113 protein-coding genes and 5 tRNA genes (2 of these 118 running past the window's edge) are annotated in these 111963 nt (G+C 58.1%); 50 read left to right on the plus strand and 68 right to left on the minus strand.

Annotated features, from left to right (window positions below; genetic code table 11):
- Positions 1–529: the 5' portion of an AraC family transcriptional regulator gene (locus tag AC0TNG_RS03020; RefSeq protein WP_473713277.1), read on the minus strand. Its footprint begins 209 nt before the window's first position; the window shows 529 of its 738 coding nt (coding positions 1–529); it begins with the start codon at positions 527–529; its stop codon lies off the left edge, out of view.
- Between the two features lie 97 nt (positions 530–626).
- On the opposite strand from AC0TNG_RS03020, the gene AC0TNG_RS03025 reads away from it, so the two are divergent.
- The gene (locus tag AC0TNG_RS03025; RefSeq protein ID WP_473713278.1) at positions 627–1046 is read left to right on the plus strand and encodes a nuclear transport factor 2 family protein; all 420 of its coding nucleotides are present in this window, start codon (positions 627–629) and stop codon (positions 1044–1046) included.
- A gap of 2 nt (positions 1047–1048) precedes the next feature.
- Here AC0TNG_RS03025 and AC0TNG_RS03030 read toward each other — a convergent pair whose 3' ends face one another.
- From AC0TNG_RS03030 to AC0TNG_RS03040, 3 genes are all read right to left on the minus strand, one after another.
- Positions 1049–1567: a DUF6622 family protein gene (locus AC0TNG_RS03030; protein ID WP_473713279.1), complete on the minus strand. Its 519-nt coding sequence runs from the start codon at positions 1565–1567 to the stop codon at positions 1049–1051.
- An 85-nt stretch (positions 1568–1652) separates the two neighbouring features.
- Positions 1653–2834 carry an aminotransferase-like domain-containing protein gene (locus AC0TNG_RS03035; RefSeq protein WP_208763203.1) on the minus strand — a complete coding sequence of 394 codons (1182 nt, stop codon included), beginning with the start codon at positions 2832–2834 and terminating at the stop codon, positions 1653–1655.
- A gap of 20 nt (positions 2835–2854) precedes the next feature.
- Positions 2855–3742 carry a LysR family transcriptional regulator gene (locus AC0TNG_RS03040; protein WP_208763204.1) on the minus strand — a complete coding sequence of 296 codons (888 nt, stop codon included), beginning with the start codon at positions 3740–3742 and terminating at the stop codon, positions 2855–2857.
- A gap of 97 nt (positions 3743–3839) precedes the next feature.
- Here AC0TNG_RS03040 and AC0TNG_RS03045 point away from each other — a divergent pair, with 97 nt between their 5' ends.
- Positions 3840–4442 carry a short chain dehydrogenase gene (locus tag AC0TNG_RS03045; protein WP_150147328.1) on the plus strand — a complete coding sequence of 201 codons (603 nt, stop codon included), beginning with the start codon at positions 3840–3842 and terminating at the stop codon, positions 4440–4442.
- Here AC0TNG_RS03045 and AC0TNG_RS03050 read toward each other — a convergent pair.
- From AC0TNG_RS03050 to AC0TNG_RS03080, 7 genes are all read right to left on the minus strand, one after another.
- Positions 4436–5170 (minus strand): class I SAM-dependent methyltransferase, encoded by a 735-nt coding sequence (locus AC0TNG_RS03050; RefSeq protein ID WP_208763205.1) that lies wholly within the window; start codon positions 5168–5170, stop codon positions 4436–4438. The genes AC0TNG_RS03045 and AC0TNG_RS03050 overlap by 7 nt on opposite strands.
- A 102-nt stretch (positions 5171–5272) precedes the next feature.
- Positions 5273–6652, minus strand: coding sequence for an amidohydrolase family protein (locus tag AC0TNG_RS03055; RefSeq protein ID WP_473713280.1), 1380 nt, complete (start codon positions 6650–6652; stop codon positions 5273–5275).
- A 1-nt stretch (position 6653) separates the two neighbouring features.
- Positions 6654–7610 (minus strand): carbamate kinase family protein, encoded by a 957-nt coding sequence (locus AC0TNG_RS03060; RefSeq protein ID WP_473713281.1) that lies wholly within the window; start codon positions 7608–7610, stop codon positions 6654–6656.
- Positions 7607–9160 (minus strand): xanthine permease, encoded by a 1554-nt coding sequence (locus AC0TNG_RS03065; protein ID WP_473713282.1) that lies wholly within the window; start codon positions 9158–9160, stop codon positions 7607–7609. Before AC0TNG_RS03065 ends, AC0TNG_RS03060 begins: the two co-directional genes overlap by 4 nt.
- A gap of 11 nt (positions 9161–9171) precedes the next feature.
- Positions 9172–10587, minus strand: coding sequence for a YlbE family protein (locus AC0TNG_RS03070; RefSeq protein ID WP_208763207.1), 1416 nt, complete (start codon positions 10585–10587; stop codon positions 9172–9174).
- Entirely contained in the window at positions 10587–12128 is a 1542-nt protein-coding gene (gene fdrA / locus AC0TNG_RS03075; protein ID WP_473713283.1) for an acyl-CoA synthetase FdrA, read from the minus strand. The genes AC0TNG_RS03070 and fdrA overlap by 1 nt, the downstream gene beginning before the upstream one ends.
- Before the next feature lie 106 nt (positions 12129–12234).
- Entirely contained in the window at positions 12235–12840 is a 606-nt protein-coding gene (locus tag AC0TNG_RS03080; RefSeq protein WP_024907675.1) for an ankyrin repeat domain-containing protein, read from the minus strand.
- 320 nt (positions 12841–13160) lie between these two features.
- Here AC0TNG_RS03080 and AC0TNG_RS03085 point away from each other — a divergent pair, with 320 nt between their 5' ends.
- Complete coding sequence (locus AC0TNG_RS03085; protein WP_473713284.1) at positions 13161–14090, plus strand: LysR substrate-binding domain-containing protein; 930 nt, start codon at positions 13161–13163, stop codon at positions 14088–14090.
- Here the strand turns inward: AC0TNG_RS03085 and AC0TNG_RS03090 are convergent.
- Positions 14087–14245: a YqaE/Pmp3 family membrane protein gene (locus tag AC0TNG_RS03090; protein ID WP_032645235.1), complete on the minus strand. Its 159-nt coding sequence runs from the start codon at positions 14243–14245 to the stop codon at positions 14087–14089. The genes AC0TNG_RS03085 and AC0TNG_RS03090 overlap by 4 nt on opposite strands.
- A 181-nt stretch (positions 14246–14426) precedes the next feature.
- On the opposite strand from AC0TNG_RS03090, the gene AC0TNG_RS03095 reads away from it, so the two are divergent.
- The 3 genes from AC0TNG_RS03095 (at position 14427) to AC0TNG_RS03105 (ending at position 15516) form a co-directional block, all read left to right on the plus strand.
- On the plus strand, positions 14427–14726 hold the full coding sequence (locus AC0TNG_RS03095; protein WP_048990873.1) for an ArsR/SmtB family transcription factor: 300 nt from the start codon (positions 14427–14429) through the stop codon (positions 14724–14726).
- 9 nt (positions 14727–14735) lie between these two features.
- Entirely contained in the window at positions 14736–15257 is a 522-nt protein-coding gene (locus AC0TNG_RS03100) for a rhodanese family protein (protein WP_473713285.1), read from the plus strand.
- Positions 15258–15336: 79 nt separating this feature from the next.
- Positions 15337–15516 carry a YodC family protein gene (locus tag AC0TNG_RS03105; RefSeq protein ID WP_023308920.1) on the plus strand — a complete coding sequence of 60 codons (180 nt, stop codon included), beginning with the start codon at positions 15337–15339 and terminating at the stop codon, positions 15514–15516.
- 38 nt (positions 15517–15554) lie between these two features.
- Here the strand turns inward: AC0TNG_RS03105 and stpA are convergent, their stop codons facing one another.
- Complete coding sequence (gene stpA / locus AC0TNG_RS03110; RefSeq protein WP_024907680.1) at positions 15555–15959, minus strand: DNA-binding protein StpA; 405 nt, start codon at positions 15957–15959, stop codon at positions 15555–15557.
- Between the two features lie 494 nt (positions 15960–16453).
- Here stpA and alaE point away from each other — a divergent pair, with 494 nt between their 5' ends.
- Complete coding sequence (alaE, locus tag AC0TNG_RS03115) at positions 16454–16903, plus strand: L-alanine exporter AlaE (RefSeq protein WP_008502567.1); 450 nt, start codon at positions 16454–16456, stop codon at positions 16901–16903.
- A 32-nt stretch (positions 16904–16935) separates the two neighbouring features.
- Here the strand turns inward: alaE and AC0TNG_RS03120 are convergent, their stop codons facing one another.
- A complete protein-coding gene (locus AC0TNG_RS03120; protein WP_024907681.1) occupies positions 16936–17280 on the minus strand; it encodes a DUF2002 family protein in 345 nt (114 codons plus the stop codon).
- 160 nt (positions 17281–17440) lie between these two features.
- Here AC0TNG_RS03120 and AC0TNG_RS03125 point away from each other — a divergent pair, with 160 nt between their 5' ends.
- From AC0TNG_RS03125 to leuA, 13 genes are all read left to right on the plus strand, one after another.
- Positions 17441–17767, plus strand: coding sequence for an ElaB/YgaM/YqjD family protein (locus AC0TNG_RS03125; protein WP_008502569.1), 327 nt, complete (start codon positions 17441–17443; stop codon positions 17765–17767).
- Between the two features lie 252 nt (positions 17768–18019).
- Positions 18020–18259 (plus strand): glutaredoxin-like protein NrdH, encoded by a 240-nt coding sequence (nrdH, locus tag AC0TNG_RS03130; RefSeq protein WP_008502570.1) that lies wholly within the window; start codon positions 18020–18022, stop codon positions 18257–18259.
- Positions 18256–18666 (plus strand): class Ib ribonucleoside-diphosphate reductase assembly flavoprotein NrdI, encoded by a 411-nt coding sequence (nrdI, locus tag AC0TNG_RS03135; protein ID WP_024907682.1) that lies wholly within the window; start codon positions 18256–18258, stop codon positions 18664–18666. Before nrdH ends, nrdI begins: the two co-directional genes overlap by 4 nt.
- Complete coding sequence (gene nrdE / locus AC0TNG_RS03140) at positions 18639–20783, plus strand: class 1b ribonucleoside-diphosphate reductase subunit alpha (protein WP_473713286.1); 2145 nt, start codon at positions 18639–18641, stop codon at positions 20781–20783. The genes nrdI and nrdE overlap by 28 nt, the downstream gene beginning before the upstream one ends.
- Before the next feature lie 9 nt (positions 20784–20792).
- Positions 20793–21752 carry a class 1b ribonucleoside-diphosphate reductase subunit beta gene (nrdF, locus tag AC0TNG_RS03145; RefSeq protein WP_032647991.1) on the plus strand — a complete coding sequence of 320 codons (960 nt, stop codon included), beginning with the start codon at positions 20793–20795 and terminating at the stop codon, positions 21750–21752.
- Between the two features lie 331 nt (positions 21753–22083).
- Entirely contained in the window at positions 22084–23286 is a 1203-nt protein-coding gene (gene proV / locus AC0TNG_RS03150; RefSeq protein WP_024907685.1) for a glycine betaine/L-proline ABC transporter ATP-binding protein ProV, read from the plus strand.
- Positions 23279–24349 carry a glycine betaine/L-proline ABC transporter permease ProW gene (gene proW / locus AC0TNG_RS03155; protein WP_473713287.1) on the plus strand — a complete coding sequence of 357 codons (1071 nt, stop codon included), beginning with the start codon at positions 23279–23281 and terminating at the stop codon, positions 24347–24349. The genes proV and proW overlap by 8 nt, the downstream gene beginning before the upstream one ends.
- Positions 24350–24358: 9 nt before the next feature.
- Positions 24359–25354, plus strand: coding sequence for a glycine betaine/L-proline ABC transporter substrate-binding protein ProX (gene proX / locus AC0TNG_RS03160; protein ID WP_024907687.1), 996 nt, complete (start codon positions 24359–24361; stop codon positions 25352–25354).
- Positions 25355–25523: 169 nt separating this feature from the next.
- Positions 25524–26708 (plus strand): MFS transporter, encoded by a 1185-nt coding sequence (locus AC0TNG_RS03165; protein WP_024907688.1) that lies wholly within the window; start codon positions 25524–25526, stop codon positions 26706–26708.
- Between the two features lie 313 nt (positions 26709–27021).
- Positions 27022–27552 carry a transcriptional repressor MprA gene (gene mprA, locus AC0TNG_RS03170; protein WP_023333174.1) on the plus strand — a complete coding sequence of 177 codons (531 nt, stop codon included), beginning with the start codon at positions 27022–27024 and terminating at the stop codon, positions 27550–27552.
- Between the two features lie 126 nt (positions 27553–27678).
- A complete protein-coding gene (gene emrA, locus AC0TNG_RS03175; RefSeq protein ID WP_045909303.1) occupies positions 27679–28851 on the plus strand; it encodes a multidrug efflux MFS transporter periplasmic adaptor subunit EmrA in 1173 nt (390 codons plus the stop codon).
- A gap of 16 nt (positions 28852–28867) precedes the next feature.
- Positions 28868–30415, plus strand: coding sequence for a multidrug efflux MFS transporter permease subunit EmrB (emrB, locus tag AC0TNG_RS03180; RefSeq protein ID WP_024907690.1), 1548 nt, complete (start codon positions 28868–28870; stop codon positions 30413–30415).
- A gap of 199 nt (positions 30416–30614) precedes the next feature.
- Positions 30615–32270: a 2-isopropylmalate synthase gene (gene leuA / locus AC0TNG_RS03185; RefSeq protein ID WP_024907691.1), complete on the plus strand. Its 1656-nt coding sequence runs from the start codon at positions 30615–30617 to the stop codon at positions 32268–32270.
- Here leuA and AC0TNG_RS03190 read toward each other — a convergent pair.
- The 19 genes from AC0TNG_RS03190 to mltB all read right to left on the minus strand — a co-directional run bounded on the left by AC0TNG_RS03190 (position 32257) and on the right by mltB (position 46961).
- Positions 32257–33021: an AraC family transcriptional regulator gene (locus tag AC0TNG_RS03190; protein WP_061714572.1), complete on the minus strand. Its 765-nt coding sequence runs from the start codon at positions 33019–33021 to the stop codon at positions 32257–32259. The two genes, leuA and AC0TNG_RS03190, sit on opposite strands and share 14 nt — an antisense overlap.
- 54 nt (positions 33022–33075) lie before the next feature.
- Positions 33076–33591 (minus strand): S-ribosylhomocysteine lyase, encoded by a 516-nt coding sequence (luxS, locus tag AC0TNG_RS03195; protein WP_024907693.1) that lies wholly within the window; start codon positions 33589–33591, stop codon positions 33076–33078.
- Between the two features lie 153 nt (positions 33592–33744).
- Positions 33745–35289, minus strand: a complete 1545-nt coding sequence (gene gshA, locus AC0TNG_RS03200) for a glutamate--cysteine ligase (protein ID WP_473713288.1) — start codon at positions 35287–35289, stop codon at positions 33745–33747.
- An 83-nt stretch (positions 35290–35372) separates the two neighbouring features.
- Entirely contained in the window at positions 35373–35801 is a 429-nt protein-coding gene (locus AC0TNG_RS03205; RefSeq protein WP_008499541.1) for a YqaA family protein, read from the minus strand.
- On the minus strand, positions 35798–36364 hold the full coding sequence (yqaB, locus tag AC0TNG_RS03210) for a fructose-1-phosphate/6-phosphogluconate phosphatase (RefSeq protein WP_473713289.1): 567 nt from the start codon (positions 36362–36364) through the stop codon (positions 35798–35800). The genes AC0TNG_RS03205 and yqaB overlap by 4 nt, the downstream gene beginning before the upstream one ends.
- 250 nt (positions 36365–36614) lie before the next feature.
- Positions 36615–36691 (minus strand) — tRNA-Arg (locus tag AC0TNG_RS03215).
- A gap of 160 nt (positions 36692–36851) precedes the next feature.
- A tRNA-Arg gene (locus tag AC0TNG_RS03220) sits at positions 36852–36928 on the minus strand.
- Between the two features lie 29 nt (positions 36929–36957).
- A tRNA-Arg gene (locus AC0TNG_RS03225) sits at positions 36958–37034 on the minus strand.
- A gap of 64 nt (positions 37035–37098) precedes the next feature.
- Positions 37099–37175, minus strand: a tRNA-Arg gene (locus AC0TNG_RS03230).
- Between the two features lie 4 nt (positions 37176–37179).
- Positions 37180–37272, minus strand: a tRNA-Ser gene (locus AC0TNG_RS03235).
- 342 nt (positions 37273–37614) lie between these two features.
- Positions 37615–37800, minus strand: coding sequence for a carbon storage regulator CsrA (csrA, locus tag AC0TNG_RS03240; protein ID WP_000906486.1), 186 nt, complete (start codon positions 37798–37800; stop codon positions 37615–37617).
- 241 nt (positions 37801–38041) lie between these two features.
- The gene (alaS, locus tag AC0TNG_RS03245; protein ID WP_473713290.1) at positions 38042–40669 is read right to left on the minus strand and encodes an alanine--tRNA ligase; all 2628 of its coding nucleotides are present in this window, start codon (positions 40667–40669) and stop codon (positions 38042–38044) included.
- A 131-nt stretch (positions 40670–40800) separates the two neighbouring features.
- Positions 40801–41301, minus strand: a complete 501-nt coding sequence (gene recX / locus AC0TNG_RS03250) for a recombination regulator RecX (protein WP_248165750.1) — start codon at positions 41299–41301, stop codon at positions 40801–40803.
- Positions 41302–41369: 68 nt separating this feature from the next.
- Entirely contained in the window at positions 41370–42428 is a 1059-nt protein-coding gene (gene recA / locus AC0TNG_RS03255; RefSeq protein ID WP_024907698.1) for a recombinase RecA, read from the minus strand.
- An 89-nt stretch (positions 42429–42517) separates the two neighbouring features.
- Positions 42518–43015: a nicotinamide-nucleotide amidase gene (gene pncC, locus AC0TNG_RS03260; protein ID WP_023308944.1), complete on the minus strand. Its 498-nt coding sequence runs from the start codon at positions 43013–43015 to the stop codon at positions 42518–42520.
- Positions 43016–43144: 129 nt separating this feature from the next.
- Positions 43145–44023, minus strand: a complete 879-nt coding sequence (locus AC0TNG_RS03265) for a metal ABC transporter substrate-binding protein (RefSeq protein WP_473713291.1) — start codon at positions 44021–44023, stop codon at positions 43145–43147.
- A gap of 14 nt (positions 44024–44037) precedes the next feature.
- Positions 44038–44898, minus strand: coding sequence for a metal ABC transporter permease (locus tag AC0TNG_RS03270; protein WP_473713292.1), 861 nt, complete (start codon positions 44896–44898; stop codon positions 44038–44040).
- The gene (locus AC0TNG_RS03275) at positions 44895–45548 is read right to left on the minus strand and encodes a metal ABC transporter ATP-binding protein (RefSeq protein WP_048991903.1); all 654 of its coding nucleotides are present in this window, start codon (positions 45546–45548) and stop codon (positions 44895–44897) included. Before AC0TNG_RS03275 ends, AC0TNG_RS03270 begins: the two co-directional genes overlap by 4 nt.
- A 312-nt stretch (positions 45549–45860) precedes the next feature.
- Positions 45861–46961 (minus strand): lytic murein transglycosylase B, encoded by a 1101-nt coding sequence (gene mltB / locus AC0TNG_RS03280; RefSeq protein ID WP_193745671.1) that lies wholly within the window; start codon positions 46959–46961, stop codon positions 45861–45863.
- A gap of 251 nt (positions 46962–47212) precedes the next feature.
- Between mltB and srlA the strand changes: the two genes are divergently transcribed.
- From srlA to gutQ, 7 genes are all read left to right on the plus strand, one after another.
- Positions 47213–47776: a PTS glucitol/sorbitol transporter subunit IIC gene (gene srlA, locus AC0TNG_RS03285; RefSeq protein WP_367896893.1), complete on the plus strand. Its 564-nt coding sequence runs from the start codon at positions 47213–47215 to the stop codon at positions 47774–47776.
- The gene (gene srlE, locus AC0TNG_RS03290) at positions 47773–48732 is read left to right on the plus strand and encodes a PTS glucitol/sorbitol transporter subunit IIB (protein WP_024907704.1); all 960 of its coding nucleotides are present in this window, start codon (positions 47773–47775) and stop codon (positions 48730–48732) included. The genes srlA and srlE overlap by 4 nt, the downstream gene beginning before the upstream one ends.
- Before the next feature lie 12 nt (positions 48733–48744).
- Positions 48745–49107, plus strand: a complete 363-nt coding sequence (gene srlB, locus AC0TNG_RS03295; protein ID WP_024907705.1) for a PTS glucitol/sorbitol transporter subunit IIA — start codon at positions 48745–48747, stop codon at positions 49105–49107.
- Between the two features lie 14 nt (positions 49108–49121).
- Positions 49122–49901 carry a sorbitol-6-phosphate dehydrogenase gene (gene srlD, locus AC0TNG_RS03300; protein WP_023294411.1) on the plus strand — a complete coding sequence of 260 codons (780 nt, stop codon included), beginning with the start codon at positions 49122–49124 and terminating at the stop codon, positions 49899–49901.
- A gap of 67 nt (positions 49902–49968) precedes the next feature.
- Entirely contained in the window at positions 49969–50328 is a 360-nt protein-coding gene (gene gutM / locus AC0TNG_RS03305) for a transcriptional regulator GutM (protein WP_032648019.1), read from the plus strand.
- Positions 50329–50391: 63 nt separating this feature from the next.
- On the plus strand, positions 50392–51165 hold the full coding sequence (gene srlR, locus AC0TNG_RS03310; RefSeq protein WP_024907708.1) for a glucitol operon DNA-binding transcriptional repressor SrlR: 774 nt from the start codon (positions 50392–50394) through the stop codon (positions 51163–51165).
- Entirely contained in the window at positions 51158–52123 is a 966-nt protein-coding gene (gene gutQ, locus AC0TNG_RS03315) for an arabinose-5-phosphate isomerase GutQ (RefSeq protein ID WP_024907709.1), read from the plus strand. Before srlR ends, gutQ begins: the two co-directional genes overlap by 8 nt.
- Here gutQ and norR read toward each other — a convergent pair.
- Positions 52120–53634, minus strand: a complete 1515-nt coding sequence (gene norR / locus AC0TNG_RS03320) for a nitric oxide reductase transcriptional regulator NorR (protein WP_248272326.1) — start codon at positions 53632–53634, stop codon at positions 52120–52122. The genes gutQ and norR overlap by 4 nt on opposite strands.
- 186 nt (positions 53635–53820) lie before the next feature.
- Here norR and norV point away from each other — a divergent pair, with 186 nt between their 5' ends.
- The 5 genes from norV to AC0TNG_RS03345 all read left to right on the plus strand — a co-directional run bounded on the left by norV (position 53821) and on the right by AC0TNG_RS03345 (position 60281).
- Positions 53821–55269: an anaerobic nitric oxide reductase flavorubredoxin gene (gene norV, locus AC0TNG_RS03325; RefSeq protein WP_473702238.1), complete on the plus strand. Its 1449-nt coding sequence runs from the start codon at positions 53821–53823 to the stop codon at positions 55267–55269.
- Positions 55266–56399: an NADH:flavorubredoxin reductase NorW gene (norW, locus tag AC0TNG_RS03330; protein WP_473702237.1), complete on the plus strand. Its 1134-nt coding sequence runs from the start codon at positions 55266–55268 to the stop codon at positions 56397–56399. The genes norV and norW overlap by 4 nt, the downstream gene beginning before the upstream one ends.
- Before the next feature lie 245 nt (positions 56400–56644).
- The gene (locus tag AC0TNG_RS03335) at positions 56645–56803 is read left to right on the plus strand and encodes a hypothetical protein (protein ID WP_162837374.1); all 159 of its coding nucleotides are present in this window, start codon (positions 56645–56647) and stop codon (positions 56801–56803) included.
- Positions 56804–56990: 187 nt separating this feature from the next.
- The gene (gene nagE / locus AC0TNG_RS03340; protein WP_032648026.1) at positions 56991–58481 is read left to right on the plus strand and encodes an N-acetylglucosamine-specific PTS transporter subunit IIBC; all 1491 of its coding nucleotides are present in this window, start codon (positions 56991–56993) and stop codon (positions 58479–58481) included.
- 132 nt (positions 58482–58613) lie between these two features.
- Complete coding sequence (locus AC0TNG_RS03345) at positions 58614–60281, plus strand: SgrR family transcriptional regulator (protein ID WP_248165740.1); 1668 nt, start codon at positions 58614–58616, stop codon at positions 60279–60281.
- Here AC0TNG_RS03345 and AC0TNG_RS03350 read toward each other — a convergent pair.
- The 4 genes from AC0TNG_RS03350 to AC0TNG_RS03365 form a co-directional block, all read right to left on the minus strand.
- Positions 60254–61276: a HoxN/HupN/NixA family nickel/cobalt transporter gene (locus tag AC0TNG_RS03350; protein ID WP_248165739.1), complete on the minus strand. Its 1023-nt coding sequence runs from the start codon at positions 61274–61276 to the stop codon at positions 60254–60256. The two genes, AC0TNG_RS03345 and AC0TNG_RS03350, sit on opposite strands and share 28 nt — an antisense overlap.
- Positions 61254–63494, minus strand: coding sequence for a carbamoyltransferase HypF (gene hypF, locus AC0TNG_RS03355; RefSeq protein ID WP_473713293.1), 2241 nt, complete (start codon positions 63492–63494; stop codon positions 61254–61256). The genes AC0TNG_RS03350 and hypF overlap by 23 nt, the downstream gene beginning before the upstream one ends.
- A 5-nt stretch (positions 63495–63499) precedes the next feature.
- On the minus strand, positions 63500–64045 hold the full coding sequence (gene hydN, locus AC0TNG_RS03360; protein ID WP_473713294.1) for an electron transport protein HydN: 546 nt from the start codon (positions 64043–64045) through the stop codon (positions 63500–63502).
- A 134-nt stretch (positions 64046–64179) separates the two neighbouring features.
- Positions 64180–65193: a LacI family DNA-binding transcriptional regulator gene (locus AC0TNG_RS03365; RefSeq protein WP_032648032.1), complete on the minus strand. Its 1014-nt coding sequence runs from the start codon at positions 65191–65193 to the stop codon at positions 64180–64182.
- 214 nt (positions 65194–65407) lie between these two features.
- Between AC0TNG_RS03365 and ascF the strand changes: the two genes are divergently transcribed.
- Both ascF and AC0TNG_RS03375 read left to right on the plus strand, forming a co-directional pair.
- Positions 65408–66859, plus strand: a complete 1452-nt coding sequence (gene ascF, locus AC0TNG_RS03370) for a PTS cellobiose/arbutin/salicin transporter subunit IIBC (protein WP_157189648.1) — start codon at positions 65408–65410, stop codon at positions 66857–66859.
- A gap of 18 nt (positions 66860–66877) precedes the next feature.
- Positions 66878–68302: a 6-phospho-beta-glucosidase gene (locus AC0TNG_RS03375; protein WP_248165737.1), complete on the plus strand. Its 1425-nt coding sequence runs from the start codon at positions 66878–66880 to the stop codon at positions 68300–68302.
- A 94-nt stretch (positions 68303–68396) separates the two neighbouring features.
- Here AC0TNG_RS03375 and hycI read toward each other — a convergent pair whose 3' ends face one another.
- From hycI to hycA, 9 genes are all read right to left on the minus strand, one after another.
- A complete protein-coding gene (hycI, locus tag AC0TNG_RS03380; RefSeq protein WP_024909226.1) occupies positions 68397–68852 on the minus strand; it encodes a hydrogenase maturation peptidase HycI in 456 nt (151 codons plus the stop codon).
- Positions 68845–69255, minus strand: coding sequence for a formate hydrogenlyase maturation HycH family protein (locus tag AC0TNG_RS03385; RefSeq protein ID WP_048993001.1), 411 nt, complete (start codon positions 69253–69255; stop codon positions 68845–68847). The genes hycI and AC0TNG_RS03385 overlap by 8 nt, the downstream gene beginning before the upstream one ends.
- On the minus strand, positions 69252–70019 hold the full coding sequence (hycG, locus tag AC0TNG_RS03390; protein ID WP_048029233.1) for a formate hydrogenlyase subunit HycG: 768 nt from the start codon (positions 70017–70019) through the stop codon (positions 69252–69254). The genes AC0TNG_RS03385 and hycG overlap by 4 nt, the downstream gene beginning before the upstream one ends.
- The gene (locus tag AC0TNG_RS03395; protein WP_048993003.1) at positions 70019–70561 is read right to left on the minus strand and encodes a formate hydrogenlyase complex iron-sulfur subunit; all 543 of its coding nucleotides are present in this window, start codon (positions 70559–70561) and stop codon (positions 70019–70021) included. Before AC0TNG_RS03395 ends, hycG begins: the two co-directional genes overlap by 1 nt.
- A 9-nt stretch (positions 70562–70570) precedes the next feature.
- Positions 70571–72280: a formate hydrogenlyase subunit HycE gene (hycE, locus tag AC0TNG_RS03400; RefSeq protein WP_048993005.1), complete on the minus strand. Its 1710-nt coding sequence runs from the start codon at positions 72278–72280 to the stop codon at positions 70571–70573.
- 15 nt (positions 72281–72295) lie between these two features.
- Complete coding sequence (locus AC0TNG_RS03405; protein ID WP_032648046.1) at positions 72296–73219, minus strand: respiratory chain complex I subunit 1 family protein; 924 nt, start codon at positions 73217–73219, stop codon at positions 72296–72298.
- A 1-nt stretch (position 73220) separates the two neighbouring features.
- Positions 73221–75035, minus strand: coding sequence for a formate hydrogenlyase subunit 3 (gene hycC, locus AC0TNG_RS03410; protein ID WP_267215545.1), 1815 nt, complete (start codon positions 75033–75035; stop codon positions 73221–73223).
- Positions 75032–75640, minus strand: coding sequence for a 4Fe-4S dicluster domain-containing protein (locus AC0TNG_RS03415; protein WP_023308971.1), 609 nt, complete (start codon positions 75638–75640; stop codon positions 75032–75034). Before AC0TNG_RS03415 ends, hycC begins: the two co-directional genes overlap by 4 nt.
- A 70-nt stretch (positions 75641–75710) precedes the next feature.
- Positions 75711–76175, minus strand: a complete 465-nt coding sequence (gene hycA / locus AC0TNG_RS03420; RefSeq protein ID WP_024909233.1) for a formate hydrogenlyase regulator HycA — start codon at positions 76173–76175, stop codon at positions 75711–75713.
- Positions 76176–76386: 211 nt separating this feature from the next.
- Here hycA and hypA point away from each other — a divergent pair, with 211 nt between their 5' ends.
- The 10 genes from hypA (at position 76387) to AC0TNG_RS03470 (ending at position 86314) form a co-directional block, all read left to right on the plus strand.
- A complete protein-coding gene (gene hypA, locus AC0TNG_RS03425; RefSeq protein ID WP_029739533.1) occupies positions 76387–76737 on the plus strand; it encodes a hydrogenase maturation nickel metallochaperone HypA in 351 nt (116 codons plus the stop codon).
- A 3-nt stretch (positions 76738–76740) separates the two neighbouring features.
- Positions 76741–77604, plus strand: a complete 864-nt coding sequence (gene hypB, locus AC0TNG_RS03430; RefSeq protein ID WP_148769285.1) for a hydrogenase nickel incorporation protein HypB — start codon at positions 76741–76743, stop codon at positions 77602–77604.
- Positions 77595–77867, plus strand: a complete 273-nt coding sequence (locus tag AC0TNG_RS03435; protein WP_047650282.1) for a HypC/HybG/HupF family hydrogenase formation chaperone — start codon at positions 77595–77597, stop codon at positions 77865–77867. Before hypB ends, AC0TNG_RS03435 begins: the two co-directional genes overlap by 10 nt.
- Before the next feature lie 2 nt (positions 77868–77869).
- Positions 77870–78991, plus strand: a complete 1122-nt coding sequence (gene hypD, locus AC0TNG_RS03440) for a hydrogenase formation protein HypD (RefSeq protein WP_090418430.1) — start codon at positions 77870–77872, stop codon at positions 78989–78991.
- A complete protein-coding gene (gene hypE, locus AC0TNG_RS03445) occupies positions 78988–79998 on the plus strand; it encodes a hydrogenase expression/formation protein HypE (RefSeq protein WP_473702234.1) in 1011 nt (336 codons plus the stop codon). Before hypD ends, hypE begins: the two co-directional genes overlap by 4 nt.
- Positions 79999–80055: 57 nt before the next feature.
- Positions 80056–82128, plus strand: a complete 2073-nt coding sequence (gene flhA / locus AC0TNG_RS03450; protein WP_248272340.1) for a formate hydrogenlyase transcriptional activator FlhA — start codon at positions 80056–80058, stop codon at positions 82126–82128.
- A gap of 152 nt (positions 82129–82280) precedes the next feature.
- The gene (eitA, locus tag AC0TNG_RS03455) at positions 82281–83279 is read left to right on the plus strand and encodes a siderophore ABC transporter substrate-binding protein EitA (protein WP_024909240.1); all 999 of its coding nucleotides are present in this window, start codon (positions 82281–82283) and stop codon (positions 83277–83279) included.
- A complete protein-coding gene (locus AC0TNG_RS03460; protein WP_048993019.1) occupies positions 83279–84316 on the plus strand; it encodes a FecCD family ABC transporter permease in 1038 nt (345 codons plus the stop codon). Before eitA ends, AC0TNG_RS03460 begins: the two co-directional genes overlap by 1 nt.
- Positions 84316–85077 (plus strand): siderophore ABC transporter ATP-binding protein EitC, encoded by a 762-nt coding sequence (gene eitC, locus AC0TNG_RS03465; RefSeq protein WP_048993021.1) that lies wholly within the window; start codon positions 84316–84318, stop codon positions 85075–85077. The genes AC0TNG_RS03460 and eitC overlap by 1 nt, the downstream gene beginning before the upstream one ends.
- 16 nt (positions 85078–85093) lie before the next feature.
- Entirely contained in the window at positions 85094–86314 is a 1221-nt protein-coding gene (locus AC0TNG_RS03470; RefSeq protein WP_473702233.1) for an MDR family MFS transporter, read from the plus strand.
- Between the two features lie 5 nt (positions 86315–86319).
- On the opposite strand, the gene AC0TNG_RS03475 is transcribed toward AC0TNG_RS03470, so the two are convergent.
- Positions 86320–86664, minus strand: a complete 345-nt coding sequence (locus AC0TNG_RS03475) for a nitrous oxide-stimulated promoter family protein (protein WP_024909244.1) — start codon at positions 86662–86664, stop codon at positions 86320–86322.
- 175 nt (positions 86665–86839) lie between these two features.
- Between AC0TNG_RS03475 and AC0TNG_RS03480 the strand changes: the two genes are divergently transcribed.
- Together AC0TNG_RS03480 and mutS are read left to right on the plus strand one after the other, a co-directional pair.
- Positions 86840–87070 carry a SymE family type I addiction module toxin gene (locus AC0TNG_RS03480; protein ID WP_473702232.1) on the plus strand — a complete coding sequence of 77 codons (231 nt, stop codon included), beginning with the start codon at positions 86840–86842 and terminating at the stop codon, positions 87068–87070.
- A gap of 113 nt (positions 87071–87183) precedes the next feature.
- Positions 87184–89745: a DNA mismatch repair protein MutS gene (gene mutS / locus AC0TNG_RS03485; protein WP_248272341.1), complete on the plus strand. Its 2562-nt coding sequence runs from the start codon at positions 87184–87186 to the stop codon at positions 89743–89745.
- A 138-nt stretch (positions 89746–89883) separates the two neighbouring features.
- Here mutS and AC0TNG_RS03490 read toward each other — a convergent pair whose 3' ends face one another.
- The 3 genes from AC0TNG_RS03490 to AC0TNG_RS03500 are packed head-to-tail and all read right to left on the minus strand — an operon-like array spanning position 89884 to position 92135.
- The gene (locus AC0TNG_RS03490; protein WP_003862116.1) at positions 89884–90105 is read right to left on the minus strand and encodes a non-oxidative hydroxyarylic acid decarboxylases subunit D; all 222 of its coding nucleotides are present in this window, start codon (positions 90103–90105) and stop codon (positions 89884–89886) included.
- 10 nt (positions 90106–90115) lie between these two features.
- Positions 90116–91543 (minus strand): non-oxidative hydroxyarylic acid decarboxylases subunit C, encoded by a 1428-nt coding sequence (locus AC0TNG_RS03495; RefSeq protein ID WP_473702231.1) that lies wholly within the window; start codon positions 91541–91543, stop codon positions 90116–90118.
- Positions 91533–92135: a non-oxidative hydroxyarylic acid decarboxylases subunit B gene (locus AC0TNG_RS03500; protein ID WP_024909248.1), complete on the minus strand. Its 603-nt coding sequence runs from the start codon at positions 92133–92135 to the stop codon at positions 91533–91535. The genes AC0TNG_RS03495 and AC0TNG_RS03500 overlap by 11 nt, the downstream gene beginning before the upstream one ends.
- Before the next feature lie 171 nt (positions 92136–92306).
- Between AC0TNG_RS03500 and AC0TNG_RS03505 the strand changes: the two genes are divergently transcribed.
- Entirely contained in the window at positions 92307–92714 is a 408-nt protein-coding gene (locus AC0TNG_RS03505; RefSeq protein ID WP_024909249.1) for a MarR family winged helix-turn-helix transcriptional regulator, read from the plus strand.
- On the opposite strand, the gene AC0TNG_RS03510 is transcribed toward AC0TNG_RS03505, so the two are convergent.
- Entirely contained in the window at positions 92711–93598 is an 888-nt protein-coding gene (locus AC0TNG_RS03510; RefSeq protein ID WP_208763928.1) for a LysR family transcriptional regulator, read from the minus strand. The two genes, AC0TNG_RS03505 and AC0TNG_RS03510, sit on opposite strands and share 4 nt — an antisense overlap.
- A gap of 108 nt (positions 93599–93706) precedes the next feature.
- Between AC0TNG_RS03510 and AC0TNG_RS03515 the strand changes: the two genes are divergently transcribed.
- Both AC0TNG_RS03515 and AC0TNG_RS03520 read left to right on the plus strand, forming a co-directional pair.
- A complete protein-coding gene (locus tag AC0TNG_RS03515) occupies positions 93707–94909 on the plus strand; it encodes an MFS transporter (RefSeq protein WP_370884429.1) in 1203 nt (400 codons plus the stop codon).
- Positions 94906–95286, plus strand: coding sequence for a DUF4440 domain-containing protein (locus tag AC0TNG_RS03520; protein WP_024909252.1), 381 nt, complete (start codon positions 94906–94908; stop codon positions 95284–95286). The genes AC0TNG_RS03515 and AC0TNG_RS03520 overlap by 4 nt, the downstream gene beginning before the upstream one ends.
- Positions 95287–95338: 52 nt before the next feature.
- Here AC0TNG_RS03520 and rpoS read toward each other — a convergent pair whose 3' ends face one another.
- The 13 genes from rpoS to cysG form a co-directional block, all read right to left on the minus strand.
- Positions 95339–96331: an RNA polymerase sigma factor RpoS gene (gene rpoS, locus AC0TNG_RS03525; RefSeq protein WP_008499600.1), complete on the minus strand. Its 993-nt coding sequence runs from the start codon at positions 96329–96331 to the stop codon at positions 95339–95341.
- Positions 96332–96390: 59 nt separating this feature from the next.
- Positions 96391–97515 (minus strand): murein hydrolase activator NlpD, encoded by a 1125-nt coding sequence (gene nlpD / locus AC0TNG_RS03530; protein WP_407821225.1) that lies wholly within the window; start codon positions 97513–97515, stop codon positions 96391–96393.
- A gap of 116 nt (positions 97516–97631) precedes the next feature.
- Complete coding sequence (locus AC0TNG_RS03535; protein ID WP_157189659.1) at positions 97632–98258, minus strand: protein-L-isoaspartate(D-aspartate) O-methyltransferase; 627 nt, start codon at positions 98256–98258, stop codon at positions 97632–97634.
- Positions 98252–99013 carry a 5'/3'-nucleotidase SurE gene (surE, locus tag AC0TNG_RS03540; RefSeq protein WP_021241911.1) on the minus strand — a complete coding sequence of 254 codons (762 nt, stop codon included), beginning with the start codon at positions 99011–99013 and terminating at the stop codon, positions 98252–98254. The genes AC0TNG_RS03535 and surE overlap by 7 nt, the downstream gene beginning before the upstream one ends.
- Positions 98994–100043 carry a tRNA pseudouridine(13) synthase TruD gene (gene truD / locus AC0TNG_RS03545; RefSeq protein ID WP_267217486.1) on the minus strand — a complete coding sequence of 350 codons (1050 nt, stop codon included), beginning with the start codon at positions 100041–100043 and terminating at the stop codon, positions 98994–98996. The genes surE and truD overlap by 20 nt, the downstream gene beginning before the upstream one ends.
- On the minus strand, positions 100040–100519 hold the full coding sequence (ispF, locus tag AC0TNG_RS03550; protein WP_008499607.1) for a 2-C-methyl-D-erythritol 2,4-cyclodiphosphate synthase: 480 nt from the start codon (positions 100517–100519) through the stop codon (positions 100040–100042). Before ispF ends, truD begins: the two co-directional genes overlap by 4 nt.
- Positions 100519–101229: a 2-C-methyl-D-erythritol 4-phosphate cytidylyltransferase gene (ispD, locus tag AC0TNG_RS03555; protein WP_473713295.1), complete on the minus strand. Its 711-nt coding sequence runs from the start codon at positions 101227–101229 to the stop codon at positions 100519–100521. Before ispD ends, ispF begins: the two co-directional genes overlap by 1 nt.
- Positions 101230–101248: 19 nt before the next feature.
- On the minus strand, positions 101249–101560 hold the full coding sequence (ftsB, locus tag AC0TNG_RS03560; protein WP_008499609.1) for a cell division protein FtsB: 312 nt from the start codon (positions 101558–101560) through the stop codon (positions 101249–101251).
- Positions 101561–101726: 166 nt separating this feature from the next.
- Positions 101727–102053 carry a DUF3561 family protein gene (locus tag AC0TNG_RS03565; protein ID WP_008499610.1) on the minus strand — a complete coding sequence of 109 codons (327 nt, stop codon included), beginning with the start codon at positions 102051–102053 and terminating at the stop codon, positions 101727–101729.
- Between the two features lie 58 nt (positions 102054–102111).
- A complete protein-coding gene (gene cysC, locus AC0TNG_RS03570; RefSeq protein ID WP_010434543.1) occupies positions 102112–102717 on the minus strand; it encodes an adenylyl-sulfate kinase in 606 nt (201 codons plus the stop codon).
- On the minus strand, positions 102717–104141 hold the full coding sequence (gene cysN, locus AC0TNG_RS03575; RefSeq protein WP_024909257.1) for a sulfate adenylyltransferase subunit CysN: 1425 nt from the start codon (positions 104139–104141) through the stop codon (positions 102717–102719). The genes cysC and cysN overlap by 1 nt, the downstream gene beginning before the upstream one ends.
- Positions 104142–104150: 9 nt before the next feature.
- Positions 104151–105059, minus strand: a complete 909-nt coding sequence (cysD, locus tag AC0TNG_RS03580) for a sulfate adenylyltransferase subunit CysD (RefSeq protein ID WP_006811770.1) — start codon at positions 105057–105059, stop codon at positions 104151–104153.
- Between the two features lie 9 nt (positions 105060–105068).
- Complete coding sequence (cysG, locus tag AC0TNG_RS03585) at positions 105069–106427, minus strand: siroheme synthase CysG (RefSeq protein WP_090418465.1); 1359 nt, start codon at positions 106425–106427, stop codon at positions 105069–105071.
- Between the two features lie 237 nt (positions 106428–106664).
- Between cysG and AC0TNG_RS03590 the strand changes: the two genes are divergently transcribed.
- Entirely contained in the window at positions 106665–107708 is a 1044-nt protein-coding gene (locus AC0TNG_RS03590) for an aminopeptidase (protein WP_048990153.1), read from the plus strand.
- A 116-nt stretch (positions 107709–107824) separates the two neighbouring features.
- Here the strand turns inward: AC0TNG_RS03590 and cysH are convergent, their stop codons facing one another.
- The 3 genes in view from cysH to cysJ are tightly spaced (at most 15 nt apart) and all read right to left on the minus strand, a layout consistent with a single transcriptional unit that may run on beyond the window.
- Entirely contained in the window at positions 107825–108559 is a 735-nt protein-coding gene (gene cysH, locus AC0TNG_RS03595; RefSeq protein WP_248165703.1) for a phosphoadenosine phosphosulfate reductase, read from the minus strand.
- Positions 108560–108574: 15 nt separating this feature from the next.
- Positions 108575–110287: an assimilatory sulfite reductase (NADPH) hemoprotein subunit gene (gene cysI / locus AC0TNG_RS03600; RefSeq protein WP_024909261.1), complete on the minus strand. Its 1713-nt coding sequence runs from the start codon at positions 110285–110287 to the stop codon at positions 108575–108577.
- A protein-coding gene (cysJ, locus tag AC0TNG_RS03605; protein WP_473713296.1) for an NADPH-dependent assimilatory sulfite reductase flavoprotein subunit crosses the window boundary here: on the minus strand, positions 110287–111963 show its 3' portion. It continues 129 nt past the right edge of the window; the window shows 1677 of its 1806 coding nt (coding positions 130–1806); its start codon lies off the right edge, out of view; its stop codon occupies positions 110287–110289. The genes cysI and cysJ overlap by 1 nt, the downstream gene beginning before the upstream one ends.

The following is a 111963-nucleotide window of genomic DNA, read 5'->3' on the forward strand; positions in this document are numbered from 1 at the left end:
TCTGGGCACTAAACCGACGGTTGAACGTACGTACGCTCATCCCAGCATGAATAGCATGACTCTCGACCGTCTGGTTATCATCGACAAACTGCAGCAAATGGCTGACCACGTTCTTCAGACGCGGATCCGTCGGCACGGGCAGAGAAAAGTGAATCTGGGGCGTCAGGGCAAGCTCATCCAGCAGCAAAGTCAGCTTTCGCGGATCGTACTCACTCTCTGCACCACATAAACGGCTAAACAGTGCATGGGTCAGATCGTCGGGCTCGAACAGCGCGGGCGTATCGGGAAGCCCTGCACAGCTGGCGGGTTCAAGATAGATAGCGCAGCCTTCTATCTCACTTTCAGAAAAAGCGGCGTGCTGCTGACCTGGCGGGATCCAGCCGATGTGTTTTGCCGGTACGACCGAGCGCGCCTGCAGCGTCTCAATGACCAACAGCCCTGTTGCAATGCGCCACAGCTGGCCGGTGCGATGACTATGCCACGGTGTTCGATACCCGCCGGGATGACGGAGCGTTTCAAAACTGACCATCTCATTTTGACCGAAAATCGTTATTCATCGACGCATTACAGAAACTACGTCTTCGGCTGTCAAGGAAAATGGGGACTCAATCACATAAGGAGCCCGCATGAGCATTATCACGTCCCTGATAGCCCAGCCTGACAACGCCGCGCAGCGCGAAAAGATGGCGTGCCTGTTAACCCGCTTATTCAACGGCGATATCGGTCCTGAAGAGGTATTCACGCCCGATTACCAGCAGTTTACGGACGGTCACGCCCTTGACTACCGGGGTTTTATTCAGCACCTGAACCACGTCCGCTCGCAGATCCGCGCGATCGCCTTTAGCGTGGCGGAGATAGCCTGTCATGACGAACTTCTGGCTGACCGGCATATCGTGACGGTCACGTATCCTGATGGTCGTCAGGCAGAGATCGAGGTTTACCTGTTTGCCGCGCTGCGTGAAGGGAAAATCTGGCGGATCCATGAAGTCACGCGAGCACTCAGCGGCGATGCTGCAGACCGCACGCTGGCACACGCGACAGAATAACGTCACTCCGCCGGGCGCGGTGCGGCGCTGTTATACACGCCAATATAGCGCGCAAATTTCCCAATAAACACACCGGCAAACACGCCGCCGGAGACGATCGCCAGCGCGCTCATGACGGGCTGCTGCATCGTCTGGGGAGAGACAGCGCTCATCACGCCCAGCACATACTTGACCCCGAACGCCAGCATCATAAACGGCAGCGCGGTGTAGTCTGCCTGGCGGAAAAGGGTGCGCGGCGCCTCTGCGCGGGTGATAACCGCCTGCTTAATCAGGAAATACCCCAGCGCGGCCCCGGCGAGGATCCCCGCCGTCCACAATGCGACAGTCCCGGGGGTTAACGTGCGGTAGACCACCAGATCGTAGATATCCCAGAGAAGAAAGATAGCGGGAATGATGGCAAGCCTCTCCAGCGTAACGGTAGCGGGCCTGCGGGCTTTAATGCCGCGAGAGATGAGGAAGATAAACAGCACCCACACCCAGACGGGCGTGTGGGTAACGACACCGATCAGAAATTCAAACATGGAACTCACCATGAACGATAGCGGCCCGTGCCGCCCTGAACGCGTATTGCGCATAACGGCAGGAAAGCCATTATGCGCAGCTCTTTTAGAGCGATTTTTTCAGGCGTTGAACCGCCTCTTTCAGATCTTCATCCGTTGGCGTCACAAATGACATGCGCAGCGTCGTTGGGTCTGGCTCATTGCAGTAGAAAAACTCGCCAGGCACAAATACTACGCCGTTGCTTAACGTTTTTTCAAGCCAGCGGGTGGTGTTACTACCATTATTCATCTTCGCCCACAGGAACATCCCGCCCTTCGGCTTGTGGAACGACATCACGTCGCCGAGCTCGGCCTCCAGCTCGGTTGCGAACGTCTGGTATTTCTGGCGATAGGCTTCGCGGATCATTTTAATCTGATCGGCCAGACGACCGGTTTTCAGGTATTCATACGTCATCAGCTGCGACAGCGTGCTGGTGTGCAGATCGGTGGTTTGCTTAAGGTTCACTACCGCGCGCTTCAGCCATTCCGGCACCAGCACCCAGCCTACGCGAGTGCCCGGCGCGAGGATTTTAGAGAAGGTCGAGGTATACACCACGTTCTCTTCATTGCCGATATCTTTGGCATGGGCAATTAACGGGCGGAAGACTTCATCGGTATAATTAATTTCGCTGTACGGATCGTCTTCAATAATCACGAAGTCATAGCGCTTCGATAATTCCACCAGCTGTTTACGGCGCGCTTCAGAAAGAGTTACCCCGCCAGGGTTGCCAAACGTCGGAACAATATAGACCGCTTTGATGGCTTTCTTTGCCACCAGGGCCTCAAGTTCGTCCACCTTCATACCGTCGCCGTCGGTGCCAACGGATTCAAAGTTGGCCTGCGCCAGGCCGAAGACCTGCAGCGCGGCAAGATAGGTTGGACGCTCAACCACAACGGTGTCACCCGGGTTGATTAACGCACGCGCCAGCACGTCAAGAGATTGCTGCGAGCCGGAAGTAATAACGACATCATCGGCCTTACAGGCGATACCGCGCCCCTCGCAGATGCGTTTAATTTCCTCGCGCAGTCCCGGTACGCCTTCCGTCAGGCCGTACTGGAACGCCTCGCCAAAATGCTGAGATAAGACGGCATCGGCAGCAATTTTAAGCCCTTCGTGATCGAACAGATCGGGATTAGGAATCCCCCCGCCCAGCGATATCACCCCTGCCATTTTGCTATGTTTTAATAATTCACGGATGGCAGATGATTGCAGGCCCTGCGCGCTGCTGGCGAGTTTGTTTGCAGACATTCTTTGATTACCTTCTTTTTTTATATTGTGCCCAATCTTAGCAGAATATGGGCGATAAATTCCGTTAGCTTAGGCAGTTGACGTAAATCCTGACGCCACAATAAATGCACCGGCCTTGGCGCGGGCGTGAACGGCTCAAGCACGCGCACCAGCCTGCCGCTTGCCAGCTCTTCCGCCACCAGCACTTCCGGTTGCAGCAACAGCCCCGCCCCGGCCCGCGCCGCCATGCGTAAGCCGTAGCCGTCGTTACATCTTAAGATCGCATCCCGCTTCCAGCGCACCTCTCCTTCCACGCCCGGCAGCCGCCACTCGTTACGTGCAGTCCACACCGTGTGCGAAAGACAGAGATGATCCACCAGATCGTCTGGCGTTTGCGGCGTGCCGTGTCGCGCTAAATAGTCCGGTGCGGCGCAGATCACCATGTTGTAGGGGCACAGGTATTTCGCCACCAGATCGTCATTACGAACGTCACCAATGCGAATGGCCAGATCGACGCCCTCCTCCACCAGATCGACCATCCGGTTGGTGAGATCCAGCTCGATGCGTACCTCCGGGTAGCGCTGCAAAAAGGTGGCCGTCAGCGGGGCAATCACGCAGCCGCCAAACGACGTGGGTGCCGTGACGCGCAACGTTCCGGCAGGTGCAGCACGGAGCCGCTCGACTGCATTCTCAGCAATGGAGACCTGCTCCAGCACCCGCTTCGCCTCGTCGAAATAGACGCGTCCGGCATCCGTCAGGCTCTGACGGCGCGTGTTACGCTCCAGCAGGCGGGTACCAAGCTGTGATTCCAGCAGCGCAACGTACTTGCCCACCATCACCGCCGACATCTCCAGCCGTGCCGCCGCACCGGTAAAACTGCCGCTTTCCACCACGGCAATAAACGTCTCCATGCTGCGGAGCTTATCCATATTCCAAACTCCTGGTTAGCAATCTTCTAACTTTAGCCCAGTTTATCTGCATTTTTATTTATTAAAGAATAAAGGCTCACAACAGAAGGAGTCAGCTATGAAAATCGTCATTATTGGTGCCAGCGGTACGGTCGGTCGTGCGGTAACGGAAGAGCTGAGTCGTCGCCACGAGGTCATCCGCGTCGGTCGCACGCAGGGCGACGAGCAGGTGGATATCACCTCGCAGGCGAGCGTCCAGGCGCTGTTCGAGAAAATCGGCCCGGTAGATGCGATTGTGTCCGCCAGCGGTGGCCTCTACTTCGGCCCGCTCGCGACCATGAAAGACAGCGACTTTAACCAGGGGCTGCAGGATAAGTTGCTGGGGCAGGTGCGCCTGGCGCTGACCGGCCAGCACTACCTGAATGAAGGCGGCTCGATTACGTTGATAAGTGGGATCGTGGCGCACGAGCCGATTGCGCAGGGCGTGAACGCCACCACGGTGAATGCCGCGCTGGAAGGGTTTGTTCGCGCGGCAGCCTGCGAGCTGCCGCGCGGGATCCGCATCAACCTGATCAGCCCGACGGTGCTCACCGAATCGGTCGACACGTACGATGGCTTCTTCCCGGGTTTTGAAAGCGTTCCCGCCGCGACCGTGGCGCAGGCCTATCGTCGCAGCGTGGAAGGCGTGCAGACCGGGCGCGTATACAAGGTCGGCTACTGATCCTTACGGGCGGCGATCAGCACCAGCATCGGGCGCTCCGCCTCTTCGGCCAGCGCGGGCCAGGCGTCAATCTGCGCCTGCGTTGGCCCCCACTCGTTGACCTCGCTTATCGTTAATCCAGCCCTGATGAGCGCGTTAAGCGTGGTGCCCAGAGTGCGGTGGTATTTGATCACCCCGTCCGCCAGCCAGTTGCTGACGCGCTGGCCTTCGTCCTGATAATGGTTCACGCCCCAGAACCGCTCGCCGCTATCGTCGGTCAGCCAGCCCTGACGGGAGGCGCAGGTATATATTGGGTGCTCCATCGAAAAGACCAGGCAGCCGCCGGGCTTAAGCGCGCGCTGAACCTTCGCAAACAGGGTATCCAGCTCCGGCAGGTAGTGCAGCGCCAGCGAGCTGTAGACCAGATCGAGGCTGTTCTCGTTGAGCTTAAGTGATTCCAGATCGCTACGCTGATAGTGAATCCGTGCGTCGTCAGTCAGTTCAGCCGCGCGGGCGAGCATCTTTTCTGAGATATCGACCCCCGTGACGTCAGCAGCGCCCAGCTCGCGCGCGGCGCGGCAGAACCAGCCGTAGCCGCAGCCGAGATCGACAACCGATTTGCCGGTTAAATCCGGCAGCATGCTTTTTAGTGCAGGCCACTCTGGCGCGCCGTCCAGACCCTGTACCGAACGCGGAAGCTGGGCGTAGCCTTCAAAAAACGCCGGGTTGTCGTAGATGTTTTGTGCCATGGCAGATCCCTCTTTAAGAATGTGACTCCCAGTATAAAGCATTGCCTGCGGCCTGATGCCCTCACCCCAACCCTCTCCCACAGGGAGAGGGAGAAATGCACATCAACCCACTACGCCCCAAACCAGATTACCCTTATGGAACGTTGCGGTACGCGGGGAAATGCGCGCCACGGCTTCGGCTGAGCAGGAGGCGTCCACCAGCACAAAGCTGGCGTCGTCCTGCGCTTTTGGCCACACGCGTTCGCCCTTGTCGTTCAGCGGCAGCACGTCGCCGGTGGCGATACCGAGCGCCCGGGAGAGCGTCTGCTCATTGGGGCGAATATAGAGCTGCGCATAGAGATTCGCTTTCTCCAGCATGTCCCCCAGTCCGTACGGCGACCAGTGGTCGATTACGCTGTCGGTCCCCGTCATCACGAACACGCCCTTCTCGCGCAGCTGCTTCAGCGGCATATGCAGGGTGCCAATCGGCACTGTGGAGGCGATGGTCACCTGCTGCGCCGCCATGCGGGTGGCGATCTCATCCACCTGCTGCTCGTTGAGCGTCGACAGCGCGAAGGCGTGGCTGATGGTGAGTTTCCCCTTCAGCGCCGGCGTTTTCTCCACGGTTTCGACCATGTAGTTCACCGCCGCCACGCCCGCCGGGCTGGTTTCGTGCAGGTGAATGTCCACCCCTTTGTCGTAGTCCAGCGCAATCTGGAACATCAGATCGAGAGATTTCTCCATCGCGCCGTCGACGTTGGTCGGGTCCAGCCCGCCCACGTAGTGCGCCCCGGCCTGCATCGCCTCGCGCATCAGCTTTTCAGAATTCGACAGCAGCAGCCCGTGCTGCGGGAAGGCGACGATTTCGCAGTCAAAACCAGGTTTGCGGCGCGCCAGGACCGCCTGCAAATTTTCCAGGTTTTTCAGGCCGGAAACCGGCTCAATGTTGCAATGGCTGCGGGCGATGGTGGAGCCTTTCGACTGGATCAGGTCGATCAGCTTTTCCGCACGCTCCTGGGTGTAGGGCTGCAGCTCGGGCAACAGCTTCTGTTCCAGGCGGATCATATCCTGAATCGTGGTGCCCGCCGGGCGGTTGAGCGATCGCCACGGGCCGCCGTAGAAGGTTTTATCCAGGTGGATGTGCATGTCGCGCATTGCCGGGAGCATCAGCTTGTTGCCCGCATCGTAGTGCGGCAGCGAGTCGTCGGCGTGGCGCTTGTTGTCGCGCAGGGCGACGATCTTCCCGTCCTTAATCTCCAGCGTTTTCAGCTCGGTGCGTGTGCCTGTCGCCACGCCGCCGTCGACATTAAACCCGGCCTCCAGCAGCACGTTGTCGAGGTAGTAGTGTTTTGCGGTGATGCTCATCGGTTTGCCGGTCTCGCAGGTTGGCTTTGCGGAGTCAGCAGCATACGCGACGGATCCGGTCGCGCCAAACAGCGCGCAGGCGGTGACCATTTTGCCGCTCTGGCTGATAAACTCGCGGCGGCTTTTGTTTTCACTCATCTTATCTTCCTTCATTCACAATATGGGTGCCGGTTTCTCCACGCAGCGCCGCGGGCAGGCAGTCCGGCGAGGTGATAATCACGCGTTTGCCGCCGTGGTGTAAGAATTCCAGCGAAGCGACGATTTTGGGGAGCATGCTGCCTGCCGGGAAGTGGCCTTCCTCCATATAACGCCTCATCTGCGCCACGTTAACGGTGTCCAGCGCCTGCTGGTTTGGCTTACCGAAGTTGACGCACACCTTTTCCACGCCGGTGGTAATCACCAGCACGTCGGCGCCAATCTCCCGCGCCAGCAGCGCGGTGGAGAGATCTTTATCAATCACCGCGTCGACGCTCTGGTAATCGCCCTGTTCGCTGCGCACCACGGGAATACCGCCGCCGCCCGCGCCGATCACCACGTATCCTTTTTGAGTGAGCGTCTTAATGGCATCCGCCTCGACAATCCGCAGCGGCTGCGGTGAAGCCACCACGCGGCGATAGCCACGGCCGGAGTCCTCAACAAAACGCCAGTCCGGGTGCGCGCGCTGCAGCTCGTCGCGCTGCGCCTCGCTGAAGAACGCACCGATAGGTTTCGTCGGGTGCGTAAAGCCGGGATCGTTTTTATCCACCTCCACCTGCGTGACGACCGTGACCGCTTTTTGCTCCCCGCGCGCGGCCAGGCGGTTGTTCAGCGCCTGCTGGATCAGGTAGCCAATGCCGCCCTGGGTGTCTGCCACGCAGTTTGCCAGCGGCGTGAGGGGAAGCCCCTCCCGCTCGTGGGCAATTTCAGCCCGGCGCAGATCCAGCCCCACCTGAGGGCCGTTGCCGTGGGTAAGCACGATGTCATAGTCGGAGGCCAGCATTTCCAGCACCGACTCTGCCACCGCTTTCACCGCCTGCGCCTGATGTTCAACCGACTGGCTGGCGTTGTCTTTGATAATGCTGTTGCCGCCAATGGCGACAACCATAAGCTCTTTCATACGTGCTCCTTCGCAACGGTACCCGGCGCAGCGCTCGCCGCTTCGCGGCTATCCAGCACATGCTTCACCACAAACATGCCGCCCATCATCAGATACGCGGTGACGAACATCAGCGAACTGCCTTCGGCAAAGCCCACGACCGGGGCGTGGATCACCCCAAACAGCGCCAGCAGCGCCCCACCTGCAGCCGCAACGGCGCCGCGCAGCGGTTTGTTGATGATGGCGAAAATGGCGATACAGCCCCACAGCATGCTGGCGAGCGGTGCCCCGTTCCCCAGATGGACTAATCCCTCGTAGTAGATCCCTTTGCTGTGCAGCACGTCGGTACCGATCTTCGCCGCGCTGGTGCCCGCCGCCCCCATCACGCTGTTCATCATGGTCAGCGCCCAGTTGGCGATCCACGGGAACAGACAGATGAAGATCACGGGTACCTCCACTTTGGGCGTTTCCCTCACCACCTGGTTGGCGGTGACCACGCCGATAAACACCAGAATCGGCACAATGGCGGTCATCGGAATGATGGCGAGCATAAACGCCCCCAGCCCGAACAGCGGCACGATGAACATGGTTACGCCGGAGGCCAGCGTGTAGCCGATGCTCGCGCCCATCGCTTTCCAGCCGGGATGGCCGACGTAGACCGTCACCGGGAACGGGTTCCCCATCAGGCAACCGAGCATGGAGGCCAGACCGTTCGCCAGCATCACCTTGCGCGTCGGGTATTCATCCCCCGCCGCGTGGGCGCTTTCGATGTTTTCCAGGTCAAAGATGTAGTTCGCCAGCCCCAGCGGCACGGCAGAGGCAAGATACGGCAGCGCGTGCGGCAGGCCCTGCAGGAAGCCCTCCACGTGCACCTGCGGCGGGTTAAAGCCGAAGGATGACATGGACGCTTTAATCGCTTCCGGGCTCTGCAGGCCGGAGATCCACGCCAGGGCCGTGCCGGCAATCAGCAGCAGAAGACCGGTCGGGATGCGGGCGAAAATCGGCTTTTTACCAAACCAGTTAATGAAAATCAGCAGCAGCACGATAAACGACACTGTCGGCGCCTCGAACGCCTGCAGCATCGGGTTCATCGCCAGCAGCAGCAGACCCAAACCGGACAGGCACGACAGCAGCACGGTGCGCGGGATCATCTTGCGGATGGTTTCCCCTAAAAACGAGCCGCCCGCGAGGATCATCGCCTCAACAAAGCACCACACCAGGCCAATCTGGATGGCGAACTCCGCATCACCGGTCTGCTGATAGACCGGCATCAGCACCAGGAAGGTCACGGTAAAAATTGACGGCGCGCTGGGGCCGGACGGCAGCGCGGTGACGTCCGTTCGTCCGGTGGCGCGTGCCATCTGCATGCCGAACCAGGCATAGCAAATACTCGCGGTCAGCACCGCCAGCCCGAAGGCCGGCGCGATGCGTCCATAAACAATCTCCTTCGGGATGCCGACGACAAAAATGAGCAGCCCCATCATGGTCAGCAAATTGGTCAGGTTGTTGGTCATCAACCCGAAATACGCCGCCCAGTCACCTCTTTTCCACTCCAGCTTCATGTTTTTCATGGATGCTTGCCTTATAAAAAGTAGCGATCGCGGAAGGTCAACAGCGCCTTTTCAAAACAGCTAAACGGCGGGTGAACGATGCCCGCCCCAATCATGCCGATGCCGGCGTCTTTGTGGGCAATGGCGGTGTTAATCACCGGCAGAATGCCACTGCCCGCGACTCTGGTGATGTCGATGGCGGTCGGGATCCCCATAAACGAGAGCAGCGGAATGGTGACGTTCGGGTTTTCGCCGAGGGTGATTTCGCGCATCTGGCGGGAGAAGTCGATAGCTTCCTCCACCGTGCCGCCCACCAGCGCAACGATTGCCGGGGCCGTCGCCATCGCAAAACCGCCGATGCCGTAGGTTTCGGTGATGGCGCTGTCGCCGATATCCAGCCCGGAGTCTTCCGGCTTATAGCCCGCGAACATCGGGCCGATCACCTGCTGCGCCGGGCCGGTGAACCACTGCCCCGGCAGGCCGGAAATGCGCAGGCCAAACTCGTAGCCGTTGCGCGCCATGGTAGTGACCACGGTGCTGTACTCAATCCCGTGAGCGGCTTCCAGGGCGGCCTTACACATCGCCATCCACGTCGGGCCGGAGAAGTAGTCGCTGCTGGCGACAAACTCAAATACCTCGCGCTGCTGCGCCACCGGATAGCCCGCCTGAATCAGCCCCGGCGTCAGCGCCTGGATCAGCAGCGTGGTGCCCGCGTTGTTGCGGTTGTGGCACTCGTCGCCCATGTGCAGCGCCTGGGCCAGCATCAGCCGCAGGTCGATTTCGCCGATAATCTTCATCGCATCGCGCAGCATCGGACCGAGCACGTCGCGCATCCAGTTCAGGCGGTCGATCACGCTCTGGTCGTTGGCCCCCATGCGCAGGATCTTCGCCATCTGCTCGCTGAGGTTGGTGAAGGCGCGGTTGCCGTAGGTTTTGTTCTCAACGATGTGCATAAACATCGACGCGGAGGTGACGCCCGCCATCGAGCCCACGCAGTCGTGCTCGTGGCACGGCGAGAACGTAATATCCCCGGAGGCGGCAAGCCGTGTCGCGTCGTCCAGATCTTTCGCCAGCCCTTCAAACACCAGCGCCCCGGTGACCGCGCCCTTCATCGCGCCGCACATGTTTTCCCAGGAGACAGGCGGACCGGCGTGCAGAATGGTGGTGCGGGTCATCCCCGGCACAACGTTAATCGCCTGGTCATAGCCCACCAGCACCGGATGGGACTGAATAATGCGCTCAAGCGCAAGCTTATTGGCGGCGGCGATTTTCTCCGCCAGCGGTTTTTTCGCCAGCTGGTCGAGCGCCTCAACGACCTGCATATTGCCCTGCCCCGGCGGCGTCCAGTCGAGCTGGGTGACGGGTACGTGCTGTTTTTTAAGATCGTCGCTGAACATCGCAATGCCGACGTTAATGACGTTCAGCGGCTGGTTGAATAAGGTGGTCATTATGCTTTCTCCCCTTTGCAGACAAATTCGCGTGCCAGTAATCCGGTGTTGGTGCTGCTGCTGGCCCAGATGACGCCTGCGTCGGTCAGCAGCTGGCACTGCTGCGCCAGCGACTGCGGATCCTGGTCGGTGCCGAGCACGTAGCCGAGGATTTCCAGCGGACGGTTATCGGCTTTCGCGATGGTCTGCGCCTCTTTAATGGCGTCGAGCATCACGCCGACCGGATCCTCGTGCGCGCCAAAGCCCAGCACGAAGTCCATCACGATGACGCCGACTTCCGGGTCGCGGGCCTCCTGCAGTAGGCGGCCGATGCGGTTGGTCGGGTCGATCATCGGGTGCGGCTTGCCGTTGGTGAAGTCGTCGTCGCCAAAGTCGAGGAAGGTATGGGCTTTACTGACGCTGACGTCCTGCAGGCGTTTAGCGGGATCCGGCTGGATATTGCTGTAGACGTCGTCGAATTTCGCTAGCGCCGCGAACATCGCCTCGTCGCACAGGGTGCCGCCGCAGAACAGGCCGCGAATGTACTTCTGCTGCGGAGTCAGGCGGGCGCGCACCTCTTCAATCAAAGGCCAGTTGAGCGGATGCAGATCAAGGGACTCTTTTTTGATGCCGGTGAGCAGGACCGCCTTCAGGGCTGCCTCTTTGGTGCCGCGCGCAAACTGCAGGCCGTCCTCATCGGCGGGCGGTTCGCTGCGCCCGAGGAAGCAAACAACCACCGGCTTGCGGCAGGCGCGGGCGCGGGCCAGCACCTTTTCTGCCACGGCAGGCGCCGCTGGTTTGGAGATCAGCGCAATCACCTCTGTGCCCTCGTCGGCTTCCAGCATGTCGATGGCGTCGAGCATCATCAGACCGCCAATTTTCTCGCTGAGATCGCGCCCGCCGGTGCCAATCAGCTGCGATACGCCGCCGCCGAATTCGTGAATGCGCACGCTCAACTCCTGGCTGCCGGTGCCGGATGCGCCGACGATGCCAATCGAGCCGCGGCGCACCGCGTTAGCAAAGCACAGCCCCGCGCCGTTGATGATGGCGGTGCCACAGTCCGGCCCCATCATCAGCAGCCCTTTCTGGTGCGCCAGCTGCTTCAGCGCCAGCTCGTCGTTGAGCGACACGTTATCGGAGAAGAGCATTACGTTGAGATCGTTTTCCAGCGCCTGACGCGCCTCGCGGGCGGCGAAGGTGCCGTTGACGGAAATCACCGCAAGGTTGCTGTCCGGGCGATGGGTTTTGGCGCTGGCAATCGTCGCGTAGCGCGCTTCATGGGAACCTGCGCTCTCTTTACGCGTGAACAGCGCTTCAATAGCGGCCAGCGTTTCATCATTCGCCGCGTCACCTTTAATCACGATCATCAGGTCGCCGTTTTTGGCTTCCGCTAATTCCGGCGTTAATAGCCCGAGGTTTTTTAATACGCCTTTATTCATCTCCGTCGCCATGGCCACAAACGCCTGGTCGACGCCCGGCAATTTATTGGCTTTGGTGGAAACGGACATTAATGACACCGAATCAAAATACGTATTCTTTTTTATAACGATTTTGGTTGGCATTGTTTTCTCCTGAATACGGATAAAAGGGGGCCGCCGTCGTGCAAAATGCACGTCGGTAAAAATATTTTTGAATTAACGGCCAGCCGGAAATGGCTGGCCGAATGCGCTATGCGCCCGCCGCCAGCAGCAGGTCGGCAATCTCAGTGAAGCCTTTCTCCCGCGCCAGCTCGAGCGGGGTTTTGCCATATTTGTCGGTCATGTGCGGGTTCGCGCCGTGATCCAGCAGCAGCTTCACGATCGCCTGCTGCTTTGCGCCGCCGTCGTTTAGTACGATGGCTTCCAGCAGCGGCGTCCAGCCAACAAAGTTGGTGTGGTTGACGTTGATATCGGTTTTTTCCAGCAGCTCGCGTACGATCTCCACGTGCCCTTTTTCACTGGCTGGCGTAATGCCCACGCCGCCAAAGCGCGTCAGGCGGTCGAGATCCGGGTTCGCGGGCAATACCAGCCGCAGGAGAGTTAAATCATTCGTCAGGCAGCTAATGAGGAAAGGGTTAAAGCAGGTCTGGTCCTGTTTATCAATATCCGCTCCGGCGGCAATTAATAACTCTACGCAGGCATAATGTTTTTTCAGGCTGGCAATAATAACGGCGGTTCTTTTCTGGCGGTTGGTGGCGTTAATATCCACGCCTTTCTCCAGGCAGGCTTTTAGCGCATCGCTATTGCCCTCCTCTGCCGCCAGCAGAAATTCAGTAACGAGTTCAGTTGCAGACATATTCAGACTCCTGATGTTTTTATTTCTGTTGACCTGAGAATAGCAACAGCCTGGTCATAAAAGAATCCGCTTAAAAATGATTCATCGACAGTCAATTCATTGTTGAGTTAAAGTCAACAAACCGGTCAAAACGTGCGTCTGTGCAACCTTTTTCTTATGTTTATCCGCTTTTTAGCGCTCGAGACTGCATTATGCTTATGCCTGATGAAGCCTTACGCACCAGGGCTTTAAGCAAAGAGTCAGAACTGTGATCGGCTTCAAATGCGTTGTAACAACGCTGTTAAAATATGTTCAAAACTGATGGCTGAAGGGAGTGAGATATGAATTCCATCTTTACCGAAGAGAACCTGCTGGCCTTTACTACCGCCGCACGCTTCGGCAGCTTCAGCAAAGCCGCCGCCGAGATGGGCGTCACCACGTCCGCCATCAGCTACACCATTAAGCGCATGGAGACCGGGCTGGACGTGGTGCTGTTTGTGCGTAACACGCGCAGCATTGAGCTGACCGAGTCCGGCTTTTACTTTTACCGTAAGGCCACCGACCTGCTTAATGACTTTCACGCCATCAAGCGCGGGATTGATACCATCTCACAGGGCATCGAGGCGCGGGTGCGCATCTGTATTAACCAGCTGTTGTATACGCCGCGCCATACCGCGCGGCTTCTGCAGGTGCTGAAAAAGCAGTTTCCCACCTGCCAGATCACCGTCACCACCGAGGTCTATAACGGGGTGTGGGACTCCATCATCAACAACCAGGCCAATATCGCCATCGGCGCACCGGACACGCTGCTCGACGGCGGCGGGATTGACTACACCGAGATCGGCGCCATCCGCTGGGTCTTTGCCATCGCGCCGGAACACCCGCTGGCCTTCGTCCCGGAACCGATAGCGGAAAGCCAGCTGCGCCTCTATCCCAACATCATGGTGGAAGATACTGCGCATACCATTAACAAGAAGGTCGGCTGGCTGCTGCACGGACAGGAAGCCATTCTGGTGCCGGACTTTAATACCAAATGCCAGTGTCAGATCCTGGGCGAAGGGATAGGTTTTTTACCGGAGTATATGGCGCGGGAAGCGGTGGAAGACGGGCTGCTGGTGACGCGGCGTATCAATAACCCGCGTCAGGACTCGCGCATGCTGCTCGCCACGCAGCATGCCGCGACCGGCCAGGTCACGCGCTGGATCAAACAGCAGTTTGGCCCCCAGGGCGTGCTGACCGGGATCTACAGCGACTTACTCTGGCGCGCTTAGTTCTTACTCTGAACCCAAAAGGCATGGATAAGACCCGGGATGTAGCCCAGCAGCGTCAGAATAATGTTGATAATAAACGCCCAGCCGAAACCTTTGCCCAACAGCACGCCCAGCGGCGGCAACAGGATGGTAAAAACAATACGCCAAAAACCCATATCAAAACTCCGTGCAAGCTAATCCATTGAAAATAATAAAGAGAACTATCTCTAAGCATAGCCAGTTTACCTGTCTGCGCCAGTTCTCTCCCCTGCGTTTACCCTCTTTTACGCTTTTGACGCTGGCGTAATGCGCATAATTACTTTAGCATTATCTTAATTAAGCAAATACTAAACTATCATGACCGAACTCGAACAGCTTCAGGCCAGCGCAGAGCAGGCCGCAAACCTTTTAAAAGCGATGAGCAACCCGCGTCGGCTGCTGATCCTCTGCACCCTGTGCGGCGCCCCCGGCACCAGCGCGGGGGAACTGGCCCGCGCGACGGGGCTAAGTCCTTCCGCCACGTCGCAGCATCTGGCGCGCATGCGTGATGAAGGTCTTATCGACAGCACCCGCGACGCGCAGCGCATTCTCTATTTCATTAAAAACGATGCGGTGCATCAGCTCATCAGCACCCTGAAAACCCTTTATTGCCCGTAAGGAGCCGCCATGTCACTTCCCCTTATTTCACCGCGCGAGGCCAGCGCCCGCATCGCTGAAGGCGCAAAACTGATTGATATTCGTGATGCCGACGAGTACGCCCGCGAGCATATTCCCGCCGCGCGGTCCGTGCCGCTGGATACCTTCCCCGGCGGTCTTAACGTGCAGGCGGGGGATACGTTGATTTTTCACTGCCAGTCTGGTGCCCGCACCTCAGGCAATGCCGACCGCCTTGCGCGGGCCGCCGCGCCCGCTCAGGCATTTGTGGTCGAAGGGGGCATTCAGGGCTGGAAGCAGGCCGGGCTGCCGACCGTCGAAGACAAATCCCAGCCGCTGCCGCTGATGCGTCAGGTGCAAATTGCTGCCGGGCTGCTCATTCTCTGCGGCGTGGTGCTGGGCTATAGCGTCTCCGGCGCTTTTTTCCTGCTCAGCGGTTTTGTCGGAGCCGGGCTGCTGTTCGCCGGTGTGACGGGCTATTGCGGTATGGCGCGACTGCTCAGGGTAATGCCCTGGAACCGGCGTACCTCATAAGCAGTAATCGGTGAAATACGCTGTACCCGGCGTCAGGCGTGGGCTAAGGTGAAGATCGCTAAAACGATGAGGAGGTAATATGTTTTCTGTCGGTGATTATGTGCAACCGCGTAAAGGCGGCCCGAAACTGAAAGTGCTCGAAGTGAACGGTGACAGCATTGTGGCGGTTCAGGCCAGCAATGAGCAAGGCGAGAAATATACTCTGAAAGCTGCCGATGTGGCGCCGTATACCGAAGAAGGCGATTTCGGCGTCTGCTGAACAGCCAGCCGGGCGGCGTGTACCGCCCGGCTCAGCTGTCAGATCAGAAAATCATCCAGCGATTTACCGTTTGCCAGCGCGTTGGCAATAGGCTTCGGCGTGCGGCCCTGGCCGGTCCACGTTTTCTCTTCACCGTTCTGGTCAATAAAACGATATTTTGCTTCACGCGGCTTGCGCTTTTTCGCTGGATTACCCGTCAGCGCCCTTTCAGAGCCCAGAAGGTCAGTCGGTGAAATACCATCGGCTTTCATCAGTTCCAGCAGGGCATTAATTTTTTCCTGCTGTTCAGCACGCTGCTGCTCTAATTCCGCCAGCTCACTCCGTTTCTCTTCAGTAACGACCCTGACCTTTTCCAGCGTTTCCTCAAGAACGTCCAGGGATAATTCACGCGCCATGGCGCGCAGAGTTCGGATATTATTAAGATTCTGTAACGTCAAAGACATATTATTTGAAAACCTTCTCTTTAGGGTAAATAGATAAATCGTCGACAGAATAATTCATTTCCGCTGAAATATCTACCCGTGGGCCCGCCCTGCCAGTAGCGTAAATATGTTTAAATATCACTGCGAATATTATCTTATAACGCCTGCGGGATACGCATGGATTCAATCATCGCATCAATTTAAATGGTCAACTTTAATCAAAATTTCAGCATTCTACGCCTCGCACAAGAGGAACGATTCTCACGCTGGCGCTATAAACACCAACCATATGATTTACCTGAAAAAACAGCCAACCGAGACAGATTATAACGAACCGCATAAAAAACAATCACTTTTAGAGAATTTTGTGGACAAAAGGCGATTAAATAAAAATTAATCACTAGTTGTTAGTTCAAACACAGAGATATACTCTATACACGTCAAACAAACCAACCTAAAGCACTAATCGCTTCAGGAAAATCGTTTCTTTTGTGTTCTTCTCAAGGAGTTCAGACATGTTCTCACCGCAATCACGCCTTCGCCATGCCGTGGCGGATACTTTCGCGATGGTTGTTTACTGTTCCGTTGTGAACATGCTGATCGAAATATTCCTCTCCGGAATGTCCTTCGAGCAGTCACTTTCTTCTCGTCTGGTGGCGATCCCGGTCAATATAATTATTGCATGGCCTTACGGCTTATACCGCGATGCCGTCATGCGTTTTGCGCGTCGTATCAGCCCCGCAGGCTGGGTGAAAAACCTGGCGGACGTCCTGGCCTATGTGACGTTCCAGTCGCCGGTTTACGTGGCCATTCTGCTGACAGTGGGTGCAGACTGGCACCAGATCGCTGCGGCGGTCAGTTCGAATATTGTGATTTCAATGCTGATGGGTGCGGTATACGGCTATTTCCTCGACTACTGCCGCCGCCTGTTTAAGGTCAGCCAGTACAGTCAGGCAAAAGCGTGATGTGAAGCGACTGGCGCACGCCAGTCGCGAATTTACTGTACGTCGCCAAACAGTCCCTTCAAAAACCGCTCCAGCGCCATGCGTGAGCTGAAGCCATGCGGAATACCATAATGCTCATGCCGTTCACCGCCCAAATAGAGCGGAAATTGCTGATAGTGATCGCAGGTTTTAATATCCGAGGCAGGCTCAGCAAATGACAGACTTCTGTCTTTCAGCGTCGGGTGAATAATGAGAGCGGTACGTCCCATTCTTGCTTCACGATTAACGTAAACATAATTATCGCCACGGCGATATCCATACGCTTTTGGTGTCACCTCATCCATGGTGAATCCCTCTTTTTCAAGAACGCGCGCCACCTCATCAGGTCGTAAATACATATCTTTTCCTCGTTATCTTTTCCTGCCCGGCAACCTTACAGTATTCAGCATTAGCAGGGCTTTCAGAATAATCCATAAACTGCCGGATAACGCGTGATGCGCTTCAGATATTAAATTTCTGAACTAAACTGAACGGGAACACAAAATTACGGAGGATCGTATGTTTAACAGACCGAACCGAAACGATATTAATGACGACGCTCAGGATATTCGTAATGATGTCAGCCAATTAGCGGACACGCTCGAAGAGGTGCTGAAGTCCTGGGGAAGTGACGCGAAGGACGAAGCGGATGCCGCAAAGCGTAAGGCTCAGTCTCTGCTCCGTGAAACCCGCGCACGCTTAAACGGCCGCACGCGTACGACACAGGCTGCCTGCGATGCTGTCAGCTGCGCAACGACCTTCGTGCGCGAGAAACCGCTCTGTACGCTCGGCACGGTAGCGGCAGTCGGTATCTTTGTGGGCGCTCTGCTTAGCCTGCGTAAATAACCCGCTCACGCACCGTTATCTGCCCCGGTGGTCAGTGGCTGCCGGGGCTTTTCTTTGCCTTCTCGCCTGTAAAACCCGTATAGCCTGCCCTGCCCCGCTGTGCTCATCATCGGGACAACATCAATCTAAATTTCCCATATCTTGTATGGTTGAAACTTAAGACAACTACATCTAGTATTCCTTTTAGCAAGACACACACAACCTGACGCGATGACTCGCGCCGTTATCTCATTTTAAATGGAAATACGAATCATGAGCATTATTATTTACACTCGTAACGATTGTGTTCAGTGCCACGCGACCAAACGGGCAATGGAAAGCCGCGGCGTGGCGTTTGAGATGGTGAATATTGACCAGCAGCCCGAGGCCGCCGATACCCTTCGCGCGCAGGGTTTCCGTCAGCTTCCGGTGGTGGTGGCCGGGGAGACCAGCTGGTCTGGCTTCCGCCCGGACATGATCAACCGCATCGCCGCGCAGGCAGCACGGGCATGAGCAGACTGGTGTTCTTCTCCAGCAGCTCGGAAAACACGCTCCGCTTTATTGAGCGCGTCGGGCTGCCTGCGGTGCGCATTCCCCTTAACGAGCGGGAGCGGATCCGGGTAGAGGAACCTTACATTCTGGTGGTGCCCAGCTATGGCGGAGGCGGTACGGCGGGCGCTGTGCCTCGCCAGGTGATCCGCTTTCTGAACGATCCCCATAACCGGGAGCTGATCCGCGGCGTCATTGCGGCGGGGAATCGCAATTTCGGCGATGCCTTTGGTCGCGCCGGAGATGTCATCTCTCAAAAGTGCGGCGTGCCGTATCTCTATCGCTTTGAGCTGATGGGGACGCAGCAGGACGTCGAAAACGTGCGTAAAGGAGTGAACGAATTTTGGCAACGACAACCGCAGAACGGGTAATGCAGGCGACGCCGGATTACCACGCATTAAACGCCATGCTTAACCTCTATGACCGGGAGGGACGCATTCAGTTTAATAAAGACCGTGAGGCGGTGGACGCCTTTTTTGCCACCCACGTGCGGCCCAACAGCGTGACTTTTGCAAGCCAGAATGAACGTCTCGACTATCTGGTTAACGAGGGCTACTACGACGCGCGCGTCCTCACCCGCTACGAACGCGCCTTCGTCGTGAAGCTGTTTGAACGCGCCCACGCCAGCGGTTTTCGTTTCCAGACGTTCCTTGGCGCATGGAAGTACTACACCAGCTACACCCTGAAGACCTTCGACGGTAAACGCTACTTAGAAAGCTATGAAGACCGCGTGGTGATGGTCGCGCTGACCCTGGCGCAGGGCGATGAAGCGCTGGCGGAACAGCTCACCGACGAGATCCTCTCCGGACGCTTCCAGCCCGCCACGCCAACCTTCCTCAACTGCGGCAAGGCCCAGCGCGGTGAGCTGGTCTCCTGCTTCCTGCTGCGCATCGAAGACAATATGGAGTCGATTGGCCGCGCGGTGAACTCGGCGCTGCAGCTTTCCAAACGCGGCGGCGGCGTGGCGTTTCTGCTCTCTAACCTGCGTGAAGCGGGCGCGCCGATCAAGCGCATCGAAAACCAGTCCTCCGGCGTGATCCCGGTGATGAAGATGCTGGAAGATGCGTTCTCCTATGCCAACCAGCTTGGCGCGCGCCAGGGCGCGGGCGCGGTTTACCTGCACGCGCACCATCCGGACATTCTGCGTTTTCTCGATACCAAACGCGAAAACGCCGACGAAAAAATCCGTATCAAAACCCTGTCGCTGGGGGTGGTGATCCCGGATGTCACCTTTAAGCTCGCCAAAGAGAATGCCGAGATGGCGCTCTTCTCGCCGTATGACATCGAGAGAATTTACGGCAAGGCCTTTGGCGACGTGGCCATCAGCGAGCTCTACGACGAACTGGTGGCCGACGATCGCATTCGCAAAAAAACCATCAACGCCCGCGATTTCTTCCAGACGCTTGCCGAAATTCAGTTTGAGTCCGGCTATCCGTACATCATGTTTGAGGATACGGTGAACCGCGCGAACCCGATTGCCGGGCGTATCAACATGAGCAACCTGTGCTCGGAGATTTTGCAGGTCAATAGCGCGTCAGCCTACGACGAAAACCTGGACTACGCGGAGATCGGCAAAGACATCTCCTGCAACCTCGGGTCGCTGAATATCGCCCACACCATGGATTCACCCGACTTTGGCCGCACGATAGAAACCGCCATTCGCGGGCTGACGGCGGTGTCGGACATGAGCCACATCCGCAGCGTGCCGTCTATTGAAGCGGGCAACGCCGCGTCGCACGCCATCGGGCTGGGGCAGATGAACCTCCACGGCTATCTGGCGAGGGAAGGCATCGCCTACGGCAGTCCGGAAGGACTGGACTTCACCAACCTCTATTTTTACACCGTCACCTGGCACGCGCTGCACACCTCAATGATGCTGGCGCGCGAGCGCGACCAGCGCTTCGCGGGCTTTGAGCAGTCCCGCTACGCCAGCGGGGAATATTTCAGCCAGTATCTGGAAGGCGACTGGCAGCCGAAAACCGAAAAAGTGCGCGAACTGTTTGCTCGCGCGGGGATTACCCTCCCGACGCGTGAAATGTGGCAGCAGCTGCGTGACGACGTGATGCGCTACGGCATCTACAACCAGAACCTGCAGGCGGTGCCGCCAACCGGTTCGATCTCCTACATCAATCACGCCACCTCGAGCATTCACCCGATCGTATCGAAAATTGAAATTCGCAAAGAAGGCAAAACCGGGCGCGTTTACTACCCTGCCCCGTTTATGACCAATGAGAACCTGGCGCTCTATCAGGACGCGTATGAGATCGGGCCGGAAAAAATCATTGATACCTACGCCGAGGCGACAAAACACGTGGATCAGGGGCTGTCGCTGACGCTGTTCTTCCCGGATACCGCCACCACGCGGAATATCAACAGAGCGCAGATCTACGCCTGGAAGAAAGGCATCAAAACGCTCTACTACATTCGCCTGCGCCAGCTTGCGCTGGAAGGCACCGAAATTGAAGGCTGCGTGTCCTGCGCGCTGTAAGGAGAAAGGATGAAACTGTCACGCGTGAGTGCCGTTAACTGGAACAAAATCCAGGACGACAAAGACCTGGAGGTGTGGAACCGCCTGACCAGCAACTTCTGGCTGCCGGAAAAGGTCCCGCTCTCCAACGATATTCCGGCCTGGCAAACGCTGAGCCACGCCGAGCAGCAGCTGACGATCCGCGTTTTTACCGGCCTGACGCTGCTGGATACCATTCAAAATACCGTCGGCGCACCGGCTCTGATGAGTGACGCGCTGACGCCGCACGAAGAGGCGGTGATGTCGAACATCAGCTTTATGGAGGCGGTGCACGCCCGCTCCTACAGCTCGATTTTCTCCACCTTGTGCCAGACCAAAGACGTGGACGCGGCCTATGCCTGGAGTGAAGCGAGCGAGTCATTGCAGAGAAAAGCGGAGCTGGTGCTGACGTATTATCGGGCCGACGAGCCGCTGAAGAAGAAGATCGCCAGCGTGTTTCTGGAATCGTTCCTCTTCTATTCCGGGTTCTGGCTGCCCATGTACTGGTCGAGCCGGGGCAAGCTCACCAACACCGCCGATTTGATTCGGCTCATCATTCGTGATGAAGCGGTGCACGGGTATTACATCGGCTATAAGTATCAGAAAGGGCTGGAGAAAGTCAGCGAGGCAAAGCGCGAGGAGCTTAAAGGCTTTGCGCTGGATTTGCTGATGGATCTGTACGACAACGAGCTGAGCTATACCGAGGAACTGTACGCCGGCACCGGCTGGGAGGACGACGTGAAGGCCTTCCTCTGCTACAACGCCAACAAGGCGCTGATGAACCTGGGTTATGAGGCGCTTTTCCCACCGGAGATGGCGGAGGTGAACCCGGCGATTCTGGCCGCGCTGTCGCCCAACGCCGACGAAAACCACGATTTCTTCTCCGGGTCGGGTTCGTCGTATGTGATGGGCAAAGCGGTGGAAACCGAGGATGAAGACTGGGATTTTTAATGAACGTTAACGTTCGTTAATTTAATATAAACCCAACAATTTCCTCTCTAATATTTACAAAGCAACTACACTGTCATTTCTGAGTCATATTCGCCTGAATCATTCCGATCCAGGCGAAATTCCCCTACGCAGCAGCAAAAAATTGAGAAAAATTCAAAACGCTCTCAGCCCTTTATTCATGGGAAATTCAGCCGTTTCGCTTCCCTGAAAATTCACGCCATAAGCAAACCCAGGGTTGTCTCAGATTCTCAGTATGTTAGGGTTATGCCCGTTAACAATTTACCATGGTAATCATATCGACATAAACAAATAACAGGACACTCTCTATTGCATGGCAATTAAATTAGAAGTGAAAAATCTTTATAAAGTATTTGGCGAGCATCCGCAGCGCGCATTCAAATATATTGAAAAAGGCCTTACGAAAGAGCAAATTCTGGAAAAAACCGGGCTATCGCTTGGCGTTAAAGACGCCAGTCTGGCCATTGAAGAAGGCGAGATTTTTGTCATCATGGGATTATCCGGTTCGGGTAAATCCACTATGGTTCGCCTTCTCAATCGCCTGATTGAACCCACCCGCGGGCAGGTGCTGATTGACGGCGTGGATATCGCCAGAATATCAGACGCTGAGCTTCGCGAGGTGCGCAGAAAGAAGATCGCAATGGTGTTCCAGTCATTCGCGCTAATGCCACACATGACGGTACTGGATAATACCGCCTTCGGCATGGAATTAGCCGGCACGCCGGCTCAGGAACGTCAGGAAAAAGCCCTTGATGCACTGCGTCAGGTCGGGCTGGAAAATTATGCGCATGCGTACCCGGATGAACTTTCCGGCGGTATGCGTCAGCGCGTTGGATTAGCCCGCGCATTAGCCATTAATCCAGATATTTTATTAATGGATGAAGCCTTCTCCGCCCTCGATCCGTTAATTCGCACCGAGATGCAGGATGAGCTGGTAAAATTACAGGCTAAACATCAGCGAACCATTGTCTTTATTTCCCACGATCTGGATGAAGCCATGCGTATTGGCGACCGTATTGCCATTATGCAAAACGGTGAAGTGGTGCAGGTCGGCACGCCGGATGAAATTCTCAATAATCCGGCGAACGATTATGTCCGCACCTTCTTCCGCGGCGTGGATATTAGCCAGGTCTTTAGCGCCAAAGATATTGCCCGTCGAACGCCAAACGGCATTATTCGTAAAACGCCAGGCTTCGGCCCGCGCTCGGCGCTTAAGCTGCTGCAGGACGAAGACCGTGAATACGGTTATCTGGTTGAACGCGGCAATAAATTTGTCGGCGTTGTCTCCATCGACTCTCTGAAAACCGCGCTTGGCGAAAACCGGGGAATCGATGCGGCGTTAATTGACGCTCCGCTTGCCGTGGACGCCGAAACGCCGCTCAGCGAGTTGCTCTCTCACGTGGGTCAGGCGCCGTGCGCCGTGCCGGTCGTGGGCGAGGAACAACAGTACGTCGGCATCATCTCAAAACGGATGCTGCTGCAGGCTTTAGATCGCGAGGGGGCAAACAATGGCTGATCAATCAAACCCGTGGGGCATCACTGAAGCAGCGGACAGCGCTGCGCAATCCGCCGACGCGTGGGGTTCCACGCCAGCCCCCGCCGATGGCGGCGGCGCGGCAGACTGGCTGAACAGCGCACCCGCGCCTGCGCCAGAACACTTCAACATCATGGATCCGTTCCATAAAACGCTGATCCCGCTGGACAGCTGGGTGACGGAGGGGATCGACTGGGTGGTCACGCACTTCCGTCCGGTTTTCCAGGGGATCCGCATCCCGGTGGATTACATCCTGAACGGCTTCCAGCAGCTGATGCTGGGCATGCCGGCACCGGTGGCGATTATCCTGTTCTCCCTGATCGCCTGGCAGTTTGGCAGCGCCGGGATGGGGGTCGCCACGCTGATTTCGCTGATTGCCATCGGCGCGATTGGGGCCTGGTCGCAGGCGATGATCACCCTGGCACTGGTGCTGACCGCCCTGCTCTTTTGCATCGTCATCGGCCTGCCGATGGGGATCTGGCTGGCGCGCAGCCCGCGGGCCGCGAAGATAATTCGTCCGCTGCTGGATGCAATGCAGACCACCCCGGCGTTCGTCTATCTGGTGCCAATCGTGATGCTGTTCGGCATCGGTAACGTGCCGGGCGTGGTGGTGACCATTATCTTCGCCCTGCCGCCGATTATTCGTCTGACCATTCTGGGGATTAACCAGGTGCCTGCGGACCTGATAGAGGCGTCACGCTCGTTCGGTGCCAGCCCGCGCCAGATGCTGTTTAAGGTTCAGCTTCCGCTGGCCATGCCGACCATCATGGCGGGCGTTAACCAGACGCTGATGCTGGCACTCTCAATGGTGGTGATTGCCTCGATGATCGCCGTTGGCGGACTGGGCCAGATGGTGCTGCGCGGCATTGGCCGTCTCGACATGGGGCTGGCCACCGTCGGCGGCGTCGGGATCGTGATCCTCGCCATTATTCTTGACCGCCTGACTCAGGCCGTCGGTCGTGATTCACGCAGTCGCGGCAACCGTCGCTGGTATAGCACCGGCCCTGTCGGGTTACTCGCCCGCCCTTTCACGAAATCAAAATAAGGAACAACGATGCGACATAACGTACTTTTTGCTACCGCGTTTGCCACCCTTGTCTCCACCAGCACGTTCGCGGCTGACCTGCCGGGCAAAGGCATTACCGTGCAGCCGGTGCAGAGCACCATTTCGGAAGAGAGCTTCCAGACCCTGATCGTCAGCCGCGCGCTGGAAAAACTCGGCTACACGGTCAACACGCCGAGCGAAGTGGATTACAACGTGGGCTATACCTCGATTGCTTCCGGTGACGCCACCTTCACCGCGGTGAACTGGCAGCCGCTGCACGACGATATGTATGCCGCCGCCGGTGGCGACAAGAAATTCTACCGCGAAGGCACCTTCGTGACCGGCGCGGCGCAGGGTTATCTGATCGACAAGAAAACCGCCGATAAGTACCACATCACCAACATTGAACAGCTGAAAGATCCGAAGATCGCCAAACTGTTCGACACCAACGGTGACGGCAAGGCCGACATGATGGGCTGCTCGCCGGGCTGGGGCTGTGAAGCGGTGATTAACCACCAGAACAAAGCCTTCGATCTGGCGAAAACGGTCGACGTGAGCCACGGCAACTATTCTGCGATGATGGCCGACACCATTGCCCGCTTCAAAGAGGGTAAACCGGTGATCTACTACACCTGGACGCCGTACTGGGTGAGCGACGTGCTGAAGCCGGGTAAAGACGTGGTGTGGCTGCAGGTGCCGTTCTCCTCCCTGCCGGGCGAGCAGAAAGACATCGACACCAGGCTGCCGAACGGCATGAACTACGGCTTCCCGGTGAACACCATGCATATCGTGGCGAACAAAGCCTGGGCCGAGAAAAACCCGGCAGCGGCGAAGCTGTTCTCGGTGATGAAGCTGCCGCTGGCGGACATCAACGCCCAGAACGCGATGATGCATGCGGGTAAATCCTCCGAAGCGGATGTGAAAGGCCACGTGGACGGCTGGATCAAAGCCCACCAGCAGCAGTTTGACGGCTGGGTGAAAGAGGCGCTTGCGGCGCAGAAGTAAAAAATACAACACAACCTAACCCCTCACCCTAACCCTCTCCCCTTTGGGGGGGGCTGGGGTGAGGGGATTAACCGCACAAACACACACATAACAATCCCCCAACATTCACAATCATTAGCTATTATGGTTTCCGGAAAAATAATCACTCAACTAACGATTCCTGAAACTAATGACAAAAACCACTCAAGGGCTTAGCCCCGCACTCATCCTTTTAATGTCCGTGGCAACGGGTCTGGCGGTCGCCAGCAACTATTACGCGCAGCCTCTTCTCGACACCATCGCCCGCGCGTTCAATCTCTCCGCCAGCTCCGCAGGCTTTATTGTCACCGCTGCACAGCTCGGCTATGCCGCCGGACTGCTGTTCCTGGTGCCGCTCGGCGATATGTTTGAACGCCGAATGCTGATCGTCTCCATGACCCTGCTGGCCGCCGGTGGGATGCTGATCACCGCCAGCAGCCAGTCGCTGACGATGATGATCGTCGGTACCGCGCTGACGGGGCTGTTCTCCGTGGTGGCGCAAATTCTGGTCCCGCTCGCCGCGACCCTCGCCTCCCCGGAAAAACGCGGCAAGGTGGTGGGCACCATCATGAGTGGCCTGCTGCTGGGGATTTTGCTGGCGCGTACCGTTGCCGGGCTGCTGGCAAGCCTCGGCGGCTGGCGCACCGTATACTGGGTAGCGAGCGTGCTGATGGTCATCATGGCGCTGGCGCTGTGGCGCGGGCTGCCAAAAGTGAAGCAGGACAACCACCTGAACTATCCTCAACTGCTGGCCTCCGTTTTCAGTCTGTTCACCCAGGATAAGCTTCTGCGCACCCGCGCCCTGCTGGGCTGTTTCACCTTCGCTAACTTCAGCATTCTGTGGACGTCGATGGCGTTTCTGCTTGCAGCGCCGCCGTTCAATTATTCCGAAGGGGTGATTGGCCTGTTCGGTCTGGCCGGTGCCGCAGGCGCACTGGGCGCGCGTCCCGCAGGCGGGCTGGCCGACAAGGGTAAATCCCACCTGACCACCTCCGCAGGGCTGATTTTACTTCTGCTCTCCTGGGCGGCAATCTGGTATGGGCACGTCTCGGTGCTGGCGCTGATCGTCGGCATCCTGGTGCTCGATCTCACCGTTCAGGGCGTTCACATCACCAATCAGACCGTCATCTATCGCGTGAAGCCAGAGGCGCGTAACCGCCTGACGGCCGGTTACATGACCAGCTACTTCATTGGCGGCGCGGCGGGTTCGCTCATTTCAGCGTCGGCGTGGCAGCATGCAGGCTGGTCGGGGGTATGTGCGATCGGGGCCATCGTCGCCACCCTTAACCTGCTAGTATGGTGGCGTGGTTACCATCGCCAGGATGCAATTCACTAAGTTTTACATTGCGTTGGCCTCTTAGGGTGTTAAGAGGCCTTTCACTCTGTTAATGTAAACGTAATCATTTATCCCAGAAATTTTAATGTGGGTGACATATTTACAATCGGCATGAATAGTTCAGACCCCCGTCCTCACATCCTCTCTTCAGCGGGTTCACACCCTACGCTTTCTGTGCTCACCGGGTCACGGACTTACCCGGCGCTTTCTGATGGTGACATTGATTTGGCGGATATAACCGCACAAATAATTCATTTACATTATTTGTCACTATCGTTACTATATCGGCTGTAATTAATGAGGTTATGCCCAAATGGATAGTTCGTTTACGCCCATTGAACAAATGCTTAAATTCCGCGCCAGTCGCCATGAGGACTTCCCGTACCAGGAAATCCTGCTGACTCGCCTGTGCATGCACATGCAGGGTAAGCTACTGGAAAACCGTAATAAAATGCTGAAAGCTCAAGGGATTAACGAGACGTTGTTTATGGCGTTGATTACGCTGGAGTCTCAGGAAAATCACAGCATTCAGCCTTCCGAACTGAGCTGCGCGCTGGGCTCTTCCCGTACCAATGCGACCCGTATTGCCGATGAACTCGAAAAGCGTGGCTGGATTGAGCGCCGTGAAAGCGACAACGATCGCCGCTGCCTGCATCTGCAACTGACCGATAAAGGTCACCAGTTCCTGCGCGAGGTGCTGCCACCTCAGCACAATTGCCTGCACAAACTCTGGTCTGTCCTCAGCACCGCCGAGCGCGACCAGCTTGAGCACATCACTCGCAAGCTGCTCACCCGTCTTGACCAGATGGATGAAGACGGCGCCGTTCTTGAGGCGCTGCGCTAACGCGACGACACGCTCACCATTCCAGATTCATAAGAAAACCGACAGGCCAGCACGTCACACTGCTGGCCTTTCTGACAACAGGTCGGCTCAGCCGATGTGAAAATAAGAAGATCGTGGAGAACTACAATGAGCGCAAATGCGGAGAGCACTACCCCGCAGCAACCGGCCAACAAGAAAGGCAAACGTAAGAGCGCCCTTCTTCTGTTGACCTTGCTCTTTATCATTATTGCCGTGGCATATGGGATCTATTGGTTTTTAGTACTGCGTCATGCTGAAGAGACTGACGACGCGTACGTAGCAGGGAACCAGGTACAAATTATGGCGCAGGTGTCGGGCAGCGTGACGAAAGTCTGGGCTGACAATACCGACTTTGTGCAAAAAGGCGATGTGTTGGTGACCCTCGATCCAACCGACGCCCAGCAGGCGTTTGAAAAAGCACAGACCGCGCTGGCCTCCAGCGTCCGTCAGACCCGCCAGCTGATGATCAACAGCAAACAGCTGCAGGCCAACATCGACGTGCAGAAAACGGCACTGGCGCAGGCGCAGAGCGACCTGAACCGCCGCGTGCCGCTCGGCACGGCTAACCTGATTGGCCGTGAAGAGCTGCAGCACGCCCGCGATGCCGTGGCCAGCGCTCAGGCACAGCTGGATGTGGCCATTCAACAGTACAACGCCAACCAGGCGATGGTGCTAGGCACCAGCCTGGAAAACCAGCCCGCCGTTCAGCAGGCGGCGACTGAAGTGCGCAACGCGTGGCTTGCCCTGCAGCGTACTAAAATCGTCAGCCCGATGACCGGCTATGTCTCCCGTCGTTCCGTCCAGCCAGGGGCGCAGATTAGCCCAACCACGCCGCTGATGGCGGTCGTGCCGGCAGACAATCTGTGGGTAGATGCCAACTTTAAAGAGACACAGCTTGCCCATATGCGCATCGGCCAGACCGCGACGGTTGTCAGCGACATCTACGGCGATGACGTGAAGTACACCGGTAAAGTGGTCGGCCTGGATATGGGGACCGGCAGCGCCTTCTCCCTGCTGCCTGCGCAAAACGCCACCGGTAACTGGATCAAAGTGGTTCAGCGTCTGCCTGTGCGTATTGAGCTGGATGCCAAACAGCTGGCGGATCACCCGCTGCGTATCGGCCTCTCTACGCTGGTGACGGTCGACACCGCCAACCGCGACGGTCAGATCCTGGCAAGCCAGGTTCGCAGCAGCCCGGCTTATGAAAGTAACGCCCGTGAAATTAGCCTCGATCCGGTCAACAAGCTGATCGATGACATCGTGAAGGCAAACGCCGGTTAATCCGAAGGTGAGCGTTATGCAACAGCAAAAGCCGCAAAAACCGCTGGAAGGGGCGCAGCTGGTCATCATGACCATTGCGCTCTCTCTTGCGACATTCATGCAGGTGCTGGACTCCACCATCGCGAACGTGGCGATCCCGACCATCGCCGGTAACCTTGGCTCGTCGCTGAGCCAGGGGACCTGGGTCATTACCTCGTTTGGGGTGGCAAACGCCATCTCCATTCCGATTACCGGCTGGCTGGCAAAGCGCGTCGGTGAAGTGAAGCTGTTCCTCTGGTCGACGGTATTGTTCGTTCTTGCCTCCTGGGCGTGCGGCATGTCCAGCAGCCTGACGATGCTGATATTCTTCCGCGTTATTCAGGGGATTGTCGCCGGGCCGTTGATTCCGCTGTCGCAGAGTTTACTGCTGAACAACTACCCGCCCGCCAAACGCTCAATTGCGCTTGCGCTATGGTCAATGACCGTGATTGTCGCCCCGATTTGCGGGCCTATTTTAGGCGGCTATATCAGCGACAACTATCACTGGGGCTGGATCTTCTTCATCAACGTACCGATTGGCGCCATCGTGGTAATGCTGACGCTCCAGACGCTGCGCGGCAGAGAAACCAGGACGGAACAGCGGCGTATCGACGCCATTGGTCTGGCATTGCTGGTTATCGGCATCGGTAGCCTGCAGGTCATGCTCGACCAGGGCAAAGAGCTGGACTGGTTCAACTCCCGGGAGATCATCATCCTGACGATTGTCGCGGTGGTGTCGCTGAGCTTCCTGATTGTCTGGGAGCTGACGGACGATAACCCGATAGTCGACCTGTCGCTGTTTAAGTCGCGAAACTTCACCATAGGCTGTCTGTGTATCAGCCTCGCCTACATGCTCTACTTCGGCGCGATTGTACTGCTGCCTCAGCTGTTGCAGGAGGTATACGGCTACACCGCAACCTGGGCAGGTTTAGCCTCGGCACCGGTTGGATTGATTCCGGTTCTGCTGTCGCCGATTATTGGCCGCTTCGCCCACAAGCTCGACATGCGCAGGCTGGTGACGTTCAGCTTTATCATGTACGCCGTATGCTTCTACTGGCGCGCGTATACGTTCGAACCGGGAATGGACTTTGGCGCGTCCGCGTGGCCGCAGTTTATTCAGGGCTTTGCCGTGGCGTGTTTCTTTATGCCACTGACCACCATCACGCTTTCCGGTTTACCGCCTGAGCGCATGGCGGCGGCGTCGAGCCTGTCGAACTTTACGCGAACGCTGGCGGGCTCCATCGGTACCTCGATCACCACCACCCTGTGGACTAACCGTGAATCGATGCACCATGCGCAGCTGACCGAAGCGGTGAACCCGTTCAACCCGAACTCCCGCGAAATGTACAACCAGCTTCAGGGAATGGGTATGACGGAGCAGCAGGCGTCAGGGTGGATTGCCCAGCAGATCACCAACCAGGGGCTGATTATCTCGGCCAACGAGATTTTCTGGATATCGGCGGGGATCTTTATCGTCCTGCTGGGGCTGGTGTGGTTTGCTAAACCACCGTTTGGCGCCGGTAGCGGCGGCGGTGGCGCGCACTAGTTCTGTGCACGAGTTGCCGGGTGGCTGCTACGCCTTACCCGGCCTACGCTTACCGGGCCACCATTCGTAGGCCCGGTAAGCGTAGCGCCACCGGGCAACAATCGCCACCGTGTCCAGAACGCGACAGCCATTGTCAGTTCCGATAAAGCAGCGCGCCTGAAATCGATTCACGATAGTGAAAAGACAACAGGAGCGCATCATGCTGAACACACCCGCCGACAAGTACCAACCCTATCCGACCCTTTCCCTGCCCGACCGCCGCTGGCCGGAGCAACGCATCACCCGCGCACCGCGCTGGCTCTCAACCGACCTGCGAGATGGCAACCAGGCCCTTGCCGAGCCGATGGACAGCACGCGCAAGCTGCAGTTCTGGGACCTGCTGCTGGGCTGCGGATTCAAAGAGATCGAGGTCGCTTTTCCTTCCGCCTCGCAGACGGATTTCAACTTTGTTCGCCAGCTGATTGAAGAGAGCCGCATCCCGGATGACGTGACGATTCAGGTGCTCACTCAGGCACGGGAAGATCTCATCCATCGCACTTTTGAATCCCTGCGCGGCGCGAAGCAGGCCACCGTCCATCTCTACAACGCCACAGCCCCGCTGTTCCGCCGCCTGGTGTTCGGCATGGAGAAAGCGCAAGTCGTCGAGCTGGCGACGCGCGCCACGCGGCTTATTCGTCAGCTGTGTGAAGAGAACCCGGACACCCGATGGCAGTATGAATACTCCCCGGAAACCTTCTGCTTTACCGAGCCAGAGTTTGCGCTGGAGATTTGTGAAGCCGTCGCGGAGATCTGGCAGCCGTGCGACGAACGGCCAATGGTGATCAACTTACCCGCCACCGTCGAAGTGAGCACGCCGAACGTCTATGCCGACCAGATCGAGTATTTCTGCCGCCACTTTAGCCGCCGCCGCGATGTCTGCATCAGCGTGCATCCGCATAATGACCGCGGTACCGGCGTCGCCTGCGCGGAGCTAGCCGTAATGGCGGGGGCTGACCGCGTGGAGGGCTGTCTGTTTGGTAACGGGGAGCGCACGGGCAACGTCTGCCTGGTTACGCTGGCAATGAACCTCTACAGCCAGGGGGTGAGCCCGAATCTGGACTTTAGCGATATGAACCGGGTGGTGGAAGTGGTGGAAACCTGCAATCAGCTGCCGGTCCACCCGCGCCACCCTTGGGCAGGACGGCTGGCCTATACCGCCTTCTCCGGCTCACACCAGGACGCGATCAAAAAAGGCTTTGATGCCCGCAGGCCTGGCGATCGCTGGGAGATGCCCTACCTGCCCATCGATCCTCAGGATATTGGCTGCACCTACGAAGCGGTGATCCGCGTGAACAGCCAGTCAGGAAAAAGCGGCAGCGCGTGGCTGATTGAGCAAAACCATGGGCTGAAACTGCCCCGCGCCCTGCAGCAGGATTTCAGCCAGCACGTGCAGCAGGAAACCGATCGTCACGGAAAAGAGATGACGCAAAATGCACTGTGGCAGCTGTTCCGCACCCGCTACGGCCTGGTGGCAACGCCGCACTATGCGCTGCAATCCTACCGCAGCGATAGCCAGCAGGACGGCCAGCTGCGTTTGACGGCCAGCGTCGTCACGCAGGGGGGAACGCGCCAGCTGGAAGGTCAGGGCAACGGTCTGCTCTCCGCCGCCGCTCACGGCCTGAGCCGCTGGGTCAACGCCCCGTTCGTGATTAAGGATTATCACGAGCATACGTTAGGCGAACGCAGCGACAGCCGCTCCGTAGCCTACATCCGCTGCCTGTTCCAGGACGGCAGCAGCCGCTGGGGCGTGGGCATTGATAGCGACGTGGCGCGCGCGTCGCTTCAGGCGCTCTTTAACGCCGTCAGTCGTTCTTAAAGTAATCGCTGGGGGAGACGCCCATCACCCGACGGAACATGGCCGTAAAGGCGCTGTGGCTGCCGTAGCCCAGATCCAGCGCCACGCGCAATACCGGCTGGCCCTGCGCCAGCCGCACTAAGGCTTCCAGAAGGCGCGCCCTTCTCAGCCACTCTCCATAGCTTAATCCCGTCTGCTGCTGAAAATGGCGGTTCAGGGTGCGCTCGCTCATGTTCATCACGCTCGCAGCCTGCGCGCTGCTCCAGCTTTCACCCGGGCTTTGCCGGATTTGCAGGCACAGGCGACGTAACGCCTCACTTTCCGGCTCCGGCAGGTGAAACGGCAGCACCGGCATAGTGCGGATTTCATCGAGAATGAGCTCATAGACGCGCTCATCCCGGCTTCCGGGTGAGTACGACTCAGGTAAAGCAAGGGAGACGAGGATCAGCTCGCGCAGCAGCGGCGCGATCTGCACGATCTGGCAGGTGGCCGGGAGATCGGCCCGCGCCAGCGGATCGATAAATAGCGTTCGCGCCGCCACGTTGCCGGTAATGCGCAGGGAATGCTGCGTGCCCGCAGGCAGCCAGACGCCGCGACCGGGAGGCACAACCCAACAGCCCGATGCGGTATCCACCCGTACCACGCCGCTCAGGGTGTGCAGCAGCTGTGCGCAGTCGTGCTCATGCCACGGCTCGCTGTCACCATGAGCGTAATCATGGGCGAACGGAACGAGGGGACGGTGGGTAAAGGAGAAGGTTGCGGTTGTGGTCATGGAATTAAACCACCCTCACCCTACCCTCTCCCTGAGGGAGAGGGAAAAGGTGCACTAGATGTGCAGTTCCTGCAGTTTTTCTTTCGGCAGGGCCAGCTCTTCGTTGCTGTTCACGCGAACATCACGCTCGATGATGTGGCGCGCGATCTCCTGCGCTTCTTCCAGAGAGTGCATCTGATAGGTACCGCACTGGTAAACGTTCAGCTCAGGGATCTGGTTCTGCTCTTTCACCTTCAGCACGTCCTGCATCGCCGCTTTCCAGGCATCCGCGACGCGCTTCTCATCAGGCACGCCAATCAGGCTCATGTAGAAACCGGTACGGCAGCCCATCGGAGAGATATCGATGATCTCCACGCCGTTGCCGTTCAGGTGGTCACGCATGAAGCCGGCGAACAGGTGTTCCAGCGTATGAATGCCTTTCTCCGGCATCACTTCTTTGTTTGGCACGCAGAAACGCAGATCGAAGACGGTGATCGTGTCGCCGTGCGGGGTGTGCATGGTCTTCGCCACGCGGACTGCAGGTGCTTCCATACGGGTATGGTCGACAGTAAAGCTATCTAATAACGGCATACGTCACCTCCGATAGTGATTTTTTTTAAAATAAACTGAACTCTTCTACAGAATGCGCGTCTGAGTATATGAAAGACGCGCATTTGTTATCATCATCCCTGAATTCAGAGATGTATATTTTGGCCACAGCGATGTGGCCTTTTTCTTTTCTGCTTAAGCCTGCTTCGCCAGAAACGCCTCAAACGACTCGGTATCCGCCGCTTCAACCTCTTTCTGACGCACAACGGACGCATCGCGTTCCGCTACAAAATCCGCTTCGCTCAGCACTTCTAACGGCTCCTGGATCAGCATCTCACGGTACTCCGCCGAGAGTGAACGCCCCGTACCACCGATGCCCTGATCAATCATAGAACGCAGAATGCGCGCTGAGAACGTCAGTTCCGGATTATCAAAACATTCCACCAGTTGGTCGCAGATCAGTTGATACGCCTCTCCGCCGTCGATGCTGTCCATTGTCCGGGCAACACGCTTCAGATCGCGGAACAGATCTTTGCCGACTGTGGTCAGCGGGAACTGTGCCGTTTCGCAGCCGATACCCAGCGTCAGACCCGGTTTACGCCCTTCCAGAATCACGCGGTTCCAGTTTGTACGGGTACAGAGCAATTCGTCTGAACTCATTTCCGGCGCATCCGCCAGCACGCACCAGACCATAAACAGATCCAGGAAGCGAATCTGCTGTTCATCAACGCCAATCGGTGAGAACGGGTTGATATCCAGCGAGCGCACTTCAATGTATTCAATTCCGCCGCGCTGCAGCGCATCCGACGGGGTTTCGCCGCTGCGCGTTACGCGCTTAGGACGAATAGGCGCATACAGCTCGTTTTCAATCTGCAGCACATTGCTGTTGATTTGCAGGCGCTTGCCGTCTTTTTCGAGGCCGATTTTCTCGTACTCTTCCGACGGGGTTTTGATCGCCCGCTTCAATCCTGCCACATATTCGTGCAATTCGTTAAACGTAATACCGAGATTGCTTTGCGATTTATTGGTATAACCGAGATCGCTCAGGCGCAGAGAGGTGGCGTACGGGAGATAGTACATTCCGCAGTCGGTCTTCTCGAACGGCAGCGTGGTCGGTTTCCCCTGCAGGAACGAAGAACAGATCGCCGGGGAGGCACCAAACAGATACGGGATCACCCAGCCGAAACGGTAGTAGTTGCGGATCAGGCGGAAGTAGCCTTCAGAGATCGCGTCTTTATCCGTTTCACCACATTTCGCTTCCCAGAAAGCCATCGGCAACGAGAAGTTGTAGTGCACGCCAGAGATGGTCTGCATCAACGCGCCGTAGCGGTTTTTCAGCCCTTCACGATAGAGCGTTTTCAGCCGGCCGATATTTGACGTGCCGTACTGCGCCAGCTCAATCTCCTGCCCCTGCTCGATATAGCACGGCATGCTGAGGGGCCACATACGTTCGTCGCCCATGTTGCGCGCGGTGTAGCGATGGATATCGCGCATGATCGTCAACATATGATCAATATCACCCTCTACTGGGGTGATGAACTCCAGCAGCGCTTCAGCGAAATCGGTTGTGATCCATTTATGTGTCAGCGCCGAGCCTAACGCCTTCGGGTGACCCGTCGTCGCTAAACTACCGTCCGCGTTAACGCGCAGCGTTTCACGCTCAAGACCACGCTGAATACCCTTCAATGCCTGAGGGTGGTTTTCCAGCCAGGCCAGCGCCTGAGATACGTCCGGGATCAAATTGACCTCCCGCCTGTCAAAGTAATGTTACTCAGCATAATTGTAATGGTTGACGATTGAAGGTCGCGTATTCATTCCACCAATTAGTGCCACCACGTCATACCCTGTAGTGTTGCCCACGCCACGAGAACATAGCGCAACGCCTTGCCAAGGCACAAAAAAAAGAGCACCGGTCCCCAGGAGATGCGCATCCATCCCGCCAGCAGACACAGTAAATCGCCTATTACAGGCATCCAGCTTAATAACAGCGTGGCAGCGCCATAGCGTTTTAGCCAGCCGACTGCCTTTTCCTGCCAGCGCGATTTTTCACGCAGCGGAAAGAAACGCCCAAGAATAACGTTAGTCAGCCCTCCAAGGCTATTACCCATTGTTGCTATTAATACAAGCAGCCAGGGCTGACTCACGCCGGACAACAGCATCGCCACCAGCACCACTTCCGAATTGCCCGGTAACAGCGTGGCGCTTAAAAAACTGCTGGCGAATAATGAGGCGAGTGACAGCGCGTCACTCACAGTAAGCGCACATCCACCGCATCCATTCCGGCATCATGCGCGGCCTGGATACCGAAATCGGCATCTTCAAACACAACACATTTTGCCGCAGGGACGCCCATTAATTCTGCGCAGAGCAGGAAGGTGTCCGGTGCGGGCTTGTGATGTTTAACATGATCGGCGGCGACCACGGCAGAAAAATAGTGGCGCAGGCCAAGATGGTTGAGTAATGCCTCTGCAATCGCGCTTTCGCTGCCCGTCCCCACCGACATCGGGCGACGCCCGTGCCACTCTTTTACCACATCAATCAGCGGCAAAGGACGTACGGTATCTAAAAGCATGGCTTTTACCGCATCGGTTTTTTCGCGTGCGAGCAGGTGCGGGTCGAGATCGGCCTGATTCAGTTCAATCACGGCCTGTGCAATACGCCAGGTTGGGGAGCCGTTGAGGGCGATCATCGCCTGAAGGTCGAAACGCATGCCGTAGCGGCCCAGGACGTCGGTCCAGGCTTGACGATGCGTGGGTTCGGTATCCAGAAGAGTACCATCCATATCGAAGATCAAACCGTCATACTGTGCGTACATCGTGCTCTCACTAACCGATTAACAAAGCATTACTTTATCGTAAATGGTGGTTTTTGTCGCTGACAGAGAGTGTGATTGCTGACGGAACGTCGAAGGAATAAACAAAGAAGGAGAAGATGGTGCATCCGGGAGGATTACTCGGCTTACGCCTCGCCCTGCGGGCCGTTGCTAAAGCAACGTTATCCTCCCTGGTGCTTGCGATTAACTCGCAGACCTTAAAACAACAGCATCGCTGTTATCCATGAGAATATGGTGCATCCGGGAGGATTCGAACCTCCGACCGCTCGGTTCGTAGCCGAGTACTCTATCCAGCTGAGCTACGGATGCATCGGGAAATGCTTTTAGAAACAGTAAATGGTGCATCCGGGAGGATTACTCGGCTGCGCCTCGCCCTTCGGGCCGTTGCTAAAGCAACGTTATCCTCCCTGGTGCTTGCGATTAACCCGCAGACCTTGAAACAACAGCGTGGCTATTATCTCGGAGAATATGGTGCATCCGGGAGGATTCGAACCTCCGACCGCTCGGTTCGTAGCCGAGTACTCTATCCAGCTGAGCTACGGATGCATCAGGGTACTGCTTTCAGAAATAGTAAATGGTGCATCCGGGAGGATTCGAACCTCCGACCGCTCGGTTCGTAGCCGAGTACTCTATCCAGCTGAGCTACGGATGCATCGGGATTTACTACTGTACTGCTCGATATTCATATCACTTCTAAAGCAATATGAAGTAATAGATGGTGCATCCGGGAGGATTCGAACCTCCGACCGCTCGGTTCGTAGCCGAGTACTCTATCCAGCTGAGCTACGGATGCAAAATGGCGGTGAGGCGGGGATTCGAACCCCGGATGCAGCTTTTGACCGCATACTCCCTTAGCAGGGGAGCGCCTTCAGCCTCTCGGCCACCTCACCACACAACGCCTCTTTCGAGTGCTTCGAGTTACTCGTTAAGAGCTTCTCGTCGCTGCGTGGCGCATATATTACTTTCTGGGACTTATAAGTCAAACAATTTTCCAAAAGCTTTTATCGTTTGCACAAATCACACGCAATTCGCATGTAAAAGCCGCAAAGAGGGTGTTTTATAAGCGGATTTTGCAGGCATCTTCACAGAAAACCTATGCAGAAATGGCGGCGTAAGAGCGAGTTTAGGGTAACGGAGTGGTTAAAAAGAGAGCGTTTGAAATTAAACGGTAATGTTGAGCAGGAAAAATGACAGGAGGGTTGCGTCTCGCCCGACAGCGAGACGCGACAATATCAGTAACTGGACTGCTGGGATTTTTCAGCCTGGATACGCTGGTAGATCTCTTCACGGTGGACAGATACTTCTTTAGGAGCGTTAACACCAATACGTACCTGGTTACCCTTTACCCCTAAAACTGTCACGGTGACCTCATCCCCAATCATGAGGGTCTCACCAACTCGACGAGTCAGAATCAGCATTCTTTGCTCCTTGAAAGATTAAAAGAGTCGGGTCTCTTGTATCCCGGCATTATCCATCATATAACGCCAAAAAGTAAGCGATGACAAACACGTAAAGTGTAAGCAGTCACGGCATCACATTCTGTTAAACGTAAGTTTAGCCGATATACACAAACTCAACCTGACTTTATCGTTATCGATAGCACAGTGAACAAGACGCCATAACGTTACCGCTATGGCGTCTGCTTGTGCTTTGTAGTTATTACAGTTTCGCGCTTACCCAGCTTTCAACGCTGGCTAATGCCGCAGGAAGTGCCGCCGCATCCGTACCACCGGCTTGCGCCATGTCCGGACGACCGCCACCCTTGCCGCCCACCTGCTGAGCGACCATACCAATCAGTTCCCCTGCTTTTACGCGGTCGGTCACATCCTTAGAGACGCCCGCAATCAGAGAAACCTTACCTTCTGCCACTGTCGCCAGCACGATAACGGTCGAACCAAGCTGGTTCTTGAGATCGTCGACCATAGTACGCAGCATCTTAGGCTCAACGCCTGCCAGATCGCTGACCAGCAGTTTGACGCCCTTAATGTCTACAGCCTTGCTGGAGAGGTTTGCACTCTCCTGCGCCGCAGCCTGCTCTTTCAGCTGCTGCAGCTCTTTTTCCAGCTGACGCGTGCGATCCAGCGCAACGCGCACTTTCTCGCCCAGGTTCTGGCTATCGCCTTTCAGCAGCTGCGCGATGTCGTGCAGCTGATCGCTCTGCGCATGCAGGCTGGCAATCGCACCTTCACCGGTCACCGCTTCAATACGACGCACACCTGCCGCCGTACCCGACTCGGAAACAATGCGGAACAGGCCGATGTCACCGGTGCGCGAGGCGTGCGTACCGCCGCACAGCTCGGTAGAGAAATCGCCCATGCTCAGCACGCGAACGCGCTCGTCGTATTTCTCACCAAACAGCGCCATCGCACCTTTTTTCTTCGCGTCCTCGAGATCCATGATATGGGTCTCGATTGGCAGGTTGCGACGGATCTGCGCGTTCACCAGATCTTCCACCGCGCGGATTTCAGACGGTTTCATCGCTTCAAAATGCGAGAAGTCGAAACGCAGCACTTTGTCGTTAACCAGAGAACCTTTCTGTGCAACGTGAGTACCGAGTACGTCGCGCAGGGCAGCGTGCATCAGGTGGGTTGCTGAGTGGTTCAGACGAATGCGCGCGCGGCGAGCTTCATCCACGTTAGCCTGGACGCCCTCGCCCACTTTCAGAGAACCGGAAACCAGTTTGCCCTGGTGACCAATTGCCTGACCGTATTTCTGGGTGTCGCTGACGCTGAAGCTAAAGCCATTGCCTTTCAGTTCGCCTTTATCGCCAACCTGACCGCCGGATTCCGCATAGAATGGCGTTTTGTCCAGAATGACCACCGCATCCTGACCCGCGCTGATGCTGTCCACAGCTTTACCGTCAACAAACAGGGCGGTCACTTTGCCGGTCAGTTCCAGCGCCTCATAGCCTTTGAATTCAGACGCGCTATCAACGCGGATCATCGCGTTGTAGTCTGCACCGAAACCGCTGGATTCACGCGCGCGACGACGCTGCTCTTCCATCGCGGCTTCGAAGCCCGCTTCGTCAACTTTGATGTTGCGCTCGCGGCAAACGTCCGCCGTCAGGTCAACCGGGAAGCCGTAGGTGTCGTACAGGCGGAAAGCGGTTTCGCCATCCAGCGTGTCGCCCTTAAGTTTCGCCAGCTCTTCGTCCAGCAGCGCCAGACCGCGCTCCAGTGTACGCGCAAACTGCTCTTCTTCGGTTTTCAGAACCTGCTCTACCTGCGCCTGCTGGCGTTTCAGCTCATCACCGGCAGCACCCATTACGCCAATCAGTGGCCCAACGAGTTTATAGAAGAAGGTGTCCTTCGCGCCCAGCATGTTGCCGTGACGGATGGCACGACGAATGATACGACGCAGCACGTAGCCACGGTTTTCATTCGATGGGATAACGCCGTCGGCAATCAGGAACGCGCAAGAACGAATGTGGTCCGCGATAACGCGCAGCGATTTGTTGTTCAGATCGGTCGCGCCGGTAACGTTCGCAACGGCTTTGATCAGGGTGCTGAACAGGTCAATCTCGTAGTTGGAGTTAACGTGCTGCAGTACTGCGGCAATACGCTCCAGACCCATACCGGTATCAACGGAAGGTTTCGGCAGCGGCTCCATCGTACCGTCGGCCTGACGGTTGAACTGCATGAAGACGATGTTCCAGATCTCAATGTAGCGATCGCCGTCTTCTTCCGGGCTGCCTGGAGGGCCGCCCCAGATATGGTCGCCGTGATCGTAGAAGATCTCGGTGCACGGGCCGCAAGGACCGGTATCACCCATCTGCCAGAAGTTGTCAGACGCGTATGGTGCGCCTTTGTTATCACCGATGCGAATAATGCGCTCGCGCGGGATCCCGACTTCTTTTTCCCAGATTTCGTAGGCTTCGTCATCGGTTTCATAGACGGTAACCCACAGACGCTCTTTCGGCAGGTTGAACCAGTTTTCACCGGTCAGCAGTTCCCACGCATATTGAATGGCATCGTGTTTGAAGTAGTCGCCGAAGCTGAAGTTACCCAGCATTTCGAAGAAGGTGTGGTGACGCGCGGTGTAACCGACGTTTTCCAGGTCGTTGTGTTTACCGCCCGCACGCACGCAACGCTGTGAGGTTGTGGCGCGGGAATAATTACGCTTGTCGAGACCAAGGAACACATCCTTGAACTGGTTCATCCCGGCGTTAGTAAACAGCAGAGTCGGATCGTTGTTCGGTACCAGGGAGCTGCTGGCAACAACCTGGTGTCCCTTACTATGGAAAAAATCGAGAAACGCCTGACGGATCTCAGCGGTGCTCTTGCTCATAATTATCCTGAAATCAAGCTAACGAAATGTCGTAGCCAGCCTGTATCGGTAAACCGTTGGACAGACCAGCTACTGGAAAAAGTGGGAATAAGATAAGTTTTCTTTAGTGGGAAGTAAAATCCCGCATGCGTTCAATCGGCAAAATTACGCCAGATATCCTGAATATCTTCCATCAGAAAGCCGCGGTAGAGCAAAAAGCGCTGGATTTTGACTTTTTCTGAAAATTCACGCGGCAGCGGTTCGCCGTACTTACGAATGGCCTGCTCTTTTGCCAGCTCGCACCAGTCAATGTCGCATTCGCGCATCGCTTTTTCGATGGACTCCCGGGCCACCCCTTTCTGGTTTAGCTCCTGCCGGATGCGCGCGGGCCCGTATCCCTTGCGGCCACGGCTGACGAGAAACCGCGAGGCAAAACGCTCGTCATCAAGATAGCGATGCTCATAGCACCATGCGATGACGCGGTCATAATCTTCCGCAGTGGCATCAATCTCTTCCGGGCCGTTTTTACTCATCACCGGTGCCGACAGTTTTCGCCGCAGCTCCTGTTCACTGTGGTCACGCACGGCCAGGATGCGCACCGCGCGATCCAGTAGGCGTGCATACGCGGGTCGACGTGTTGTCGGTTCACTCATAAAAAACCTGCTGATTCAGAAATGCAAAAAGGGCCGCATCAGCAGCCCTTCATTGTTAAACGAAAGAATTAAAAATCTTCGTTAGTTTCTTCAGCATCCGCGCTATCAACCGCGAAATCTGGCGTGGAGTCCTGGTTGTTCAGCAGAAGCTCACGCACTTTCTTCTCGATCTCTTTCGCCGCAGCCGGGTTCTCTTTCAGCCAGGAGATCGCGTTCGCTTTACCCTGACCAATCTTGTCACCGTTGTAGCTGTACCAGGCGCCCGCTTTTTCAATCAGCTTCTCTTTCACGCCCAGGTCAACCAGCTCACCGAAGAAGTTAATACCTTCGCCGTAGAGGATCTGGAACTCAGCCTGCTTGAACGGCGCAGCGATTTTGTTCTTCACAACCTTGACGCGGGTTTCACTACCCACCACGTTCTCACCCTCTTTCACCGCGCCAATACGGCGGATATCCAGACGGACAGAGGCGTAGAATTTCAGTGCGTTACCACCGGTAGTCGTTTCCGGGTTACCGAACATCACACCAATTTTCATACGGATCTGGTTGATGAAGATCAGCAGCGTGTTGGACTGCTTCAGGTTACCGGCCAGCTTACGCATCGCCTGGCTCATCATACGTGCCGCGAGGCCCATGTGAGAGTCGCCGATTTCACCTTCGATTTCGGCTTTTGGCGTCAGTGCGGCAACGGAGTCGACCACGATAACGTCAACGGCACCAGAACGCGCCAGCGCGTCACAAATTTCCAGCGCCTGCTCACCGGTGTCCGGCTGAGAACACAGCAGGTTGTCGATATCTACACCCAGTTTGCGGGCATAAACAGGGTCCAGCGCGTGCTCAGCATCGATAAACGCACAGGTTTTACCTTCGCGCTGTGCCGCGGCAATCACCTGCAGCGTCAGGGTGGTTTTACCGGAGGACTCTGGCCCGTAGATTTCTACGATACGGCCCATAGGCAGACCGCCAGCGCCCAGCGCGATATCCAGAGAAAGCGAACCGGTGGAGATGGTTTCCACATCCATGGAACGGTCTTCACCCAGGCGCATGATGGAGCCTTTACCGAATTGCTTTTCGATCTGGCCCAGTGCTGCCGCCAACGCTTTCTGTTTGTTTTCGTCGATAGCCATTATTACTCCTGTCATGCCGGGAGAAGCGACTGTGCTTCACCGTGGATTTCTGTTCTGTTGGTGCAATTATACTGTATGGTCATACAGTATCAAGTGTTTTGTAGAAATTGTTGCCAGAGCGTTTTTAACGCATAAACGGTTGCCTGACGACGCACGCTTTCGCGATCGCCGCTGAAGCATTCCCGGCGGGTGATCCCTTCCCCTTTGGACGTGGCGAACCCAAACCAGACGGTGCCAACAGGCTTCACGTCGCTGCCGCCGTCCGGGCCCGCAATGCCGCTAATGGAAATCGCGTAATCTGCGCGCGCCTCTTTGAGCGCGCCAATCGCCATCTCGATGACCACCGGTTCGCTGACCGCGCCATGCTGTTCCAGCGTGGATTCACGCACGCCAATCATCTGTGCTTTAGCTTCGTTACTGTAGGTCACAAAACCGCGTTCAAACCAGGCGGAACTGCCGGCAATATCGGTAATCGCTTTCGCCACCCAGCCGCCGGTGCAGGACTCCGCAGTGGTGATTGTCGCGCCACGCTGCTTCAGCGCAAGGCCCACTATCTCGCTAAGCTGCATCAATTCATGGTCAGTCATTCTCGCTCCAGGCATCAGAAAAACGTGCTGCACAAGATAGCACTTTCTCGTCAGATGTGGGGATGCACTTCAGGTTTTACGAGGGGGCTTCAGAAAAAAGCCGGTACGGACGCACCGGCGGTGGAAAGGTTATTTCATGCTGTCAGCGAGAGTGTTCACATTGTGGCGAAACGCCTTAACGTAGGTGTCTGCCACCCCACCTTTTGCCGACAACGCTTCCGGATAAAGTTCGCCCCCAGGCTGCGCGCCCGTCGCCGACGCAATCTGTTTAACCAGACGCGGATCGAGCTGATTTTCCATAAACCAGGTTTTTACGCCGTCGGCTTTGATCTGATTGATAATCTCAGCCACCTGCGCCGCGCTGGCTTCGCTCTCAGACGACAGCCCCTGCGGCGCCATAAACGTCACGCCGTAGGCGCGGCTGAAATAGCCGAACGCATCATGGCTGGTCAGGACCTTGCGCTTATCCTTCGGGATCGCGCTAAAACGCGTTTTAGCCCAGCTATCCAGCTGGTTAAGCTGCGTGATATAGGGTTTACCGGAGGCTTCCAGCGCGGCTTTGTCCTGCGGATCGGCTTTCACCAGCCCGTTCAGAATATTTTGCGCATACAGCGCCCCGTTCGCCGCGCTGTTCCACGCGTGCGGATCGGTCACGGTCTTTCCATCTTCCTCAAGCGTGTGGGTTTTCACCCCGGTTGAGGCGACGACCAGCTGTCCTTTGAACCCGGAGGCTTTCACCAGACGGTCAAGCCAGCCCTCCAGCCCCAGGCCGTTCACTACCACCACATTGGCCTTGCTCAGCGCCGCGCTGTCTTTCGGCGACGGTTCGAAGGTATGCGGATCGCCGTCCGGCCCGACCAGCGTCGTCACCTTCACATGGTCACCGCCCACCTCCTGGGTGATGTCCCCCAGTATCGAAAAGCTGGTGACCACATTCAGCGTTTTCGCCATCACGCCGTGCGACATCATCCCCAGCGCAAGCGCCACTACTAATCCTGTACGTTTCATCGTTTCCCCTTGCGTTAAAAATACGCCCGCAGACTGCCAGCGAGCCTGCTTCGCGTACCCAATAAAATGGAAATAAAGAACAGCGCGCTGGCGGTGAGCACAATGGATGGCCCGGCCGGTAGACTCATCGCCCAGGAGAGGCTCAGCCCCAGCCATGCGCAGAAAATACCGCTGATACCCGCAATCAGGAGTAACGCCGGTAGCGTGCGTACCCAGCATCGTGCCGCCACGGCCGGCAGCATCATCAGCCCGACGGCCATCAGCGTGCCGAGCACCTGAAAACCGGCCACCAGGTTAAGCACCAGCAGCGCCAGAAACAGTCCGTGCAGCAGGCCGGGCAGCCAGCGGGCGTTCACCTGTAGCCAGGCGGTGTCAAACGCTTCGGTAACCAGTCCGCGATAGAACATCGCCAGTACGATAAGGGTGAACATGCACACGCCCGTGACAAACAGCGCGGCGTCGTTGTCCACGGCGAGGATGGAGCCAAACAGCAGATGCAGCAGATCGACATTCGACCCGCGAAGCGACACCAGCGTGACCCCCAGCGCCAGTGAGCCAAGATAAAACCCGGCAAAGCTGGCATCTTCTTTCAGCGGCGTGCGGCGACTGACCAGACCGGCCAGCAGCGCCACGGTAATGCCCGCGATAAAACCGCCGATACTCATCGCCAGCAGCGACATACCGCTGAGCAAATAGCCCACGGCAACACCCGGTAAAATGGCGTGAGAAAGGGCATCGCCCATCAGGCTCATCCGGCGCAGCTGAAGAAACACGCCAAGCGCGGTAGTGCTGACGGAGAGCGCCAGGCAAACCACCAGCGCGCGACGCATAAAGCCGTACTCAATAAACGGCTGAAAAAAGAGATGCCAGATCATGCCACCCTCACCCGCTCGGTTTTCCACTGAGGTACGTCTGCATCCAGCCGTAACGTCTGCGGGAAATGGCGCGACACGCGTTCGCTGTCGTGCAGTACCGCGAGCAGCGTTTGTCCCTGCATATACATCTCCAGCATCACATCCATCAGCACGTTGCAGGTGGCCTCATCGACCCCGGTAAAGGGTTCATCCAGCATCACCAGCGGCGCCTGCTGCACCAGGACGCGGGCAAACAGCATGCGCTGAAACTGACCGCCGGAGAGTTCATCAATGGTGGATAACGCCATGGATGCCAGCCCAACGCGCTCAAGCGCGCTGGCAATGCGCAGCCGCGTTTCGCGACGAAACCCGGAGAAAAGCGAAATGCCCGGCCAGCAGCCCATGCTTACGACGTCCTGTACGGTCAGCGGAAACTGCGCCTCCAGCGCGTGACGCTGTGCCAGCCAGCCGATTACCGGACGCTTACCCTGCCAGCGGAAACCACCGCTGACGGGCGGGATAAATCCCGCCAGCGTTTTCAGCAGCGTGGATTTCCCGCAGCCGTTAGCGCCGATAATGGCGGTCATGCTTCCGCGCTCAATCGTGCCCGAGAGGGGTCGCGTAACGGGCAGGCGTTCATAACCCGCGACCAGTTCATTCATCACGATCATGGCAATGCCACCGCCCAGCGCACGGCCAGCCCGATAAAGACAACAAGCACCAGCGCCAGCAAAAGCCGGACCAGAGCAGACAGAGAAAAAAGGGACGTTGACATGTCGACACCGCATTAAATGTTATAACATAACAATAATAAAAGACGGTTAAGATGTAAATGGAGGGTTTAAAAGGGAGTGTGGCGAAATGTTTCTGCAAAACTTCCCTCTCCCGTGGGAGAGGGTCAGGGTGAGGGCATCAGGCCGCACCGTGCGCGCAGCCATGCCGGGAGGCGGCGTTGCCTTACCCGGCCTACCCGTCGGAGCAGCTTACTGACTAAACGGTGACGCCGCCGGCACGCGGGCCTGGGATACAGCCAGCCCCAGCTGCCATACGGCCATCGCATAGTGAGTGCTGTGGTTATAGCGGGTAATGGCGTAGAAGTTCGGCAGGCCGTACCAGTACTGATAGCCCGTTCCGACATCCAGACGCAGCAGGCTCGCCTGTTGCGCATTACCCAGCGGCTGCGTTGGCGTTAAGCCTGCCGCGGTCAGCTGCGAAATGCTGTAGTTGGTTTTGAAGCCATTTTCCAGCCCCGGCGCCTGACCGTTCGCCTGCACCGCCACCTGGCCGCCCGGCACCCAGCCGTGCGCTTTGAAGTAGTTCGCCACGCTGCCGATGGCATCCACCGGATCCCACAGGTTGATGTGACCATCTCCGTTAAAGTCGACGGCATACTGTTTATAGGACGACGGCATAAACTGGCCGTAGCCCATCGCGCCGGCAAACGACCCTTTCAGATCGAGCGGATCGTCCTGCTCGTTGCGCGCCATCAGCAGGAAGGTTTCCAGCTCGGAAGAGAAATACTCCGCGCGGCGCGGGTAGTTAAAGGAGAGCGTCGCCAGCGCATCCAGGATGCGGGTTTTACCCATCACGCGGCCCCAGCGGGTTTCCACGCCAATAATCCCGACAATGATTTCAGGCGGTACGCCGTACACCTGCCACGCGCGGTTGAGCGCATCTTCATACTGATTCCAGAACACCACGCCGTTTTGCACGTTGTCCGGGGTAATAAACTGTTTGCGATAGCGCAGCCACGCTCCGTTTGGCCCGCTCGGCACCTGGGCCGTCGGCGCCTGCCTGTCCATCAGGCGCAGCACGTAGTCCAGACGCTTGGCCTGAGACAAAATTTCGTGCAGCTGCTGTCTGTCAAAGCCGTGTTTGCTCACCATTTTATCGATGAACTGCTCGGCCGCCGGGTTATTCGCGAAGTCGCCGCCCATCTGCATCATATTGTGCTGCGGCTCCAGCAGGAATCCTCCGGAAGGCGCACCCGCCGTTTGCTGAACGGCTTCGGTCTTAGGTTTGCTACTACAGGCAGACAGCAGAATAAGCGCAGGCAACAGCGCTGCATAACGACGCTTGAACATGAGACATCCATTTAACGGGTTCGATAAGAACCCAGTATGGTAAAGCATCCGCAACACCTCAAGGAAGCGGTACGCACCTCCCCCACGCAAATCCGCGCTTTTTTACACCGAAAATCATTCACCACGTCAATTAACTTTCAAAATAATCCATTTTTCTTTCATTGTGAGATCTAACTAACACTTTAAAACCTTTCAAAGTGATTATTATTAGCCGCAGATAGACAAAAACAAACGCCCCACAGGAGAGAAGAATGATAGAAACCATCACCCACGGCGCCGAGTGGTTCATCGGGCTGTTTCAGAAAGGCGGAGAAGTGTTCACCGGCATGGTGACCGGGATCCTGCCCCTGCTGATCAGCCTGCTGGTGATCATGAACGCGCTGATCAACTTTATTGGCCAGCAGCGTATTGAACGCTTCGCCCAGCGCTGTGCCGGGAATCCGCTGTCCCGCTACCTGATACTGCCCTTTATCGGCACCTTCGTGTTCTGCAACCCGATGACCTTAAGCCTCGGTCGCTTCATGCCGGAAAAGTACAAGCCGAGCTATTACGCCGCCGCCTCCTACAGCTGCCATTCGATGAACGGCCTGTTCCCGCACATCAACCCCGGCGAGCTGTTTGTGTATCTCGGGATCGCCAGCGGTCTCACCACGATTGGCCTGCCGCTCGGCCCGCTGGCGGTGAGCTACCTGCTGGTCGGCCTGGTCACCAACTTTTTCCGCGGCTGGGTGACGGACCTCACCACCGCCATTTTTGAGAAAAAAATGGGCATCCAGCTTGAACAGAAAGTTCATCTTTCAGGAGCCACAGCATGAACCGGATCCGCATTGAGAAAGGCACGGGCGGCTGGGGCGGCCCGCTGGAGTTCGACGCCACCGAAGGCAAAAAGATTGTTTACATCACCGCGGGGACGCGCCCGGCGATCGTCGACAGGCTGCGCGAGCTAACCGGCTGGGAAGCGGTCGACGGCTTCAAGGAAGGGGAACCGCCGGAAGCGGAAATCGGCGTGGCGGTGATCGACTGCGGCGGCACGCTGCGCTGCGGCATCTATCCGAAGCGCCGCATTCCGACGGTAAATATTCACTCCACCGGAAAATCCGGCCCGCTGGCGCAGTACATTCTTGAAGACATTTATGTCTCAGGCGTGAAGGAGGACAACATCACGCTGGTGAATGGCAACCCCGCGCCGCAAAAAGCGGCCCCGCGCGAGTACGACACCAGCAAGAAAATCACCGAGCAGAGCGACGGCCTGCTGGCGAAGGTCGGGATGGGCATGGGTTCCGCCGTGGCGGTGCTGTTCCAGTCCGGGCGCGACACCATCGACACTGTGCTGAAGACCATTCTGCCGTTTATGGCGTTCGTCTCGGCGCTGATCGGCATCATTATGGCCTCCGGCCTGGGCGACTGGATTGCCCACGGCCTCGCCCCGCTCGCCAGCCACCCGCTCGGGCTGGTAACGCTGGCGCTGATCTGCTCCTTCCCGCTGCTGTCGCCGTTCCTCGGCCCGGGCGCGGTGATTGCCCAGGTCATCGGCGTGCTGATTGGCGTGCAGATTGGTCTGGGGAACATCCCTCCGCACCTCGCCCTGCCCGCCCTGTTTGCCATTAACGCCCAGGCGGCGTGCGATTTCATCCCCGTGGGGCTGTCGCTGGCGGAAGCGCGCCAGGACACCGTGCGCGTGGGCGTGCCGTCCGTGCTGGTCAGCCGCTTCCTGACGGGCGCGCCGACTGTGCTGATTGCCTGGTTTGTCTCCGGCTTTATTTATCAATAAGAGGTTCCTGCGATGACCGTGATTTACCAGACCACCATTACCCGCATCGGCCAGAGCGCGGCCGACGCGCTGAGCGACCAGATGCTAATCACCTTCCGCGAAGGGGCGCCTGCGGATATCGAAGAGTTTTGCTTTATCCACTGCCACGGCGAGCTGAAGGGCGAGCTGAAGGCAGGAAGCCAGCTGGAGCTGGGCGAGGCGCGCTATGCCGTCACCGCCGTCGGCGACGTCGCTGAACAAAACCTGCGCGAGCTGGGCCACATCACCCTGCGTTTCGACGGCCAGCCGCAGGCGGAGTATCCCGGCACGGTTCACGTTGATGGTCCGGTTCCGCAGGCTGTCACCCCAGGCTGCACGTTAAAATTTGTTGCGTAATTAAGGAGAAACACATGAGTCAGGTTGCCGTTGTCATTGGTGGAGGACAAACCTTAGGCGAGTTCCTCTGCCGTGGGCTTGCCGCTGAGGGCTATCGCGTGGCGGTAGTGGACATTCAGAGTGAAAAAGCCGCCCGCGTGGCGGACACCATTAACACCGAGTTTGGCGAAGGGATGGCGTACGGGTTTGGTGCCGACGCCACCAGCGAGCAGAGCGTGATGGCGCTGGCCCGCGGCGTGGACGAGATTTTTGGACGCACCGACCTGCTGGTCTACAGCGCGGGGATTGCGAAAGCGGCCTTTATCAGCGATTTCGAACTGGGGGATTTTGACCGCTCGCTGCAGGTGAATCTGGTGGGCTATTTCCTCTGCGCCCGCGAGTTTTCCCGTCTGATGATCCGCGACGGCATTCAGGGGCGCATCATTCAGATCAACTCAAAATCAGGGAAAGTGGGCAGCAAGCATAACTCCGGCTACAGCGCGGCGAAGTTTGGCGGCGTGGGGCTGACGCAGTCTCTGGCGCTGGATCTGGCCGAATACGGCATTACCGTGCATTCGCTGATGCTGGGCAACCTGCTGAAATCGCCGATGTTCCAGTCCCTGCTGCCGCAGTACGCCACCAAGCTTGGCATCAAAGCGGAAGAGGTGGAGCAGTACTACATCGATAAAGTGCCGCTGAAGCGCGGGTGCGACTATCAGGACGTGCTGAACATGCTGCTGTTTTACGCCAGCCCGAAAGCCTCGTACTGCACCGGGCAGTCGATTAACGTCACCGGTGGGCAGGTCATGTTCTGATCGAGCGGCCTGATGCCCTCACCCTAACCCTCTCCCACAGGGAGAGGGAATACAATAAGGAGCCGATATGGTCACCGCACTCATCACCGTTGCCGCCCTCGCCTGGCTCTGCCAGATGGCGTTCGGCGGCTGGCAAATCCACCAGTTTAACCGCGCGTTTGATGCCCTGTGTCAGAAAGGTCGCGTCGGAGTCGGACGTTCCGGCGGACGCTTCAAACCGCGGGTCGTCGTGGCTATTGCGCTGGATGAAAACAATAACGTCTGCGATTCACTGCTCATGCGCGGCATGACCGTCTTTGCCCGTCCGGTGAAAATCCAGGCAATTAACGGCATTTCGTTGCAGGAATTGCAGCCTGATGTGATCTTTCCCCATGATCCACTCTGTCAGAATGCACTATCATTAGCGCTTAATCTGAAACATGGATAATTTCGTTGTGAAAGCTATAGACTTGCGAAATTATCATTTCGCAACCTAAGGAACGAAGCGCCTATGAAACCTCGTCAGCGGCAGGCGGCCATTCTCGAACATCTGCAAAAGCAGGGAAAATGTTCGGTAGAGGATCTGGCCCACTACTTTGACACCACCGGCACGACAATACGCAAGGACCTGGTATTGCTCGAAAACTCTGGCGCCGTCATTCGAACCTACGGCGGCGTGGTGCTCAATAAGGATGAAGCGGACCCGCCTATCGATCACAAAACGCTGATCAACACCCACCAGAAAGCGCTGATTGCCGAAGCGGCGGTGAAATTTATCCACGATGGTGACTCCATTATCCTTGACGCCGGCAGCACCGTCCTGCAGATGATCCCGCTGCTCAGCCGCTTTAACAACATCACGGTGATGACCAACAGCCTGCACATCGTCAACGCCCTGTCGGAGAACGACTGCGAGCAGACCATCCTGATGCCCGGCGGCACCTTCCGCAAAAAATCCGCCTCATTTCACGGCCAGCTGGCGGAGAACGCCTTCGACCACTTCAGCTTTGATAAACTGTTCATGGGCACCGACGGCATCGACCTGAACGCGGGGGTTACGACGTTCAACGAGGTGTTCAGCGTCAGTAAAGCCATGTGCAACGCCGCGCGGGAAGTAATTTTGATGGCAGACTCGTCGAAGTTTGGCCGCAAAAGCCCCAACATCGTCTGTAGCCTGGAAAGCGTTGATAAGCTGATTACCGACGCGGGTATCGACCCGGCGTTCAGGAAAGCGCTGGAAGAGAAAGGAATCGACGTGATCGTAACCGGAGAAAGAGATGAGTGATTTTCTGTTAGAAACGGGCCGCCAGACGCTGATGCTGGAACTGCAGGAAGCCAGCCGCCTGCCGGAACGTCTGGGCGAGGATTTTGTCCGTGCCGCCAACACTATTATCCACTGCGAAGGCAAAGTGATCGTGGCAGGCATCGGTAAATCCGGCCATATCGGCAAAAAGATTGCTGCGACGCTCGCCAGCACCGGCACCCCGGCGTTCTTCGTGCATCCTGCAGAGGCGCTGCACGGCGATCTGGGGATGATAGAAAGCCGCGACGTAATGCTGTTTATCTCCTACTCCGGTTCGGCCAAAGAGCTGGACCTCATCATTCCACGTCTGCAGGAAAAATCGGTCGCCCTGCTGGCGATGACCGGGAAATCCCGCTCGCCGCTGGCGCTGGCCGCCAAAGCGACGCTGGATATTTCCGTTGAGCGTGAAGCCTGTCCGATGCACCTCGCCCCGACGTCCAGCACCGTCAACACGCTGATGATGGGCGACGCGCTGGCGATGGCGGTAATGCAGGCGCGCGGCTTTAACGAAGAAGATTTCGCCCGTTCGCATCCGGCGGGGGCGCTCGGCGCACGCCTGCTCAACAAGGTTCACCACCTGATGCGCACCGACGATGCTATTCCGCAGGTCAAACTCGATACCAGCGTCATGGACGCGATGCTGGAGCTGAGCCGCACCGGCCTGGGGCTGGTAGCGGTGTGCGATGACGACGGGTACGTCAAAGGCGTGTTCACCGACGGCGACCTGCGCCGCTGGCTGGTGGGCGGCGGCAAGCTGGAAACCAAAGTGTCGGACGCCATGACACAGGGCGGGCTGACGCTGAACGCCGAGAGCCGCGCCATTGAAGCCAAAGAGGTGCTGATGAAGCGCAAAATCACCGCCGCGCCGGTGGTGGATGACGCCGGCAGACTGTGCGGTGCCATCAACCTGCAGGATTTCTATCAGGCCGGGATTATCTAACCCTTCAGTCCGAGACGCTTCGCCAGCCGGTGCAGGTTGGCGACGTCCATCTCCAGCGCCCGGGCGCACGCCGCCCAGTTACGGTTATTCTGCTCCAGCGCGCGGGTAATCCTCTGACGCTGAAACGCCTCCGTGGCTTCACGCAGATTTTCATTCGCTATCTCTGGCGCCGCCTGCACGACAGCCGGTGCGGTTTCATCCTGCAGCGCAAAATGCCGCGCGTGGATCACCACTTCGTCACCCGAACGCGTCGCCCGCGCCAGCACCACCGCACGGTGGATCGCATGCTCCAGCTCGCGCACGTTGCCCGGCCAGCCGTAGCTCAACAGATGCGCCCTCGCCCCCGGGCTCAGCACCACGCGGGAAAGCCCCATCCTGAGACGGCACTGCTCGCAGAAATAGCCCGCCAGCAGCACCACGTCGTCCCCGCGCTCGCGCAGCGGCGGCACGGTAAGTGGGAACACGCTCAGGCGGTGGAACAGGTCGGCGCGGAACTGCCCGGCCAGCACCGCTTCACGCAGGTCACGGTTGGTCGCCGCCAGCACGCGAACGTCCACTCTGTGACTGCGATCATCCCCCACGCGCTGGATGTCGCCGTACTGCAACACGCGCAGCAGCTTGGCCTGTAACGAAAGGGACAGCTCGCCAATTTCATCCAGAAACAGCGTGCCGTTATCGGCCATTTCAAACTTGCCGCTGCGGTTGCTGATGGCCCCGGTAAACGCTCCCTTAACGTGACCAAACAGTTCGCTTTCCGCCACGCTCTCCGGCAGCGCGGCGCAGTTGAGGTACACCAGCGGGTTAATCGCGCGCGGCGAGGCTTCGTGAATGGATTTCGCCACCAGCTCCTTGCCGGTGCCGGTCTCCCCGAAGATCAGCACGTTCAAATCGGACGCGGCAACAATCTCAATCTCTTTTTTGAGCTGCGCCATGCCCGGCGAGAGGCCAATCATCTCTGTGTGCGTTATCTGCTCAAACGCCGCCGGGCTGCCGGGAAGAATATTCTGGCTCTCCAGCTGTTCAATCAGCAGCGCGTTGTTAAGCGCCCCGGCGGCCAGCGCCGCAATGAGGCGCAACTCTTCATCGCTGAAAGTATCGAACTGGTCCGGCGACATGCCGTCGAGGGTCAGCGCCCCAATCAGGTTTTGCCCGGCAAACAGCGGCAGGCCGATACAGGCGTGCACCTTCAGGCTCTCCTGGCCGGGAATAAGCCCGTCGTACGGATCGGGCAAGTCGCTGTCCGCCGGGAAGCGCACCACGTCACCCGCGCGGGCGATAGTTTCCAGACGCGGATGGCCTTCAAGGGCAAAGCGCCGTCCGAGCACATCCTTCGCCAGGCCGTCGATCGCCAGGGGAATAAACTGCCGTCCTTCGTAGCGCAGCAGCGCCGAAGCGTCGCACGCCAGCACGTGGCGCAGCGTGGAGATCAACCGCTGAAAGCGGTCCTGATGGCCAATACCGGTTTGCAGCTCAATGGCGATCTTCGCCAGCACGTCTACGGAAAAGCTCATGTCTGCCTCGCTGTCATTTTGACAATGCATATTGTCATAGTGACACTGTTTTGAATAGTCATAATGACTACCAATTACGGATCATAAAAAAATTAATTAAGTAAAATCAATAAATTAAAAGTTGGCACGCAACTTGATATAAGCAAACCATCTTATTTGAAAATGCTGTATTACGTAGAGGTTGCTATGTCTATTCTGGTTAAAAATAACATTCATTGGGTCGGTCAACGTGACTGGGAAGTGCGTGATTTCCACGGGACGGAATATAAAACGCTGCGCGGCAGCAGCTACAACAGCTATCTCATCCGCGAAGGAAAAAACGTGCTGATCGATACCGTCGATCACAAGTTCAGCCGCGAGTTCGTGCAGAACCTGCGCAGCGAAATCGATCTCGACACCATCGATTACATCATCATCAACCACGCGGAAGAAGATCACGCCGGTGCGCTGACCGAGCTGATGTCTTACATCCCGAACACACCTATCTACTGCACCACCAACGCCATCGACTCGATCAACGGCCACCACCACCATCCGGAGTGGAACTTCCACATCGTGAAAACCGGCGACGCGCTGGATATCGGTAATGGCAAGCAGCTGATCTTCGTGGAAACCCCGATGCTGCACTGGCCGGACAGCATGATGACCTACATGACCGGTGACGCGGTGCTGTTCAGCAACGACGCCTTCGGCCAGCACTACTGCGACGAACGTTTGTTTAATGACGAAGTGGATCAGACAGAGCTGTTCGAGCAGTGCCAGCGGTACTATGCCAACATCCTGACGCCGTTCAGCCGCCTGGTCACGCCGAAAATCACCGAAATCCTCGGCTTCAACCTGCCGGTGGAGATGATTGCCACCTCCCACGGCGTGGTGTGGCGTGAAAACCCCACCCAGATCGTCGAGCTGTACCTGAAGTGGGCGGCGGACTATCAGGAAGACCGCATCACTATTTTCTACGACACCATGTCCAACAACACCCGCATGATGGCGGACGCCATTGCCCAGGGCATCAACGAAGTGGACCCGAACGTGGCGGTGAAAATCTTCAATGTGGCGCGCAGCGATAAGAATGAGGTGTTAACCAACGTGTTCCGCTCTAAGGGCGTGCTGGTGGGCACCTCCACCATGAACAACGTGATGATGCCGAAAATTGCCGGTCTGGTAGAAGAGATGACCGGCCTGCGCTTCCGTAACAAACGCGCCAGCGCCTTTGGCTCCCACGGCTGGAGCGGCGGCGCGGTAGACCGTCTCTCCACCCGCTTACAGGATGCGGGCTTTGAGATGTCCATGAGCCTGAAGGCCAAGTGGCGCCCGGATATCGACGCCCTGGAGATCTGTCGCCAGCACGGTCGCGACATTGCCCGTCAGTGGGCGCTCGCTCCGCTGCCGGAAGTGGCGGCAAAAGCACCCGAACAGCAGGAAGCCTGCGCCTGTGCCGCCGCGGCAGCCGCCGATCTCGGCCCGCGCATGCAGTGCAGCGTCTGCCAGTGGATTTACGATCCTGACCTGGGCGAACCGCTGCAGGATGTTGCCCCGGGCACGCCGTGGCGCAACGTGCCGGACAATTTCCTCTGCCCGGAATGTTCCCTCGGTAAGGACGTCTTTGACGAACTGGGTACGGAGGCAAAATGAGCAACGGTATCGTCATCATCGGCTCGGGCTTTGCCGCCCGTCAGCTGGTGAAAAACATCCGCAAGCAGGATGCCAGCGTGCCGCTGACGGTGATTGCCGCCGACAGCATGGACGAGTACAACAAACCTGATTTAAGCCACGTTATTAGCCAGAATCAGCGCGCCCAAGACCTCACCCGCCAGACGGCGGGGGAGTTCGCGGAACAGTTCAACCTGCGTCTGTTTCCGTACACCTGGGTCACCGATATCGACGCCGCCGCACACGTGGTGAAAGCGAAGGAGAAAACCTGGCAGTACGACAGGCTGGTGCTGGCCACGGGTGCCTCTGCTTTCGTGCCGCCGATTGAGGGCCGCGAGCTGATGCTCACCCTCAACAGCCAACAGGCGTATCAGGCCAGCGAAACGGCGCTTCGCGACGCACAGCGGGTAATGATTGTCGGCGGGGGGCTGATCGGCACCGAGCTGGCGATGGATTTCTGCCGGGCGGGCAAATCGGTGACCCTGGTCGACCATGCGGCGAGCATTCTGTCGGCGCTGATGCCCGCAGAAGTAAGCAGTCGCTTACAGCATCGTCTGACCGACATGGGGGTGCATCTGCTGCTGAAATCGCAGCTGCAAAGCCTGCGCAAAACCGAAGGCGGTATTCGTGCCACGCTCGACCGCAGCCGCAGCGTTGAGGTGGATGTGGTTATCGCGGCGACGGGCCTGCGCCCGGAAACTGCGCTGGCGCATCGTGCAGGCGCCGAAACAGGCCGTGGCGTGAAGGTAAATAGCTACCTTCAAACCACGCAGCCCGATATTTACGCGTTAGGCGACTGCGCTGAAATCAACGGTCAGGTGCTGCCTTTCCTGCAGCCGATACAGCTGAGCGCCATGTATCTGGCGAAAAACCTGCTCGGCGGCAGCGCACCGCTGAAACTCCCCGCCATGCTGGTGAAGGTTAAAACGCCAGAGTTACCGTTGCATCTTGCGGGGGAGACGCAGCGCATGGATCTGAGCTGGCAGATTGCCATTGAACCTCACGGAATGGTTGCACGCGGCTCTGACGCCGAAGGTCAGGTACGCGCCTTTGTGGTTAGCGAAGATCGGATGAAGGAGGCTTTCGCTCTGCTGAAATCGCTGCCCGCGTAACCCGTAATCTCTTGCCACGCTCACTTAACCATTGGATTATATTATCCGTAGCCCCGATGTCCCGGGGCCTTTTTTTTGCGAATTCTATTCAGGACATAAATACAAATAAGATAAATCAACACCATTAATCCCTTAACCATTACATCCATCAATATTTAAATACGGAACACCTGATAAACACCAGCCTGTTTTATTCCCTGTTTTCGGCTTATCCTAAAAATAGACCCATTAGCCGGAGACATCCCATGACCACCTTTAGCAAAGAACTCAACTACCTTTCCGCCTATTTTAAACAGGCTAAAAAATCAGAACATATTTTGTTTCGCTGGCTCTACCTCAGCCCGGAGGCGCGCATAGAGCGCCTGAGAGAACTGATGATGCCGGTGAGTAAACGTGATAACTGAAGCACGACCAGTTTAAAACCGGAACAAATTAGTTACTTCATCATTGTTTATGCCGTGAACAATTCGCTAATAAAATATAATAAAAATTAATTTATTCCGCATCACATTTTTATTACAGGGACTTTCGCATTAAAATAAAAGGTGTTATTTTTCGTCGTGAATTAAGTCCTTTTTGGAATCCACTCTCATGAACGCATTTAGTTATCTGCAACGTCTGGGTAAAGCCCTGATGTTGCCAATCGCCACCCTGCCCGTTGCAGCGATATTATTACGCCTCGGGCAGCCTGATGTTTTTAATATTCCGTTTATAGCCAGCGCCGGTGGCGGTATCTTTGACAGTCTACCCTTGTTGTTTGCCTTAGGGATCGCCATTGGTCTGGCAAAAGACAACGCCGGTGCTGCAGCCCTCGCAGGGGCGGTGGGTTTCCTGGTGCTTACCAAAGCCACGGCCGTCATAAACTCATCCATTAACATGTCCTTCTTCGCCGGGATCATTGCCGGTGTCGTCGCGGGTCACTGCTATAACCGTTTCTCAAATACCAAACTTCCGGACTTTCTCGCCTTCTTTGCGGGCAAACGCCTGGTGCCGATCGTAACCGGGCTTATTTGCCTGTTCATCGCCTGGATTTGCGGGTATGTCTGGCCTTCCGTGCAGCACGGTATTGATACCTTCAGCCTGTTTGTCTCCCGCAGCGGCGAACCGGGATGGTTTATTTATGGTGTCCTGAACCGCGCGCTAATCCCCTTCGGTTTGCATTACATTCTGCACTCCGTCTTCTGGTTTAGCCTCGGCGACTGCCTGAAAGTGACTTACGATGCCGCCAGCGCGGTACACAATATCTGTCTGGCCCCTGACGTGGTAAAAGGGCTGGTGGTTGGCGGTGCTGTACCGGGTATTGACGGTTCCAGCATCACGCAGATTGCAACCGACCTGACCCGTGGCGACCTTAACCGCTTCTTTGCCGGTGACCCGCATGCAGGCGTTTACATGGCCTGGGCTTACCCGATCTTTATGGGAGGCCTGCCGGGTGCTGCGCTGGCGATGTATTTCGCCGCACCGAAAGCACGTCGCGCTACCGTAGGGGGGATGCTGCTTTCCGTGGCTCTGACCGCTTTCCTGACCGGCATTACCGAGCCCATCGAGTTCTCCTTCCTGTTCCTTGCCCCTGCTCTGTATGCGCTGCATGCGGTACTGGCGGGCGTGAGCATGGTGATCACCAACAGCCTCGGCGTACTGCACGGTTTTGGTTTCTCTGCCGGGCTTATCGACTTCGTTCTCAACTGGGGACTGGCTACTAAGCCGTGGATCCTGATCCCACTGATCGTGCTGTTCTTCGCGATCTACTTTGTCGTATTCACCTTCGCGATCCGCTTCTTTAAGCTGAAAACGCCGGGCCGCGAAGACGACGAGGCTGTAGCGGGTAACTCTGACGATCAAAGCGAAGCCATCGCACAATACATCGCGGCACTGGGTGGCAAAGACAACCTCAGGATTGTCGATGCCTGCATTACCCGCCTGCGCCTGACGCTCGTTGATAACAGCGTGCTGGATGAGCCCGTGCTGAAATCGCTAGGCGCGAAAGGTATTCTCAAAATGGGTACGCAGAATGCGCAGGTTATTCTGGGCCCGCAGGCAGAAAGCATTGCGCTAAAGATTCGGGCACAGCTTGAAATCTGACGCTGCATAATCCGGTTCCCTCTCCGCCCTGGAGGGGGAACAAAACCGGAACACTTTATCAATCCAGACCTTAATTATTCCGCAAAAAAACCTACACTCTCACCATCCACCTTTTATCCTGGGTACGTCGACATGCGCCAGCTTCAGAAAATCCGTCAGTATCAACGGCTTTATCAACACTATGGCGCAGAGCCAAAGCCGACGACTATCGCTGAAGTCGCCGAGGTGGCGCTGTGCAGTGAACGTCATGCACGTACCCTGTTGCGCCAGCTGGCGCAGAGCGGATGGTTAAGCTGGAATGCTCAGCCGGGACGGGGACATCGCGCCATCTTGCACTGCCTGACAACCACCAGCGAACTCAGCGCCCCTCTGATGCACGCCTGCCTGGAGAAGGGGGATTACCAGAGCGCGCTGCAGCTGGCTGATGGCGATCCAGCCAGCCTGCATCACATCATCACACCCTTTTTAGGCGGAAAGTGGCTTAAGCACCAGCCAACCCTGCGTATTCCCTGGTATCGTCCACTGACGTCGCTTCATCCGGCGCTTCAGCGTCGTCGCGCTGAGCAGCACATTATCTGCGCCGTACACGCGGGGTTAACGCGCTATATGCCCGGTCAGCCGCATCCAGTACCTGATCTAGCCCATCACTGGGAATTCAACGAAGACAAACGCCGCTGGCGTTTTTACCTGCGCAGCGGTGCGCACTGGCACAATGGGCAAGCTATCAGCGATGAAGATATCCTCATTGCGCTGCAACAGGTATTGGCCGATCCGGCACGCAATGCAGGTCTGACTCACGTCTGCAAGGCGTTGCTTATTGCCCCCTGGTGTCTGGAGATACAGCTGACCATCCCCGATGCGATGCTGGCGCATCGTCTCGCGCACCACGTATGCCGCCTGCCACATCCACAGCAACCGGACATCGGTGCCGGGCCCTTTGCCATTGCGCACCACCATTCTCACTACCTGCGCCTGGAGCGCCAGCCCTGGTATTTTGCTGCCCATCCGCTACTGCATGCGATAGAGTTCTGGCGAACCCGTACGGAGGCGCAAAAACCGGCGTGGATCACCGTCGGGAAAGGACAAAATGCGCAGGCAGCGGTAACGTCCACCAGCGGCGGATTCGCCTGGCTAATGATAAACGCCAGGTTACCCGAGCCGCTTGCGGCCTGGCTACGTCAGGAAATTCAGAGCATGACTCATCAACAGTTTCTCCATCGGGATGATTTAGAAACCCAAACGGAAATACTGCCAGGCCTGACACCACCGCAATACCCGCAGGCTTCGGAAGCGATGCTTCCCGCCACGCTTTCGCTGGTTTGCTATCACACACCTGAACTGTGCGAACTGGCCGATATTCTGCGCGCGCGCCTGAAAAAGCACAGCTGCAACGTGACGGTGAAATGGAAAGATCGCGAAGAGTGGCATGGTCATAACGCGTTGGATCAGGCCGATCTTTTGTTGGGTGACTATCTGGCGGGTGAACTGCCAGGCTTTGCCCTGGTGGAGTGGTTTTTTGATGAGCCTGCGTGGGCCACGGCCTTAGGCGAGGACACCTGGCAAGAAGAGAAGCAGAAACTGATGGGTTATTGTGAAAGTGAGGAGACCCTGAATAATCACCTGCCCTCCTTCTTTCATTCCTTGCTGGAAAGCGGCGCCTGTACGCCGCTTTTCCACTACCGCTACCGTCTTAACACCCTGGAAAACGTGCAGGACATTGTGCTGACCGCCAGCGGCTGGCTTGATTTTACCCGCGCCTGGCTACCCCCTGCTCAGGATCGCACCACCAGCGCGTCGTAGCCGCGCCAGCGGTAGTTGACCATGGAGATCAGCCAGCAGGCAACGAACAGCCCGACCACCACAAACCCGGCGTTGCCCAGGTTGTCGTTTACCGCGCCAATCAGATCCCAGACGCCGCCGCTGAGGGCAAATTTATCCATCAGCAGACCCAGCGCTTCCAGCCCGCCGATAAACAGCGCCACCACCACGGAGGTGCCGGTGATGGTCATGTTGTAATAGAGCTTGCGCTGCGGCTTGTTAAACGCCCAGCCGTAGGCACCGACCATCAACAGGTTATCGAGGGTATCCACCAGCGCCATGCCGCTGGCGAAGAGCGCCGGGAAGATCATGATTGACCACACCGACATCCCGCTGGAGGCACTGGCGGCAGAGATCCCCAGCACGCCAATCTCGGTGGCCGTGTCAAAGCCGAGGCCAAACAGGAAACCGACCAGGTACATCTGCCAGCTTTTATTGACGAGGCGGAAGGTCTTGCCAAACAGCCAGTTCATGACGCCGCCCTGGGCAGGGAGCGTGATATCGCCCTGCACGGGCCTGCCGTGTTTCAGCGCCTGAAAACTGCGCCAGACGCCGCGCAGGATCACCATATTCACCAGCGCCATCGCCAGCAGGAAGGTCGCGGAAACGGCGGTACCAATCAGGCTGCCAGTTTCGTGGAACCATTCCATGTTTTTCTGAAACGCCGTGGCGGTAGCGGCGATGGCAATGGAGGCCAGCACCACGATGGTGGAGTGGCCCAGCGAGAACCACGCCCCCACGCCGGACGGGCGTTTGCCCTGCTGCATCATCTTACGCGTCACGGTATCAATGGCGGCAATGTGGTCAGCGTCCACCGCGTGTCGCAGCCCGTAACACCACGCCAGCAGACTTGCCGCCATCAGCGCCGTGCTGCCGCTAAAGGTGTGCCATGCCCATCCCCAGGCCAGCAGGTTTGCCATTACCAGAGCCAGCAGCAGGAGCGCGGCGCGAGGTTCATTGCGTAACAGTCGTAACATTTTTAGTCCTTTGTAAACATGACCGGGCTGCGGCGACCACCGCCTGCCCGAAGGAGATCGCTCCGTCACCTGCGGGCAGGCGCGAAGGAAAAAGAAGCGTAAAGTCAGAAAGGTAATGACGCAGGCGCGCGCGCAGCAGACGGTTGTGCAACACACCGCCGCTGAGACAGATTGTCGACAGCGATAAGCGCCGGGCATGGAACGCAGCGAGCTCCGCCAGCCCTTTTGCCAGCGCGTCGTGAAACGCCCACGCGCGCTCGCAGGGTTCCGCCTGCCAGCTCAGCCACTGCTGCCAGAAAAGCGCGAAGTCTTCCACCGACAGCGTAACCGGGTGTTCGACGCCGTTGCACTGTGCCGCCAGCGCTTCCAGCCTGCAGGCCGCTTCACCTTCCCAGGATTGGGTTTCGATACCCAGCGCGCAGGCGACGGCATCAAACAGGCGACCGCACGACGACGCCCGCGGCGCGTTGACGCCGCGCTGGATAGCCTTCGCCAGCAGCGGCCAGTTCTGACGCTGTACCGCGCGCGTTTCCGGATAGCGCTGCCAGTCAGGGACAAACGCCAGGCACTGGGCGAGCAGGTTGCGCCACGGCTGCCGCGCCGCCAGATCGCCCCCCGGCAGCGCAACGGCAGGCAGGCCACCTAAATGCGCGCACTCGAGATAGTTGACACGCAGGCACTCCCCGCCCCACAGCGCGCCGTTTTCACCCATGCCGATCCCATCCAGCGTCAGGGCGATAACATCTCCGCCCTCCCGCGGCCAGCCGTTTTCCGCCAGGCACGCCGCCGCGTGGGCGTGATGGTGCAGCACGGTTTCAACGGGCAGCCCCTGCGCCTGCGCCCACTGGCGCGCGCGGTACCCCGGATGGGCGTCGCACACCACGCGCTCCGGCTCGAAGGCGTAGATGTCCTGCATCGTCGAGAGTGCGCCGCGCCACTGCGCTTCGACACCCTCGTCACCGAGATCGCCAAAATGCTGGCTCAGCACCGCCTGGTTGCCACGCACCAGGCAGAAGGTGTTTTTCATCTCCGCACCGGTGCATAACGTGGCGGGGATATTCTCGAATCCCGCAGGCAACGTGATGGCATCCGGCACAAAACCGCGCGCCCGGCGCAGCATTGCGCCGTCCCGATCCACCACCGAATCGTCCATTCGTTGAAGAATATCGCGATTGTGTAGCAGGAAGCCGTCCGCGATGCCGCTGAGCTCCTCCAGCGCCTGCCGGTTGGTGATGGCAGGCGGCCTGCCGCTAAGGTTGCCGGAAGTCATCACCAGCGGTCGCTGGCAGTCCATCATCAGCAAATGCTGCAGCGGGTTCGCGGGAAGCATGATGCCCACGGAATCCAGACCGGGCGCGATACCTTCCGGGAACGCGGGCAGCCAGGCTTTTGGCGTGAGCACAATGGGTGCGGCGGGTGAGCGTAGCAGCGCCTGAATCGTCTCCGGCAGGTCATCCGCATGCGGGATCATCACCGCCAGCGGCTTCGCGGGCCGCTGCTTGCGTGACCGAAGCGTCGCGACCGCCTGCGGGTTACGCGCGTCACAGACGAGGTGAAAACCGCCCAGCCCTTTAACCGCGACTATACCGCCGCTTTTCAGCATCGCCACCGCTGTGCGCAGCGCAGCCTCGCGCTCAGCAGTCATGTCGCCCGCACGCCACATAAGCGCGGGCCCGCAGTCCGGGCAGGCCACCGGCTGGGCGTGAAAGCGGCGGTCGGCAGGATTGCAGTACTCCGTCTCACAGGGTACGCAAAGGGGAAATGCGGCCATTGCCGTGGCCGGGCGGTCGTAGGGCATGGCGCGGATAATGGTAAACCGCGGCCCGCAGTGGGTGCAGTTGATAAACGGATAGCGATAACGGCGTTCGAGCGGGTCGCCCATCTCAGCCAGACACGCCGGACAGGTCGCCGCATCGGGCACAATCTGGGTGCCCATCGTCCCGGCCACGCTGTGGCGGATGGTAAAGTCCTCCGGCACGCGCGCCCAGGTAAACGGCTGCGCTTCCACGCGGTCAATGCGTGCCAGCGGCGGGCAGTCCTGATGCAGCCTCGCGGTAAAGGCCCCCCCATTACCCGCGAGGCGCACCAGCACGCCCTCTCCGTCATTGCAGACGTCACCGGTCAACTGAAGCGCCTGCGCCAGCTGCCAGACGAAGGGACGAAACCCGACGCCCTGCACTTTGCCGCGCACGCGCAGCTGAACGCCGTTGCTGCTCATACGGTTCAGAACAGCAGCGATGACGAGGTGTCGAACGCCGCGCGGCGGCGCTTTTCGGCGCTCATTTGCTTAAGCTTGTCGCGATCCACGCAGACCAGCGCGTGCGTCGGGCAGGCTTCCATACAGGCCGGGCCGGCGTCGCGGTGGTAGCACAGGTCACATTTGTTGGCTTCGGCTTTGTCCGCACGCACGCTCAGCCCCATACCGCTGTTGCGCACTACCGGACGGACCACCACCTCCATCGCGCCATACGGGCAGGCGACCACGCAGGTTTTGCAGCCAATGCAGCGCTCCTGCATCACGTGCACAAAGCCTTTCTCGCGTTTAATCGCCCCGTTCGGGCAGACGTTCGCGCACGGTGCGTCTTCGCACTGGCGACAGATGGCGGCGGTGGAAATATTCACGCCTTTGATGACGTGGATGCGCGGCAAAAACGTGTCAGGGGTAAGCGACGCGCAGTCCTGCTCCGCCTGATGGGAAACCACGCACGCCACTTCACAGGTACGGCAACCAATACACTTACTGGCATCGGCCATAATAAAACGGTTCATCTGCTTCTCCAGCATTACAGTTATGCCCGGAGATATTCATAAACCGTGCCAATAATTAACCTATTGATTTTAATTGACTTTGAAAATTAAAGCGGTGCTGTCATCGTCACTTATGACGATGACAGCTGTCAACATCAGCGGTGCGGGCCGTCAATAACCGAGTCGCGCAGGACAAGCTCGCCGGAGAAAATTTGCTGATATTTAAACTCGCCGCCGTCGAGCATGAAGATCAGGCGGCTGATGGTCTCTTTGATCATCTCCGTTACCGGGATGCGTACGCTGGAAAGCGACGGCACAATGTAAGGCGCGATGGCCACGTCGTCAAAACCGATCACCGACACCGCGTCCGGTGCGGCTACGCCGCTGTCGTGCAGCTGCTTCATGGCGCCAATTGCCATGTCGTCATTACTCGCCACCAGCGCCGTAAAGCGTTCACCGCGAGCAAGCAGTTCGGACACCGCCGCCGCGCCGCTGGCGGGGTTCCACTTCCCCTGCGCAATCAGCCCCTCGCGCAGCGGAATACCGTGCTGCGCCAGCGCGTCCTTATAGCCGGAGAGACGCTCAACCCCGGTGGGAGAATCCAGCGAGCCGGTGATAAAGGCGATCTCACGATGCCCTTTCGCAATCAGCTGTGACACCGCGTCCTGGCTGGAGGCTTTATGATCGGACCACACGCTGTGGCTGCTGTTTTTCCGCAGGCGGCGGTTGAGCACCATAATGGGCTGCTCGCACTTCTCGACGATCTCATCCATCTCCTCCACGCTCAGAAAACGCGGATAGATGATCACCGCGTCGCAGCGCATATCGAGCAAATACTGGATCGCCTCGCGCTCTTCATCCGCGCTGTGCTTGCCGTCCGCGAGGATTAACTGCCGCCCTTTCTCTTCCGTCATGCGCGCGGCGTGAAACAGCAGCTCGCTAAAGTAGACGCCGTGATAAAGGGTGTTCGTCACCACCAGGCCCAGCGTCTGGGTACGTTTGGTCGCCAGGTTGCGCGCCAGCAAATTTGGGCGATAGCCGCTCTCTTCAATGGCCTGAAAAACCCTGTCTTTGGTCTCCTGGCTGACATAGCCATTGCCCGACAGCACCCGGGACACCGTGGCTTTCGAAACGCCTGCCCGCTTCGCCACTTCAAGCATCGTGGTCATGTTGTTATTCCGTCTGCATCTGATGGAGCGCAGTGTACTGCACTGCAGAAAAATTGTCGCAGCGGTGAAATCACGCTTTGGGTTCCTGCTGGTGATCTGCGTCACGAAATAAAAAAATGGTCAAAAAGCGATCTTGTTTCATCCAAAGAAACTCATGATGATTATGTGGAACCGGTTTCCTACATTTCACACAACAATAACAGGATCACATCCGATGGCCAAAAATTACGCTGCGCTGGCGAACGACGTTGTCAGCGCGCTGGGTGGCAAAGAGAATATCGTCGCCGTCACCCACTGCATGACGCGACTTCGTTTCGTTCTGAAAGACGAAAGCCTTACCGACACCGCGCGCCTGAAAAGCATCAGCGGCGTGCTCGGTGTGGTGCGCACCGACAACCAGTGCCAGGTCATCATCGGCAACACCGTTTCGCAGGCGTACCGCGAAGTGGTGAGCCTGCTGCCAACCAGCCTGCAGCCTGCCGTACCGGAAGGCCCGCAAAAGCTGACGCTGCGCCGCATTGGCGCCGGGATCCTCGACGCGCTGATCGGCACCATGTCCCCGCTGATCCCGGCGATCATCGGCGGCTCAATGGTCAAGCTGCTGGCGATGATCCTTGAGATGACCGGCGTGCTGCCAAAAGGCGCGCCGACGCTCACTATTCTGACCGTCATCGGCGACGGCGCGTTCTTCTTCCTGCCGCTGATGGTGGCGGCCTCGGCGGCGGTGAAGTTCAAAACCAACATGTCGCTGGCCATCGCCATTGCGGGCGTGCTGGTGCACCCGAGCTTTATCGAGCTGATGGCGAAAGCCGCGCAGGGCGAGCACGTCGAGTTCGCCTTTATCCCGGTGACGGCGGTGAAATACACCTACACCGTCATCCCCGCGCTGGTGATGACCTGGTGCCTGTCATACATCGAGCGCTGGGTGGATCGCATCACCCCGGCGGTAACCAAAAACTTCCTCAAGCCGATGCTGATCGTGCTGATTGCCGCCCCGCTCGCCATCGTGCTGATTGGGCCGCTGGGCATCTGGATCGGTAGCGCCATCTCCGCGCTGGTTTACACCATTCACGGCTATCTGGGCTGGCTCTCCGTGGCCATTATGGGCGCGCTGTGGCCGCTGCTGGTCATGACCGGGATGCACCGCGTGTTTACGCCAACCATCATTCAGACCATTGCCGAAACGGGCAAAGAAGGGATGGTCATGCCGTCGGAAATCGGCGCTAACCTGTCGCTCGGCGGCTCGTCACTGGCGGTGGCGTGGAAAACTAAAAACCCGGAGTTGCGCCAGACGGCACTGGCGGCGGCGGCCTCCGCTATTATGGCGGGGATCTCTGAACCGGCCCTGTACGGCGTGGCGGTGCGTCTGAAACGTCCGCTGATCGCGAGTCTGATCAGCGGATTTATCTGCGGCGCGGTAGCCGGTATCGCGGGTCTTGCCAGCCACTCGATGGCGGCACCGGGGCTGTTTACCAGCGTACAGTTCTTCGACCCGGCGAACCCGATGACCATCGTCTGGGTGTTTGGCGTAATGGGTCTGGCAGTGGTGCTGTCGTTTGTTCTGACCCTGATACTGGGCTTTGAGGATATTCCGGTCGAAGACGACGCCGAAAAAGCGCGCGCCCTGCAGACCGCACCGGTACAGAACAACGCAGCAAAAGCATAAATTGAAAGCGAGGTAAGAATGTCTGTGTTTCCACAAGGATTTTTATGGGGCGGCGCGCTTGCCGCCAACCAGAGTGAAGGCGCTTACCGTGAGGGCGGCAAAGGGCTGACGACGGTCGATATGATTCCCCACGGCGCGAATCGCCTGGCGGTGAAGCTGGGTAAGGAAAAGCGTTTCTCGCTGCATGACGACGAGTTCTACCCGAGCCACGAGGCGATTGATTTTTACCATCGCTATAAAGAGGACATCGCCCTGATGGCGGAGATGGGCTTTACGGTGTTCCGCACCTCGATCGCCTGGAGCCGCCTCTATCCGAACGGCGACGAGCCGCTGCCGAACAAAGAGGGCATTGCCTTTTACCGCGCGGTGTTCGAGGAGTGCAAAAAGTACAACATTGAGCCGCTGGTGACCCTCTGCCACTTCGACGTGCCGATGCACCTGGTGACGGAGTACGGCTCCTGGCGCAACCGCAAAATGGTGGATTTCTTTGCCCGCTACGCTCGCACCTGCTTTGAGGAATTTAACGGGCTGGTGAAATACTGGCTGACCTTCAACGAAATCAACATCATGCTGCACAGCCCGTTCTCCGGCGCGGGGCTGGTGTTTGAGGAAGGCGAAAACGAAGAGCAGGTGAAGTACCAGGCCGCGCACCACGAGCTGGTGGCGAGCGCGCTGGCGACTAAAATCGCTCACGAGGTGAACCCGGAAAACCAGGTGGGCTGCATGCTGGCGGGTGGTAACTTCTACCCTTACTCCTGCAAGCCGGAAGACGTGTGGATGGCGCTGGAGAAAGACCGCGAGAACCTGTTCTTTATCGACGTGCAGGCGCGCGGCAGCTATCCGGCCTACTCCGCCCGCGTGTTCCGCGAGAAAGGCGTGGTGATTGTTAAAGACCCGGGCGATGATCTACTTCTGAAAAACACCGTCGACTTTGTCTCGTTCAGCTATTACGCCTCGCGCTGCGCCTCGGCGGATATGAACGCGAACAACACCAATGCGGCGAACATCGTCAAATCTCTGCGCAACCCGCACATTCAGGTGAGCGAATGGGGCTGGGGCATCGACCCGCTCGGCCTGCGCATCACCATGAACATGATGTACGACCGCTACCAGAAGCCGCTGTTCCTGGTGGAAAACGGCCTGGGAGCGAAAGATGTCGTTGATGAAAACGGCGAGATTAACGACGACTACCGCATTAGCTATCTGCGCGAGCATATCCGCGCGATGGGCGACGCGATTGAGGACGGCGTGCCGCTGATGGGCTACACCACCTGGGGCTGTATTGACCTTGTCTCTGCCTCAACCGGGGAGATGAGCAAGCGCTACGGGTTTGTCTATGTCGACCGCGACGACGCCGGGAACGGCACGCTGGAGCGCAAACGCAAGAAATCGTTCTGGTGGTATAAGAAGGTGATTGCGAGTAACGGGGCGGATCTCGAATAGCCTGTTGCCCTCACCCCAGCCCTCTCCCACAGGGAGAGGGAGAGGGAGATGGGTTTGGTAGGCCGGGTAAGGCGAAGCCGCCACCCGGCACTGCTCAGAGCCGGGAGAAATCCCCGTCCCCACCCCACTCCGCAAGCCGTGAATACACCACTTCCACCGCCGCTTTCACCGGCGGCGTCATCGGGTAATAAAACCCGACAATATCCGGCTGAATGCCCAAAAACAGCACCTCGCCCACGTCGTCTTTAATCTGATCGACCAGGTAGTTCAGCGGCATATTGTGGGTAGTCATCATAAACATCTCGGCGATGTCGTCCGGGTCAATCAGGCGGATCTCGCCGGGGTTGAGTCCCATATCGGTGGCATCGACGATTAACAGCCTGTCCGGGCGCAGTTCGCGAATGGCGACCACGTCGTTTTCCGGCGCGCTGCCGCCGTCAATCACCACCCAGCTGCCCTGCGGGTTCGCGGCGCACATCTCCGCCAGCAGCGGACCCGCGCCGTCATCGCCCATCATGCTGTTGCCGACACACAGTAAAACGTCAGTCACGTAATCTCCTCACCATCAGGTAGATGGCACTCTCCTGATGAATATCATGCAGCATGCCGAGCAGCGTTTTGCTCCACGCCTGCTGCCCGGGGGTTTGCCTGCCGAGCGCCGCGTCAAAGGCGTTGGCGAGCATCGCAATGTGGTTGGCATCGATCACGATCTCGCCGTACTTCGGCACGCCTTCCATCTTGCGACGCGCCGTACTGCCCTCCTCCAGCGTGGCGATCCACGCCAGATACTCGGACCACGGACAGCTCAGCGCCGCCTCCAGGCAGTCGATCACCCCGAGGTGATGCCCAATCGCCAGGCTGTAATAGACCACCTGCTGCGCCGCATCCGGCGTGGCATCGTTCTCATCAATAAACTTACGGCTCAGCTGGCTGAACACCACCGTTTCACTCATCGGATACGCGCCTCATCGACGATACTGTTCAGGTTCGCCACAATCTCATTGAGGCGCGGATCGTTTTCCGCCTCCAGCCAGCGTGCGACCTGATGCTCGCCCTGGCTCAGCAGGCGCAGATAGTCGTCGGCAATCTGACGGCCGTAGCGGTAGCCCGCCAGCCTGCGCGCCGTGCGATCCACCTTCACCCGCAGCGGCTGCACCATATCCGGGTGCAGAATGGCCGCTGGCTGGTTGTCCAACTCGCCCGGCTCGCGCGCGTGGATTTTTTGCTCCAGCAGGCCAAGCGCCATGGCAAAGCCGTACAGCGTGGCGGCAGGCGTCGGCGGGCAGCCCGGAATGTAGACGTCCACCGGCACGATTTTGTCGGTGCCGCCCCAGACGCAGTAGAGGTCATGGAAGATGCCGCCGCTGTTGCCGCAGGCGCCGTACGAGATGCAGATTTTCGGATCAGGGGCGGACTGCCAGGCGCGCAGCGCGGGCGAGCGCATTGCGCGGGTGACGGCCCCGGTGAACAGCAGAATGTCCGCATGACGCGGGGATGGCACCACTTTGATGCCGAAGCGCTCCGCGTCAAACAGCGGCGACAGCGTAGCGAAGATCTCAATCTCGCAGCCGTTGCAGCCCCCGCAGTCCACGCGGTAGACGTAGGCGGAGCGTTTGATTTTTTTCAGCAGCGACGCCTTCATGCTGGCGATGGATTCGTCCACCGTCATCGGCACCGGAATGCCGTTAGCGTCGCGCGGGCCCAGTAGGTTTTCCATCAGCTGGCCTCTCTCATATGGCGGGTGATATCAATACGGTCGGACGGCAGCAGGCACTTCTGACGCTTGCACGCCGGGCAGGTTTCAAAGCTTTCGCGGTGATGCTCCGCACGGGCGTCGCCGTTGTGCTGCAGCAGCGCGATGGCGTAGTCGATCTCTTTTTGCACGGCGAACGGGCGTTTGCAGACGCGGCAGTTGCACAGGTCAAAGCGCGACTGCTGCAGGAAGTCCTCTTTCTTCCACACCGCCAGCTCGTACTCCTGCGACAGGCGAATGGCGACCGTCGGGCAGACCTCTTCGCAGCGGCCGCAGAAGATGCAGCGCCCAAGGTTGAACTGCCAGGCCAGCTCGCCGGTTTTGAGATCCGTCTCGACCGTTAAGGCATTCGACGGGCAGGCGTTGACGCAGGCCGCGCAGCCGATGCACTGCTGCGGGTTGTGCTCCGGCTTGCCGCGAAAGTTTTTATCCACCGGCATCGGCTCCAGCGGATAGCTGCTGGTCTGCGTGCCCGTTTTGATCACTTTTTTGATAAAGGTAAACATGGCGAGTCCTTATTTCAGCGGCGAGTTCTTACGCTCGATGCTGTAGCGCTCAAGCTCTTTGTACGGCACCACCTGGCTTTTCTTCTTGCGCACATCGACCACGGTCATGCGGTCGGTGCAGGAGTAGCACGGGTCGAGGCTGCCGATGATCAGCGGCGCGTCAGACACGGTGTTACCGCGCAGCATGTAGCGCAGGGTTGGCCAGTTGGCGTAGGTGGCCGCGCGGCAACGCCAGCGGTAGAGCTTCTGGTTGTCGCCGGTCATGCTCCAGTGGATATCGTCCCCGCGCGGCGCTTCGGCAAAGCCAAGGGCAAAGCGGTTTGGGATGTAGGTGAAGCCCTCCACCATCAGCGGGCCGCCCGGCAGGTTGTCCAGACCAAAGTCGATCATGTTCAGGGCGGTAAACACCTCGTTGATGCGCACCTTGAGCCGCGAGATGACGTCGCAGCCCTGCTCGCTGTGCACGGTCATCGGCAGCAGGCCGTAGCCGACGAACGGGTGATCGGCACGCGTGTCGCGGGCGTGGCCGCTGGCGCGCACCATCGGGCCGACGTTGCTGAAGTCGCGGGCGATTTCCGGGTCAAGGCGGCCGATGCCGACGGTGCGCTGCTCGATGTTTGGCGTGCTGAGCAGCATGTCCACCAGCTCCTGCACGTCGCGGCGCATCTGCTGCGCCAGCTGGCGGGTCTGGATCATGTCATCCTTCAGCAGGTCGCGGCGGATCCCGCCGATCAGGTTCAGACCGTAGGTTTTGCGCGCCCCGGTGAGGATCTCCGCCATCTTCATCGACGCTTCACGCACGCGGAAGAACTGCATAAACCCGGAGTCAAAGCCGACGAAGTGGCAGGCCAGGCCGAGGTTCAGCAGGTGCGAGTGCAGGCGCTCCACCTCCAGCAGAATGGCGCGGATCATCTGCGCGCGTTCCGGCACCACGATCCCCATGCCGTTCTCCACCGAGGTGGTGTAGGCGGTGCTGTGGGCGAAGCCGCAGATGCCGCACACGCGGTCAGAAAGAAACGTGACTTCGTTGTAGCCCATGCGGGTTTCCGCCAGCTTTTCCATGCCGCGGTGGACGTAGAACAGGCGGTAGTCGGCGTCGATAATGTTTTCACCGTCGACGAACAGGCGGAAGTGGCCCGGCTCGTCAGAGGTGACGTGCAGCGGGCCGATCGGCACCACGTTATTCTTCTTGCTGCCCAGCTCGTTGATGAATTCGTAGGTTTCGCTGTCGGTAGTCGGCGCCGGGCGCTGGCGGTAGTCCATGCTGTCTTTGCGCAGCGGATAGAGCTCGTCCGGCCAGTCGTCCGGTAGCACCAGGCGGCGCTCGTCCGGCAGGCCGACCGGCACCAGGCCGTACATGTCGCGCACTTCGCGCTCGCCCCAGACGGCGGCAGGCACGCGCGGCGTGACGGACGGATATTCCGGCTTATTCGGGTCGACTTCGACGCGCACGGTGAGCCAGCATTTTTCGCCCTGCTCCATCGACATCACGTAGTACACCGCATAGCTGCCGCACAGCTGGCGCTCGTCGTTGCCGAACAGTACCGACAGCCAGCCGCCCTGCCGGTAGTAGAGAAACTCCACCACTTCCGGCAGATAATTCACCTTTACGGTGACGGTTACCTGGTCTTTGGTTTGCCAGGACTCCTCCAGCACCACGCCGGGGAAAGCCTGATGCAATGCGGCGAGATACTGCTGACCTTTCTTTTCTTCAGACATAAATACTCTCTTTAATCACGCCACCAGCAAGGAGACGAACGCTAAAAATGCAAAACCAAAACCGGCCCAGGTGATGCGTGACGTTTCGACAAAACGCAGGCGCGCCATGCTGTTTTCAAACAGGGCAATCACCAGCACGCCGACCAGCAGCTTGAGGACGGCAACCACGACGGCCAGCAGCAGACCGCCCGCGGAGAAGTGCGTCATCTGCCCCCACGGGAAGAAGACGCCGACAAACATCTGCAGCACCACCAGCTGCTTGAGGCTGATGCCCCACTTCAGCACCGCGAAGCCGTAGCCGCTGTACTCGGTAAGCGGCCCTTCCTGCAGCTCCTGCTCGGCTTCCGCCAGATCGAACGGCAGTTTGCCCATCTCAATAAACGTGGCGAACGCGCAGGCGCACAGCGCCAGCACCAGCGGGATTGAGCGCGCCACCGGCCAGTGGTAAACGGTGTGGGTGATAAAGCTGATGTGGGTGGAACCCGCCACCTGCGCGGCGACCCACAGCCCCAGCAGCAGGATCGGCTCAACCAGCACGCCGAGCATCGCCTCGCGGCTGGCACCGATGCCGGTAAACGGGCTCCCGGTGTCGAGGCCCGCAATCGCAAAGAAGAAACGGGCGATGGCAAAGAGGTAGATAAGCGTAATCAGATCCCCGAGCGCCGGCAGCGGCGATCCCACCGTCACCACCGGCAGCGCGGTGGCGATGGTCAGCATGACGCCCACCATCACGAACGGCGTCAGGCGGAAGACCCAGCCTGCGGCATCCGGCGCCACGCTCTGACGAGAAAGCAGTTTGAAGAGATCGCGGTACTCCTGAAGCACCCCAGGCCCGCGACGGTTGTGCATCCGGGCGCGCGCCACGCGCGTGATGCCCGACAGCAGCGGCGCAGCGGCGAACAGCACCAGCGCCTGAAGAATTGCCAGTAACAGACTCATGTCAGGCTCCTCGTGAAATCACAATGACCACCAGCACCGCCAGCTCGATGACCGCCAGACGGCGGAACAGCGCGGGCGCGGCGGCGCTCTGCCAGCCGGGTACCCAGGCCACCGGATTCAACCAGTGGCGCAGCTTCAGCACGGCGGCGAAGTTCTCCTTCACCGGCATGGCGAAACCGTGGGCGGTGATAACCATCGACTGTTCATGTTCGTAGCCGCAGGCCCACGCCGCACCGCGCGCGCGGGAGGTGAGCCTGTCGCGTTTGAAGAACAGCATCAGGACGAGCGGCAGCAGCGGTGCGCCAATCAGCAGCAGCGCGATCATAGGCTGAGAGACGGTGGTATTCGCCACGGTCAGCGGCAGCGGAATGGCGTTGCCCAGCAGCGGCAACAGCCACGGTGCGGCGACGCCGCCCGCGATGCAGCACAGCGCCAGCGCGACCACGCTCACGCCCATCAACAACGGTGCGCAGCAGGCGTTTTCAGCTTCGCGGGTGCGCGGCGCGCCGAGGAAGGTCACGCCGTAGACTTTCGCCATGCACATCACCGCCAGCGCCCCGGTAATTGCCAGCCCGACCGCCAGCAGCGGGCCGAGCAAACGCGCGATAAAGAGATCGCTCTGACCGAGCGCGAAGAAGGACTGATAGATCACCCACTCCCCGGCAAAGCCGTTCAGCGGCGGCAGCGCGGCCATCGCCATCAGCCCGACCAGCATCGCCAGTGAAATTACCGGCATCTTTTTGCCAATCCCGCCCAGCTTTTCGATGTCCCGATGGCCGGTGCGGAACCAGAGGCTTCCCGCGCCGAGGAACAGGGTGCTTTTAAACAGGCTGTGGTTAACGAGGTGATAAAGACCGCCGATAAAACCGGCCGCGATTAGCGCCGGATGATTGAGCGCCAGCCCGGTTACGCCCGCGCCAATACCGAGCAGGATGATGCCGATATTTTCAAGCGTGTGGTACGCCAGAAGACGCTGGATATTGTGCTCCATCAGCGCGTACAGGCCGCCGACGAACGCGGTAATCATTCCGGCGATCAGCAGCACAACGCCCCACCATAGCGGCGGTTGTCCGCCGGTCAGCGTAATCGCCAAAATTCCGAACAGACCCACTTTCATCACCACCACCGAAAACAGCGCGGCGGCGGGCGCGGAGGCATTCGCATGCGCCTGCGGCACCCAGCCGTGCAGCGGGATGATGCCAGCGAGCAGGCCAAAGCCGATAACGCCCAGCAGCCAGACGTCATTCCCCAGCGGATGCCCGTTGAGCGCAGAGAAATCCAGCGTGCCAAAGCGTTGCCACACCAGCCAGCAGGCCAGCACCAGCAGCAGCGTCCCCAGGCGTCCCAGCGCAAACCACAGCTTGCCGGAGGCGCTGCAGCCCGTCAGGAACACGCCGAACAGCGCCATGATCTCCGCCATCACCACCAGCGCGCCGAGGTTGCTGGCGATAACGGTACAGACCGCCGTCGCCATCAGCAGATTAACCAGCAGGCCGTTGGCTTTAGCATGCGGGTGGCGGTGCCAGTCGATATTGAACAGGCTGATAAACAGCCCGCACAGGCCAAACGTCACCAGCCAGATGGCGTTCAGGGGCGTGATCTCAACGGTGTGCCGAATCAGCGGCATCACGGTTTCTGCGGACTGGCCGCCGAGCAGGACAACGCCGCCTGCCGCCAGCGTCATCAGGCTAGCTACCGCCCCGCCAATCCCGGCGATCGCGCCGCTCAGGGTTTTATGGAATGAGAAGATCAGCGCCAGAACAGCGGCGGCAGTAAAACAGGCTACCGCGCTGGTAATCATCATTGCCGCGTTCATTTCGCCCCCTCGTTAAGCGCCTGTAGCAGAGAAAGGTCGCCAAAATCACTGTTGATGGTCAGCTCGCGTTTGCGCTTGCTGGTACGGGCGATGTCGCGAATGTTAACCAGAATCAATGCTTTAGTCGGGCAGGTGCGCACGCAGGCCGGACCCTGCTCATCGAAGCTGCACAGGTCGCACTTCACCGCCACGGCACGGATGCCGGGCACCCAGTCCAGCAACGTGCTTACGCGTGCCGGAGCCGGTGGCGCAGGCGGGGCTTTTGGCGAGTTAGCGTTCGCCGGAATGTGCAGCGGACGGCTGCCGGAAAATTCAATCGCGCCGAACGGGCAGGCGATGCCGCACAGCTTGCAGCTTACGCACAGGCTTTCGTTCAGCTGGACAGCGCCATCAACGCGGGTGATGGCATTCACAGGGCAGACACCCGCGCAGGGGGCGTCTTCACAGTGATGGCAGAGCTGCGGGGCAGACTCTTTTTCATTACGCATGACGTGCAGGCGCGGCATGGACTGCAGCCCATGCAGGCGATGCGTTTCCGAACACGCCGCCTCACAGGTTCGACAGCCAATACAGACCGTCGAGTCGGCAATTACAAAACGGTTCACCGGGTCATCCTCTGGTGATAGTCATTTTTGACGAAAAACTGTCTTGTCGACACTTCTCGACACGCAAGGGTCAGGCCACGTTAGCTGAGGTATTTCCGTCCATCAGCTGCTTCAGGTTGACCGGGAGATCGCGTTCAACGGCGGCGTACAGGCCGTTATAGACCGGCGCGATTTTTTCCAGATAGTGCTCCAGCACCTGCTGGCGATCGCGGTTGCTGACGTGGCCGTCCACCATGCCGTCAGCCATCAGCTGCGCCTTCGCAATACACTGTTTTTCGCCGTCTTTTGTCTCGAGGTGGTACTCGATGGTGTGGCTGTTGAAGTTATCTGCCAGGGTCACGTTGATCGTGAAATGGCCGAACAGGACAAAGCTCATATCCCCCTGTGCCGCGCAGCTCATCGCGTGGTGAAGACGCGCTTTCGAGAGGGTAATGCCCTGAACAAGCGAGTTGCAGTAAAGGTGCCACTGGTCCTGCAGCTGCTGATGACGCTGCGCGATGTAATCCGCTTTTTCGCTGATTTCCCAAATAGTCATAGAAGGTATCCGTTTAATGGAGATAGCGGCTGTTAAGCAGATTCCATGCCAGTTTTTATCTTTATGATTTTTAATGTGTTTAATTGCAAAACCGCTGTCAACGCCGCGGTGTCGACGTGTCATTTCGACAGCGTTGACATCGTCACGCCTTAACAAAAATCAAGCTGGCATCGTTATTGCATTCAATGGCGCAATTCACTGAGGAGGCGTCATGCACGAAATCACCCTCTGCCAGCGGGCTCTGGAACTTATCGAGCAGCAGGCAGTGCAAAACCACGCGAAACGCGTTACCGGCGTCTGGCTGAAGGTCGGGGCGTTTTCCTGCGTCGAGACCAGCGCCCTGAATTTCTGTTTTGAACTGGTGTGCCGCGGCACGCTGGCGGAAGGCTGCGAACTGCATATTGAAGAGCAGCAGGCGGAGTGCTGGTGCGAACAGTGCCAGCAGTACGTCACCCTGCTGTCATCAAAGGTTCAGCGCTGTCCGCAGTGTCAGAGCACCGGTCTTCGCATCGTGGCGGATGACGGCATGCAGATCCAACGTCTCGAAATCGAGAAGGAGTAAAGTATGTGTAGTACCTGCGGTTGCGCCGAAGGCAACCTGTATATAGAAGGGGATGAACATCGCCCCCATTCCGCGTTTCGCTCCGCGCCCTTTTCTCCTGCCCCACGACCTTCTGCGGCACTGACCGGTATCACCTTCGCTCCGCAGCGCTCCGAAGTGGGCGATCTGCACTACGGCCACGGGGAGGCGGGCACCCACGCGCCGGGCATCAGCCAGCGCCAGATGTTGGAGGTGGAAATCAACGTGCTGGACAAAAATAACCAGATCGCCGCCCGCAACCGCGCGCGCTTTGCCACCCGCAAACAGCTGGTGCTGAATCTGGTCTCCAGCCCCGGCTCCGGCAAAACCACGCTGTTAACGGAAACGCTCAAGCGCCTGAACAGACGCGTCTCCTGCGCGGTGATTGAAGGCGACCAGCAAACCGTTAACGACGCGGCGCGTATTCGCGAAACCGGCACCCCGGCGATTCAGGTTAATACCGGCAAAGGCTGCCACCTGGATGCGCAGATGATTGCCGACGCCGCCCCGCGTCTGCCGCTGGCGGATGACGGAATTCTGTTTATTGAAAACGTCGGCAACCTGGTCTGCCCGGCGAGCTTCGACCTGGGCGAACGGCACAAGGTGGCGGTGCTTTCGGTGACCGAAGGCGAAGACAAACCGCTGAAGTACCCGCATATGTTTGCCGCCGCGTCCGTCATGCTGCTGAACAAAGTCGACCTGCTGCCGTACCTGAATTTCGACGTGGATAAGTGCCTGGCTTATGCCCGTGAAGTGAATCCGGAGATTGAGATCCTGCTGGTCTCCGCCACGCGCGGTGACGGCATGGACAGTTGGCTACAGTGGCTGGAGAACGAGCGATGTGCATAGGCGTCCCTGGACAAATTCACGCCATCGACGGTAATCAGGCCAAAGTCGAGGTTTGCGGCATCCTGCGCGACGTCGACCTGACGCTGGTGGGCAGCACCGATGAAAGCGGCGCTTCGCGTCTCGGACAGTGGGTGCTGGTCCACGTGGGGTTCGCCATGAGCGTGATTAACGAAGCGGAAGCCCGCGACACGCTCGACGCCCTGCAAAATATGTTCGACGTGGAGCCTGACGTGGGTGCGCTGCTGTACGGCGAGGAGCGGTAATCATGCGTTACGTTGATGAATACCGCGCGCCGGAGCAGGTGCTGCAGCTTATCGGCTACCTGAAAACGCGCGCAGCGCGACTGGACTACACGAAAGAAAGACCGCTGCGGATCATGGAGGTGTGCGGCGGACACACGCACGCCATCTTCAAATTTGGCCTCGACCAGCTGCTGCCGGAGAACATCGAGTTTATCCACGGCCCCGGCTGCCCGGTCTGCGTTCTGCCGATGGGGCGCATCGACAGCTGCATTGAAATTGCCTGCCAGCCCGACGTCATTTTCTGCACCTTTGGCGACGCGATGCGCGTGCCGGGGAAAAACGGCTCGCTGCTGCAGGCAAAAGCGCGCGGAGCCGACATCCGGATCGTCTATTCGCCGATGGATGCCCTGACGCTGGCAGAGAATAATCCCGCGCGCAAGGTGGTGTTCTTTGGCCTGGGGTTTGAAACCACCATGCCCGCCACCGCCATCACGCTGCAGCAGGCGAAAGCGCGCGGCGTCGATAACTTTTTCTTCTTCTGCCAGCACATTACGCTTATCCCCACCCTGCGCAGCCTGCTGGAAGAGCCGGGAAACGGCATTGACGCCTTTCTGGCACCGGGGCATGTCAGCATGGTGATTGGCACAGACGCCTACGGTTTTATCGCTGAACAGTACAATCGTCCGTTAGTGGTCGCTGGTTTCGAACCACTTGATCTACTGCAAGGTGTCACCATGCTGGTTGAGCAGAAAATAGCGGCCCTGAGTGCAGTGGAAAACCAGTACCGGCGCGTGGTGCCGGATGCGGGAAATGAACGGGCACAGCAGGCGATAGCCGACGTGTTTAGCGTTGAGGGCGACAGCGAATGGCGTGGTCTGGGGCTGATTGCCGAATCCGGCGTGCGCCTGACGTCAGCCTATCGCACATTCGACGCCGAAGCGCATTTCCGCCCGCAGCCGCAGCAGGTTTGCGACGATCCCCGGGCCCGCTGCGGCGAGGTGCTCACCGGCAAATGCAAACCGCATCAGTGCCCGTTATTTGGCAATACCTGCAACCCGCAAACGGCGTTTGGCGCGCTGATGGTCTCCTCCGAAGGGGCGTGTGCCGCGTGGTATCAGTATCGCAACCAGGAGAGTGAAGCATGAATACGGTTGAAATGGCGCACGGCAGCGGCGGACAGGCGATGCAGCAGCTGATTAACCGGCTGTTTATGGAGGCCTTTAACAACCCCTGGCTCGCCGAACAGGAAGACCAGGCGCGCATTGACCTCGCCACCCTCACCGCCCAGGGCGACAGGCTGGCCTTCTCCACCGACAGCTACGTCATTGATCCGCTGTTCTTCCCGGGTGGCGATATCGGCAAGCTCGCCGTCTGCGGCACGGCCAACGACGTCGCCGTCAGCGGCGCCGTTCCGCGCTACCTCTCCTGCGGGTTTATCCTCGAAGAGGGCTTGCCGATGGAGACGCTCACAACAGTGGTCAACAGCATGGCGCAGACCGCGCGCGAGGCGGGGATAGCTATCGTTACAGGCGATACCAAAGTGGTGCAGCGCGGCGCGGCCGACAAGCTGTTTATCAACACCGCCGGCGTGGGGGCGATCCCCGCCGATATTCACTGGGGCGCGCAGCAGCTTAGCGTGGGCGACGTGCTGATCGTGACCGGAACGCTGGGCTGCCACGGGGCGACCATCCTTAACCTGCGTGAAGGGCTGGGGCTGGACGGGGAACTGCGCAGCGACTGCGCGGTGCTCACCCCGCTGATTCAGACGCTGCGGGCCGTGCCCGGCGTGAAAGCCCTGCGGGATGCCACGCGAGGCGGCGTGAATGCCGTGGCCCACGAATTTGCAGCAAGCTGCGGGTATGGGATTGAACTCACCGAGCGCAGCCTGCCCGTTAAGCCCGCCGTTCGTGGGCTCTGCGAACTGCTGGGGCTGGACCCGCTTAACTTCGCAAACGAAGGCAAACTGGTGATTGGCGTTGAACGCGCGGCAGCGGAAGCCGTTCTTGAACAGCTGCGGGCTCATCCGTCAGGAAAAGAGGCGGCAATGATTGGTGAAGTGGTTGAGCGCAAAGGGGTGCGCCTGACCGGGCTTTATGGCGTGAAGCGCACGCTGGATCTGCCGCACGCGGAACCTTTACCCCGTATTTGCTAGAACCGCGCCAAAAGCGGTCAGCATGGATTTTTTTGCTCGTTTCTACTGGAAAGCACTATGCCGTATACACCGATGAGCGATCTTGGACAGCAGGGCCTGTTTGACATCACGCGCACACTTTTACAGCAGCCCGATCTCGGCGCGCTGAGCGATGCCCTGACCCGGCTGGTCAGGCAGTCGGCGCTGGCCGACAGCGCCGCAATTGTACTGTGGCATAGCGGAACGCACCGCGCGAGCTACTACTCAACGCGTGACAATGGCAAAACGTTTGAATACGAAGACGAAACGTATCTCGCGCATGGCCCGGTGCGCCGCATTCTCTCCCGACCTGAAGTGCTGCACTGCAACTTTGAGGAGTTCCGCCAGGCGTGGCCGCGGCTCGCGGAGAGTAACCTCTATCAACCTTTCGGGCATTACTGCATGTTGCCGCTGGCGGCAGAGGGCCAGATTTTTGGCGGCTGCGAGTTTATCCGCACCACCGACCAGCCCTGGAGCGAGGCGGAATACGAACGCCTGCACACCTTTACCCAGATTGTGGCCGTCGTCGCTGAGCAGATCCAAAGCCGCGTCACCAATAATGTGGATTACGACCTGCTGAGCCGCGAACGCGACAACTTCCGCATTCTGGTCGCCATCACTAACGCCGTGCTGTCACGGCTCGACATGGATGAACTGGTGAGCGAAGTCTCGAAAGAGATCCATCACTATTTCAAAATCGACGCCATCAGCATTGCGCTTCGCGGCCATCGCAAGGGCAAGCTGAACATCTACTCCACGCATTATCTTGATGAAGCCAACCCGGCACACGAGCAGAGCGAAGTAGATGAAGCGGGGACCCTTTCTGAACGAGTCTTCAAAAGCAAAGAGATCCTCCTGCTCAACCTGAACGAGCAGGATCCTGTCGCGCCGTACGAGCGGATGCTGTTTAACACCTGGGGCAACAAAATTCAGACCCTGTGCCTGCTGCCGCTGATGTCCGGCAACACCATGCTGGGCGTGCTTAAGCTGGCGCAGTGTGAGGAAGGCGTGTTCACCACCGCCAACCTGAAGCTGCTGCGTCAGATCGCCGAGCGTATTTCCATCGCCCTGGATAACGCCCTCGCCTATCAGGAAATTCATCGTCTGAAAGAGCGTCTGGTGGATGAGAACCTGGCCCTGACCGAGCAGCTCAACAACGTGGACAGCGAGTTTGGTGAAATCATCGGGCGCAGCGACGCCATGTACAGTGTGCTCAAGCAGGTCGAGATGGTGGCGCAAAGCGACAGCACGGTGCTGATCCTGGGCGAAACCGGTACGGGTAAAGAGCTGATTGCCCGCGCCATCCACAACCTGAGCAACCGCAACAGCCGTCGGATGGTGAAGATGAACTGCGCCGCGATGCCCGCAGGGCTGCTGGAAAGCGATCTGTTCGGCCACGAGCGCGGTGCATTCACCGGGGCAAGCAGCCAGCGGCTGGGCCGTTTTGAGCTGGCGGACAAGAGCTCGCTGTTTCTCGACGAAGTGGGCGATATGCCGCTGGAGCTACAGCCGAAACTGCTGCGCGTGTTGCAGGAGCAGGAGTTTGAGCGCCTGGGAAGCAACAAGCTTATCCAGACCGACGTGCGGCTGATTGCCGCCACCAACCGCGATCTGAAAAAAATGGTCGCCGACCGCGAGTTTCGCAGCGACCTTTACTATCGCCTGAACGTGTTCCCGATCTTCCTGCCGCCGCTGCGCGAGCGCCCGGAAGATATCCCCCTGCTGGTCAAAGCGTTTACCGCCAAGATCGCGCGCAGGATGGGGCGAAATATCGACAGCATTCCTGCCGAGACGTTGCGTACCCTTTCATCGATGGAGTGGCCCGGCAACGTGCGCGAGCTGGAAAACGTCATCGAACGTGCGGTGCTGCTGACGCGGGGGAATGTGCTGCAGCTCTCCCTGCCTGAAGTGACGCCGCCTGACGTGACCCTGCCCGCCGCCGAGACAGCGAAAGAGGGAGAAGATGAATATCAGCTCATTATGCGCGTGCTGAAAGAGACCAACGGCGTAGTCGCCGGGCCGAAAGGTGCCGCCCAGCGCCTGGGGTTAAAACGCACCACCCTGCTGTCGCGCATGAAGCGACTCGGGATTGAGAAAGAGAGCCTGGCTTAAGCCCCTACTCTGGCGGTGTTTTCTGGCACCGCCTTTCGTTACCCCGCGCAATTGTCCCTCATTGACACAAAATCGTTTCCTCTGTATAAAATTCCGCCTTAATAATGAGTTTCATTTGCATCAATAATAATATTAATCAAGGGTAGCGTTTCATGAAGAAGGTCATCTGCGCGTTAGGCCTGGCGGTTGCGTCGGTCAGTTCTGCTCTGGCAACCACATATCCTCTGACCATTGAAAACTGTGGCTATAAAGAAACATTCACCAAAGCGCCGGAACGCGTCGTGGCCCTGGGCCAGAATACCGTCGAAATTTTGCTCCTGCTGGGGCTGGAAGATAAGGTGAAGGCCAGCGCCTTCTGGCCGACCAAAGTGCTGCCGCAGTTGGCGGAACAGAACGCAAAAATCAAAACGCTGACGGTAGAAATCCCGACGCTGGAATCCATCCTTTCGCAAAACCCTGATTTTGTTCCTGCCCAGCTTCCTCTGCTGCTTGGGCCGGAGAGTAAGGTCGCAAAGCGTGAAGATCTGGCCACTGTCGGCGTGAACAGCTATTTATCACCGGGCATGTGCGCGACCAAAAAGGCCGCCGGCGATATGTACGGCAGCCGCCAGAAGCTGTGGGATATGACCTATCTCTATAAAGAGATTGAGGATTTCGCTAAAATTTTCAACGTTGAAGATCGCGGCCAGGCCGTGATTGCCGATTTCAAAAAGCGCGAGGCCGACCTGCGTAAGGAATTCGGCAAGAACAAAAAAGACCTGTCGTTTGTCTTCTGGTTCTCCAGCTCATCCCCTTCTGCGGACGCCTACGTCGGCGGTAAAAACAGCGCCTCAGGGTTCATCGCTGACGTGCTGGGCGGGCATAACGCCATCACCTCCGAGACCGAATGGCCGACCGTGGGTTGGGAGAGCATTATTGCCGCCAATCCGGATGTGATTGTGGTCTCCAGCCTGGACCGCAACCGCTGGGCGCTGGATAACGCACAAGAGAAAATCAAATTCCTGAAGAGCGATCCGGCGGTCAGCCAGCTGGACGCGGTAAAAAAAGGCCACATCGTGGTGATGGACGGCCAGGCGATGAATCCGACGATCCGCACGATTTACGGGGCTGAGCAGGTCGGCGAACAGCTCAGAAAGCTGGGGCTGAACTGATGACATCCGCCGTTCTTCAGGCCCGGCAGAGCCTGGTTCTGACGACCTCGGCTTTGCTCGCCCTGGTACTGTTATTTCTGGTGATCGCCCTGAGCGTCAGCGTCGGCGAGCTGTCCATCCCGCTGGATAACGTGTTTTACGCCATCAGCAATAAAATGGGGCTTACCGAGGTTCCGCTCACTCGCATCTATGAGAGCGTCATCTGGGACTTTCGCCTGAGCCGCGCGCTGGTGGCGGCCTGCTGCGGCGCGGGGCTGGCCATCTGCGGTGCCGTATTGCAGAGCCTGCTGAAGAACGCGCTGGCGGAACCCTACGTGCTCGGCGTGTCCGCGGGCGCGTCGACCGGGGCGGTTTCTGTCGTCGTATTGGGGATCGGCACCGGTGCGGTCTCCCTCTCTGCCGGTGCCTTTGCCGGGGCGTTCGCCGCGTTTGCGTTTGTCGCGTTTCTGACGAACGGCGCGCGCGGCGGGAATGAACGGACCATTCTGGCAGGGGTCGCCGCCTCGCAGCTTTTCAACGCCATTACCGCCTACACCATCAGCACCTCCGCCAGCGCCCAGCAGGCGCGCGACGTGATGTTCTGGCTGCTGGGCAGCTTCAGCGGCGTACGCTGGCCTGAATTCCAGCTGGCGCTGGTCGTGGTACTGATTGGATTAGCCGTTTGCCTCTACTATTCCCGGGCGCTGGATGCCTTCACGTTCGGTGATGACGCCGCCGCCTCTTTAGGTATTGCCGTCCCGTGGGTGCGCCTGACGCTCTTTACCACTACCGCGCTGATTACCGCGACCATCGTCAGCATGGCGGGGTCAATCGGCTTTGTCGGGCTGGTGGTGCCGCACGTGATGCGCTTCCTGTTCGGGCCGCTGCACCGCACGCTGCTGATTGCCAGCGCGCTGGCAGGGGCGATCCTGATGGTGCTGGCAGACATTGCCTCGCGCATGCTGATTGCGCCGCAAAGCCTGCCCGTCGGGGTGGTCACCGCGCTGGTGGGCGTCCCCTTCTTTGCCGTGATTATCTACCGTTCAAGGAATAAGTGATGAGCATCTGCGCGGAAAATATTACCTGGAAGGTCGGCAAAAAGGTCATCGTTAATGACGTCTCGCTGAAGGTGTCACGGGGCGAAACGGTAGGACTGCTTGGCCCTAACGGCTGCGGGAAATCGTCTCTTTTACGGATCCTCGCGGGGTTGCGTCGCCCGGATGCTGGCTGCGTTACCCTGGACGGGCAGGACATCTCCCGCATCGCCAAAAAACAGCTTGCCCGCCGGGTCGCCTTCGTGGAGCAGCACGGCATGACGGACGCCAATATGCGCGTGCGCGACGTGGTGAAACTTGGGCGTATTCCACACCACTCCGCCTTTTCCAACTGGAGCAACCACGATGACGAGACCGTCACCGCCGCTCTGCAGCGCGTGGATATGCTGGATAAAAGTGACCAGGGCTGGCTGAGCCTCTCCGGCGGCGAGCGCCAGCGCGTCCACATTGCCCGCGCGCTGGCCCAGACTCCGACGGAAATCCTGCTGGATGAACCGACCAACCACCTGGACATCCATCATCAGATGCATCTGATGCAGTTGATCAGCGAATTACCGGTCACCAGCATCGTCGCTATCCACGATCTCAACCATGCCTCGATGTTCTGCGACTCGCTGATTGTGATGCAGAAAGGGCAAATTGTGGCGACGGGGACACCGCAGGATATCTTATCCGAGTCGTTGCTCTGGGACGTCTTCCGGGTCAAAACCAAAATCGAGATCTCGCCGTTCCATGGCAAAAAGCACATCCACTTTATCGTTTAGGGGCGAGTGAAAAACGATGCCCCTTCGCCCTGCCACCACGCTCTGGCCGCCCGTCTTACTGGGTAGCCAGTTTGTTTTTAACATTGGCTTTTACGCCGTTGTCCCCTTCCTGGCGATATTCCTGCGCGACGATATGCTGCTCTCCGGCGGGCTGATCGGGCTGATCCTCGGCCTGCGCACGTTCTCTCAGCAGGGGATGTTTATCGTCGGTGGTGCGCTCTCGGACAGGTTTGGCGCGAAAGTCGTTATCCTGAGCGGGTGCATGATTCGCGTTGCGGGCTATCTGCTGCTGGCGTTTGGAGGCTCGCTGTGGCCGATTATTCTGGGCGCGTGTCTGACAGGCGTGGGCGGCGCGCTGTTTTCTCCGTCTATTGAGGCATTGCTGGCGAAAGCGGGCACGCACAGCGAGGCGAAAGGAAAACGAAGTCGGGCGGAGTGGTTCGCGCTATTTGCGGTCTGCGGGGAACTCGGTGCGGTACTGGGCCCGGTTGCCGGTGCCCTGCTCACCGGCCTGGGCTTTCGCCAGGTGGCGCTGGCGGGCGCAGGGGTCTTTATCGTTGCGCTGGTGGTTCTCTACTTTTGCCTGCCCGCGTCACGCCACGCCCCCCGGACGCTGAAGCTCGTTCCCTGGTGGACGACGTTCCGCCAGCCGCGCTTTGTCGCCTTTATCATTGCCTACAGCTCGTGGCTGTTAAGCTATAACCAGCTCTATCTGGCGCTGCCGGTGGAGATCCAACGCTCTGGCGGTAACGAGAAAGATCTCGGCCCGCTTTTTATGCTGGCCTCGTTGCTGATCGTTGCATTACAGCTGCCGCTGGCGCGTTTCGCCCGGCGCGTGGGCGCGGTGAGGCTCCTGCCGGTAGGCTTTTTGCTGCTTTCAGCCGCCTTCGCGAGCGTGGCGATGTTTGCCCCGATGACGCCGCCGGAAGGCTGGCTGCGCTTACTGCCTTCCGTCTGCTTTGTGACGCTGTTGACGCTGGGACAGATGCTGCTGGTGCCATCGGCGAAAGATCTGATCCCTCGGTTTGCGGAGGAGTCCACGCTTGGCGCGCACTACGGGGCACTCGCCACCGCCGGGGGCATTGCGGTACTGGCAGGAAATCTGTTGTTTGGCAGCCTGCTGGATCGCGCGCTGGTGCCCTCAACGCAGGCAATGTATCCCTGGCTGCTGCTGGCCCTTTTCCCACTCTGCAGCGCGCTGGCCCTGAACGTGATTTGCCGCCCGCTGAGACGCTGAACCGATCACTTTTTCGGACGGTACTTCTCCGGCAGTTCCGGTACGGGACGACGATCATCAATCAGATGACGAACGGTCAGGATAGGATGACGCCATAACATACGCGGACCTGCCCAGCGCATAACCTGCTTCATCTCTTCACGTCTGGCAGGCTGGTAGCAGTGTACCGGACACTGCTTGCAGGCAGGCTTGTCCTCACCGAAAACGCACTTATCCAGGCGCTTATCGGCATACGCGTTGAGCGCCTGATAATGCCCTTCCTCCTGAGATGCCTGCGGACACTGCTTTTCATACAACGCGATCATTTTCGCGATGGTCTCTTTTTCTCGTGAGATGCGTTTACCGGACATAAGGGCCTACCGAATAATAAAGTGCATTAATAATACACTTTTAAGCACTGTATTTCAGCGGTTGCATTTCGTTTCCTGAAGCCTGATTCCAGTTTTCACCCTGCACCGACCGATAATTACTGGTATTTTATACAGGCATCAGAAATGACCTTTGTCCGTGTTGTCTGGAGACCCTATGCAAGAGCTCGCGATCGGCAAACCCTATCGCCATTTAAAAGTGGGATATTTTAGAAAGCGCCATGAAGACCGCAATACCAAGATACCAAAGCGTTACAGCGTACATGCGGCGCTGAGCTTAAAAGGTGACTGGCTTGAAAAGGCGGGGTTTACGACCCATTCCAGAGTCAGAGTGGACGTGGAGCATGGAAAAATTGTCATTGAATTAATGTCGGAAGACGGCTCGTAAAGCCACGACATTTTTCTGCGCCGGACCTTTTTTTCATGCGACAATAGAAGGAACAAACGGCCACTGAGCCGATCAAAACGGTTTATATTCAAAGAAATGGACATCATAACTCCATGAGCACAATCGACAATTTCGACGCACATACGCCGATGATGCAGCAGTATCTGAAGCTGAAGGCACAGCATCCGGAAATCCTGCTGTTTTACCGTATGGGTGATTTTTACGAGCTGTTTTATGACGATGCTAAGCGTGCATCGCAGCTGCTCGACATCTCGTTGACCAAACGTGGCGCATCGGCAGGTGAACCCATCCCGATGGCAGGTATCCCGCACCACGCGGTAGAAAACTACCTGGCGAAACTGGTGAATCAGGGTGAGTCCGTCGCCATCTGCGAACAGATCGGCGATCCGGCGACCTCAAAAGGCCCGGTGGAACGCAAAGTCGTGCGCATCGTCACGCCTGGCACCATCAGTGATGAAGCCCTGTTACAGGAGCGCCAGGATAACCTGCTGGCAGCGCTGTGGCAGGACGGTAAAGGCTTTGGCTACGCGACGCTGGATATCAGCTCCGGACGTTTTCGTCTGAGTGAACCGGCCGACCGTGAAACGATGGCAGCCGAACTGCAGCGCACCAACCCGGCAGAATTGCTCTATGCCGAAGATTTCGCCGAAATGGCGCTGATTGAAGGTCGTCGTGGGTTGCGTCGTCGTCCGCTGTGGGAATTCGAAATTGATACCGCGCGCCAGCAGCTGAATCTTCAGTTTGGCACCCGCGACCTGATTGGCTTTGGCGTTGAAAATGCCCCGCGCGGGCTGTGTGCGGCAGGGTGTCTCCTGCAGTACGTGAAAGATACCCAGCGCACCTCCCTGCCGCATATCCGCTCTATCACCATGGAGCGCCAGCAGGACAGCATCATCATGGATGCCGCCACGCGCCGTAATCTGGAGATCACGCAGAACCTGGCGGGTGGCGTAGAAAACACGCTCGCGTCGGTCCTCGACAGTACGGTAACGCCAATGGGCAGCCGCATGCTGAAACGCTGGCTGCATATGCCGATTCGCGATACCGATACGCTGGTTTGCCGTCAGCAGACGATTGCTGCGCTGCAGGATCGCTATACCGAGCTGCAGCCGGTCCTGCGCCAGGTGGGCGATCTGGAGCGTATCCTTGCTCGTCTGGCACTGCGCACGGCACGACCGCGCGACCTCGCGCGGATGCGTCATGCTTTCCAGCAGCTGCCGGAACTCCGTGCGCAGCTGAGCGATGTTGACAGCGCGCCGGTACAGAAACTCCGCGAAACCATGGGCGAATTTACCGAGCTACGCGAACTGCTGGAGCGCGCCATTATCGATGCGCCTCCGGTTCTGGTGCGTGATGGCGGCGTGATTGCCCCTGGCTACAACGAGGAGCTGGACGAATGGCGCGCGCTGGCCGACGGTGCGACGGACTACCTCGACAAGCTGGAAATCCGCGAGCGCGAACGTCTTGGGCTCGACACCCTGAAAGTGGGTTATAACGCGGTACACGGCTACTATATTCAGATCAGCCGCGGGCAGAGCCATCTGGCGCCGATTCACTACGTGCGTCGCCAGACGTTGAAAAACGCCGAACGCTACATCATTCCTGAACTGAAAGAGTACGAAGACAAAGTCCTCACCTCGAAAGGTAAAGCGCTGGCGCTGGAAAAACAGCTTTATGACGAGCTGTTCGACATGCTGATGCCGCACCTGGCAGACCTGCAGCTGAGCGCCAGCGCGCTGGCGGAACTGGACGTGCTGGTGAACCTGGCAGAACGCGCGGAAACGCTGAACTACTCCTGCCCGACCTTTACCGACAAGCCTGGCATTCGTATCACTGAAGGTCGTCACCCTGTGGTAGAGCAGGTGCTGAATGAACCGTTCATCGCCAACCCGCTGAGCCTGTCACCACAGAGAAGAATGCTGATCATTACCGGTCCGAACATGGGCGGTAAGAGTACCTATATGCGGCAGACGGCGCTGATTGCGCTGCTTGCGTATATCGGCAGCTACGTCCCGGCGCAAAACGTGGAGATTGGCCCCATCGACCGCATCTTTACCCGCGTCGGGGCTGCGGACGATCTGGCGAGTGGTCGCTCTACCTTCATGGTCGAGATGACTGAAACGGCTAATATTCTGCATAACGCGACGGAGCACAGCCTGGTGCTGATGGACGAAGTCGGACGCGGAACCTCAACCTATGACGGTCTGTCGCTGGCATGGGCCTGTGCGGAAAGCCTCGCGAACAAAATCAAGGCCATGACGCTGTTCGCCACCCACTACTTCGAGCTGACGCAGCTGCCGGAGAAAATGGAAGGGGTGGCTAACGTCCACCTTGATGCGCTGGAGCACGGCGACACTATCGCCTTCATGCACACGGTGCAGGATGGCGCGGCAAGCAAGAGCTATGGTCTGGCCGTTGCGGCGCTGGCTGGTGTACCGAAAGAGGTGATCAAGCGCGCGCGTCAGAAACTGCGTGAACTGGAAAGCCTGTCACCGAATGCGGCGGCGACGCAGATTGATGGTACGCAGATGTCGCTGCTGGTACCGGCGGAAGAGACATCGCCTGCCGTGGAAGCGCTGGAAAACCTCGATCCGGATTCACTGACGCCGCGTCAGGCGCTGGAGTGGATTTATCGGTTGAAGAGTCTGGTTTAGTTCTCTGCGGTCTGTTTTGTCGGGTGGCGGCTTCGCCTTACCCGACCTACAAACCCGTAGGCCCGGTAAGCGCAGCGCCACCGGGAAAAAGACCGCACAATATTATCGCCCGGTAAGCGCAGCGCCACCGGGCTTTTTTTACAACAGCGGCGGGATTGTCGGCACCTGCGGCGCCTCATCGATATCCTTCTGCGTCATGCGGAACGCTTCCGGGTAATGTTCGCGGCTGGTACGACGCAACGGTTCAGTGTCGCGCCAGGTATACAAACAATGCTGGCACTGATAAACGGTCCAGACCCCTTTTACCGGCGACGTCGCCATCACTTCAATATGCTCATCGGCACAACGTGGACAAATCATCTTTTCCTCCTTATTGGCGTGCAGCCAGCATCGCGGTCAGTTTTTCAGCCCAGGCTTTGGTTTCGGGGAGATCCTGTACCGGCTGGCTATAGTGGCCCCGGGTATCCGGCGCGACAGGCGTGGTGGCATCGATAATCAGTTTGTCGGTAATGCCCGCCGGGCTGGATCCAGGATCCAGTTCCAGCACCGACATGTTCGGCAGCTGCATCAGATCGCCTGCCGGGTTGACCTTCGATGACAGCGCCCACATCACCTGCGGGAGGTTGAACGGGTCGACATCCTCATCCACCATGATCACCATCTTCACGTAGCCCAGACCGTGCGGCGTGGTCATGGCACGTAAACCGACCGCGCGGGCAAAACCGCCGTAGCGTTTTTTGGTGGAGATAATCGCCAGCAGACCGTGGGTGTACATCGCGTTAACCGCCTGCACTTCCGGGAATTCTGCTTTCAGCTGCTGGTAGAGCGGCACGCAGGTAGCCGGTCCCATCAGATAGTCGATCTCGGTCCACGGCATGCCAAGGTAAAGGGATTCGAAAATCGGTTTGGTGCGGTAAGAGACTTTGTCGATACGGACAACCGTCATGTTACGGCCACCGGAGTAGTGCCCGGTAAACTCGCCGAAAGGCCCTTCGATTTCACGCTTGCGGCCCTCAATCACCCCTTCCAGGATCACTTCAGAACCCCACGGCACGTCGAAGCCGGTCAGCGGCGCGGTGGCAATCGGATATGGGCTTTCACGCAGCGCGCCGGCCATTTCATACTCTGACTGATCGTATTTCAGCGGCGTCGCGCCCATCAGGGTAATGATCGGATCGTTGCCGAGGGTAATGGCAATCGGCAGGTCTTCGCCGCGCTCTTCGGCTTTGTGCAGATGCAGAGCGATATCGTGCATCGGTACCGGCTGCAGGCCGAGCTTGCGCTTACCCTTCACTTCCATGCGATAGATGCCGACGTTCTGCTTGCCGAAGTGATCCGGGTCAAGCGGATCGCGCGAGACGACGCACGCTTTATCGAGATAGAAACCCCCGTCGCCGTCGTTCAGACGGAACAGCGGCAGAATATCGAACAGGTTAATGTCTTCACCGTCCACCGTATTCTGCGCCCAGGCCGGATTGGCGCGGCGCTCTGGCGCTATCGGGAATTTATCCCAGCGGCGGATAAACTCGTCGATCTGTTTTTTTACCGGAGTGTTCGCCGGCAGCCCCATCGAAATGGCGTGGTTCTGCCAGGAGCCGATGGTGTTCATCACCACGCGGGCATCGGTAAAGCCACGAATGTTGTCGAACCACAGCGCGGGCGCGCCGTCGCCAATGCGGCCGGTCGCGTTGGCTGCCGCTGCCAGATCGGGCTCGGCGTTTACCTCTTCCTCAATTTTCAGCAGTTGCCCTTGCTCATCGAGCGCCTGGAGGAAGCTTCTCAAATCATCAAATGCCATCTTTATTCTCCTGTGAAAAATGTTTCGCCTCCCGCAGCCCGTTCCAGCGTCGCGCCTTTTTATGCTCCAGACCGAACTGGTCGAGCACGCGGGTCACAATATGCTGGGTAATGTCATCGGCGGTCTGCGGGTGGTTGTAATACGCAGGCATAGGCGGCACCATCGCCACGCCCATGCGGGAGAGCGCAAGCATGTTCTCAAGATGAATGGTGCTGAGCGGCGTTTCACGGGGAACCAGCACTAGCTTGCGCCCCTCTTTCAACACCACATCCGCCGCACGTCCCACCAGCCCTTCGGCATAGCCAGCGCGGATGCCCGCCAGCGTTTTCATGCTGCAGGGAATGACGATCATGCCGTCGGTGCGAAACGAGCCGGAAGAGATAGTGGCGGCCTGGTCAGCCGGGCTGTGGACAACGTCAGCCAGCGCAGCGACGTCCTGCGCGGTGTAAGGCGTTTCCAGCTCAATGGTGGTTTTTGCCCACTTAGACATCACCAGATGGGTTTCCACCTCCGGCATGTCACGCAGTGCCTGCAATAAAGCCACACCCAGCGGCGCGCCCGTTGCTCCCGTCATTCCTACTATCAATCTCATTCATCACCTCAATAATTTGTTCGTACACGAACATTATAAATAAGCTACTCCAGGATTGTTTTGCTGACAAGATCGTTCGCATACGATCACACGAATGGCTAAAAAATGCCGCGTTAAAATTGAGAGCAATAGCGGCTATCATAGGGGGAGATTTTTTCCGTCGGAGTGTTCATGGAACTAAGACAAGAGGCGTTCCACCTGTTACGTCAGCTTTTTCAACAGCATACCGCGCAGTGGCAACATGCCTTGCCGGAACTGACCAAGCCACAGTATGCGGTGATGCGCTCCATTGCCGAGCATCCAGGCATTGAACAGGTGGCATTGACTGAAGTCGCGGTCAGCACGAAAGCGACCCTGGCGGAGATGCTCAGCCGCATGGAGGCGCGTGGTCTGGTCAAACGCGAGCACGACCCTGCGGATAAGCGCCGTCGCTTTGTCTTCCTGACGCCAGAAGGGGAAGCCCTGCTTGCAGACTGCAAGCCGGTAGGCAATGAAGTTGATGAGGCCTTTTTAGGCCGTCTAAGCAAGGCCGAACGGGAGCAGTTCTCGGCGCTCATCAAAAAGATGATGCACGATTAATTCACGCTGGTGCGCATAAAATCGATAAAGGTGCGCACTTTCGCTGACACATGCCGGGCATCAGGATACACCGCATAGATACCCTGCCGCGCAAAGGTATATTCCGGTAATACCGGGGCCAGTTTTCCCGCATCAAGCGCACCGCGTACCAGCCATTCCGGCAGTAACGCCACCCCACCGCCTGCGAGCGCAAAAGCCATAAGGGCCTGAGCGCTGTCGGCAAACAGGCGCGGCGCTTGTTTTATCTCCAGTATTTCAGGCGCACCGCTGGCATCTCTCACCTGCCAGCGCAGCGGCGAGGCCAGGCGCTCGTGGATGATCCAGTCGGCTTGCGCCAGCTGCGCAAGCGTTTCTATCGGATGGTTAACGAGCCACCCGGGCGTCGCCACAGGGAGAATAGAAAAGTGCGAAATCAGCGCGGCGTGGTTGCGCGAATCGGCAAGCGTTCCCAGCCGGATGGCCACGTCAAAGCGCTCCGAGATAAGGTCGGCGTGCAGGGACGACGAAGCATGTCGTACGCGAAGATCCGGGTGCTGCTGGCTAAACCTGGCCAGCAGCGGCACCACCACCTGTGAGCCATACTCGGGCGTAGTGGTGATCCGCAGTTCGCCAGTAAGCCCCGCATGATTCGCACGGACATCATCCTGCAGCCGTTCGGCATCCTTCAGAAGCGCCACGCTGCGTTGATGAAAAAGCGCGCCCGCCTCGGTTAACGTCAGTCGACGGGTGGAGCGCAGCAGCAGCGTAACGCCCAGCTCATCTTCAAGCTGGCGAATATTGAAGCTGACGACCGCTTTTGTCAGCCCCATCGCCTCGGCGGCCGCCGTAAAACTGCCGGTGTCGGCCACCGCGACAAACATCTGCGTCCGCTGCAGGTTAATCATCATCACGCCCTTTACTGTCAAAATATTTTTGACAGTATATCGCGTTTTGTCAGGTTTATCCGTGATTACCGAGCCGATACGATACGCCACCTCACCGGAGGATCCACCATGACGTATCGCAGCAAAGTCGCCGTTGTTTATCTGCTGGGCTTTTTTCTTGATTTGATCAACATGTTCATTGCCAGCGTCGCGTTCCCGGCAATGGCTCACGCCTTTAACGCCACGCCTTCGGCCCTTACCTGGGTTAGTAACGGGTACATTGCCGGCCTGACGCTGGTGATCCCGTTTAGCAGCGTGCTCACGCGCCGCATCGGGCCCAAGCGCGTCATCCTGCTCTCACTTTTTCTGTTTAGCGCAGCCTCCGCAGCGGCGGGCCTGTCTGCAACGCTTGAAAGTCTGATCGCCTGGCGAGTGCTTCAGGGCGTGGGAGGAGGCTTACTGATCCCCGTCGGACAGGCGCTGACCTGGCAACAATATAACCCTCACGAGCGTGCCAGACTCTCCTCGGCGGTGATGCTGGTCGCGCTGCTTGCCCCGGCCTGCTCCCCGGCTGTCGGCGGCGTGCTGGTGCAGACGCTGGGCTGGCGATGGATCTTTTTCGCTACGCTACCGGTCGCTATCGTGACCTTTGCTCTGGCCTGCCTGTGGCTTAAACACGAAAAACCCACGATGAAAGCGGCCAGACTGTTAAACCTGTCGTTGCTCGCGGACCCACTTTTACGTTTTTCCATGCTTGTCTATTTATGCGTTCCTGGCGTATTTATTGGGGTGAACGTCACGGGCATGTTTTATCTTCAGCACGTGGCGAACATGAGCCCAGCCGCAACGGGGATGCTCATGCTGCCGTGGTCCGTGGCATCGTTTATCGCCATCACGGCAACGGGACGTTATTTTAACCGTATCGGTCCCCGGCCGCTGATCGTCATCGGCTGCCTGTTGCAGGCCACGGGTATCCTGCTATTGATTAACATCAGTTCGGCTACGCTGCTGCCTGCCGTTGCGTTTACCCTGATGGGCGCGGGAGGAAGCCTGTGCAGCAGTACGGCTCAGAGCAGCGCGTTTCTGACAACGCGCCGGGAAGAGATGCCCGATGCCAGCGCGCTGTGGAATCTCAATCGTCAGCTGAGCTTTTTTGCCGGTGCCCTGCTGCTTGCCCAAGTGCTGAACCTGGCTCAGGCGTGGATGCCACCGCTCGCCGCCTGGCACGGGATGTTTATTTTTGCAGCAGGCATGACCTTGCTGCCTGTACTGTATGTTTTTCGTCTTAACAATTCGCAGGTGCTCACCCAGCTGCGACAGGAGAATTCATGACGCCTTTCGAACACGACATTATCGACCTCCACATTGCGCTTGAAGACTGGTTAGGCAAAGGTGAAGGTGATTCCGACGCCCTGCACGCCCGTTTTCGTCCCGATTTTCTGATGATCCCGCCGGGCGGCGTTCATATCGACTATGACGGCCTTGTCAGCTTTCTGGAAAAACAGCGCGGAAGCCGTCCCGGACTGAAGATCGTCATTGATGAATTAACAACGCGCCAGGCATGGCCTCACGGCGCGGTACTCCATTACCGGGAGACGCAAACCCGGCCGGACCAGCCCGTTAACGTGCGCTGGTCAACCGCGGTGCTCAATCAGGAAGGCGATCGGATAGTGTGGCGTCTGCTGCACGAGACGGCGACGCAACCGTAACACAAAAGAAAAAGGCCCGTCTCACGACGGGCCTTTTTTGACGAAAGGTTGCTTATTCGCGGAACAGCGCTTCGATATTCAGACCTTGCCCCTGCAGGATTTCACGCAGGCGGCGTAGACCTTCAACCTGAATCTGACGAACACGTTCACGGGTCAGGCCAATTTCGCGGCCGACGTCTTCCAGTGTCGCAGCTTCATACCCCAGTAAACCGAAACGACGTGCCAGCACTTCACGCTGTTTGGCGTTCAGTTCGAACAGCCATTTGACGATGCTCTGCTTCATGTCATCGTCCTGCGTGGTGTCTTCCGGGCCGTTGTCTTTTTCATCGGCCAGGATGTCCAGCAGCGCTTTTTCGGAGTCGCCACCCAGCGGGGTGTCAACGGAGGTAATGCGCTCGTTGAGACGCAGCATACGGCTTACGTCATCAACCGGTTTATCGAGTTGTTCGGCAATTTCTTCTGCGCTTGGCTCGTGGTCCAGTTTATGGGACAACTCGCGCGCGGTGCGCAGATAAACGTTCAACTCTTTGACGATGTGAATCGGCAGGCGGATCGTACGGGTCTGGTTCATAATAGCCCGTTCGATGGTCTGACGAATCCACCAGGTCGCGTAGGTTGAGAAACGGAACCCGCGTTCCGGGTCAAACTTCTCAACTGCGCGGATGAGACCCAGGTTGCCCTCTTCAATCAGATCCAGCAGAGCCAGACCACGATTGCCGTAACGGCGGGCAATTTTCACGACCAGTCGCAGGTTACTTTCAATCATGCGACGACGCGAGGCCACATCACCACGCAAAGCACGACGTGCGAAATAGACTTCTTCTTCGGCCGTTAGCAGTGGGGAGTAACCAATCTCCCCAAGGTAAAGCTGAGTCGCGTCCAGTACACGCTGTGTGGCACCCTGCGATAACAGCTCTTCTTCAGCCAAATCGTTATCACTGGGTTCCTCTTCTACTAAGGCTTTTTCGTCAAAAGCCTCTACTCCGTTCTCATCAAATTCCGCGTCTTCATTTAAATCATGAACTTTCAGCGTATTCTGACTCATAAGGTGGCTCCTACCCGTGATCCCTGAACGAGACACCCTGGCTGGCATGCCCCGTCAAATTATCGCTGCGGCAAGTACTGCAGCGGGTTTACGGATTTCCCCTTGTAACGAATTTCAAAATGCAAGCGTGTAGAACTGGTTCCGGTGCTACCCATGGTAGCGATTTTTTGCCCCGCCTTAACTTCTTGTTGTTCCCGGACCAGCATTGTGTCGTTATGGGCGTAGGCACTCAGGTAATCATCGTTATGTTTGATGATAATAAGATTACCGTAACCGCGCAGAGCATTGCCGGCATACACAACGCGTCCATCTGCGGTCGCGATGATAGCCTGTCCTTTACTCCCTGCGATATCGATCCCTTTATTTCCCCCTTCGGAGGAAGAGAAGTTTTCGATAACCTTGCCGTCAGTCGGCCAGCGCCATGCAGAAATCGGCGAACTGGAGGTCATACTGCTGGCAGTCGGTTCAGTAGAGCTAACCACAGGTGCCGTAACCGGTGCTGTGACAGCAGTCGCAGTCCCTTTATTATTCGGCAACATTTTGTTAGCAGTCTGATCACCTGAATCCTCAGAATACGTAATTACAGGTTGTGAAGCAACCACCGTGGTGGATTTTTGTGCAGGCTTAACGCTGTTATTCTGCGCCGTCACATCGGCCGCTGAAACGGTGTTGCCAGGGGTCAGCGGCGTGCCCGTCGCGTTACCCACCTGGAGCGTTTGCCCGACTTCCAGACCGTATGGGGCCTGGACGTTATTGCGCTGCGCGAGGTCACGGAAATCGTTCCCGGTGATCCACGCAATGTAGAACAGCGTATCGCCGCGTTTCACGGTATAGGTGCTGCCACCGGTGTAGCTGCCTTTCGGAATGTTCCCATACTGGCGGTTATAGACTATGCGGCCATTTTGGGTCTGAACAGGTTGTTCAACTGGCTGAACCTGCATTGGCTGTGTAACAGGATGTTGCACAGGCTGAATTTGTGGTGTTTTCTGCGGCGCAGCCGTCCCCATTTTAGGTGGCGGCGTGATTAACATTCCGCTGGACGTGTTACCGGAGCCGCTGCTTCCGCCGACGGAACTGACGGGCGCAGGCGCGTTGTTAGAACTTGTACAACCTGCCAGCCAGAGCGAAACCAGTGATAATGCCGCAACACGGCTGATGGTGAATTTAGGGCTTCCCGCGCTCATTTATCCCCCAGGAATGTTTTAACTACCAGTGACTTAAAATTTACCGTGATGGCACGAATCTTTCGCGCCACACCATACGCTGAATTTGCCTTAATAACCCTGGATAATTCCGAGTCTCAGGCCAACTCCCCCTTCACCAGAGGCACAAAGCGCACGGCTTCCACGGTGTCGATAATATACTCGCCGCCGCGTCGACGAACGCGCTTCAACAGCTGCTGCTCGTCCCCGACAGGCAGAACCAGAATGCCCCCCTCATCCAGCTGCGATAACAGGGCAGCTGGAATTTCAGGCGGGGCCGCCGTCACGATGATGGCGTCAAACGGGGCGCGAGCTTTCCAACCCTGCCATCCATCACCGTGTCGTGTCGAAACATTATGTAAATCAAGTTGTTTCAGGCGACGACGCGCCTGCCACTGTAAACCTTTAATCCGCTCAACGGAGCATACATGGTGCACCAGATGCGCCAGGATCGCAGTCTGATACCCCGACCCGGTGCCAATCTCCAGCACGCGGGAGTCGGGCGTCAGCTCCAGCAGCTCCGTCATCCGCGCTACCATATAAGGCTGCGAAATCGTCTGGCCCTGCCCGATGGGCAGCGCCACGTTTTCCCACGCTTTGTGTTCAAACGCCTCATCTACAAATTTCTCACGCGGAACCTGAGCAAGCGCTTCAAGCACGTGCTCGTCGCGGATCCCCTGCGCGCGGAGTTGTTCCAGAAGAGTTTGTACACGTTTGTTTACCATTGCGCGTTCACTCCTGCGCGATCCAGCCAGCCCGACACCACATCATGCGCGCTATACGCGGTTAAATCTACGTGCAGCGGGGTAACCGAAACATAGCCTTCTTCTACGGCGGCAAAGTCGGTATCCGGACCCGCATCGCACTTATCGCCAGGAGGGCCAATCCAGTAAAGCGTGTTGCCGCGCGGATCCTGCTGCGGGATCACCTGATCGGCAGGATGTCGGCTTCCGCAACGGGTGACGCGAATGCCTTTAATTTCATCGAGAGGAAGATCCGGCACGTTGATGTTGAGGATGCGCCCGGTACGCAACGGCTCGCGGCCGAGTGCCCGCAGGATCGAACAGGTCACCGCAGCGGCGGTGTCGTAGTGCGTGTAGCCGTTCAACGAGACCGCCAGCGCCGGGAACCCCAGATGGCGCCCTTCCATTGCGGCCGCCACGGTACCGGAGTAAATCACGTCATCGCCGAGGTTAGGCCCGGCGTTAATGCCGGAGACGACGATATCCGGACGCGGACGCATCAGCGCGTTCACGCCCAGAAAAACGCAGTCGGTTGGCGTGCCCATCTGCACGGCAATATCGCCATTTTCAAAGGTAAAGGTGCGAAGCGACGACTCCAGCGTCAGCGAGTTAGACGCTCCACTGCGGTTACGATCGGGTGCCACGACCTGCACATCCGCAAATTCACGGAGGTGTTTCGCCAGGGTCTGAATGCCCGGCGCGTGGATCCCGTCATCGTTACTCAGCAATATTCGCATAATCACCCGAGGTGTTGATAAGTTCCCTGACAACACTGGTGGCAAAGCTACCTGCCGGCAGCCAGAAGCGTAACTCGACGGTTACGTCATCCCACCAGTTCCAGCTTAACTGCTGCGGATAGAGCAGCATTGCGCGGCGTGCCGCGTCGACTTTTTCCCGCACCAGCAAGGATTGCAGTTCTGGCGCATCCGCTACGGCTGCTTGCTCGGCGGCCAGCGCGTCGCCCTGTGTTCCCCAGTCGCCCGTACCGGGCAGCGCGGCGGTAATCATCAGCGCTTTTGCGTCCACGCGCGACTGCACATCGGCCATTTCTTCGGCCGTTGCCACAAACCAGCTTCCGCGTCCCGCTAATTGTAGCGCATCGCCAACAACAACTTGATTCGCGTCCGGTTTTTTCAGCCTTTCGCTCACAATCTGATTAAACAACGCACTGCGGGCCGCCGACAACCAAAAACTGCGTTTATTCCTGTCCCGCACCGGTGCATCGCTTTGCGCCCAGCGCAGCGCGCCCTGCAGGTTGCTGCCGCCAATACCAAAGCGCTGCGCGCCAAAGTAGTTCGGCACGCCGCGTTCACTGATAGTGTTCAGACGTTTTTCAACGTCTTCGCAGTGGGTCACTTCCCGCAGCACCAGCGTAAAGTCGTTACCCTTCAACGCCCCCAGACGCAGTTTGCGCTTGTGGCGGGCGAATTCCAGTACCTTACAGCCTTCAAGCTCAAATTTGCTTAAATCAGGCATCGTATTACCGGGAACGCGCGCGCAGAGCCACTGTTCAGTGACGGCGTGTTTATCTTTCTGCCCGGCAAAGCTCACTTCGCGGGCATGAATTTTAAGGAATTTTGCCAGCGCGTCGGCCACAAAGCGGGTATTGCAGCCATTTTTCAGAATACGCACCAGGATATGTTCGCCTTCCCCATCCGGCTCGAAGCCCAGATCCTCCACCACGAGGAAGTCTTCAGGGCTGGCTTTCAGCACCCCGTTCCCCTGCGGTTTACCGTGCAGGTATGTCAGGTTGTCGAAGTCTGTCATTTGCTCGCCTTCACCAGCAGCGCCACGGCTTCACAGGCAATCCCTTCGCCACGCCCGGTAAAGCCCAGCTTCTCGGTCGTCGTCGCTTTGACGTTCACGTCGTCCATGTGGCAGCCCAGATCTTCTGCAATAAACACTCGCATCTGCGGAATGTGCGGCAGCATTTTCGGGGCCTGGGCAATAATCGTCACGTCGACGTTGCCGAGGGTGTAGCCTTTCGCCTGAATGCGACGCCACGCTTCGCGCAGCAGTTCGCGGCTGTCCGCGCCTTTAAATGCCGGGTCGGTGTCCGGGAACAGCTTGCCTATATCACCCAGCGCGGCAGCGCCCAGCAGCGCGTCGGTCAGCGCATGCAGTGCCACGTCGCCATCAGAATGTGCCAGCAGTCCTTTTTCATAAGGAATGCGCACGCCGCCAATGATAATTGGGCCTTCTCCGCCAAAGGCGTGTACATCAAAACCGTGTCCAATTCGCATTATGCCTTCTCCTGATGGGTCGAACGGGTAAGATAGAATTCCGCAAGCTGTAAATCTTCCGGACGCGTCACTTTAATATTATCAGCGCGTCCTTCAACAAGCTCAGGGTGGAAACCGCAATATTCCAGCGCAGAGGCTTCGTCCGTGATGGTCGCGCCTTCTTTAAGCGCACGCGTTAAGCAGTCGTGGAGTAATTCGCGGGGGAAAAATTGTGGCGTCAGCGCGTGCCATAAATCGACGCGATCGACGGTGTGGGCGATAGCCTGTTTGCCCGGCTCGGCGCGCTTCATGGTGTCGCGCACCGGTGCGGCCAGAATCCCGCCAACCTTGCTTGTTTCGCTCAGGGCCAGCAGACGCGCAAGGTCGTCCTGATGCAGACACGGACGCGCCGCGTCATGCACCAGCACCCACGGCGCGTTTCCGGCGGCCTGAATGCCCGCCAGCACGGAATCGGCGCGCTCGGCGCCACCGTCAACGACGGTAATCTGTGGATGATTTGCCAGCGGCAGCTGCGCAAAGCGCGTATCGCCAGGGCTGATAGCGATGATCACCCGCGTCACCCGTGGGTGCGCCAGCAGCGCCGCCACGGCGTGCTCGAGGATCGTTTTATCGCCAATAGAGAGGTACTGCTTGGGACATTCTGTCTGCATGCGCCGGCCAAAACCTGCGGCCGGCACCACGGCGCATACGTCCGAAAAAGTTACTGCCATGTCGTAATCCTGGGCCTGATTATCGATTGTTTTGTGCTGAGCCCTGATTGCGTTTAGACGCATCCGGAACCAGACGATAAAAGGTTTCGCCCGGCTTAGTCATACTGAGTTCATTGCGTGCGCGTTCCTCAATCGCCTCTTGCCCGCCATTGAGGTCATCAATTTCAGCAAAGAGTTGATCGTTTCGCGCCTTAAGTTTGGCGTTTGTTGCCTGCTGAGCCGCGACGTCATCGCTTACCCGGCTATAGTCGTGCAGTCCGTTCTTACCGAACCACAGCGAATATTGCAGCCAGATTAGCAAAGCCAGCAACAGCAGCGTTAGTTTACCCATCCTGCCCCCTGAAAAACGGCATCATCATCCCAAGACTTCCCCAGAGCACTACGCCGGGGTAACAGAGATGCCGCAACATCGCGGGCAAATGTACCACATTTTTTCCGCAGAATCGTCCTGCACAATATCGTTACACAGTTGGTTACGGTTTGAATTATGGCTGAAGTTAGCCCATGAGCCACAAAAATAACAGACCAAACATCAGAACCACCGTCACAATCGTGACCACGGTGCTGTACAGGAGCTTGCCATTGAGTAACGAGTGCAGCGCAATGCCGACGACAACCGCCACGGGCATCAGCGCCAGAAAGAAAGGCCAGGTGTAGAGAAAGAAGAACAGCGTGTTACCGCCGTAGATGAGAAACGGGATACCCAGCGCCAGCAACCATGAGACGAAGCCGATGATGGCCCCAGGAAATGACCAGGTCGTTTCGTCGTCGGTCGCGAGCGGCTCCGACCCGGTGGTGGTGATGTAATGTTCACTGTTGCGCATAGCTAGTCCTGTGACCGTGACTCATCGTTCGGGAAGACAGCTCCCGAACGATACCGTCTCAGGATCTGATAATATCGTCCCGTCTGAGCAGGTCTAATAATTGGCTTACTAAATTTGTTACCAATTGTTGACCCTCCAGGTGAATTTCAGGCGATTCAGGCGCTTCGTATACCGCATCAATTCCGGTGAAGTTTCGCAGTTCTCCGGCACGCGCTTTTTTGTACAGCCCTTTCGGGTCGCGCGCTTCGCAAATCTCCAGCGGCGTATCAACAAACACCTCGATAAAGCGATCCTGGCCCACGCGTTCACGCACCATCTGGCGCTCGGCGCGGTGCGGAGAGATAAACGCGGTCAGCACCACCAGCCCGGCGTCCGCCATCAGGCTGGCGACTTCGCCCACCCGGCGGATGTTCTCTTTACGGTCGTCGTCGCTAAACCCTAAATCGCTGCACAGGCCATGGCGCACGTTGTCGCCATCCAGCAGGTACGTGCTTACGCCCTGCTGATGCAATGCCTCTTCCAGCGCGCCCGCCACCGTTGATTTACCCGAGCCGGACAGCCCGGTAAACCACAGCACAACCCCACGGTGACCGTGGAGCTGTTCGCGCTGGGCGACGGTCACCGGATGAGGATGCCAGACGACGTTCTCATCATGGGCGGCCATTACTTGCCTCCCAGCAGATCGCGTGCGCCCCAGTGCGGGAAGTGTTTACGCACCAGCGCGTTCAGTTCCAGCTCGAAGGCACTGAATTCAGACGCCACGACAGACTGTTTAATCGGTTCGCGGACCATACCGGCCCCGACGGTAACGTTGGTCAACCTGTCGATAAAGATAAGCCCCCCCGTCACCGGATTCTGCTGATACGGATCCAGCACCAGCGGTTCGTCGAAGGTCAGATCGACCAGACCGATGCCGTTCAGCGGCAGTTCGGTAACCTCACGCTGGGTCAGGTTGTTGATGTCCACCTGGAACTGAATACCGTCCACGCGGGCGCGGGTTTTCTTGCCGGCAATTTTGATGTCGTAGCTCTGGCCCGACGTCAGCGGTTGCTCCGCCATCCACACCACATCCACGGAAGCCCCCTGTACAGCGGCCAGCGTTTCCTGGGCATCCACCAGCAGATCGCCCCGGCTGATATCAATTTCGTCTTTCAGCACCAGCGTTACGGCTTCACCGGCGCCCGCTTCCTGCAGGTCACCGTCGAAGGTGACGATGCGGGCGATGGTGGATTCCACGCCGGATGGCAGCACCTTAACGCGCTGGCCGACCTTCACTGAGCCTGACGCGAGGGTGCCGGAGAAACCGCGGAAATCGAGGTTAGGACGGTTCACGTACTGCACCGGGAAGCGCATCGGCTGGGTGTCGACCACGCGCTGGATTTCAACCGTTTCCAGCACCTCAAGCAGCGTCGGGCCGCTGTACCACGGCATGTTCGCGCTCTGGGAGGCGACGTTATCCCCTTCCAGCGCCGAGAGCGGCACAAAGCGGATATCCAGGTTGCCCGGCAGCTGCTCGGCAAAGGTCAGGTAGCTCTGGCGGATCTCCTCGAACTTCTCTTCGCTGAAGTTCACCAGATCCATCTTGTTGACCGCCACCACCAGATGTTTGATCCCCAGCAGCGTGGAGATAAAGCTGTGACGACGGGTCTGATCCAGCACGCCTTTACGCGCGTCCATCAGTAGGATCGCCAGGTCGCAGGTCGACGCGCCGGTCGCCATATTGCGGGTGTACTGTTCGTGCCCCGGGGTGTCGGCGATAATAAATTTGCGTTTCTCGGTAGAGAAATAGCGGTAGGCCACGTCGATGGTGATGCCCTGCTCGCGCTCCGCCTGCAGGCCGTCCACCAGCAGGGCCAGATCGAGTTTTTCCCCCTGGGTACCGTGACGTTTACTGTCGTTATGCAGGGAAGAGAGCTGATCTTCGTAAATCTGGCGCGTATCGTGCAGCAGGCGGCCAATCAGGGTACTTTTCCCGTCATCCACGCTGCCGCAGGTCAGAAAACGCAGCAGGCTTTTATGTTGCTGCGCGTGCAGATAGGCTTCCACGCCGCCTTCGTTGGCAATTTGTTGAGCAATAGTGGTGTTCATGGCGGCTCCTTAGAAATAACCCTGACGTTTCTTCAGCTCCATGGAGCCTGCCTGGTCGCGGTCAATCACGCGCCCCTGTCGCTCGCTGGTGGTCGATACCAGCATCTCTTCGATGATCTCCGGCAGCGTCTGCGCGCTGGATTCCACCGCGCCGGTCAGCGGCCAGCAGCCGAGGGTGCGGAAACGGACCATCTGTTTTTTAATCACTTCGCCCGGCTGCAGGTCGATGCGATCGTCGTCGATCATCATCAGCATGCCGTCACGCTCCAGCACCGGGCGCTCGGCGGCCAGATACAGCGGAACGATTTCGATGTTTTCCAGATAGATGTACTGCCAGATATCCAGCTCGGTCCAGTTAGAGAGCGGGAAGACGCGAATGCTTTCGCCTTTGTTGATCTGACCATTGTAGTTGTGCCACAGCTCCGGGCGCTGGTTTTTGGGGTCCCAGCGGTGGAAGCGGTCGCGGAAGGAGTAGATACGCTCTTTGGCGCGGGATTTCTCTTCGTCACGGCGCGCGCCGCCAAAAGCAGCGTCAAAACCGTATTTATTCAGCGCCTGCTTCAGCCCTTCGGTTTTCATGATATCGGTATGCTTGGCGCTGCCGTGCACGAACGGGTTAATGCCCATCGCCACCCCTTCCGGGTTTTTATGCACCAGCAGCTCGCAGCCGTAGGCTTTGGCGGTACGGTCGCGAAACTCATACATCTCGCGGAATTTCCAGCCGGTATCCACGTGCAACAGCGGGAAAGGCAGCGTGCCCGGATAAAACGCTTTACGCGCCAGATGCAGCATGACGCTGGAATCTTTACCGATGGAGTACATCATCACCGGGTTAGAAAACTCGGCGGCCACTTCGCGGATGATATGGATACTCTCCGCTTCGAGCTGCCGCAGGTGTGTAAGACGTTTTTGGTCCATAACCGTTCCTTAAGCCAAATTTACGACAGAAGAACCAAAGCCTTCTGTATCGGTTGTGTGTTGGAACCAGGCGAGCGTGCTGTGCAGCTGCACCACTTCTCCCACCACGATCAGGGCGGGCATCGGGGCGTCTTTCGCCAGGGTTGCAAGATGTTCCAGGGTGCCCGTCGCAACGTGCTGATCGACGCGCGTGCCCCGAGAAATGACGGCAACGGGCGTCGTCGCCTCGCGACCGTGCTGAATAAGCTGTTCGCTGATATCTGCCGCCTTCATCGTGCCCATGTAAATCGCCAGCGTCTGGCGGCTCTGGGCGAGATGCGACCAGTCGAACGGTGTGCTGTCGGCCTTGTAGTGGCCGGTCACAAAGGTCACGCTCTGGGCGTAATCGCGGTGGGTCAGCGGGATACCGGCGTAGGCCGTTACCGCAGAGGCCGCCGTAATGCCCGGCACCACCTGGAACGGTACACCCGCTTCGGCTGCCGCCTGCAGCTCTTCACCGCCGCGACCAAAGATAAACGGATCGCCCCCTTTCAGGCGCACCACGGTTTTACCCGCTTTGGCGGCGTCAATCAGCATCTGGTTGGTGTCGTGCTGCGGCACCGAGTGCTCGCCAGCCCGTTTGCCGACGCAGATTTGCTCCGCGTCGCGACGGATCAGCTCGCGCACGCCGTCGGTAACCAGATGGTCGTAAAACACCACGTCCGCGTCCTGCAGCACCTGCAGTCCGCGCAGCGTCAGGAGCCCGGCATCGCCCGGTCCTGCGCCTACCAGAATGATCTCCCCGCCGGTGCTGCCGGGGTTATCCAGTTCGTCTTCAAGAATTTTCTGCGCCGCCGTCTCATTGCCGGCATGCATCAGGCTGGCAAAGCGGCCGCGAAACACGCGTTCCCAGAAGCGACGGCGTTCCGTCACGCTGGTCAGGCGGGTTTTCAGATGGTTGCGCCAGTAGCTGGCTTTTTCCGCCATGCGCCCGAGGCTGGTCGGCAGCAGCGCTTCGATTTTTTCCCGCAGCACGCGCGCCAGCACCGGTGCGGTACCGCCGGAGGAGATCGCCACCAGCAGCGGCGAACGGTCAACGATCGACGGGAAGATAAACGAGCATAAAGGCTGGTCGTCCACCACGTTCACCAGGCGGTAGCGGGCCTGAGCGGCCTCGGAAATCCGCCGGTTCAGGTCGCGATCTTCGGTCGCCGCAATCACCAGCACGACGCTGTCGATTTGGGATTCGTCGAAATCCGCTTCTGCTACTACCCGCACCTGCGCCCCTGCGCGCTGCAGAAACGCAATTTTGCGATCGGCAATTTCACCCGTGCCAACAACCAGCACCGGCTTCTCTTTTATCGCGGCAAATAAGGGCAGATAGTCCACAAGCAACAACTCACTAACAACGAGGAATAGAGGGACTATAGGGGGCGGCTTAGACCGAATGAAATTACGAATTGGAATGAGTAGTTACTCAATGGAATAACGCCGTGAAAAAGCTAATACCAAAAAGTGCTTAACACGCGAAATTTCGGGCATTTAAGAGCAATTCAAATTGTGTATGGACGATCACAGTTTCATACTAAGCGGGTTATTATTTTGCTCAGTTTTTAAGGACTCACTATGTTCTCCGCAACGCGCCACCGTATTGCTGCCCTGGCGCTCGGCGTTTGCTTTATTCTTCCTGCCCAGGCAAAAAACCAACCTTATGGTGAAATCGCCAATATGCAGGCGCGGCATATTGCCACCGTCTTTCCTGGCCGTATGACCGGTTCGCCTGCGGAAATGCTCTCCGCGGACTATCTTCGCCAGCAGTTTGCCGGGATGGGCTACCAGAGCGATATCCGGTCGTTTCACAGCCGCTACGTCTATACCTCACGAAACAAAACGAAAAACTGGCATAACGTGACCGGCAGTACGGTTATCGCGGCGCATGAAGGTAGCGCAAAAGAGCAAATTATTATTATGGCGCACCTTGATACCTACGCCCCGATGAGTGACGCCGATACGGATAACAACCTCGGCGGGCTGACGCTGCAGGGCATGGACGACAACGCAGCAGGCCTGGGCGTGATGCTCGAACTGGCCGAGCGGATGAAGGATATTCCAACCCAGTATGGTATCCGTTTCGTGGCCACCAGCGGTGAAGAAGAGGGCAAACTCGGCGCTGAGAATCTCCTTAAACGCATGAGCGCTGAGGAGAGGAAAAATACGCTGCTGGTGATCAACCTCGATAACCTGATCGTCGGCGACAAGCTCTATTTCAACAGCGGGCAAAGTACACCGGGTACCGTGCGGAAACTGACGCGAGATCGTGCGCTGGCGATTGCCCGCAGCCACGGGGTTTATGCCACCAGCAACCCCGGCGGTAACCCGGATTACCCGCGAGGAACGGGCTGCTGCAACGACGGGGAAGTGTTCGATAAGGCGGGCATTCCGGTGCTGTATGTCGAAGCGACAAACTGGGCATTGGGCAAGAAAGATGGCTATCAACAGCGGGCTAAATCGAAAGCCTTCCCGGACGGGACAAGCTGGCACAACGTGATGCTGGATAATCAGCAGCACATCGATCGCGCGCTGCCGCAGCGGATTGAACACCGCAGTCGTGATGTGGTGAAGGTGATGCTGCCGCTGGTGAAGGAGCTGGCGAAAGCGGGGAAAGCCTAGTGCTTATTTTCCCCTCACCCCTGCCCTCTCCCCAAAGGGGCGAGGGTGAAAAGACGGCTCCGGGCAATCCCCTCTCCCCTTTGGGGAGAGGGTTAGGGTGAGGGGGAGGATAAGGATCACCCTTCGTGCAGCCCGCACTCGCGCTTCAGCCCAAAGAATCGCGTCTCTTCTTCCGCCATTCCCGGTTCCCATTTGCGCGTGGTGTGGGTGTCACCCACCGACAGATAGCCCTGGTCCCACAGCGGATGGTATTTCAGCCCGTGCTTTTGCAGATACTGATACACCGTCCGGTTATCCCAGTCGATAATCGGCAGCACTTTAAACACCCCGCGCTGGACCGCCAGCACCGGCAAGGTTGCACGGCTGCCGGACTGCTCGCGGCGCAGGCCAGCAAACCACGTCTGTGCATTGAGCTCTTTCAGCGCCCGGTTCATCGGCTCAACTTTGTTGATCTCATTGTATTTCTCAATGCCCTCAACGCCCTGTTCCCACAGCTTACCGTAGCGCGCCTCCTGCCAGGCCGCGCTTTCCGTCGCGCGGTAAACTTTGAGGTTCAGCCTGAGCTTGTCCGTCAGCTCGTCAATAAACTGGTAGGTTTCCGGGAACAGGTAGCCGGTATCGGTGAGGATCACCGGAATGTCCGGACGGATCTGATTCACCAGATGCAGGCTGACCGCCGCCTGAATACCAAAGCTCGACGACAGCACATAGTCTCCCGGCAGGTTTTCCAGCGCCCACGCCACGCGCCCTTCGGCGTCCAGCTTTTCAAGGTGGGCATTGGTTTCTGCGAGTGCCAGAATGCGTTCGACTTTTGGCAATGCGTTAAGCGCGTTTAGATCGAGTACGGACATAATTACCTCTCGTGGTTACTCCCAGAAATCCCTGGCGGGATCGAGCACCGGGCGAATGATGCCCGCACGCACCGTAAAGTCGCCGAAGCCTTCACCCGCTTCACGCTCTTTCGCCCAGCGCCCGACAAGCTCGTCGATGGAATCAAGAATTTCCGGCTCGGTGATGTTCTCCCGGAACATACGCGGGATGCGCGTACCGATTCGGTTACCGCCCAGGTGCAGGTTATAACGCCCCGGCGCTTTCCCCACCAGACCCAGCTCGGCCAGCATCGCGCGGCCGCAGCCGTTCGGGCAGCCGGTGACGCGCATAACAATATGCTCGTCCGGAATACCGTGTTTTTCCAGAATCGCTTCTACCTTGTCAGTAAATGACGGCAGGAAACGCTCCGCTTCGGCCATCGCCAGCGGACAGGTCGGGAACGACACGCAGGCCATTGAGTTTTCGCGCTGCGGCTTCACCGCATCCATCAACCCATGTTCGCGCGCCAGCTTCTCGATCTTCGCCTTCTGGCTCTCCGGCACGCCGGCAATAATGAGATTCTGGTTAGCGGTAATGCGGAACTCGCCTTTATGGATCTTAGCAATTTCCAGCAGACCGGTTTTCAGCGGACGGCCCGGATAATCCAGAATACGGCCGTTTTCGATAAACAGCGTCAGGTGCCATTTATTATCGATGCCTTTCACCCAGCCGATGCGATCGCCGCGACCGGTGAATTCGTAAGGGCGGATCGGCTCGAATTTGATGCCCGCACGACGCTCCACTTCCGCTTTGAACGTCTCAACGCCCACGCGCTCCAGGGTGTATTTGGTTTTCGCGTTTTTACGGTCTGTACGGTTGCCCCAGTCGCGCTGGGTGGTCACTACCGCTTCCGCCACGGCCAGCGTGTGCTCCAGCGGCAGGAAGCCGAACTCGCTTGCGGTGCGGGCGTAGGTTTTCTTGTTACCGTGCTCAATGGAGAGGCCGCCGCCCACCAGCAGGTTAAAGCCAATCAGCTTGCCGTTTTCGGCAATCGCCACGAAGTTCATGTCGTTGGCGTGCAGGTCGATATCGTTCTGCGGTGGAATAACGACCGTGGTTTTAAACTTACGCGGCAGGTAGGTCTGGCCAAGGATCGGCTCTTCGTCGGTGGTGGCGACTTTTTCCTGATCGAGCCAAATCTCTGCGTAGGCGCGCGTGCGCGGCAGCAGGTGCTCGGAGATCTTCTTCGCCCACTCGTACGCTTCGGCATGCAGCTCGGATTCATACGGATTCGAGGTGCAAAGCACGTTACGGTTCATGTCGTTGGCGGTCGCCAGCGCGTCCAGCCCAACGGAGTGCAGCATCTGGTGCACCGGCTTGACGTTCTTCTTCAGAATACCGTGGAACTGGAAGGTCTGACGGTTGGTCAGACGGATGCTGCCGTAGATCGTGTTTTCACCGGCAAACTTGTCGATCGCCTGCCACTGTTTGGTGGTAATCACCCCGCCCGGCAGACGGCAGCGCAGCAGCATCGCGTGACGCGGCTCCAGCTTCTGTTCTGCACGCTCGGCGCGGATGTCGCGGTCGTCCTGCTGGTACATGCCGTGAAAACGGATCAGCAGGAAGTTGTCGCCTTTGAAACCGCCGGTGAGACCGTCATTCAGATCTTCAGCAATGGTGCCGCGCAGATAGTTGCTTTCCAGCTTCATGCGCTCGGCGTCTGTCAGTTTACCTTCGACCACCAGTGGCCCTGGATGTTTTTCGCTCATTAGTAGACATCTCGCTGATAACGGCGCTCAACGCGCAGCTCACTTAAAAATTCATCCGCCGTTTCGGCATCCATACCGCCGAATTCGGCAATCACTTCCAGCAGTGCCTGCTCAACGTCTTTCGCCATACGATTGGCGTCGCCGCAGACATAAATGTGGGCACCGTCATTGATCCAGCGCCACAGCTCTGCGCCCTGTTCGCGCAGTTTGTCTTGTACGTATACTTTTTCTTTCTGGTCGCGGGACCAGGCCAGGTCGATGCGGGTCAGTACGCCTTCTTTCACATAGCGCTGCCACTCAACCTGGTAGAGGAAATCTTCGGTAAAGTGCGGGTTGCCGAAGAAGAGCCAGTTTTTACCCGGCGCTTCATCTGCCGCGCGCTGCTGCATAAAGGCGCGGAACGGCGCAATGCCGGTGCCCGGGCCAATCATGATGACCGGGGTTTCCGGGTTTGCCGGCAGGCGGAAGTTGTCGTTGTGCTCGATAAAGACGCGCACTTCGCCCTCTTCTTCCACGCGGTCCGCCAGGAAGCCTGAGGCCCCACCCGTGCGGGCGCGGCCTTCGATATCGTAGCGCACCACGCCGACGGTAACATGCACTTCACTCTCCACTTCGGCTTGCGAAGAGGCGATAGAGTACAGGCGCGGGGTGAGCGGGCGCAGCAGACCGATCAGCGCATCGGCATCCAGCTGAGCCGGAGAGAAGCGCACCATATCGACAATCGGCGTCGTCGCGGCGTAATGCTGAAGCTTCGCTTTATCGCCCACCAGCGGCAGCAGGGATTCGCTGCGCGTCAAGGTGGCATAGTTTTCGACGATATTCGGGGTGTTCACCGTCAGTTCGAAATGCCACTGCAGCGCCTCTGAAAGCGGCTGGGTTTTGCCGTCAACGGTGACAGGCTCGTCGCCTTTCAGCCACAGCAGCTCAACCAGTTCTTTCACCAGCGCCGGATCGTTCTGATACCAGATACCCAGCGCATCGCCCGGCTGATAGCGCAGGCCGGAGTCTCCCAGATCGATTTCGATATGGCGGACATCTTTTTCCGAGTCGCGGCCGGTAATTTTCTGGTTCACCGACAGGCTCGCCGTCAGCGGCGCCTCTTTGGTGTACGGGCTGGTGTGGATGTCGTTAACAGCACCCGTCGCGGTGAACGCGGCCTGCGCCGACGTCTCTTTCGGCACACGCGCTTTTAACACCTCAACGATGCGTGCACGCCATTCGGCGGCGGCGGCCTGGTATTCGACATCCGCGTCAACGCGGTCCAGCAGGCGCTCCGCGCCCAGCTCCGCCAGCCTGCTGTCGAAGTCTTTACCGGACTGGCAGAAGAATTGATAGGAGGTATCGCCCAGGCCAAACACGGCAAACGCCGTGCCATCCAGCTTCGGCGCTTTTTTCGAGAACAGGAACTTGTGCAGGGCCACCGCTTCTTCAGCGGGTTCACCTTCACCCTGCGTAGAGGCAACCACCACCAGCAGTTTTTCTGACGCGATTTGTTTGAATTTATAATCCCCGGCATTGACCAGGTTCACGTTCAGTTTGGCGGCCAGCAGGTCGTCACGCAGCGCCTCGGCCACGCGGCGGGCATTGCCCGTCTGCGAGGCGGAAATCAGGGTAATGGCCGGCATTTCAACGGCCGTTACCGGTGCACCCGCCACAGCGCCAGGCTGCTGATTGAG

The sequence above is a fragment of the Enterobacter sp. PL_is514 genome (assembly GCF_055816715.1).

Coding starts and splice junctions, on each gene's coding strand:
- AC0TNG_RS03120 (WP_024907681.1), bottom strand. CDS start 17,280: ATGTATTTACGACCTGATGAGGTGGCGCGCGTTCTTGAAAAAGAGGGA.
- AC0TNG_RS03590 (WP_048990153.1), top strand. CDS start 106,665: ATGTTCTCCGCAACGCGCCACCGTATTGCTGCCCTGGCGCTCGGCGTT.
- AC0TNG_RS03270 (WP_473713292.1), bottom strand. CDS start 44,898: ATGATCTGGCATCTCTTTTTTCAGCCGTTTATTGAGTACGGCTTTATG.
- surE (WP_021241911.1), bottom strand. CDS start 99,013: ATGCGAATATTGCTGAGTAACGATGACGGGATCCACGCGCCGGGCATT.
- alaE (WP_008502567.1), top strand. CDS start 16,454: ATGTTCTCACCGCAATCACGCCTTCGCCATGCCGTGGCGGATACTTTC.
- cysD (WP_006811770.1), bottom strand. CDS start 105,059: ATGGACCAAAAACGTCTTACACACCTGCGGCAGCTCGAAGCGGAGAGT.
- nagE (WP_032648026.1), top strand. CDS start 56,991: ATGAACGCATTTAGTTATCTGCAACGTCTGGGTAAAGCCCTGATGTTG.
- AC0TNG_RS03350 (WP_248165739.1), bottom strand. CDS start 61,276: ATGTTACGACTGTTACGCAATGAACCTCGCGCCGCGCTCCTGCTGCTG.
- nlpD (WP_407821225.1), bottom strand. CDS start 97,515: ATGAGCGCGGGAAGCCCTAAATTCACCATCAGCCGTGTTGCGGCATTA.
- truD (WP_267217486.1), bottom strand. CDS start 100,043: ATGACAGACTTCGACAACCTGACATACCTGCACGGTAAACCGCAGGGG.
- csrA (WP_000906486.1), bottom strand. CDS start 37,800: ATGCTGATTCTGACTCGTCGAGTTGGTGAGACCCTCATGATTGGGGAT.
- leuA (WP_024907691.1), top strand. CDS start 30,615: ATGCTGAACACACCCGCCGACAAGTACCAACCCTATCCGACCCTTTCC.
- AC0TNG_RS03510 (WP_208763928.1), bottom strand. CDS start 93,598: ATGATTAACCTGCAGCGGACGCAGATGTTTGTCGCGGTGGCCGACACC.
- cysH (WP_248165703.1), bottom strand. CDS start 108,559: ATGTCCGTACTCGATCTAAACGCGCTTAACGCATTGCCAAAAGTCGAA.
- AC0TNG_RS03025 (WP_473713278.1), top strand. CDS start 627: ATGAGCATTATCACGTCCCTGATAGCCCAGCCTGACAACGCCGCGCAG.
- nrdI (WP_024907682.1), top strand. CDS start 18,256: ATGAGCAGACTGGTGTTCTTCTCCAGCAGCTCGGAAAACACGCTCCGC.
- rpoS (WP_008499600.1), bottom strand. CDS start 96,331: ATGAGTCAGAATACGCTGAAAGTTCATGATTTAAATGAAGACGCGGAA.
- yqaB (WP_473713289.1), bottom strand. CDS start 36,364: ATGTACGCACAGTATGACGGTTTGATCTTCGATATGGATGGTACTCTT.
- AC0TNG_RS03030 (WP_473713279.1), bottom strand. CDS start 1,567: ATGTTTGAATTTCTGATCGGTGTCGTTACCCACACGCCCGTCTGGGTG.
- AC0TNG_RS03505 (WP_024909249.1), top strand. CDS start 92,307: ATGGAACTAAGACAAGAGGCGTTCCACCTGTTACGTCAGCTTTTTCAA.
- srlE (WP_024907704.1), top strand. CDS start 47,773: ATGAACCGGATCCGCATTGAGAAAGGCACGGGCGGCTGGGGCGGCCCG.
- AC0TNG_RS03405 (WP_032648046.1), bottom strand. CDS start 73,219: ATGAGTCTGTTACTGGCAATTCTTCAGGCGCTGGTGCTGTTCGCCGCT.
- flhA (WP_248272340.1), top strand. CDS start 80,056: ATGCCGTATACACCGATGAGCGATCTTGGACAGCAGGGCCTGTTTGAC.
- AC0TNG_RS03050 (WP_208763205.1), bottom strand. CDS start 5,170: ATGGCACAAAACATCTACGACAACCCGGCGTTTTTTGAAGGCTACGCC.
- mutS (WP_248272341.1), top strand. CDS start 87,184: ATGAGCACAATCGACAATTTCGACGCACATACGCCGATGATGCAGCAG.
- AC0TNG_RS03475 (WP_024909244.1), bottom strand. CDS start 86,664: ATGTCCGGTAAACGCATCTCACGAGAAAAAGAGACCATCGCGAAAATG.
- emrB (WP_024907690.1), top strand. CDS start 28,868: ATGCAACAGCAAAAGCCGCAAAAACCGCTGGAAGGGGCGCAGCTGGTC.
- ftsB (WP_008499609.1), bottom strand. CDS start 101,560: ATGGGTAAACTAACGCTGCTGTTGCTGGCTTTGCTAATCTGGCTGCAA.
- AC0TNG_RS03080 (WP_024907675.1), bottom strand. CDS start 12,840: ATGTCTGCAACTGAACTCGTTACTGAATTTCTGCTGGCGGCAGAGGAG.
- srlB (WP_024907705.1), top strand. CDS start 48,745: ATGACCGTGATTTACCAGACCACCATTACCCGCATCGGCCAGAGCGCG.
- AC0TNG_RS03335 (WP_162837374.1), top strand. CDS start 56,645: ATGACCACCTTTAGCAAAGAACTCAACTACCTTTCCGCCTATTTTAAA.
- AC0TNG_RS03125 (WP_008502569.1), top strand. CDS start 17,441: ATGTTTAACAGACCGAACCGAAACGATATTAATGACGACGCTCAGGAT.
- AC0TNG_RS03105 (WP_023308920.1), top strand. CDS start 15,337: ATGTTTTCTGTCGGTGATTATGTGCAACCGCGTAAAGGCGGCCCGAAA.
- hycE (WP_048993005.1), bottom strand. CDS start 72,280: ATGTCTGAAGAAAAGAAAGGTCAGCAGTATCTCGCCGCATTGCATCAG.
- proV (WP_024907685.1), top strand. CDS start 22,084: ATGGCAATTAAATTAGAAGTGAAAAATCTTTATAAAGTATTTGGCGAG.
- norV (WP_473702238.1), top strand. CDS start 53,821: ATGTCTATTCTGGTTAAAAATAACATTCATTGGGTCGGTCAACGTGAC.
- AC0TNG_RS03065 (WP_473713282.1), bottom strand. CDS start 9,160: ATGAAAAACATGAAGCTGGAGTGGAAAAGAGGTGACTGGGCGGCGTAT.
- AC0TNG_RS03070 (WP_208763207.1), bottom strand. CDS start 10,587: ATGACCACCTTATTCAACCAGCCGCTGAACGTCATTAACGTCGGCATT.
- pncC (WP_023308944.1), bottom strand. CDS start 43,015: ATGACTGACCATGAATTGATGCAGCTTAGCGAGATAGTGGGCCTTGCG.
- proW (WP_473713287.1), top strand. CDS start 23,279: ATGGCTGATCAATCAAACCCGTGGGGCATCACTGAAGCAGCGGACAGC.
- recA (WP_024907698.1), bottom strand. CDS start 42,428: ATGGCTATCGACGAAAACAAACAGAAAGCGTTGGCGGCAGCACTGGGC.
- AC0TNG_RS03190 (WP_061714572.1), bottom strand. CDS start 33,021: ATGACCACAACCGCAACCTTCTCCTTTACCCACCGTCCCCTCGTTCCG.
- proX (WP_024907687.1), top strand. CDS start 24,359: ATGCGACATAACGTACTTTTTGCTACCGCGTTTGCCACCCTTGTCTCC.
- hypF (WP_473713293.1), bottom strand. CDS start 63,494: ATGAGCAGCAACGGCGTTCAGCTGCGCGTGCGCGGCAAAGTGCAGGGC.
- hydN (WP_473713294.1), bottom strand. CDS start 64,045: ATGAACCGTTTTATTATGGCCGATGCCAGTAAGTGTATTGGTTGCCGT.
- eitA (WP_024909240.1), top strand. CDS start 82,281: ATGAAGAAGGTCATCTGCGCGTTAGGCCTGGCGGTTGCGTCGGTCAGT.
- eitC (WP_048993021.1), top strand. CDS start 84,316: ATGAGCATCTGCGCGGAAAATATTACCTGGAAGGTCGGCAAAAAGGTC.
- emrA (WP_045909303.1), top strand. CDS start 27,679: ATGAGCGCAAATGCGGAGAGCACTACCCCGCAGCAACCGGCCAACAAG.
- gutM (WP_032648019.1), top strand. CDS start 49,969: ATGGTCACCGCACTCATCACCGTTGCCGCCCTCGCCTGGCTCTGCCAG.
- AC0TNG_RS03495 (WP_473702231.1), bottom strand. CDS start 91,543: ATGGCATTTGATGATTTGAGAAGCTTCCTCCAGGCGCTCGATGAGCAA.
- fdrA (WP_473713283.1), bottom strand. CDS start 12,128: ATGCCAACCAAAATCGTTATAAAAAAGAATACGTATTTTGATTCGGTG.
- cysN (WP_024909257.1), bottom strand. CDS start 104,141: ATGAACACCACTATTGCTCAACAAATTGCCAACGAAGGCGGCGTGGAA.
- AC0TNG_RS03365 (WP_032648032.1), bottom strand. CDS start 65,193: ATGACCACGATGCTTGAAGTGGCGAAGCGGGCAGGCGTTTCGAAAGCC.
- mltB (WP_193745671.1), bottom strand. CDS start 46,961: ATGTTCAAGCGTCGTTATGCAGCGCTGTTGCCTGCGCTTATTCTGCTG.
- hypD (WP_090418430.1), top strand. CDS start 77,870: ATGCGTTACGTTGATGAATACCGCGCGCCGGAGCAGGTGCTGCAGCTT.
- recX (WP_248165750.1), bottom strand. CDS start 41,301: ATGAGTGAACCGACAACACGTCGACCCGCGTATGCACGCCTACTGGAT.
- AC0TNG_RS03520 (WP_024909252.1), top strand. CDS start 94,906: ATGACGCCTTTCGAACACGACATTATCGACCTCCACATTGCGCTTGAA.
- hypE (WP_473702234.1), top strand. CDS start 78,988: ATGAATACGGTTGAAATGGCGCACGGCAGCGGCGGACAGGCGATGCAG.
- hypB (WP_148769285.1), top strand. CDS start 76,741: ATGTGTAGTACCTGCGGTTGCGCCGAAGGCAACCTGTATATAGAAGGG.
- AC0TNG_RS03460 (WP_048993019.1), top strand. CDS start 83,279: ATGACATCCGCCGTTCTTCAGGCCCGGCAGAGCCTGGTTCTGACGACC.
- AC0TNG_RS03165 (WP_024907688.1), top strand. CDS start 25,524: ATGACAAAAACCACTCAAGGGCTTAGCCCCGCACTCATCCTTTTAATG.
- mprA (WP_023333174.1), top strand. CDS start 27,022: ATGGATAGTTCGTTTACGCCCATTGAACAAATGCTTAAATTCCGCGCC.
- norW (WP_473702237.1), top strand. CDS start 55,266: ATGAGCAACGGTATCGTCATCATCGGCTCGGGCTTTGCCGCCCGTCAG.
- AC0TNG_RS03515 (WP_370884429.1), top strand. CDS start 93,707: ATGACGTATCGCAGCAAAGTCGCCGTTGTTTATCTGCTGGGCTTTTTT.
- AC0TNG_RS03275 (WP_048991903.1), bottom strand. CDS start 45,548: ATGATCGTGATGAATGAACTGGTCGCGGGTTATGAACGCCTGCCCGTT.
- srlD (WP_023294411.1), top strand. CDS start 49,122: ATGAGTCAGGTTGCCGTTGTCATTGGTGGAGGACAAACCTTAGGCGAG.
- ispD (WP_473713295.1), bottom strand. CDS start 101,229: ATGGCAGTAACTTTTTCGGACGTATGCGCCGTGGTGCCGGCCGCAGGT.
- AC0TNG_RS03500 (WP_024909248.1), bottom strand. CDS start 92,135: ATGAGATTGATAGTAGGAATGACGGGAGCAACGGGCGCGCCGCTGGGT.
- AC0TNG_RS03490 (WP_003862116.1), bottom strand. CDS start 90,105: ATGATTTGTCCACGTTGTGCCGATGAGCATATTGAAGTGATGGCGACG.
- hycG (WP_048029233.1), bottom strand. CDS start 70,019: ATGGAAAACCTACTGGGCCCGCGCGACGCTAACGGCATTCCGGTGCCG.
- alaS (WP_473713290.1), bottom strand. CDS start 40,669: ATGAGCAAGAGCACCGCTGAGATCCGTCAGGCGTTTCTCGATTTTTTC.
- nrdH (WP_008502570.1), top strand. CDS start 18,020: ATGAGCATTATTATTTACACTCGTAACGATTGTGTTCAGTGCCACGCG.
- AC0TNG_RS03345 (WP_248165740.1), top strand. CDS start 58,614: ATGCGCCAGCTTCAGAAAATCCGTCAGTATCAACGGCTTTATCAACAC.
- AC0TNG_RS03055 (WP_473713280.1), bottom strand. CDS start 6,652: ATGAGTGAAAACAAAAGCCGCCGCGAGTTTATCAGCCAGAGCGGCAAA.
- luxS (WP_024907693.1), bottom strand. CDS start 33,591: ATGCCGTTATTAGATAGCTTTACTGTCGACCATACCCGTATGGAAGCA.
- ascF (WP_157189648.1), top strand. CDS start 65,408: ATGGCCAAAAATTACGCTGCGCTGGCGAACGACGTTGTCAGCGCGCTG.
- AC0TNG_RS03085 (WP_473713284.1), top strand. CDS start 13,161: ATGAATTCCATCTTTACCGAAGAGAACCTGCTGGCCTTTACTACCGCC.
- AC0TNG_RS03095 (WP_048990873.1), top strand. CDS start 14,427: ATGACCGAACTCGAACAGCTTCAGGCCAGCGCAGAGCAGGCCGCAAAC.
- norR (WP_248272326.1), bottom strand. CDS start 53,634: ATGAGCTTTTCCGTAGACGTGCTGGCGAAGATCGCCATTGAGCTGCAA.
- srlA (WP_367896893.1), top strand. CDS start 47,213: ATGATAGAAACCATCACCCACGGCGCCGAGTGGTTCATCGGGCTGTTT.
- cysC (WP_010434543.1), bottom strand. CDS start 102,717: ATGGCCGCCCATGATGAGAACGTCGTCTGGCATCCTCATCCGGTGACC.
- AC0TNG_RS03035 (WP_208763203.1), bottom strand. CDS start 2,834: ATGTCTGCAAACAAACTCGCCAGCAGCGCGCAGGGCCTGCAATCATCT.
- AC0TNG_RS03565 (WP_008499610.1), bottom strand. CDS start 102,053: ATGCGCAACAGTGAACATTACATCACCACCACCGGGTCGGAGCCGCTC.
- AC0TNG_RS03045 (WP_150147328.1), top strand. CDS start 3,840: ATGAAAATCGTCATTATTGGTGCCAGCGGTACGGTCGGTCGTGCGGTA.
- AC0TNG_RS03040 (WP_208763204.1), bottom strand. CDS start 3,742: ATGGATAAGCTCCGCAGCATGGAGACGTTTATTGCCGTGGTGGAAAGC.
- hypA (WP_029739533.1), top strand. CDS start 76,387: ATGCACGAAATCACCCTCTGCCAGCGGGCTCTGGAACTTATCGAGCAG.
- hycA (WP_024909233.1), bottom strand. CDS start 76,175: ATGACTATTTGGGAAATCAGCGAAAAAGCGGATTACATCGCGCAGCGT.
- AC0TNG_RS03480 (WP_473702232.1), top strand. CDS start 86,840: ATGCAAGAGCTCGCGATCGGCAAACCCTATCGCCATTTAAAAGTGGGA.
- AC0TNG_RS03435 (WP_047650282.1), top strand. CDS start 77,595: ATGTGCATAGGCGTCCCTGGACAAATTCACGCCATCGACGGTAATCAG.
- AC0TNG_RS03090 (WP_032645235.1), bottom strand. CDS start 14,245: ATGGGTTTTTGGCGTATTGTTTTTACCATCCTGTTGCCGCCGCTGGGC.
- AC0TNG_RS03470 (WP_473702233.1), top strand. CDS start 85,094: ATGCCCCTTCGCCCTGCCACCACGCTCTGGCCGCCCGTCTTACTGGGT.
- hycC (WP_267215545.1), bottom strand. CDS start 75,035: ATGAACGCGGCAATGATGATTACCAGCGCGGTAGCCTGTTTTACTGCC.
- cysI (WP_024909261.1), bottom strand. CDS start 110,287: ATGAGCGAAAAACATCCAGGGCCACTGGTGGTCGAAGGTAAACTGACA.
- ispF (WP_008499607.1), bottom strand. CDS start 100,519: ATGCGAATTGGACACGGTTTTGATGTACACGCCTTTGGCGGAGAAGGC.
- AC0TNG_RS03060 (WP_473713281.1), bottom strand. CDS start 7,610: ATGAAAGAGCTTATGGTTGTCGCCATTGGCGGCAACAGCATTATCAAA.
- AC0TNG_RS03395 (WP_048993003.1), bottom strand. CDS start 70,561: ATGTTTACCTTTATCAAAAAAGTGATCAAAACGGGCACGCAGACCAGC.
- AC0TNG_RS03265 (WP_473713291.1), bottom strand. CDS start 44,023: ATGAAACGTACAGGATTAGTAGTGGCGCTTGCGCTGGGGATGATGTCG.
- stpA (WP_024907680.1), bottom strand. CDS start 15,959: ATGTCTTTGACGTTACAGAATCTTAATAATATCCGAACTCTGCGCGCC.
- gutQ (WP_024907709.1), top strand. CDS start 51,158: ATGAGTGATTTTCTGTTAGAAACGGGCCGCCAGACGCTGATGCTGGAA.
- srlR (WP_024907708.1), top strand. CDS start 50,392: ATGAAACCTCGTCAGCGGCAGGCGGCCATTCTCGAACATCTGCAAAAG.
- AC0TNG_RS03535 (WP_157189659.1), bottom strand. CDS start 98,258: ATGGTAAACAAACGTGTACAAACTCTTCTGGAACAACTCCGCGCGCAG.
- nrdF (WP_032647991.1), top strand. CDS start 20,793: ATGAAACTGTCACGCGTGAGTGCCGTTAACTGGAACAAAATCCAGGAC.
- AC0TNG_RS03100 (WP_473713285.1), top strand. CDS start 14,736: ATGTCACTTCCCCTTATTTCACCGCGCGAGGCCAGCGCCCGCATCGCT.
- AC0TNG_RS03385 (WP_048993001.1), bottom strand. CDS start 69,255: ATGAGTGAAACGGTGGTGTTCAGCCAGCTGAGCCGTAAGTTTATTGAT.
- AC0TNG_RS03375 (WP_248165737.1), top strand. CDS start 66,878: ATGTCTGTGTTTCCACAAGGATTTTTATGGGGCGGCGCGCTTGCCGCC.